Here is an 86,708-nt window from a genome sequence, read left to right as displayed (position 1 = left end):
CGACCTTCGGGTTATGAGCCCGACGAGCTACCGAGCTGCTCCACCCCGCGTCCGAATTGTATTGCCACCACAAAAAGCAGAGCAGTTGCTTCTTGTTGTCTTCGTCTCCACCGCAGGCGCTAGCGCTTGCCATGAACACAAATGGTTGGTTGCGGGGGCCGGATTTGAACCGACGACCTTCGGGTTATGAGCCCGACGAGCTACCGAGCTGCTCCACCCCGCGTCCGAGGTCGCCCATAATAGGCGCCAACGCTGAGATTGCAAGTAAATATCCTAAAAAAAGTTTATTCGGGGATTAAACCGTCACATACTGCGCTCTTTTGCAACAAATCGCAGTTTTTTCAGGCAGCTAGCGATCTCTCGCCCCTCAGGCCCCTCCCCGCGCTCCCCCCGACTTGCCCCTCTTTGCCATACAAAAAGCCCGCACAACAAGGTGCGAGCGGGAGGATGCGCCGGGATCAGGCCAGCTGATGCAACACGCTGGTCGCCGCAATCTGGGCGATGATGAGGCCGCACAGGGTCACGGAGACCACCACGGGGGCCGTCTCCTGCTGACGGTAGATGGGGCTGAACCAGAGCAGCAGGGCTGCGACCAGCAGGCCGGCCTGGGTCACAACCCCGGGGATCAGCGGGTCGAGCCCAGTGCTGCTCCCCTGCCAACCCACCAGCACCGCCAGCCAGATAAGACTCAGGATGGCGGAGACCAGCCCCGCCAGGGGCAGCAGCAGATTGAAGGCTTGCATGCGGTGGCGGGCACGCAGCAGCATCAGGTGGGCAAAGGCCGACCCCAGCAGCACCATCTGCAGCAGGCCGCCGAGCCAGCCCTGGATCTGCATCAGACCCAGTCCGTAGAGGGCGAGCGGCATGGCGGGCAACCACAGCAGGGTGGCGGGGATGGCGCGCTTGCCCTCCAGGCGAGACTGGACCAGGGAGAGCACGATACCGAGCACCAGGGCGGCCCCCCCGCTCCAGATGAGCCAGCCCGCAACCTTGGCCTCCACCGCCAGCATCAGGGAGAGCCCGGTGATCACCCAGACCGAGAAGAGCTGGGTAGTGATCCGCGAGCGCTGGCCCGGGCAGAGATCCCCGCGCCACAGGACGAGTCCCACGGCGATCAGGGCCCCCAGGGCCATCAGACCGGTCAGGGGAAAGAGCCAAAAAGGAAGTTGGACGAACATAGGGTCTCCGGCAGCAGTCCGGGTGCGGGTGCACCCGTCACAGGGTAAGGAAGGACAAGAGGCAGGGAGTATATCCAAACTCCCCCCGTCTTCCCAACGTCGCCGGTCAGCTTTGTCCCCGGGCAAGGGCGACCACCCGGGCAAACATCTGCTTGAGCACAGGGGGAATGTGCTCGCTGCCGAGGCGCTCCGCCTCCTCCACCACCGCCAGGGCCATGCCTGGCTTGCTGCGATGGTGGATCGCCTTGGCGATGATGCGCCCGGCGTTGAGGGTGGAGCGCCCCCCGACCCCGGCCTCACGCCGGAACACCCCCTCGAACCCGTTCTGGTAGAGGTAGTGTTCTATGTCTGCCGCCGGCAACTGGGTCAGCCGATCCCGCTCGCGCTCCCCCTTGAGCAGGGAGCGGGCGGAGCTCGCATACTTGGCGCCCGCCTCGTCACCGTCGGTGAGCAGGTGCCACTCTATGCCGAAGTCCCGGGCCACCTTGATGAGGGGAGCCTGGCCGCACTGGGCGAACTCGATGATGCGCACCCCCTCCGCCCGCAGGCTGTAGCCGCAGATCTGGGCCAGCTCCGAGAGCAGCCAGATCTCGGTCTCCCCTTCCACCAGCAGCCAGCAGCGGGCAAACATCGACATGGGCCTGTTGATGCGCACATGGAAGGCAATCTTGCGCAGATCGTCGCTGCTGTAGCGCTCCCCTCCCAACTGATGGCAGAGGATGTCCTGCTGGCGGCGCACCAGACGACGCACCTGATTGAGGGGCAAGGAGGAGAGCAGGTCCCCCGAGTTGGTGGTGAGCAGCTTCTGGCCGGGCAACTGCTCCAGCAGACCCCAGGCCAGGGCCAGCATGGTGGGATGCAGGCGGCTCTCTGGGTCTTCCAGCATCAGTATGGGTCTGGCCCCCTCCTCCAGCTCCCGATTGCCCCGGGCGTGGAGCAGCATGGCCGCCATGCCCGCCATGGCCAGTTGCAGCGCCCGGTTGTCTGCATTGCGCAGCAGCACCTGCAGGTTGCCGGGATTGCGCAGGGTCATGGGGCGATTGACGATATCCCGCTGGCTGCGAGGCTTGTGCTTGATGGGCGCCAGGGCACTGAAGTAGTGCTCCATCAACTGCTGCACCGCCTGCAGCGCCTCCTTGAGTTCTGGCTCGCCGATGCGCTGGGGCTCGTCGGTGAGCTTGCCGGCCAGCTCGTCCAGCCGCTGCTCGCACAGATCCCCCCAGGGCAGCCGCTCGATGCCCTCCCGGGCGGTACGGGCATCCCGCAGCCTGAATACCGGGTTCATGGTAATGAGCAGACGCACCAGCGCCTCATTGTTGTCGATGGCCAGACTCTTGCCGATGCCGTCGAGAAAGTCGTGGGTGGTGAGCACGCTGCCATCGTCCTGCAACTCGGCGCTGGCACGATAATGCACCCGGTGGAACTTGTCCTTGTGGGGGATCCAGGCCGCCCCGAGGCGGGCCAGACGGCGGGAGTGCTGGCACATCTGGGGACGATACTCGCTGAAGGTGAGCACCAGTTGCAGCGTGCGCGAGGGTTCGAGCTCGGGATCTTCGGGCCGGTGAAAATCATCCTGACCAAATTGATAGGGCTCGGCATCCCCCAGCAGACACCAGAGGGCCCGCAGCAGGCTGGATTTGCCCCAGGCGTTTTCGCCGATGAGCACAGTGGTGTTGTCCAGCCCGAGGGAGAGGCGATTTATTCCGCGAAAACCTTTGACTTCAATGCGTTCCAGAAACATGCGGCCATATCCAGTCCATCCTGATGGCGCAATAGTGGCAAAGTTGCCGGAAAAATCCTATCGGGTTACGGCGTTTTCAGCGGGAACTGTGAGGAACGAGCGGTTCGGGCGGCGTCGGCTGGGTGGCGCGATAGAGGGGGGCATTCCAGTGGTTGAACCAGAGATGGCGAGTACGAGTCTGACGTTTGCGATGATTCAATGGGCATTCCTTTCAATGGACAAGAGACAGAGGGTACACCTCTTTTGCCCAGAGTCTCAGGGTTATCTGTGACAGGACAATGACAACTGGGCTCGCCACTGGCCCGGGCTCAGGCCGAACGCCTCCCGAAAACGGTTACCAAAATGGGCCTGGGAGGAGAAGCCGCACTGGGCGGCGATGCTGGCCAGGGGCTCGCTTCCGGCCAGCAACTGCTTGGCCCGCTTGAGCCGCAGCCCGAGCAGGTAGCGGTGGGGCGGACAGCCCAGGCTCTGCCCGAACATCCGGGCGAAGTGGTATTCGCTCAGACCCGCCTCCCGGGCGAGCTCTCCCAGAGTGACCGGCTCGGCCAGGTGAGCCTGCAGATACTCCTGTACCCGGCGCACCACGGCTGGGGCCAGGCCGCCGCGCACCTCCGGCAGCGCCGGGGCCTCGCGGGTGTGATGGCGATAGGCGTGCAGCATCAGCATCCAGGCACCGTGGGAGAGCGCCATGCGATCGATGCCGTGCTGCCAGTCGAGCTTCATCAATTGCCCCTGCACCAGGGCCGCCGCCTGGGGATCGTCGATGAAGGTCTTGTCTTCCAGTTGCAGATGACGCCCCTCCTTGTCGCACGCATGCTCGGCGATACGGGTGAAGTGGCCGGGGGTGAAGTAGAGGTGGAAGAAGCGAAACTCCTCGCGCACCAGCCACTCGGACCTGTGGTGATCCGGCATGATGCACACCTTGCCCGCACCGCCATGGCCACCGGGGCCGTCCAGCCGCTCGGTCTGCTCGCCCCCTTGCAGGTAGACGCTGATGGTGTGGTTGCCCGGCTTGTGGTAGCGGGTCTGATCGTAGCGGTTGCACCAGCTCGCCACCCCGAGCCCGGGCTCCAGCCAGCAGGAGTCCTCCAGCCTGGCACCGGTGCTCACCAGGGCATCAAAGACCCCTGCCTGTCTTGTCTGCTGCATGGCATGCTGCACGCTTGCGTCCCTCTCTGGCACTTGCCGCCCCTTTCCTGTCGCCATCTTATCGCGCCTCATGGTCAAAGGCTGCGCCTCCGTTGAAAAAACCGCAAGATGGTGCAAGCCGGCGCCCCGCCTCCCGGTTCATGCTGATCACATCATCTTCTCTTGATGGGATCACACCATGAATCTGATGCTCTATGTTTCCACCGTCCTCATCTGGGGCAGCACCTGGATTGCCATCGCCTGGCAGCTCGGCCCCATCCCCATCGAGGTCTCGGTGCTCTATCGTTTCGCCCTGGCGGCCCTGGCCCTGTTCGCCCTGCTCACGGTGAGCGGCAAGTTTCCGCGCCTGCCCTGGGCGGGCCAGCGTTATGCAGCCCTGCTCGGCGCGTTGCTCTTTTCCACCAACTTCCTCTGTTTCTACCACGCCACCCTCTATATCCCGAGCGGTCTGTCGGCGGTGATTTTCGCCAGCGCCAGCATCTTCAACGGCCTCAATCTCTGGCTGTTCGAGGGTAAACGACCGGGCCTGCGCTGGCTGCAAGGATCGTTGCTGGGGCTGCTTGGCACCCTGCTGCTCTTCTGGCCGGTGCTGGCGGATGCGCAACTGGGTGCAAACGGCTGGAAGGGCTTGCTCTTTGCCTGCGCCGGCACCCTCTGCTTCTCCCTGGGCAACCTGGTCTCCGCCCGGGGACAGCGCCAGGGCTATCACGTATTGCAGATGGTACCCTGGGGCATGGTCTACGGCGTGGCGCTGCTGCTGGGCTGGGTCACGGTACTCGGTCAATCACTCACCCTGCCCACCGACCCGCGCTACCTCGCCGCCATGGTCTATCTGGCCATCTTCGGCTCCGTCATCGCCTTCACCGCCTACCTCACCCTGGTGGGGCGCATCGGTGCCAGCAAGGCGGCCTACGCCACCGTGCTCTTCCCCCTGGTGGCCCTCACCCTCTCCACCTTCTATGAAGGCTTTGTCTGGCAGACGGTCTCCATCGTCGGCGTGGCGGTGAGCCTCATCGGCAACCTGGTGATCTTCGCGCCCCCCGTCAAGGCGTGGCGCTGGCCGCTATCAAGGGCCGCAAACGGTACTTGCCCCTGATGCCACCAGCCCCTAAGGTAACCGCGTCCAACACACGAGGAGGGAGGACGCATGTTACTGGAAGGGCTGGAGACACTCTGCCTGCTGGCAAGCGAGGGCACCATGGCCAAGGTTGCAAGCCGCCTCTATATCAGTCAGTCGGCGGTCAGCAAGCGCATCGCCCAACTGGAGCAGCGCCTTGGCAAGAAGCTCATCGAGCCGGATGGCCGTCATATCCGCCTCACTCCCCAGGCCCGTGAGCTGCTCGCCCGGGTAGCCCCGAGCCTCGCCGAAATGAAGGGGGTGCTGGCGGACAGCCAGATCCTCACGGATCAGACCCCTCTGTCCATCGCCTGCTCCGAAACCCTGCTGGCGGGCTACCTCGCCCGCTTCATGCACGCCTACCTTGAACGGGATCCCCACATTGCCCTCTCTACCCACCACACCCCGGTCATCCTGGCCCGGGTGCGCGGCGGGGATGCCCTGCTCGGGATCTGCGCCGGTCGCCTGCCGCCGGGCCATGGGCTGTGTGCCGAACGGCTGCTGGAGGAGCCCTTCTATCTGGTGGGGGACGCTCTGGATGAGGCGGCGCAGCCGGATCACCAGGGCGCCTTGCAAGAAACTGTGACCAGCAAGCAACTGACTGAAGGCGACGTGAGTCAGGGGATGCAGGGCAAGGTGCGCAAGATCCTGACCATGGATCTGGAGAACCCCTCCAACCGCTATCTGCGCGAGCCCCTGGCCGCCCTCGGGCTTATCCCCGCCATGGAGCTCGATTCCTACCTGGCGCTGATCGAGCTGGCCAAGGCAGGCATTGGCCCCGTGCTCCTGCCCGCCGGCCTGCTGGCGCTGGTGGGTGAGCAGGGGACACAGGCACGCCCCCTGCCGGGACTGGGCCGCCCGCTCCACCTGGTCTATCGGCCAAACAGCCTCAAGCGCGATCGCATTGCCCGCCTGGTGCAAGCGCTGCAAGCCCATTTCCGGCAACTTTCGGCACAGGGCTGAAACGCAAGAGGGCCCGATCTGCGATCGGGCCCTCGTCATGGGGGGTACCGGCTCAGCCCAGCCAGGCAAAGAGCTCGGGGTACTGGCTCCACACCAGCTTGGCGGACATCACCAGGGAGACGGTCACCAGCAGCGGCTTGATGAGCTTCACCCCTTTCTTGAGCACCAGCTTGGAGCCCATGCGCGCCCCGATGAACTGCCCCAGCGCCATGCACAGCCCCACGCTCCACACCACCTTGCCCCCCAGGGTGAAGAAGAGCAGGGAAGCGATGTTGGAGGTGAAGTTGAGCAGCTTGGTGTGGGCGGTGGCCCGCGCCATGCCAAAGCCCGCCAGGGCCACGAAGCCGATGGCAAAAAACGACCCAGTGCCCGGCCCGAAGAAGCCGTCATAAAAGCCCACGCCCCCGCCCACCAGCAGGGCGAACGCCATGGGGGTGAGGCGGCGCTGACTCTCCGCATCGCTCACCCTGGGGGAGAAGTAGAAGTAGCAGGCAAACGCCATCAGCAGGAAGGGGAGCAGCCGCTCCAGGATGGCGGCATCAATGGTCTGCACCGCCAGGGTGCCGATGGCCGCCCCGATGAAGGTGCAGATGACCGCCGGCCAGATGATGGCCCACTCAAGGAGCCCCTTGCGGGCATAAAACCAGGTGGCGGAGAAAGAACCGAAACTGCTCTGCAACTTGTTGGTGCCAAGCACCAGGGCCGGCGGCATGCCAGTGGCCAGCAGGGCCGGCACCGTCAAAAGCCCCCCGCCCCCGGCGATGGCATCGATAAAGCCGGCGATGAGGGCCACCCCGAACAGGGCGACCAGGGTGAGCAGTTCCAGTTCCATCCATAGACCTCGTGTGATTGGCGGCGCCCGGCATGGCCAGGAGCCTGAAGGAGTCAACAGGTCGCTATCCTAGCGAGGGCGGGCTCATGAAGCCAACGAAACAATGGCAGCCAACTAATTCCTTATTTTCATCAATCAGCCCGCGAGAGGGCCTGCGCCTTGATAACCGCCAGCCTCTGTAGCAGGGGCACTTCATCGGCACCGGGTGCACGGCTCACCCGGCCAGCCATGTAGCGGCTGCTGATGAGGATTAATCCAGAGCGCGGTTCTGGCCCTTGATGACCTCCAGCCCCTGTAGCAGGGGCGCTTTATCCTCACCGGGTGCACGGCTCACCCGGCCAGCCATGTAGCGGCTGCTGATGAGGATTAATCCAGAGCGCGGCTCTGGGCTTTGATGGCCTCCAGCCCCTCCAGCAGGGGCGCTTCATCCGCACTGGGTGCACGGCTCACCCGGCCAGCCATGTAGCGGCTGCTGAAGAGATTGAACCAGAGCTGCAGCGCCTGTCCCGCCCGCAGCTCCCCGGCCACTTCCAGCACGCAGGCGGCCACCTCGGCGGTGCACAGGTGCTCGTCGCTGTGGGCAACGCGCATGCCGTAGGTAGAGAGCGCATCCGGCTTGATGGCGAGCACCGGGAAGCCGTCCAGATAGGGACTCTTGTTGAACATCTTGCGCGCCTCGGGCCAGGTGCCGTCCAGCAGGATGAACAGCGGCTTCTTGCCGGGAGCCAGTACCACCTCGCCGGTCAGGCGGTCGGGCGCTTTCTCGCAGGCGGGAAAGACCACGTAGGGCTGCCAGGCGGGATCCGCCAGCAGGGCCAGCAGCTCGGGATGGGGTTCGGTACGCGACCAGAGAAAGGCCCAGGTGGAGTCCGGCAGCACGTCGGCGATGAGGCGCCCGGTGTTGGAGGGCTTCATGGGCTCGCTGTCATACATCATGAGGCAGAACCCGGCCTCGGCCTTGAGCGCCGGGCGCCAGTCGCAGGCACACCAGTCGTGGCGCAGCTGGCAGGCATCGCAGCGTGGCACGCTGCCGCCACGGGCAAGAAAGGGTCGGGTCGAGACGCTCTTGCGCCAGATGCGCAGGCGGTTGACGGCGTGATCGGGGATGGGCTTCATGAAACGCGGCTCTGACGGTGCCTGTGGCGGGACAAAAGGGGGCTGATTGTAACGGCGCGCCCTCCTGGCGGCAAGGCTTGCCGGGCGGCGCCCTGCCCCCTTCCCTCCCCGCATTCTGCCCGCCTCGCCCCCATGAAAAAGGGGCCCTGAGGCCCCTACTCACCATCCGTTGCAACCGGGTCTGGCGATGTCAGACCGCCTTTCGCAGGATCTGCTCCAGATAGTGCGCGAAGCTGTGGCCATGGTGCTCCAGCAGTTTCGGGAACATGGAGATGGAGGTCATGCCCGGGAAGGTGTTGATCTCGTTGAGCAAAATCTCCCCCTCTTCGGTCAGGAAGAAGTCGATGCGCGACAGGTGGGTCAGCTTGAGCTGACGGAACGCCTTGAGCGCGTACTCGTGAATGGCGTCAGCCTGCGCCTGAGTCAGTCCCTCGGCCTTGAGCGCGGTCTCGGTGTGACTGGCGCTGCTGTACTTCTCTTCATAGGTGTAGAACTTGTCCTGGGGTACGCAGATCTCCCCCGGATAGGTGGCCACCAGCTCGTCACCATACTGGTAGACCGCCACTTCCAGCTCACGGGGCTTGACCGCTTTTTCGATCAATACCTGCTCGGAGTAACCGAAGGCATCGGCAATGCCCTTCACCAGGTCTGACTCGTTGCTGGCGGAGTAGCAACCCACGGAAGAGCCCTGGGAGGCCGCCTTGATGAAGACCTTGCCCCACTTGGCCAGCGCCGCTTTTGCCTCGGTCAGGCTCGCCTCGTCCTGCTCGGTCAGGAACAGGTAGGGGGTATTGGGGATGCCGATGGCGGTGAGCCACAGCTTGGTGGTGATCTTGTTGAAGCACACCTTGCTCGCCTCGGCGTCACAACCCAGATAAGGCAGGCCGGCCAGCTCGAGGAAGGATTGCAGATCGCCGGTCTCACCGGGATAACCGTGGATGCAGGGCACCACGTAGTCCACCGGACGGGCCACGCTGTCGAACGAGAGCAGCTTGTCCAGCCCCAGCTTGCACTCGCGACCGTCGGCGCTGAGCCAGCGGTCGGCAAACATCTCGACCCGGGTCACTTCGATACCGGGCAGGAGCCCGAGCTGTTTTTCGAGGAAATTGGCGCTGCGCAGCGAGACTTCGTGCTCGGAGCCGCCACCGCCGCACAGCAGCAAGACATGCATGTTCTTCATTAGATGTGATCCCTTGGGAGAAGCGGCTTCGTCATCACCATGTCAAACCCAACCGCATGAAAACCGGACGAAGCCAGAAACGAACATAAGTGCGGGCAGTGTAGCAAGGGAGGGGAAGCCTTGTCAGCCGATGGGGCGCACCTCCCCCTGCCCGGACAGATAAAAGTCTCTTCCTGTGTCAGAAACAGGATGAAATGCGCTCAGCGGGGGGGATCGACCCGCCCGGCGCCATTGCCGTTGACCCGAAACCAGCCGGCAATGCTGTAGCGCTCCCGGCTTGCGGGCAGCACCTCGTGGGGAAACTCTTCAGACAGGAAGAGCACCAGCCGCCCGCCCCGGGGGGAGACATCCATCAGAAACTGCTCGCTGTCGTCATAGACCCGCAATATTCCCCCCGCCTCTGGCTGCCAGTCGTTGTTCAGGTAGAACACCGAGGTGAGCCGGCGGTTGGATCGCCCGGCGAAGGCGTCGCGATGGGTGACGTAGAAGTCCCCCTGACGGTAGCGGGCAAAGTGGGCCTCGTAGTCGAACAGCCCCAGCATCAGGCTGCGATTGGCGGCCAGACGCAGGGACTCCATCCGGGCCAGATAGTCGGCCACCGGCGCGCCGAGGGAGGCGTCGAGCCAGTGGATCTGATCCCGACGGATATCGCGGTTGTCCTGATGCAGGGTCTCGCGCCCGATCCCCGCCGGTCGCCACTCATCCGGCAGGCAAGCCTTGAGGGCATCCACCTCGGCGGCGGTTAAAAAATCATCCACTATCACCCAACCCCGGGTGTAGATGGCATCCATGACGGCTTGATAGTCCAAGATAGGCTCGCAGCGAGGGGAGAGAGTGCGCTTTGTAGCGACTTCGGACCATCGGCACAAACCGGATTGCTTCTCTTGAGAAGTCCCGCCATCAATAGGAGTCTGGGGGGAACAGACGCCCTCCCCCTTGCTCCCCGGCCCTCGGCCCGTTAACGTGCAAGGATTGTCCCCGGGCGCCTTGTCGCCCCTCTTGCATCAGGAGAAACCATGCCCCTGCCCCTCATCCCCCTGCAACGACTCGATGGCACGGCCTGGTCCACCGCCGATCTGCAGGGCCGTGTCGTGCTGGTGGTCAACGTGGCAAGCCGCTGCGGTTTTACCCCCCAATACACCGGGCTTGAGGCCCTCTATCGCCAGTTCGGCCCCCAAGGCTTCGAGATCCTGGGCTTTCCCTGCGATCAGTTCGGCCATCAGGAGCCGGGCGATGCCGAGGAGATCGCCCGCTTCTGCTCGCTCGACTACCCGGTCAGCTTCCCCCTGATGGCCAAGTGCGAGGTCAACGGCGCCGGGGCCCACCCCCTCTATCGCTGGCTCAAGGAGCAAAAGCCCGGACTCCTTGGCAGCGAGGCCATCAAGTGGAACTTCACCAAGTTCCTGATTGACCGTGAAGGCCGGGTGGTGGACCGCTTCGCCCCCCAGACCAGGCCGGAGGATCTGGTGCAGGCCATCGAGGGACTGCTCTGACGGGCGTGCGCCGAGGCCAGGGGGGCCCCTCTTAGCGCCCCCTGGCCTTTCCCTGCCGGGATGGCCGTGGCAACCCTGCTCGCGACACGGCTGCTGCGCGTGCGCCTCGCATCTGCTATATTACGCGCCCACTGTCTCTTGTGCGGTCGCTTTGCCGGGCTCAGGCCCAGCCTCGATGGCGGCCCACCCTATTTTCCATGTCGTGACGGACCAAGGCTGCCGTCACCCGTTGAGCCCAAGGCTCGGAGTGTCCCTCGAACATGTCATTCAATGAACTGGGTCTGTCACCGCACATCCTGCGGGCCGTCAAGGAGCTGGGTTACGAACAACCCACCCCCATCCAGCAGCAAGCCATTCCCGCCATCCTGGCCGGGCAGGACGTGCTGGGCGGCGCCCAGACAGGCACGGGCAAGACGGCCGGTTTCACCCTGCCCATGCTTCATCGACTGCTGGCCAACCACGGCCGTGGCGGTCGTCGCCAGGTGCGAGCCCTGGTGCTGACCCCGACCCGGGAGCTGGCCGCCCAGGTGGGCGAGAGTATCATCAAATATGCCCACCACCTGCCGTTTCGTACCCTGATCGCCTATGGCGGCGTCAGCATCAAGCCGAACCTGGACGCCATCAAGCTCGGGGTCGACATCCTGGTCGCCACCCCGGGCCGCCTGCTGGATCTGCTGACCCAGGGCGCCCTGACCCTGAGCGCCCTCGAGGTGCTGGTGCTGGATGAAGCGGACAGAATGCTCGACATGGGGTTCATCACCGACATTCGCCGCATCATGAAGGCCCTGCCGGAGGAGCGTCAGACCCTGCTCTTCTCCGCCACCTTCTCCAATGACATCAAGGCGCTGGCGGACGATCTGCTCAAGGATCCCACCCTTATCGAGGTGGATCCCAGCAACACCGCCGCCGAGCAGGTAAGCCAGCGCATCATCCAGGTCGATCGGGAACGCCGCCGGGAGATGCTCTCCCACATGATTGGCCGTGGCAACTGGCAGCGGGTGTTGGTGTTCGTGCGCACCAAGCAGATTGCCGACAGGCTCGCCCAGCAGATGCAGAAAGATGGCCTGGATACGGTCGCCATCCACGGTGACAAGAGCCAGGGGGCCCGCAACCGGGCGCTGGCGGATTTTCGTGAAGGCAAGGTGCGGGTGCTGGTTGCCACCGATATCGCCGCACGGGGTCTGGACATCGATCAGCTGCCCCACGTGATCAACTTCGAGCTGCCCCAGATGGCGGAGGATTACATCCACCGCATCGGCCGCACCGGCCGTGCCGGGCGCGGCGGCGAGGCCATCTCCCTGGTGAGCCAGGACGAGCTGGGTCAGCTCAAGGAGATCGAGGCGCTGATCGGCCAATCCCTGACCGTGGAGATCCTGGAAGGGTACGAGCCGAGCGGCAAGCCGAGCCGCCAGACCCTGCCGGGCAGCAAGCCGGTGCAAAACCCGCCCCGCGCCCGTGGCCATGCCAACGCCAAGGGCAAACCCGCCGCCGGGAAAGGCAAGGGGGATGGCGCCAAGAAGCCGGCCCAGCCTGCGCAAAACAAGTCCCGCAAGCGGGAAGTGGTGGGCGAGGATATCGGTTTCGCCCCCATGCGCCGTCTACCCAAGGCCCAGCGGGGCGACTATCAGGACAACTCCAACGAGGAGTGAGACGGTGCGAGCACTGCGTCCTGAACAACAAAAAACCGCCCGAGGGCGGTTTTTTCATGCGCCAGCCTCGGCAGACAGGACCAGATGCAGCAGGGGATAAGGTTTGCCCTGCCCGTCCAGTGCCGAGCGGCCCACCACCTCGAAACCCAGGTGGCGATAAAAACCGAGGGCCGGTTCATTTTGCTCGTTGACGTCCACCCGGGTCGCCCCCAGATGGTGGATGGCATCGGCTACCAGCAGACGGCCCACTCCGCCCCCCTGCCTGCCGGGGTCGACGAAGAGCATCTCGATATTGCCCTCGGCCACCCCGATAAAACCGACGATCTCGCCATTGTCTACTCTGGCACAGTTCAGCGTCACGGCATCGAAATAGTGCTCCAGGATCAAGGGCCTCAGGGCCGCTATGTCGGCTTCTTGCAGGAAGTGGTGGCTGGCGCGCACCGAGGCCTCCCAGATGGTGATAAGGGTTGGGTGATCGCACTTTTGTGCGGCGTCAATTTTCATCGCTACCTCAATATGTTGCGGATAACAGCCCACGCCTTTGATGATGCAGCAGTCCATGGGACTTATTGCGGCGCCTTGATAACAAACCCTTTCTCGATGCCGGCCTTGAAACCGAGTCCCTCATAGAGGCGATGAGCGGCCTCCCGCCCCTCCCCTGAGAGCAGCATCACCTTGTAGCAATCCAGCTCCCAGGCCAGCGCCAGGGTATGCTCCAGCAACTGATGGCTGAGCCCCTGGCGGCGAAACGCGGCACCCGTGATCACATGCTCTATGATGCCGAAGGGTCGGCCGCCGTTGGTGAGAGTCGGGATCACCCCGAGCTGGCAGCTGGAGGCCAGCTGGCCCTCCACCAGGGCCACCATGATGCGGGTATGGGGCAGATCAAGCATCGCCGCCAATCCCTCGCGGGCCCCTTGCTCGTCGAGCACGGGGTCCTGAGGCCTGAGTTCCTGATAAAGGGCCAGCAGCCCGGCCAAGTCCTGCGCCTCACACTCTCTTATCACCACTGTCGTCATCATGCTGATCTCCCTTGGCATCGATATCAGGCGGGTCTTGGGGCAAACATGATGATGGCCATGCCGATCAGGGCCACCCCGGCCCCCACCAGATCCCACAGGCTGGGTTTGATGCCATCCACGGCCCAGAGCCAGAGAATGGCCACGAAGATGTAGACGCCGCCATAGGCGGCATAGACGCGGCCAGCGGCGGTCGGGTGCAATGAGAGCAGCCAGGCGAACAGGGCCAGGCTCAGGGCCGCGGGCAGCAGCAGCCAGACGCTCTTGCCCTGGGTCAGCCAGAGATAAGGGAGATAACAGCCCAGGATCTCGGCAACCGCAGTCACCAGAAACAGGGCCAGGGTCTTGAGTTCAACCATGAATACTCGGGATCCTTGCAGGCAGAATGGACTTCTTGTGGCAAATCATACTGTTATATCCAGCCACTGCAATCGGCTTTCGAGGTGCACGGTTCAGGGCACGGGAGGCAGATGGCGGAGCGCGAACAGGATCGAGGAACATCATGCGCTTGGCATGGCGTGCGGTAGGTATAGAGGGAATGCAAACTGGGGATAGAAAGCCGACAGGGAACGGGCTGCGCTGTGCTTAAAAACAGTCAGGCCCGCCGAAGCGGGCCTGACGACAGGATTAGCGGGTCTTGACCGCCTGCAGCAGCACGGAGACATCCGGCCCGAAGCGGCGGGCTCGGATGGTCTCCTGGATATCCTGCTCGTCGTAGCGACTGGCGGGGTAGACCACCACGCAGGCGGTGTCACCGGGAGCGAGGAAGTGGGTCTCGCCAAAGGGGGTATAGCGGGTGGCACCGATGCTGATGAGCGCATGGGCCGGGCGCCCCGCCTGGGCCAGCAGCCCCTGGATATACTCGGCCGGGCCTTCGTCCTGCTGATGGTTGAACTTGTCGATGGCCCACGCCAGCAACTGACCGTGGAAGTAGCTGTAGTCCACCGCCGCGCTGTCGATCCCGTAGGGGTGCAGCTCACCGCCGCGCTCCAGGTAGCAGGCGATGCGGTAGTCATCGAGCTCGCATCCGGCGGCAAAGTGGGTCAGGGGCAGCAGGTTCGCGGCCAGCCCCTTGCTCTCTTCACCCCAGTTCTTCTTCTCGCTGATCTTGTTGGCATTGGGGCGACGGATGGAGCAGTCGTTGTAGGCGCCAAACGCCTTGGGATGGATGGCCACCACCAGCTCCCCCGCGTACTCCAGCTCGCACCACAGTGCCACCTCGGGTTCAATCTGCACCTTTTCGTCCCCGCTCACCGCCGCCTCCGGCAGGAAGATGGCCTCGCCGCTCAGGGGAAAGACCCCGAGCTGGCCGGGATGGTTCGGCACATAGAAGGGGAACAGCGCCTTGGGGGCGACCTTGTCGTCAACCTTGACGGCGACGAAATCCGCCGCCTCCCCTGCCTGTTCCAGGTGACCGGCGAAGTTGCCCGCCACGCCCAGTCCGATAAAGGGGGTCTGTGAGGTGATCTGCATCTGTGGCTCCACTGGCGCGGCCGGGGCCGCCGCCTCGTTGTCGTTGTTCAGGGCGGCAATACCGCCAAAGAGGGAGCTTATTAGAGCACAGCCCCCGGACGGCGCCCAGCCACCGGGCCACAAGCTGTGCACCAGGGCGGATTTTCCCTCACCATCTGGTCATAAAGTCGGCAGTCAATGCGAAGCTGTGATCCCGATGCTTGGGAGAGCCCGGCACTTTTGCTAGGCTGCCCTATTCATTTGCCGTTCGGGAGCCGTCGCAAGGCCATGACCACCCACTTTCAGGGGCGCTTCGAGGTGGAGTTCAAATACCGCCTGACGGACAGCGCCGCCTTTGTGCATACCCTCACGGCCCTCGGCCCCGAGGTGATGGTGGCGGACAATCATGAGCAGGACTGCTACTTCGACACGGCAGATGGCGCCCTGGCCCGGGAGGAGAAGAGCCTGATCATCCGCACCATGGCCCCCAGCGGCATCCGGCTCTGGATAGTCAAAGGGCCCGGACCCGATCGCTGCGAGGCGGTCAACATCACCGATACGGACAAGGCGACCAGCATGGTGCGCACCCTGGGCTACCAGCCGGTGCTGACCATCGACAAGCGGCGCAGCATCTATTTTCTGGGGGCCTTCCACGTCACGGTGGATCACCTGGCAGGTGTCGGTGATTTTGCCGAGCTCGCCATCATGACTGACGACGAGGCCGCCCTGCCCGCCTACCGCGCGCAGTTGCTGGCGCTGGCTAGCCGGCTGGGACTGGCGCCCGAGATGCGGGAAACCCGCTCCTATCGCACCCTGTGCGAGCAGCGAGCCCCCCTTTGACAAGCGGCAACAAGAGGAATCTGCCCATGATCGACAAACTCGCCTGGTTGACCTTCAAGGAGGGACAACTGCTGTGCGCCCGCTCCCACGGCAAGGACATCTACTACATTCCGGGGGGCAAGCGCGAGCCGGGCGAGAGCGACGAGGCGGCCCTCGTTCGTGAAATCGAGGAAGAGCTCGCGGTCACCCTGAAACCCGACACCCTGGCGTTCGCCTGCGAGTTCAGCGCCCAGGCGGACGGCAAGCCGCAAGGGGTGAATGTCAATCTGCGTTGCTACACGGGGGACGCCGACGGCACGCCCGTCGCCTCGGCGGAGATCGCCGAGCTGCGCTGGCTGGACAGCCGCCACCTGGCCGAAGTCTCCCCCGTCTCCCGCCTGCTGTTCCAGTGGCTGGCAGCGCAGGGACTGATCCATTAAGAGACGGCGCACCTGACCGGATGATGATGGCACCGGCAGGAGAGTCCGCGCCCGAGACGTTAATCCCCCACGTGGGCCAAGAGAGAAGATGAGGACATTCAATGGAGATCCTTGAGGTCGAGAGCACCAGAGGCATCAAACCGGCGCTGATCGCCCTGCTGCAAGATTGCGTGGCCAGCGGTGCCTCGGTGGGCTTTCTGCCTCCCCTGCAGGAAGAGCAGGGGCTGGCGTACTGGCAAGGCATAGAGGGGGAGCTGGCGGATGGAGTGCGCAAGCTCTGGGTGGCGTTCGATCAGCACCATCTGGTGGGCGCCCTGCAGCTCTCCCTGTGCACCAAGGCCAACGGGGGCCACAGGGCCGAAGTGGAAAAGCTGATGGTCCACAGCCAGGCCCGTGGCAAGGGGGTGGGCCGCGCCCTGATGAACGCCATGGAGCAAGGGGCCCGTGACGCCAGGCGCACCTTGCTGGTGCTGGATACCCGGGTCGGCGACGTGGCCTCCAGCCTCTATCGCCAGCTCGGCTATCAGGAGGCCGGCCAGATCCCGGACTTCGCCCGCAATGGGGACGGCACCCTCGCCGCCACCCAGTTCTTCTACAAGCAGCTCTGAGGCAGACGGCCTGGCAAGACCGGACAGCGTGCCGATCTTGCCCCCGCCAAGGCTCGGCGCACATAGGTTTTTGGTTCAATCAGACTCATCGGCAAGGAGCCATCATGATATTGGAAGTCGCCCATCTGCAGATCATTCCCGGCAAGGCCACTGACTTCGAGCAGGCCTTCGCCCGGGCCCAGCACATCATCAGCGCCATGCCCGGCTACCTGGGCCACCAGTTGCAGCGTGCCCTGGACGATCCCCATCACTACCTGCTGCTGGTGCAGTGGGCGCGGCTGGAAGATCACACCCGGGGGTTCAGGGGCTCCCCCCGGTACCAGGAGTGGAAGGCCCTGCTGCACCACTTCTACGACCCCTTCCCCAGGGTCGAACATTTTCAGGATGCAACACCGATCAGCGCCGCAAGCTGAACCTTGATCAGCTCGTCCCGTCACGGGCTGATCAATGGCGTCAGGCCAGGCGCTCGGCCCTGTGGGCAATCTGCGGATCGGCAAAGGCGCTCTGGGCCGCGATGAGCTGCAGCTCGTAGGCATTCGCCTCCCAGGTCTGTCTCAGCACCGCATCCACCGCGGCGTTGGTGCGCTCGAAGGCACTCACCCCATCATATCCCGCCTGCAGGTTGGCCAGCATCAGGGCGCTGATGAGATCCCCCACGCCCACCGGCTGGCGCGCGAAATCGTAAAGGGGACGGGCGATCAGATAGTCTCCCTCGGGAGTGGCAAGCAGCATCTCGAAGCGGCCGGGGACGCTGGCGGCACGACCCAGGTGCTTGACCAGCACCATCTTCACCCCCTTCTCCAGCAACTGGTGTGCGGCGATCCGGGTCTGGGCCAGGGTTGTCAGATGGACATCGCACAGGGTCTCCAGCTCCAGCAGATTGGGGGCCATGATGTCCGCCACCGGCAGGGCCTGCTCGGTGAGAAAGCGGGTGACGCCCGGGGCGACGATGCACCCCTTCTCCGGATGCCCCATCACGGGATCGCAGAAATAGAGGGCCGCCGGATTGGCTCGCTTCACCGCCGCCACCACCGCCAGGATCTCGTCCCCCTGCTCCGCCGAGCCCAGATAGCCGCTCAGCACCGCATCGCAGCGCGCCAGCACCTCGATATTGCAAAGCCCCTGGCACAGGGCGGCAATGTGGCCCGCCGGCATTGCCATTCCCTGCCAACCCGCCTCGTACTGGGTGTGGTTGGAGAACTGCACCGTATTGATGGGCCACACCTCCATGCCGAGACGGCGCATGGGGAACACGGCGGCGCTGTTGCCGGCACAGCCAAACACCACGTGGGACTGGATAGAGAGAATGCGTTTCATCGACACCACCGCACAAGAAACCTGAGGAAAAGAGGCAATATATCGGATGAAGAGACGGCTCTTCCAGCAATTAACGCCCTGACTCCCTATTTATGCTTCTGCAGGCCTAACCTGCCGCATATTTGACCGCCGCTACCCTGTTTCTGCACAATCCTGGAGCCATCTGCCCGCGGCTGCGGGGTGATAAATGTACTTGTACGCCTCTTGTCTGATGGCATACAAGGTGGTTTTTCAATCAACCATGAACAGTCGGGATCAAGGATGAGGTCCGATGAAAAGGCGCCAGTCGGCAGTCGGCAGTCGGCAGTCGGCAGTCGGCAGTCGGCAGTCGGCAGTCGGCAGTCGGCAGTCGGCAGTCGGCAGTCGGCAGTCGGCAGTCGCAAAATAAGGCAACAAGGGCAAGGGTCAAGGAGACGTCGGAAGATCACAGGACGAACGCGGCCTGCCCTTGCCTGACACCGTGGCAACGGCAAGCCATACGAAGTGGCGACAGCAAGTCGCCAGCAGTCATCAGAGGGAGCGCGGTGCCCTTGGGCGTCTCAATCCCGGGCGAAGTGGTAGACCCAGCCTTCGTCCGGTGCCATCTCCTCCGGCAGGTCCACCAGAGCAGGCAGCGAGGTGACGACCCCTTCAGCCGCATATTGCAGGGCCATCAGGGCGCAGAGCGCGGCATCATAGGGATCCGTTCCAGGGATGAGGATTGCTGGCAGGTGGGGTTGCAGCTCGGGCCGCACCGCAGAGGCTTTGCCCCCCATTTTGGCCAAGGCGGGATAGACCTCCAGCACCGCGCGCCCGGCAGCCCTCGCCTGTTTTGGCACCAGTTGCAGATCCCCGAGACGCGGCAGCATGGAGAGGGCCAGGGTGGCGTTGTTGCCGAGCCTGTCGAAGGTGGCGGAGAGGGGCTTCTTGCCATAGTGCTGATGGAGCCAGCGCTCGCAATCCCGGTAGGCGTAAGGGTTGTCAATCTCCCGCTGAGGCACGGGAAAGCCGCTCCCCCGCCCCGCCAGCAGTTCGGCGAGGGCGCGGGGAAAGGCCAGGGGCGCATCGATGCCGAGAGCAAGGCGCGGGCAGGCCAGCACCTGCATCAGCGCCACCTCGTCTTGCAGGGCCGGGCGCAGCAGGGCATCCAGATCCGGCGCGACCCGGGAGCTCAGCCGAAACAGGGGGGAGATCCCGAGCCAGTGCAGACGGGACTCCCGGGCCTGCCAACCCACCACCGCCACCGCCTGGGCATTGCCCTGCCAGCCCCTCACGTCCCAACCGATGCCGATGGCGTCCATGTGTTCCGTTGTCATGCCCCTGTTACCTCTGTGCAGCCTTGATGGAGCACAGGGTAATGGCTGCCCCTCCTAAAGCAAGGGCAAGTTGGCCCCTAGAAGGATTTCTTGAAGTTGATCAGGGGCAGAATGGGGAAGATGCCGTTCTCGGCGTAGTTGGCCAGGCCAATCTGCAAGCCGTCCAGGTGCTTGGTGGCATTGACGAATCCCAGCTGGAAGGTGGTGCGTTCGGCATAGTTGACGAAGCCGACGTTGGCCAGGGCATTGCCCTGGGCGATGTTGACCGCCCCCCAGTTGAGCCCCTTCACATTGTTGGTCAGGTTGACGAAGCCCAGATTGAGGCCGGTATCCTGCCCTTCGTGCCAGTTGACGGCGTTGATGGCGACCCCGCCAAACTGGTGGCGCACCCGGCTCGCGCCAAAGAACACACCAAGCTGCAGGCCGGTGAACTGATCCACATCGGAGAGGGCGAACACCGGCAGATCGATCCCCTTCACCTGGCCGGTGCGGCCGTAGAGGAAGGAAGCCCGTGCCCCTTCCACCTGATTGGACGAGGGCAGGTTGATACCGGGCAGGGAGATCTGGACCGGCGTGCTGGCCTGGGCGACACCGGCGAGGGTCAGGGCACCACAGCCGAGCAGCAGGGCGAACGGTTTCATCGGGGATTCCTTGTGAAGAGGGTGTGGCTCAAGGGTACCAGCGCAGGCCCCGAGGGACGAGACCCCGACCCTTTCCCTGCGTCACCTCTCGTCTGAATCCGGGGATGGCTCTCTCGGCGGATTGGAAAATTCAAACAGAAAATAACATTTATGTCATTTACACCAAAGGTGGATTGGTTGCAGAATGCTCAAACGTGTGTTTGAACAGAGCAAACAACACGTAACACAGGGATGACGTGCTGTACCCGCAAGAAGGGTCGATTGACCCGCAAAAACAGTGTTCTGCCGAACCGGAGACCCATGATGAATATGGACGTGATCAAGAGCTTTACCGAGCAGATGCAAGGCTTTGCCGCCCCCCTCACCCGCTACAACCAGCTGCTGGCCAGCAACATCGAACAGCTGACCCGGTTGCAACTGGCGTCCGCCAATGCCTACGCCGAACTGGGGCTCAACCAGTTGCAGGCCGTCGGCAAGGTGCAGGATGCCCAGAGCCTGGCGGCCCTCGGCACCGTGCAGCTGGAGAGCGCCAGCCAGCTCTCCCGCCAGATGCTGGATGACATCCAGAAGCTCAGCGCCCTCGGCCAGCAGTTCAAGGAAGAGCTGGATGCCCTGACCGCGGACGGCATCAAGAAGAGCACGGGCAAGGCCTGATAACCCCTGGCTGCCCGTCTTGCGGGCAGCCACATCTCCCCACGACTCGACAGAACGGGCAAGTGCCCGCCCCGGGCGTGGGTGAAGGAGAACACATGAGCCAATCATCTTACGGCCCGCTGTTCGAGGCCCTGGCCCACTACAACGACAAGCTGCTGGCCATGGCCAGAGCCCAGACAGAGCGCACCGCCCAGGCCCTGCTGCAGACCAGTCTGGACGATCTGGGCAAGGTGCTGGAGCAGGGCAGCCAGCAGCCCTGGCAGCTGATCCAGTCCCAGATGAACTGGTGGCAGGATCAGCTCAAGCTGATGCAGCACACCCTGCTCAAGAGTGCAGGCCAGCCGAGCGAGCCGGTGATCACCCCGGATCGCAGCGATCGCCGCTTCAAGGCCGAGGCCTGGAGCGAGCAACCCCTTTATGACTACCTCAAGCAATCCTATCTGCTGACCGCAAGACACCTGCTGGCGGCGGTGGATGCCCTGGAGGGCGTGCCCGAGAAGAGCCGGGAGCGGCTGCGCTTTTTCACCCGCCAGTACGTCAACGCCATGGCTCCCAGCAACTTCCTGGCCACCAACCCGGAACTGCTCAAGCTCACCCTGGAGTCCGACGGCCAGAATCTGGTGCGCGGCCTTGCGCTCCTGGCCGAAGATCTGGAGCGCAGCGCCGATCACCTCAACATCCGCCTGACCGACGAGTCCGCCTTCGAGCTCGGCCGGGATCTGGCGACCACCCCGGGCCGGGTAGTGCTGCGCACCGAGCTCTTTGAGCTCATCCAGTACAGCCCGACCACGGCGACGGTGGGCAAGACCCCGGTGCTGGTCGTGCCCCCCTTCATCAACAAGTACTACATCATGGACATGCGCCCCCAGAACTCCCTGGTGGCCTGGCTGGTCGCCCAGGGGCAGACGGTCTTCATGATCTCCTGGCGCAACCCGGGGGTGGCACAGGGGCAGGTCGATCTCGACGACTACGTGGTGGACGGGGTCATCGCCGCCCTGGACGCCGTGGAGGCGGCCACCGGCGAGCGAGAGGTGCACGGCATCGGCTACTGCATCGGTGGCACTGCATTGTCACTCGCCATGGGCTGGCTGGCGGCGCGGCGCCAGAAACAGCGGGTACGCAGCGCCACCCTGTTCACCACCCTGCTGGACTTCTCCCAGCCCGGGGAGCTTGGCATCTTCATCCACGAGCCCATCATCGCGGCGCTGGAGGCCCAGAACGAGGCCAGGGGCATCATGGACGGGCGCCAGCTGGCGGTCTCCTTCAGTCTGCTGCGGGAGAACAGCCTCTACTGGAACTACTACATCGACAGCTACCTCAAGGGCCAGAGCCCGGTGGCGTTCGATCTGCTGCACTGGAACAGCGACAGCACCAACGTGGCGGGCAAGACCCACAACAGCCTGCTGCGCCGACTCTACCTGGAAAACCAGCTGGTGAAGGGGGAGCTCAAGATCCGCCACACCCGCATCGATCTCGCCAAGGTGAAGACCCCGGTGCTGCTGGTGTCCGCCGCGGACGATCACATCGCCCTCTGGCAGGGGACCTGGCAGGGCATGGCGCTGTTCGGGGGCGAGCGGCGCTTCATTCTGGCCGAATCCGGGCACATCGCCGGCATCATCAATCCGCCGGATGCCAACAAATACGGCTTCTGGCAGAGCGAGGCCGAGGCGGACAGCCCGGCGCAGTGGCTGGCGGGGGCGACCCACCAGAGCGGCTCCTGGTGGCCCGAGATGATGCGCTTTATCAAAGACCGTGACGAGGCAGAGCCCGTCCCCGCCCGGCAGCCTGTCGAGGGGCTGGAGGCAGCCCCCGGCAGCTACGTCAAGGTACGGCTCAATCCGGTGTTTGCTGGCGTCAGGAAGCAAGAAGAGGAACCCGCATGAGTACACAACCCCTTGCCGTGGGCCAGAAGGCTCGCCTGACCAAGCGCTTCGGCCCGGCCGAGGTGGCGGCCTTCGCCGGCCTCTCGGAGGATTTCAATCCCCTGCACCTGGACCCGGACTTCGCCGCCACGACGGTGTTCGAGCGCCCCATCGTCCACGGCATGCTGCTGGCGAGCCTCTTCTCCGGGCTGCTCGGGCAGCAACTGCCCGGGAAAGGGAGCATCTACCTGGGCCAGAGCCTCGGCTTCAAGCTGCCGGTGTTCGTGGGGGACGAGGTGACGGCGGAGGTGGAGGTGATTGCCCTTCGAAGCGACAAGCCCATCGCCACCCTGGCCACCCGCATCTTCACCCAGGGCGGCGCCCTCGCCGTGACGGGGGAAGCGGTGGTGAAACTCCCTTGAGCGCCAGTGGCCCCCAGAGACACAACCAGCCCGGTCGGGCTGGTTTTTTTGCCTGTGCTCGCCCCTTTTTCGGGGCAATTGGGCCCGGGCCCTTTCCCTGCCCCGCCTAACTGCCTAGAATGACCCCCCGCTGTTTCAGCCATTCATCCAGCTAGAGGATTTCCCATGGAGACGTTTCTGCTCGAAGGTCACCCCTTCGTTGCCTTGTGTGACCTGATCAAGCATCAGGGTTGGGCCGATTGTGGCGGTGCCGCCAAGGCGCTGGTCGCCGAGGGCCTGGTGGAAGTGGACGGTCAGGTCGAGACCCGCAAACGCTGCAAGATAGTCGCCGAGCAGGTGGTCAACTTCAACGGCATGAAGGTAGTCGTGAAGGAAGGCGTCAGCCCCGAGATCCTCTGATCCTGACGCCCTGCCACGCAAGCGCTACCCGGCACAGTGGCCGAGCAGGTGGTCAACTTCAACGGCATGAAGGCCGTGGTGAAGGAAGGGAGCAGTCCCGAGATCCCCTGATCCTGACGCCCTGCCACGCAAGCGCTACCCAGCACAGTGGCCGAGCAGGTGGTCAACTTCAACGGCATGAAGGCGGTCGTGAAGGAAGGGATCAATCCCGAGATCCTCTGATCCCGGCTTGAACAAGGGCGCCAGCGCGCCCTCGGGCCTTCAGCTGGCCTTGATGGAGAGGGTCAGCACGAAGCGGGCCATGGCCTCGTCGCCGTTGCGAGACGGGCAGGTGGCCACCACCTGGATGGGGCGGTTGATGCGCTGACCGCTCGCGAGCGACTCGTCGATCATGGCGTCGATAAGCTCCCCCGCCGCGCAATCAAACTGCACGTCCCCCTCCGGACGCTTCAAAAACTCCCCCTGCACATCCTTGAAGGCAAAATGCACCTTCTTGCGCCGCGCCCGCCCCTTCTCCATGACCAGGAGCCCTCCCACCAGGTCGGCACCGGTGGCGAGCGCCCCGAAATACATGCTGCCCAGGTGGTTGCGGGTGCGCCAGCCCAGCGGAATGCGGATGCGCAGCGCCCTGGCGTCCATCTGCTCGATGACGGGGGCACAGAAACCAATGACGGGAATGTAGCGCCAGGCGAACAGACGCAGGGCGAGGTTGGCTTTGAGGCGTTGCAGGTCCATTGCAAACTGATCCGATGAGTGAATGTGACGCAAATGTTGCCAGCCTGCTTCCCGATAGACAAGCCTCCCGTGCCATCCCTGTGAGCGGGCCCCCAAAGGGTATTTGCAAAATTCATGCAATGGCCAGGTTCTATTTGTCTGGCAAATGATAAAACCGGCCTTTCCTGACCCCGGGTTGCCCCTCTCTTTCCCTTTTTCCGTTTTTTTTCAAGGTCCCGCCCCGGATGACGGGACCATGACAGCCATATCCGAATGAAACACAACGAGAAATACTCCCCGTCAGGGGGCTAGCCCAGGATCCCGCCCCCGCCACTGGGATTATTCGCAGTAACCAAACCCCCACTCCCTCGCTAGGCTGTTGCTGGCCCGGAAGTAGCCACTCGGCACCGGGTCAACCCGTCTACCAATCTCACCATAAGGATAGAGAGATGAGTCACGTGCAACAGTTGTTCAACGGGGGCGAGAGCGCCGGTACTTTCCAGCTCAACTTCAACAACAACCGTGCCTACGAGCTGTTTGGCCGGGAGTACCTCAAGTGCTATGCCAACCTCAGCGCCAAGGGGAAGATGAGCAAGCCCCTGCCCACCGGGCCGCTGAGCTACACCGTCGACTTCGCCATGGATTGCGGCTGCAGTTCGGTGCTGTTTGACTTCAACCTCGCCTACAAGAAGACCTTCGGCAACCAGTTGCAGGCCCCCCTGTGGCGCGAGTCGGACTACGAGGCCGAGCTGGTGCTCTGCCAGCTGGTGCGCGAGGCACCGGCCAACCGCCTGAGCAACCATGATCAGTTCGCCGAGGCCGAGGCCTTCTTCAACGACGTCAATCTGCCCGACACCGTCCGGGCGGTGGGCAATGATCCCTATGCCGACAAGGACGGCCTGGTGGAGTTCATCGTGGCCAACGAGCTGCTGGACGATCCCGCTGTCATGGCCAAGCTGGCGGAACAGAAGGCCTACCTCATCGCCATCACCTCCGTGGTCACCGCCTACATCAACCGTTACGCCGAAGCCTATGGCGAGCAGTACAAGACGGACGCGGATCTCTGGGCCAGGGCCCTCTCCAAGATCCCCCTGATGGGGCCGAGCAAGATCGATCAGCAGAGCTACAGCCGCCACATCAAGGGGCTCAGCATCGCCACCGACTTCATCAACTTCATCATGGACGTGGTGGTGAGCCAGGGCACCACGGCGCTGGCCAGCTTCAACAAGTTCCTGCAAAAGCAGGGGGATGCCATCCGCTTCGGGGTGGAGAACAACAAGGACTTCTACAAGACCATCACGGTGGGGGTCACGGTGGAAGTGTTCAAGGTGGGCAACGAGCTGGTCTATGTGCCGAAGATCAAGCAGTACCGCGTCAACTTCGACCGCCAGAACAGCAAGTTCACCTCCGCCTGTGCCAGCGCCGAGTTCGTCGACATCTACTTCAACTACCTCTATGCCGCCAACGTGTTCGACTACGAGGCCCTCAAGGACCCCGAGATCAAGCGCGACTTCGACAACTTCATCCAGAAGCAGCGCAAGGCACAAATTGAAGAAGCGGACACCTTCTTCAACGATGACTTCCCGCCCCTGGAGCCCAAGCAGGTCAGCCGCAGCAAGGCCACGGTGTAACCCGCCAGTCAAAAAAACAGCCGGCAGATGCCGTCTGTTTTTTTAGGTGGGCCTCAGGCCCGTTTCTCTTCAAGCCAGGCCCCCTGGCTCTGCATCTCGAACAGCTGGGCATAGTGTCCTCCCAGCGCCATCAGCTCGCCGTGGGTGCCGCGCTCGCTCACCAGCCCGCGGGAGAGCAGCAGGATTTCATCGGCATCCACAATGGTGGAGAGACGGTGGGCGATGGCGATGGTGGTGCGGCCACGGCGCGCCGCCGAGAGCGCCTGGGAGAGGGCGAGCTCGGTCTGGGAGTCCACGCTCGCGGTCGCCTCGTCCAGGATGAGGATGCGCGGATCCCCCACCAGGGCGCGGGCAAAGGAGAGCAGCTGGCGCTGGCCGGCGGAGAGGTTCTTGCCCCCCTCCTCCATCAGGGTGGCCAGGCCATCGGGCAGGCGGCGCACGAAATCGGCCAGCTGCACCTCCTCCAGGGCCTGCCAGAGCCGGCCATCCTCGATGCCGTCACGCCCGAGGCGCAGGTTCTCGGCCAGGGTGCCGACGAAGATGAAAGGATCCTGCTGCACCAGACCGATGCTGCGGCGCACCGCCGAGAGAGCCAACTCGCTCATGGGGTGATCATCGAAGTGGATGCTCCCCCGATCCAGGGGGTAGAAACCCATCAGCAGGCTGATGATGGTGGACTTGCCGCTACCGGTGTGGCCCACCAGCGCCAGCATCTGGCCCGGCCGGGTGGCAAAGCTCACATCTTGCAGCACCTGCTGCTCCCCGTCGTAGGAGAAGCCCACCCCGTCGAAGCGTACCCGTCCCTCCAGGGGGCGCACCGCCCCGTCGGTGCTCTCGCGGGTTTCATCGAGCAGGGCGAATACCCGCTCCCCCGCCACCATGGCCTGCTGCAACTGGTTGAGCTGGTTGGTCATCTCGATGAGGGGCTCGATCATCCGCCCCAGATAGCTGATGAAGGCGTAAAGCACCCCCACCTGAATGGCCCCCGCCGTGCTCAGCCCCTCGTGGGCAAACAGGGCCAGCAGACCGATGAGCACCATCATGTAGAAGAGATCGATGAGGGGGCGCAGCAGGATGCCGTTGATCTTGAGGCTCTTGATCCGCGCCTGCCAGTGCTGCTGGTTCACCCCCGCAAAGGCGTTGGCGAAGTGGCGCTCCTGCACCATGGCCTGGATCACCGGCATCCCCTGCAACGACTCGTTGAGACGGCTGTTGATGTCGGAGAGCAAGGATCGGGTCGCCCGCACCACGGGCACGCTCAGTTTCTGGTAGAGCCACATCACGGCCCCCACCGCCGGCAGCAGGGTGGCGCACACCAGCATCAGGCGCAAGTCCAGCAGCGCCATGGAGAGCAGAATGCCGCACAGGAGCACCACTTTTTGCACCAGGAGCCCTATCACCTGGACATAGAGGTTCATGATCGCCTCGGTGTCGTTGGTGATGCGGGAGATGAGGGATCCCGAGCGGTGCTTGTCGAAATAGCGGGCAGGCAGGCGGATGGCGGTGGCGAACACCTGCTCGCGCAGACGCTGCACCACCGCCTGGGCGATGCGGTTGAAGCGCAGGGATTGCAGGTAGAAGCCGGCCGCCGACAACACCTGCAACCCCAGATAACCGGCGGCAAGGGCGGCGATGATGCCCCACTCCAGCCGGCGCGGCGCCAGGTAGTCATCGATGAAGAGCTTGATGAGCAAGGGGCCCGCCACCTCGGCGCCGGTGGCGAGCAGCAGGCAGATGCCCGCCTGCACCAGCCAGCGGGGGTAGCTGGCGCAGTAGGCGAGCAGCCGTTTGATGGTTGGATTCACAGACTTGCCTCCAGCGCAACGTTCCACGGGAATTGACTCTCTTTGCTCCCCTCTCCGCTCGCGGGAGCCGGGCGGGGGGTGAAGGAAACCAGGGGCCTTGTCATCCTGTTCACAGGCTCTCCTCCACGTCCTGCTCCAGGCGCTGGTAGCGGACCATGTCCGCGTACCAGCCGTTCCTGGCCATCAGGGTCTCGTGACGGCCCCGCTCGCTGATCGCGCCCTGTTCCAGCACCAGGATCTCGTCCGCCTGCTCCACCGCCGTCATGCGGTGGCTCACCAGCACCAGGGTGCGCTTGTGGACCTTGAGGGCCAGCAGGATCTGCTGCTCGGTGTGGGCATCCACCGCCGAGAGGGCGTCATCCAGCACCAGGATAGGGGCATCCAGCAGCAGGGCGCGGGCGATGGCCAGACGCTGCTTCTGACCGCCGGAGAGGGTCACCCCCTTCTCTCCCACCTCGGTTTCATACCCTTTGGGGAAGCGACTGATGTCGTCGTGAACGCAGGCGATGCGCGCCACCCGTTCAATCTCCTCCCGGCTCGCCTCGGGGCGGCCCAGGGCGATGTTGGCCGCGATGGTGGTGGAGAACAGAAACGGCTCCTGGGGCACATAGGCAAACTGGCTGCGCAGCTCACCCAGCGACAGTTGCGAGATGGGCACCTCCCCCATGCGGATCTCCCCGGCCGTGGGGTTGGCCAGGCGCATCAGCAGCTTGAGCAGGGAGCTCTTGCCTGCCCCGGTGCGTCCCACTATCCCCAGCATGGCGCCAGCCTGCAGGGTGACATCCACCCCCTGCAACAGGGTGCGCTGCTCCAGCCGGTAGCCCAGCCCCAGCACCCGCAGGGGAAAGGCCGAGGCCAGCGCCATGGGATGGGCCGGCTCCTCGATGTCGCTGTGCTCCCCCAGCAGGCTTTCGATGCGCGAGTAGGCGGCGCTGCCCCGCTCGATGATGTTGAACAGCCAGGCGATGGCGAACATGGGCCAGATGAGCTGGCCGAGGTACATGGTGAAGCTGGTGAGCTCCCCCAGAGTCAGCTTGTCTTGCAGCACCAGGGCGCTGCCCCCTGCGACAGCCAGAAAATAGGAGCAGCCGATGCACAGGTAAATCACGGGGTCGAACTTGGCGTCGATGCGGGCCACCGCCATGTTGCGCTCCCCCGCCTGACGGGTCAGCTCGGCAAAGCCCTCGTCCTCTAGGGATTCGACCGCGTAGGATTTGAGCACCCGCACCCCGGAGAGGGCCTCCTGGGTCTTGTTGTTGAGGCGGGAGAAGGCCCCCTGAGCCGCCTTGAACTCCTTGTAGATCTGGGTCCCGAAGCGGTTCATGAAGAAGGCCATCACCGGCAGGGGCAGCAGGGAGAGCAGGGTCAGCTGCCAGGAGTACTGGCTGCACATGATGGAGAGCACCAGGATGCCGACGATGAAGGAGTCCACCAGGGTCAGTACCCCTTCCCCTGCGGTCATCTCCACCGCCTGGATGTCGTTGGTGGCGTGGGCCATCAGATCACCGGTGCGGTGGCGCTGGTAGAAATCCGGGCTCATGCGGGTGAAGTGGCTGAACAGCCGGTTGCGCAGCACGTAGGCGAGCCGGTAGGAGGCACCGAACAGCATGACCCGCCACACGTAGCGCAGCAGGTAGATAAGCAGTCCCAGGCCAAAAAGCCCCGCCAGATAGCCGGTCAGGGTGCCGCTGTCCAGGTCACCCTTGGCGATGCCATCCACCACCCAGCCCACCACCTTGGGGGGGATCACGGTAAACAGGGCCACCAGCATCAGCAGGGAGATGGCCACCAGATAACGCCGCCACTGATCCTTGAAAAACCAGCCAAGCCGCAAAAATACGCTCACAGAGAAGTCCTTGGTCGCGGCGCGCTGCCGCGTGATCATGAAGAGAAGCTCAATACAATCGCCCCCTGGCGGGGGCGAACGAGTGGGTCATCATAGCCTGAAGCGGGTGACTTGAGAACGATTGCTATCTTGCCCTCCCTCAGAGCCGCTTGTCGGGGGGCGAAAACGGGAAAGCGACCGACTCCTGCTGCTCCCCGGTGAGCAGGAATTGGGAGACCTCCTCCCGGGTCTGGGTAAAGACCTGCTGCAACTGGTTGAGCTCCCCCTCGCTCAGCTCCTCCTGCAGCCGCAGCCGCCACTCCAGTTCCCCGGCCAGCAGTTGCAGGCGGGAAGCGGAGATGTTGGCCGAGACCCCCTTCAGGGTATGCAGCAAGCGGCACGCCACTTCGGGCTGCTGGCGACGCAGGGCGGTGCGGATGTCCCACAGATCGTCCTTGTGCTCGGAGAGGAACAGCTTGAAGAGGATCTGCAGCGCCTCCCTGTCATGCTCCAGCCGGCGCAGGGCATCCTCCAGATCCAGCACGCCCATGAGGGCCGGCGGCTTGACCTCGATGGGCACCTTGGGCTCCCCGCCGCTGCTCTTCACCCATTGCAGCAGGTTGTTGTAGAGATCGAGCTTGCTCACCGGCTTGGTGACATAGCCGTTCATGCCGACGCCAAGGCAGCGCTCCCTGTCCCCCGGCATGGCGCTGGCGGTGAGGGCGATGATGGGCACATCATGCTTGTCCACCATCTTGCGGATCTGGCGGGTGGCATCCAGCCCGTCCAGCACCGGCATCTGCAGATCCATCAGGATGACGTCGAACGGCTGCTCCGCCACCTGCTCCACCGCCTCGCGGCCGTTGTCCACCACGGTGACCTTGGCCTCCACCCGGCGCAGGTACTCCAGAATGAGCTGCTGGTTGACCCGGTTGTCCTCGGCCAGCAGCACCCGGGTACCACGCAGCAGCTCCCGGAACTGCTGCTGATCCCCCTGTGCCTCCGCCTGGCGGACCTTGCTGTCATGGGAGCTGCCGTTGAGCAGTTCGTCCACCTTGGCCAGCAAGGCGTTTTCGGTCATGGGCTTGGCCAGGAAGTGGGTCAGTCCCATGCTTTCCATCCGCCCGTGCAGCCCCTCCCTGGACCAGGCGCTGGTCATCAGGACAGGCAGGCGCCGCCACTGGCTGTGCTGGTACATCTCGAGGGCCAAGTCCAGGCCATCCTCCTGACCCATGCGCCAGTCGAGGATGGCGAGGCGGATGTGATGCCCCTCTTCACGCAGCACCTGACGGGCGCGGGAGAGGCTGTTGACCGTGATGACGGACGCCCCCGCCCGCCCCAGGATGTCCTTGGCCAGTTCCAGCACCAGCTCATTGTCATCCATCATCAGGATCAGGGGCTGGTGATCGAAGAAGACCCGGCGCCCCGAGACCCCGTACACCGCTTGGGAGATGGGGATCTCGAACAGGAAGGTGGAGCCCACCCCGGGTTTGCTCTGCACGGTGATCTCCCCGCCCATCAGCCCCACCAGGCGCTGGGAGATGTTGAGGCCAAGCCCGGAGCCGCCATATTTGCGGGTATTGCCCGCCTCCAGCTGGGTAAAGGGCTGGAACAGCTGGGCCTGCTTCTCCGGGGCGATGCCGATGCCGGTATCCCGCACGCTGAAACAGACCCGCATGGGATGCTGGCTGGTGAGGGTGATGGCCACCTCCACCTCGCCCCGCTCGGTGAACTTGATGGCATTGTTCACCAGGTTGACCAGTACCTGACCGAGGCGCAGCGGATCCCCGCGCAGAAAGTCGGGCACGGCGGGAGACTTGTTGATGATGACCTCGATGTGCTTGCGCTCCGCCAGATCCGCGAACATGGCGGCGAGGGAGTCGAGCTGCTCGCTGAGATCGAAGTCGATCTCCTCCAAGGTCAACTTGCCGGACTCCACCTTGGTGAGATCCAGAATGTCGTTGATGAGCAGCAGCAAGGTGTCCGACGAGGATCTGATCTTGTTGAGATAGTCCCGCTGCTGGGGATCCAGACTGGTTTGCAGTGCCAGGGCGCTGAAGCCGATGATGGCATTCATGGGGGTGCGGATCTCGTGGCTCATGTTGGCCAGGAAGTCGCTCTTGGCCTGGGCCAGCAGCGCGGCATGGCGAGAGAGCTCGCTCAGCTTCTGGTTGCGACGCCACAGGGTCGCGGCCACCAGCGAGAAGCAGAGCAGCGCCCCCCCCAGCACCATCAGGTAGAAGCGGCTCTTGAGGGAGGAGGCCCGCTCCAGCTTGCTCTGCTTCCAGGCGGGCAGTGAGCTCAGCCCCTTCATCTCCACCACCTGATTGCGCAGGCGATGGTACTCCATCACCTGCTGATTGAACTCCTGGCCCAGCCGGACGAGGGCCGTGACCCTCGGCTGCTCGCCATAGCGGTCAAGCAGGTGCTGCTGGAGTTGCAACAGTTGCCGCTGCTCGTTCTGATCCCAGCTGCGTCGGAGGTAGTGGTGCAGGCGCATGAGTTCGGTAAGGTCGCGGTACTGCGCCTCACCGACCGGCAGGGTGCCTTGCAACGCCTTGAGCTGGCCCTGGAAGCGGGGAGCCAGATACTCGATGGTCATCTCCATGGTGTAAAGCCTGGCGAGATCCAGCAGATAACCGTCGATGTCCCGCTGCAACGCCTGGGAGCCGGGGTCGTCCACCGACTCCGGATCCTCGTGCACCAGCCTGACGAACCTGTCCAGGTGACTGGAAAGCAGGCTCAGACGTTGCTGTACGCTGCCATCGCTGGCCTTCTCGCGCCCCAGCAGATAGACGGTATCGGTATTGACCCGATTGAGCACCATCTCAGCCGCCACGCTCAAATCGAAGGCACGCTGCTGCTGGCTGAGCAACTGCCAGCAATAGGCAGAAAAGCCCACCAGCGATACGATGATAAGGCCAAAGACAACATGATTGCCCCGTGCAACACTCTTCATCCCGTCTCGATTCTCATGTCATGGTCGGCCATCCGGTGACATCAGGTCACGGCCGGAGGCCAACTGTGAAAAACCACTGAGTGCTATGTTACCGTTAGTCGGCGCTCTGATTGCAATAAAGATGTTGCCGGGCCATGAAATAAGGAAGCAATTATGTCACTTGTCACCACCTATTGTAGCCAATGCTTTACCCGCAACCGCCTGCCTGTCGAAAAAGCAGACTCAAACGCGAAGTGTGGCCGCTGCCGTCACGCCCTCTTCGAACAAACCCCGGTGGCGGGGCGTCAGGCCAGCTTCGATGCCCTGATCCAGTCCGACATCCCGGTGGTGGTGGACTTTTGGGCAAGCTGGTGTGGCCCCTGCCTGCAGTTTGCCCCCGTCTTTCAGGAGGTCGCCCGGGAGCTTGAGCCCCGCCTTCGCTTCGTGAAACTCGATACCGAGCAGGAGGCCGCCATCGCAGGTCGCTATGGCATTCGCAGCATTCCTACCCTGATGGTCTTCCAGCGGGGGGAGATCCTGGCACAGCGCAGCGGCTCCCTGCCCAAGAGCCTGTTCAAGGAGTGGCTGCTCTCCTTCACCTCCCCTGTCAAATGAAAATAAAATGTTTCATTTCTGTTTGATCGAAGATCCATTTTCACTTGACTCTGTGAGTCGCCACATGATTTGACCATATCCCCCTGTTTCAAACAGGGGGATATATGTAACCTCGGCATCACAACAACAACCATAAATTAACCGAGAGAACGTTATGCACACATCGGCTGTACCTCCGACTCCCCCCTCACGCTGGCTGGACATCAAGTCCGGGATCGTCATCCTGGATCTGCTCCTGCTCTGCGCCATGCTGGCATGGCTCCCGTTTGACCCCATGGTCAACAAGGGGCTGGCCATCCTAATCTTCATCGCCATCCTCTGGCTGACCGAGGCGGTGAACATCACCATCACTGCCATCTCCATCCCGGTGCTCGCCACCCTGCTCGGGGTGTTCGACATGAGCAAGTCGCTGACCGACTTTGCCAACCCCGTCCTGTTCCTCTTCTTTGGCGGCTTTGCCCTCGCTGCAGCCCTCTCCAAGCAGGGACTCGACACCCAGATCGCCGGCAAGGTGATGCAGCTCGCCAAGGGACACCTGGGCTGGGCTTCCATCGTGCTCTTCACCATCACGGCCGCCCTCTCCATGTGGATCAGCAACACCGCAACCGCGGCCATGATGATGCCGCTGGCCCTCGGCATGCTGAAAGGGCTGGACGTTCACAAGGAGCGCCGCACCCTGGTCTTCGTGCTGCTTGGCGTCGCCTATAGCGCCAGCATCGGTGGCATCGGCACACTGGTGGGCAGCCCCCCCAATGCCATCGCCGCCGCCCAGATGGGCTTGGGCTTCACCGACTGGCTGGAGTTCGGCATCCCCGTGGTGATCATCTTCATGCCGGTAGGCATCGGCCTGCTCTACTGGGTGACCCGTCCCAATCTCTCCCACCAGGTCAGCACCGAGCAGGTCACCATCGAGTGGACAGGTCAGCGCAAAGTGACCCTGGCCATCTTCCTGACCACGGTGCTGCTGTGGATTGGATCCCAGCCTCTTGCCAAGGCGCTGGGCGGCATTCCCCAGTTCGATACCCTGATCGCCATGGGCGCCATCCTGGCCATCGCCGTCAGCCGCGTCGCCAGCTGGGATGACATCAACCAGAACACCGACTGGGGCGTGCTGCTGCTGTTCGGGGGTGGTCTCACCTTGAGCGCCATCCTCAAGCAGACCGGGGCCAACGCCTTCCTGGCGGAGCACCTCTCCAGCGGCCTCTCCTCCATGCCCATCTTCGTGATCCTGCTCTGCCTGGCCGCCTTCGTGGTGTTCCTGACCGAGCTGGTCTCCAACACCGCCACCGCCGCGCTGCTGGTGCCGCTGTTCGCCGGGGTGGCCGAGGCTCTGGGGGTCTCCCCCATCGTGGTCTCCGTGCTGATCGCCGTCGGCGCCTCCTGTGCCTTCATGCTGCCGGTGGCCACGCCCCCCAACGCCATCGTCTTCGCCAGCGGCCATATCCAGCAGCGGGAGATGATGCGGGCCGGCCTGGTACTGAACCTGGTGTTCACCGTCATCCTGACCATGCTGGCCTATTTCATGGGGGATATCCTCCACTGAGGTTCGCCCCCTAATGCCCCTCCAAGCCCCGCATCGCCGGGGCTTTTTCTCGCCCCGACACCACCGATCTCCCTACCCGTGACATCACGGCGACATTAACTCGCACTTAAGAAATCGCCTTCATGATGCTGACAACGGCCATCACGCAGCCATGGCTGACGATGGCGATGATCATGGACATCACGACAAGGGGATCACCTCATGGGAAAGACGATGCAGAACAACCGTGAAATCAAGGTATGGGATCCGGTGGTCAGGGGATTTCACTGGGCCACTGTGCTGTTGTGCGTGCTGAATCTCTTCATCCTTGAAGAGGGGGCGCGCAACCACCGCTATGCGGGATATGCGCTGGCCGGACTGCTGGTACTGCGCATCGTATGGGGATTCATCGGCTCCTATCATGCCCGCTTCGCCCAGTGGCTGCCGACACCGGCCGGCGTCATCACCTATCTCAAGGAGACGATCAAGGGGCGCCACCCCTACTACGCCGGTCACAATCCTTTGGGGTCCTTGATGATACTGCTGCTGTTGACCTGCCTTGTCGGCACCGCCGCCAGCGGGATCATGACCGAATACGGGCCGCTCTCCGGCACCCATCGCATGGAAGAGATCCATGAGTTCTTTGCCAAGGGGTTGCAGGTGGCCATCTTCGTCCATGTACTGGCTGTCATCGCCCTGGATCGTCTGGTACGGGGCGATCTCGTCAGGGCGATGATCACCGGCAAGAAACGGGTGCCGGCGGACACCCGGGTGGTCGACAGGCCCTGAGCCTCCCTCAGCCCGACAGATGAAAAAAAACCCCGCATCGCGGGGTTTTTCACAGGAGCAGACATCAGCCGACGCTGCAGCTCGTCAGTTTCCAGATACGGTCTACGTAATCCTGGATGGAGCGGTCGGAGTTGAACTTGCCCATGGTGGCCGAGTTGATGATGGCTTTCTTCGCCCACAGGGCCGGATCCCGGTACCAGGCGTCGATCAGCTTGTGCGCCTCGGAGTAGGACTCGAAATCGGCCAGGGTCAGGTAAGGGTCTCCCCCTTCCAGCAGGGAACGCTTGATGGAGGAGAGCTCCCCCGGGCGACCCGGCGTGAAGTAGTCGGTATCAAACCAGTCCAGCACGGCTTTCAGTTCGGAGTTGGCGTAGTAGAAGTCATACGGGTTGTAGCCGCGCGCCTTCAGTGACTTCACCTCGTCCACGTTCAGACCGAAGATGGCGCAGTTCTCGGCACCCGCCTCTTCGGCGATCTCGATGTTGGCTCCATCCAGCGTCCCGATGGTGATGGCACCGTTCAGCGCCATCTTCATGTTGCCGGTACCGGATGCTTCGTAACCTGCGGTGGAGATCTGCTCGGAGACATCCGCCGCCGGGATCAGCTTCTCGGCGAGGCTCACGCGGTAGTTCGGCATGAACACCACTTTCAGCTTGCCCTGGATACGGGCGTCGTTATTGACCCGCTCCGCCAGCTTGTTGATGGCGTAGATAATGTCCTTGGCCAGCTTGTAGCCGGGCGCCGCCTTGGAGCCGAAGATGAACACCCGCGGATGCATGTCATAGTCCGGGTTCGCCAGCAGGCGACGGTAGAGCGCCATGATGTGGATGAGGTTCAGTTGCTGGCGCTTGTACTCGTGCAGACGCTTGATCTGGACATCGAAGATCGCCTCCGCGCTCACGTCGATACCGGTTTCCGCCTTGATGACCTTGACCAGCTTCTCCTTGTTGTGGCGCTTGATGGTCATGAACTGCTGCTGGAACGCCTTGTCGTCGGCAAACTTCACCACGCTGCGCAGCTTGTCCAGTTGCAGCGGCCACTCCTTGCCCACCACCTCGTTGTAGAGTTCGGCCAGTTCCGGGTTGCAGGCCAGCAGCCAGCGACGGGGAGTCACGCCGTTGGTGACGTTGCACATCTTCTCGGGCCACAGCTCGGCATACTCGGGGAAGAGATCTTCCTTCACCAGCTTGGAGTGGATCTCGGCCACACCGTTCACCTTGGAGGAGCCGATGACGCACAGGTTGCCCATGCGCACCTTGCGCACGTCACCCTCTTCGATGATGGAGAGCTTGGCCTTGATGGCATCGTTGCCCGGCCACTTGGGCTCCACCAGCTCGTTCAGGAAGCGGGCGTTGATTTCATAAATGATCTCGAGGTGACGGGGCAGAACCTTCTCGAACAGGCTGACGGACCACTTCTCCAGCGCTTCCGGCAGCAGGGTGTGGTTGGTGTAGGAGAAGACCTGATAGCAGATGCCCCAGGCGGTATCCCAGTTCAGCCCCTCTTCGTCCACCAGCACGCGCATCAGCTCGGGGATGGCCACGGTGGGGTGGGTATCGTTGAGCTGGATGGCGATTTGCGCGGCAAAGTTGCTGAAGTCACTGCCATGCACCCGCTTGTAGCGACGCATGATGTCCTTGATGGAGCAGGCGCAGAAGAAGTACTGCTGGATCAGGCGCAGCTCCTTGCCGGCGTCGGTCTCATCGTTCGGGTAGAGCACCTTGGAGATGGTCTCGGCCTGGGCCTTCTCGGCCTGGGAGTCGATATAACCACCGGCGTTGAACACGTCCCAGTCGAAGAACTCGGAGGCGCGGGATTCCCACAGACGCAGGATGTTGACGGTGTGACCACCGAAACCGACCACCGGAATGTCCCAGGGCACCCCTTTGATCTTGCGACCGGCGTGCCACACCTTCTTCAGGCCACCCTTGTCACCAAAGACGGTCTCCACGTAGCCGTAGAGCGGGATCTCCTGCACCGATTCCGGGCGGCAGATCTCCCAGGGGTTGCCATATTCGCGCCAGGAGTCCGGACGCTCGATCTGGCGACCATCCTGGATCTCCTGACGGAACAGGCCGTGCTCGTAGTGAATGCCATAGCCCACCGCCGGGTAGTTCAGGGTGGCCAGGGAGTCGATGAAGCAGGCAGCCAGACGACCCAGGCCGCCGTTGCCAAGGGCCATGTCAGGCTCTTGTTCGCAAAGATCGGTCAGTTCCAGACCGAGTTCACCCAGCGCCTCTTCACAGACTTTGTAGAGGGAGAGGTTGTGCAGGTTGTTGGAGGTCAAACGCCCCATCAAAAATTCAGCAGAGAGATAGTGAATCGCACGAGTATCTTTCTTGAAGTGAGTCTGCTGAGTACGGGTCAGGCGCTCGTACACCTGTTCATTGACGGCGGCAGCGGTCGCTTTCCACCAGGCATCCGGAGAGGCTTTCTGTTCGCTTGTACCCAAGGTAGAACGCAGGTGACGCACGATACTCGCCTTGAGCTGATCTTTATCCAGTTGGAGATCCTGGTCTGTCTTCTTCTTGGTAGCCATAAACCATTTTCCTTCGTTACAAATAAAAAATGTCATCCCATCGGGGGGACCGGCGCTGTTGTTATCTCAGAATATGCTCCGGCGGGGGCATACTAGCTAAAGCCAAGGGTTTAAAAGTTAACGTGAGTCACACTTTAACGCATAAAAATGACAGTTTCACCATGAAAACCCTTTCCTTAAGCCAGTCTGAATGAAATATAAATTTCGTTTTAGATCATAGTGATACATGAAAACAAAAAAGATAGTTTTATGAATAGGTTTTCAATGATTGCCTGTGACTGAAAATACGTGAAAATAACCGCCGACTAGGGAGGAATTGAAAGCGTTTTCAATTCACACCTCCTCGTCAGGTAATAAAAAGGGTGCTCCCATCGGAGCACCCTTTGATTTCAATTAACCATGTGCCTTGAACTGATTGCTCATAGGGTCGTAGTGATACCCGATCTGTTGCAGACGGGTAGCCAGCTGATCTTCTGTCATGTCGTAGTAAGCCAGCAGCTCTTCCAGACCATCACACTCCAGCCGCAGCTTCTCGTTGATGATCCCGAGCAGAATGTTGGCATCCAGTCGTTGCAAGGTACTGACGTCCATCTCGCTCCCTCCTCTCCCTATACAGGACTGTATAACCATGAGCGCCGACCCGAAGTTTGTCTACAGGTTAAAAAACACCCTGTATAAGGAAGATATAAATATCCTCTTTAATCATGGAGTTAAAATCATCCCCTGTTAATCGGCTCACATTTTTAGCCACAAATGACTTGTCACTCCTTGCGAACAGAACTACTGTATACGCATACAGCATGGTTATTCATACAGGAACGACATATGAGCCAGCCCCTGAGTCTTTGCCCCCCTTCCTCCTCTGCCGGTCTGATCACCACCTGGCCCACTCGCCATCAGAGCAAGATGGGACAAGAGCAGCGGCGCGGCCCTCTCCATCAGGAAGCGCCGCTGCTCGATGCCCTGGGGCAACTGAGTCAGTCTGACAGTGGCTGGATCCTGCTCGTCGCCCCGCCAGGTCTGCCCGCCGCCGAGCAATTGCAGGCCAGAGGGATCAATCCTGCCAGGGTGCTTGTCGTGCACGCCCCCAAGATCAAGAATTGGCAGCGCCTGCTGGAGCAGAGCCTGATGAATGGTCACTGTGCCGCCGTGCTGACCTGGCTGCCCGAACAGGTCGCTCTGGACCGGAGCACATTGAGCACCCTGGGCCAGCGTGCCGGTGTCCTGACCCGCTTCTTCGAGCCCGCAACCCCTCTGGGTGGGGCACTGAGCTACGGCGGCCAGGATATCTACCTGAACCACTGATCGCCCCTTCGGCGTAACAGCCAATGCGCCGGCATTGCCCACCGGGTTATCCAGGCTTCCGACCCGGGATGCCATGACGACAAAGCAGCACAGCAGCACAGCAGCACAGCAGCACAGCAGCACAGCAGCACAGCAGCACAGCAGCACAGCAGCACAGCAGCACAGCAGCAGTAAATTTGCTCAGGCCCAGACCGTCAAATGGGGCCCGTAAAAAAGGCGACCCGAGGGTCGCCTTTCAACATGCTGCTGTACGGGGCTAATCGCTCTGCGTTTGCACCGAAGCCCGATTGATCAAGCCAGCTTGGTCTCCAGCTCGGCAATCTTGGCGGACCAGTAGGCCGGGCCGGTCTCGTGGATGTTGTTGCCCTGGGAGTCGACCGCCACGGTGACCGGCATGTCTTCCACCTCGAACTCGTAGATGGCCTCCATCCCCAGATCGGCAAAGGCCACCACGCGCGCCTTCTTGATGGCTTTCGCCACCAAATAGGCGGCGCCGCCCACCGCCATCAGGTAGACAGCCTGGTGCTGCTTGATGCTCTCGACCGTCTTGGGGCCGCGCTCGGACTTGCCGATCATGCCGATGAGGCCGGTTTCTCCCAGCATCATGTCGGTGAATTTGTCCATCCGGGTGGACGTGGTGGGGCCAGCCGGGCCGACCACCTCGTCACGTACCGCATCGACCGGGCCCACGTAATAGATGAAGCGGTTGGTGAAATCGACCCCTTCGGGCAGTCCTTCACCTTTTTTCAGCATGTCGGCGATGCGCTTGTGGGCGGCGTCGCGGCCGGTCAGGATCTTGCCGGAGAGCAGCACGGTATCGCCGCTCTTCCAGCTGGCAAGCTCTGCCTTGGTGATGCCATCCACGTTGACCCGGCGCACATTGCCACCGGACTCACGGGTGATCTCCGGCCAATCTTCCAGCCTGGGGGGGGTCAGCTCCGCCGGGCCGGAGCCATCGAGTTCGAAATGCACGTGACGGGTGGCGGCGCAGTTGGGGATCATCACCACGGGCTTGGAGGCGGCGTGGGTCGGTGCGGATTTCACCTTCACATCCAGCACCGTGGTCAGGCCGCCCAGCCCCTGGGCACCGATCCCGAGCTTGTTGACCTTGTCATAGAGCTCGACCCTCAGCTTCTCTTCGGTGGTCTCGGGACCACGGGCAATCAGCTCCTGGATGTCGATGTGCTCCATCAGAGCTTCCTTGGCGAGCACCGCCGCCTTCTCGGCGGTGCCGCCGATGCCGATGCCGAGCATGCCGGGCGGGCACCAGCCAGCCCCCATGGTCGGCACCGTCTTGAGCACCCACTCCACGATGTCGTCGGAGGGGTTGAGCATCACCATCTTCGATTTGTTTTCGGAGCCGCCGCCCTTGGCCGCGATACTCACTTCCACCTTGTCGCCGGGGATCATGTCGATGTGCACGACAGCGGGGGCATTGTCTTTGGTGTTCTTGCGGCTGCCGGCCGGATCCGCCAGCACGGAGGCGCGCAGCGGGTTGTCCGGATTGGTGTAGGCGCGGCGGGTGCCCTCATCCACCATCTCCTGGACCGTCATGTCGCTGTCCCACTGTACCTGCATGCCGATCTTGACGAAGCAGGTGACGATACCGGTGTCCTGACAGAGCGGGCGATGACCTTCGGCAGACATGCGGGAGTTGATCAGGATCTGGGCCAGGGCATCCTTGGCAGCCGGGTTGATCTCGCGGTCATAGGCGGCCTTGGCGGCCTGCACGAAATCGAGGGGGTGGTAGAAGGAGATGTACTGCAGGGCGTCAGCAATGGAATCGATAAAGTCCTGTTTTCTAATGATGCTCATATCATCCTCACTGGTCCTTGTTATCGCTTGCGCGAGCAAGGGCTTCCATATGAGCCGGGCCTTCGGCAGGTGGCAAATGCACCTGGAGCCGGCAGACTGCGGCGTGTTTTTATAACGGTGTTTTTCTTAAAAATGCCGGCGGCCATGATACGCTTGACCACCCGAACCGGCTAGGGAGCCGGGCGCAAACTGTTGCCTATGTAACAAAAAATGAAACCAAGACTGCATATCCACCATTTCGACCCGCAGGCCTCGCTCCACACCTGGTTCGCCTGCCTGCAACACCAACCCTGGGCCATCCTGCTGGAATCCGCCGGCCCCCTGGGGGCTGACAACGGTTTTGACATCATCAGCGCCGATCCGCTTGCCACCCTGGAAACCCGGGGTACCAGCACCTGCCTCACCCGGGATAACCACCAGCACCATCATGACGGCGATCCCCTCGCCCTGCTCGCCAAGACCCAGCGAGCCCTGCTTGGGGAGCGCGTTGAGGATGACTCGGGATTGCCGTTCATCGGGGGAGCCCTGGGACTCTTTGGCTACGATCTGGGCCGACGATTCGAGCGTCTGCCCGCAGTGGCGCAACAGGACATCCAGGTGCCCGACATGGCGGTCGGGATCTACGACTGGGCGCTGCTGCGAAATGTCGCGACGGGACACTGGCAACTGGCCCACTGGGGTGATGAAGCCGGCCTCGCCCGCAGGCTCGACTGGCTGATGGCGCAGCGCGAACGAACCACCCTCCCCCTTCACCTGACCGGCCCCTGGCAGAGCAACATGACGCGGGCCGAATACGGCGACAAGTTTGCCCGTATCCAGGCCTATCTGGCGGCGGGGGATTGTTACCAGATCAACCTGACCCAGCGCTTCAGCGCCCCTTATCAGGGGGATGAATGGTCCGCCTATCTCGCCCTGAGCGCCGCCAACAAGGCGCCGTTCTCCGCCTTTGTCCGCCTGCCGCAAAGCGCCATTCTGAGCCTCTCCCCGGAGCGTTTCCTGCTGCTCGACAAGCGCCATATCGAGACCAAGCCCATCAAGGGCACCCGGCCTCGCCACCCGGATCCCGCCCAGGATGCCAGGGTGGCCGAGTCGCTCGCCAGCGCCGACAAGGACAGATCGGAGAACCTGATGATCGTCGATCTGCTGCGCAACGACATCGGCCGGGTGAGCCGGCCGGGGTCGGTCACGGTCCCGCACCTCTTTGCCGTGGAATCCTTCCCGGCGGTGCATCATCTGGTTTCCACCATTCACGGAGAACTGGATGCGCGCTGGCAAGAAGTGGATCTGCTGCGGGCCTGCTTCCCCGGCGGCTCCATCACAGGGGCTCCCAAGATCCGGGCGATGGAGATCATCGAGGAGCTGGAGCCGGTGCGGCGCAATGCCTACTGCGGCAGCATCGGTTATCTGAGTCAGCACGGAAGGATGGATACCAGCATCTGCATCCGTACCCTGATCGCCGAAGCCGGTCAGCTGCACTGCTGGGCGGGGGGCGGCATCATCGCCGACTCCGATCCCGACGCCGAATATCAGGAGACCTACGACAAGGTGGCCCGCATCCTGCCACTGCTCGATGCCCTTTGACCCCATCCGGCCCTGCGGGGCCGACACAAGGAGACCCATGGAGATGACGAGTGCCGAGCTGCTGACCCGCTTTTTGCTGCAGCGCCCCGCCCCCGCCCATCGCCTGGCACTGGCCGGGCTCAAACCTGCCGCCGTGTTGATCCCCCTGGTGGAGCGCCCCGAGGGCCTGCACCTGCTGCTGACGCGCCGCAGCGCCGCCCTGCGCCACCACCCGGGACAGATCAGCTTTCCCGGCGGGCGTCAGGACCCGGAAGACCGGGACCTCATTCACACCGCGCTCAGGGAAACCGAGGAGGAGCTTGGCATTCCCCCCTCCCAGATCCGGATCATCGGCAGCCTCACCCCTCTCAATACCGTCTCGCGCTACGATGTGCTGCCGGTCCTCGCCATGCTCGACCCAGGCTACGGGCTGACCCTGAGCCAGGACGAGGTGGCCCAGGCCTTCGAAGTCCCCCTCGCCCACGTGCTGGATCCGGGGCAGCACATAGCCCTGAGCCTGCCAAGGGCGGACGGACGTCACACCATCTATTGGATCCCTTGGGAGCAATCTTTCATCTGGGGAGCCACTGCCAGCATGATCCGCCAGCTTGCCCAACACATCTCGACATAACATTTCGACAACATGATGAGGTGGGAAATTATCCAGTTAACATTCAAATAACACTGCATTTGATAAATAAATTTTGATTTTTTATTCTTTTGATCACATTTCTACAAGAAAGTACGGGTTTCAGCCGCACAAAGGTGAATTTGATCAACATTTTTGATTAAAAAGAAAGTATTCTTGCGCCGACTAATTAAAACCACACATTCGGGGTGAGACACATGTCCAATACTGTCACTGGCGCACAGGATGTTGCAGCCGCACAGGAGCAAGGAATCAGCTCGGTCCAATCTCGCGGTTGGAGTAAACAAGACACCACCTGGGTGATCAGCCTGTTCGGTACCGCCGTTGGTGCAGGCATCCTGTTCCTGCCCATCAACGCCGGCATGGGCGGCTTCTGGCCGCTGGTGGTGATGGCGCTGCTGGTCGGCCCCATGACCTACCTGGCCCACCGTGGTCTGGCGCGCTTCGTGCTCTCCTCCAAGCAACCCAATGCCGACATCACCCAGGTGGTGGAAGAGCACTTCGGCGTGGGTGCCGGTAAATTGATCACCCTGCTCTACTTCTTTGCCATCTACCCCATCGTGCTGATCTACGGCGTGGGCATCACCAACACGGTGGAAAGCTTCCTGGTCAACCAGTTGCAGATGACGCCGCCCCCGCGCTGGATCCTCTCCATCGTGCTCATCATGGCCATGATGTCCGTGATGCTGGCTGGCGAGAAGCTGATGCTGAAAGTGACCGAGTTCCTGGTCTATCCGCTCATCGCCATTCTGGCGGGCATCTCCCTGTACCTGATCCCGGACTGGACCGGTGCGGCCCTGAATGAAATGCCGAGCACCAAGGACTTCGCCACCACCCTGTGGCTGACCATCCCGGTGCTGGTCTTCTCCTTCAACCACAGCCCGGCCATCTCCAGCTTCGCCCTGGCTCAGCGCCGTGATCACGGTGAGCATGCCGTCGCCAAGTCCGACGCCATCCTCAAGCGCACCGCCATCATTCTGCTGGGCTTCGTGATGTTCTTCGTCTTCTCCTGCGTGATGAGCCTGACGCCGGCCCAGTTGGCAGAAGCCAAGTCCCAGAACATCGCCGTGCTCTCCTACCTGGCCAACCAGCATGCGAGCCCCATCATCTCCTACTTCGGTCCGCTGGTTGCCTTCGTGGCCATCGTCTCCTCCTTCTTCGGCCACTATCTGGGTGCCCGTGAAGGTCTGAAAGGGATGATCGTCCAGAACATGCGCAGCTCCGGCAAGGCACCGAACCACAAGAAGGTGGAGCTGTTCATCATCGCCTTCTTCATCCTGACCCTGTGGGGCGTGGCCGTGATCAACCCCTCCATCCTCGGGATGATCGAATCCCTGGGTGGCCCCATCATCGCCACCATCCTGTTCCTCATGCCCATGTACGCCATCAAGCGCGTTCCGGCCATGGCGAAATACCAGGGCCAGATCAGCAACGTCTTCGTGGCGACCATGGGCCTTATCGCCATCTCCGCCATCCTCTATCAACTGGTCGGCTAAGCCTTCCTGCGATACCGTCGGGCCAGCATCTGGCCCGGCGCCTCCCACAGCCCGGCAGATCTCCTCTGCCGGGCTGTGTTCGTTATGATCATCAGGTACTGGGCTCAGATGATCAGAGCCCCCTGCCCTCAAATCAGAGACAGCCCTTTCACCCACTCTCTTTCCCCTTGGTGGCAGCTTGCCGCTCATATTCCTTCACCCATGACACACGACCAAGGCGTGCTGCGTTATCCCGTCATCTACCGCACGCCATCGGCCTTGCCAGGCAGAGCATCAGAGGAGCCCCCTGTCCTTACCAAGGACGCCCGCTCTTCGGGGTTTAGCCCAGAGAGCCGACATCCCCACCCAATGGAGCCTTTCTTCAAGGCATTCAAGGAAAATTCCGGCCACAGGGCGCAGGCAAACCGCCGAGAGGGCCTTGACCGGGATTCTCGTGCAGCGACCGAAGAACAGATGACCCCTTCGGTCACCAGAGGGGATGCCACAAGCCGCCATGCTGACAGCACAAGCAGCCCGATATGCCCGGCCGAATGCAGCGCCGGGCACGTTGGTACAGGGAATGGCGTGTTGGCGGTGGCGAGAACACGAAGGCGGCCAACGGGCCCCTCCCGGGAAATCACACAGGGGGATCCGAGCACTGTCAATGCCATGACACGGCGAGAAGGTGCAGGGCGCCTGACGCCCGCGCAAATAAAAAGCGCCCTCCGAAGAGGGCGCCTGTGCAGAGCGGAAAGTCTGAGGGGATCAGGCTTCGCGGCTGGGCACCGGGGCGGCATCCAGCAGGCTCTCATCCTCGGCCATGCAGGCGGCCGCAGTGAACAGCACGTCGGTGGAGCTGTTGAGGGCCGTCTCGGCGGAATCCTGCAACACCCCGATGATGAAGCCAACGGCCACCACCTGCATGGCGATGTCGTTGCTGATACCGAACAGGCTGCACGCCAGCGGGATCAGCAGCAGGGAACCGCCCGCCACACCGGAAGCGCCACAGGCACTGATGGTGGCGACGACGGAGAGCAGAATGGCGGTCGCCATGTCCACTTCCATCCCCAGGGTATGCACCGCCGCCATGGTGAGCACGGTAATGGTGATGGCGGCGCCGGCCATGTTGATGGTGGCCCCCAGCGGGATGGAGACCGCATAGGTGTCTTCCGGCAGGCGCAGCCTCTCGGCCAGAGCCATGTTGACCGGAATGTTGGCGGCGGAACTGCGGGTGAAGAAGGCGGTCACACCGCTCTCTTTCAGGCAGGTCAGCACCAGGGGATAGGGGTTGCGCTTGATCTTCCAGAAGACGATGAGCGGATTGACCACGAAGGCGATGAACAGCATGCAGCCGATCAGTACCACCAGCAGCTGGGCATAGCCAAACAGCGCATCGAAGCCGGTTTCAGCCAGGGTGGAGGCAACCAGACCCAGGATGCCGAGCGGAGCGCAACGGATCACGGCCTTGACGATGGCGGAAACCCCGTGAGACACATCGGAAATCAGTGATTTGGTGCTCTCATTGGCGTGACGCATGGCGATACCAAGGCCGATGGCCCAGGCCAGGATGCCGATATAGTTGGCTTCCAGCAGTGCTTTCACCGGGTTGGTCACCACGTTGAACAGCAGGGTCTGCAGCACTTCCGTGATGCCCCCCGGCGGCGTGATCTCGGTGGCGCCTGCCACCAGATGCAGGTTGGAGGGGAAGAGGAAGCTCGCCACCACTGCCACGGCAGCCGCCAGGAAGGTACCCAGCACATAGAGCAGCAGGATCGGTTTCATGTTGGTCTTCTGGCCGTGCTTGTGGCCGATGATCGCCGACATCACCAGCACGAAGACCAGCAGCGGCGCCACGGCCTTCAGGGCGCCGACGAACAGACTGCCGAGCAGACCCGCCGCCTTTGCCCACTCGGGCATGAACATCGCAAGAAGGATACCGAATACCAGACCGACCAGGATCTGGCTAACCAGACTGGTGCTGTTGACCAGTCGAATGAGGGGGTGTTGTTGTGTCATCAAGTAGTCCCTGTGCACTCATGGTGCGTGAATCATTAGTCCTGTTGGCAACCAGCCCCGCGCATTGGCACCGGTCCGTTGACGGTGACGCCGTGGGCAGCTCTTCTGGTGGATCTGTCCCGTTCGCGTGGGGTTGCGGACAGGAATATCCCATCTGCCATGGTTTTTTTCCACATAATCACTGAAAAATATCAGGGTTACCTCACAAAAAATCTACAACAATGTGATAACACAATATCAACCACGGTCAAAATGTCACCAAACCAGTCCGATCATCGGCCACCACTGGGCCAGAAGTGATATGATGACGCCCTTTTTCAGGGAGCCTTGCCATGATCACCTCTTTATTGACCCGACACTTCGGCTTTGATCGCTTGCGGCCCGGGCAGGAAGCGGTGATCAGTCGTCTGCTGGCCGGCAAGAGCGCCGCAGCCATCTTCCCGACTGGCGCGGGGAAATCCCTCTGTTATCAATTGCCCGCCCTCGCACTGCCCCACCTGACCCTGGTCATCTCTCCCCTGCTGGCCCTGATGCACGATCAGCTCGCCTTTTTGCGCAGAAAGGGGATCGCCGCCGCCACTCTGGACTCCAGCCAGACAGCGGAAGAGAGCCGGCGCGTGATGCAGCAGGCCAGCGATGGCCAGCTCAAAATCCTGATGATCTCGGTGGAGCGCCTCAAAAATGAGCGCTTTCGCCGCTTCATCGCCCACATCCCCCTGTCACTGCTGGTAGTGGACGAGGCCCACTGCATCTCGGAGTGGGGCCACAACTTTCGTCCCGACTACCTCAAGCTGCCGGATCATCGCCGTGAACTGGCCATACCCCAGGTGCTGCTGCTGACCGCCACCGCCACCCCGGCCGTCATGGCGGACATGCAGGCAAAATTTGCCATCGACCGGGACGATCTGGTGGTCACCGGTTTCTACAGACCCAATCTGGATCTGGCCGTCCTCCCGCTGGCCGGCAGTGCCCGCGATACCTGGCTGCGCGAGGAGCTGCACCGGGATCCGGCCGCCCCCACCATCGTCTACGTGACTCTGCAACACAGCGCAGAACAGTGCGCCGCGCAGCTACAGGCCAGCGGCATCCGGGCATGCGCCTACCATGCGGGGCTCGATCCCGCCCTGCGCAGCCAGATCCAGCACGACTTCATGGCTGGCAGACTCGACTGCATCGTGGCCACCATCGCCTTTGGCATGGGCATCGACAAGGCCGACATTCGCCGGGTCATTCACTACGACCTGCCCAAGTCCATCGAGAACTACAGCCAGGAGATAGGCCGCGCCGGACGTGACGGGCTTCCCTCCCGCTGCACCGTGCTGGCGAGCCGCGCCCAGTTGCCGGTACTGGAAAACTTCGTCTATGGGGATACGCCGGACAGGGACGCCATCGCGTACTTGCTCGATATCGTGCGCCAGAGCGGCGCCGAGTGGGAATTCAGCCTGCTGCGCCTCTCCAACGAGACCAACATTCGCCAACTGCCCCTCAAGACCCTGCTGGTCTATCTGGAGATGGCGGGGATCATTGCACCGGCCTACAGCTACTTTGCCGAGTACCGTTTCAGGTTCGTACTGGAAAAACAGGCGATCCTCGCTCGTTTCAATTCCGAACGCCGCCTGTTCCTGGAGCAGGTCTTTGCCTGCGCACCCCAGGCGCGCACCTGGTGCACCATGGACTTCGAAGCGCTGTGGCAGGGATACCAGGGGGAACGCCAGCGCGCCGCGACGGCGCTGGACTACCTGCAGCAGCAGGGTTGGATCGAGCTTGAAAGCAAGCAGATGACCGAGGTCTATCGGGTGCTGAGCCAGCAAATCGATACCGCGACCCTGGCCGAAGAGCTGCATGGATTGTTTGAAAAGAAAGAGCAGAGCGAACTGGCCCGCCTTCAGGCGCTGCTGGCCTTTTTCACCTCGACCACCTGCCTCAGCCATGAGCTTGCCCGCTATTTTGCCGACGACGCGGCCCCCGAGCGGTGCGGGCACTGTTCCGTCTGCCGGGGAGAGATCGCCGTGTTGCCGCCGTTGCCATCACCGGGCTTGCCCAACGAGCACGGTTTGCGCGCCTGGTGCGATCCGCTGATCGCCCTGTGCCATCAGCGCCATCCCAGGATCCTGACCCGCTTCCTGTGTGGCATCGCCACCCCGCTGACCACCCGTCTCAAGGCCAGGGATCTGGCCGGTTTTGGCCAGTTGGCTGACCATCCCTTCGCAGAGGTGCTGACGGCGGTGTCAGCCCTCTATCCCGCCGGATCCTGAGCTTGCAGGTTTGGCGCCGTTCAGGCGCTGAAAAAATAAGACCCTCGCGGATGCGAGGGTCAAGCCAACGGAAACGTGCTTAAACAGAGCTTAGTATCTGCACAATCACCCACTCTCTTGCTAAAGCGATGACTGCTCGACACAGGGCCAATCTAGAGCAGCCAGAATGTAGCGTCAATGTAAAAATTAGAGCAAAAACACCAAACAAATAACATTACGTTGACGTAAGCGACATGCACTTTCACCCTCTATTCCCTGCCGCCCTTGCCCTTGCTGGCACCGCCCCCTGACAAAACAGAGCGTCACCATTTTCTCCCTCTGGCACGCAAAGATTTATTTTTTATGTCTTTGACATTTGCATCACTGTCGTGGCAAAAATAATTTAACAGTCAGTAACATAGGTATGTCACTTACTGCTTCTTCCCGCACGAGGATCGGGAAGCTCCCGCACAAACTTAAACCAATGATGGCGATGGATTACTGGGGGCTGTTGACTAGGCTTAAGAGGTAAACAGAACAAAAGTAGTGATCCACTCTTTTTCAGGGCAAGCGACTATAACGAGGGCTAAGTTATGGGCATCTTCGAGCACTATCAACAGCGGTATGAGAAGGCCAGAGAGGAGGAGTACAGCATCCAGGAGTTTCTGGATATGTGCAAACAGGACAAATCCTGCTACGCCTCTGCCGCCGAACGTCTGCTGACCGCCATCGGCGAGCCGGAAATGATCGACACCTCGACCAATCCACGTCTCAGCCGTCTCTTTTCCAACCGCGTCGTCGCGCGTTATCCCGCTTTCAAAGACTTCTATGGCATGGAAGAGGCCATCGAACAGATTGTCTCCTATCTCAAACATTCCGCTCAGGGCCTGGAAGAGAAGAAACAGATCCTCTATCTGCTCGGACCGGTTGGCGGCGGTAAATCCTCGCTGGCAGAGAAACTCAAATCCCTGATGCAAAAAGTGCCCATCTATCGCATCAAGGGCTCACCGGTGAACGATCACCCCTTCTGCCTGTTTGACATCGACGAAGATGGCGAAATCCTCGAGAAGGAGTACGGCATCCCTCGCCGTTATCTGCGTCCCATCATGTCTCCCTGGGTCGCCAAGCGCCTTCACGAGTTTGGCGGCGACATCACCAAATTCAAGGTGGAGAAGGTAAACCCCTCCATCCTCGATCAGATCGCCATCGCCAAGACCGAACCGGGGGACGACAACAACCAGGACATCTCCTCCCTGGTCGGCAAGGTCGATATCCGCATGCTGGAACACTTCGCCCAGGATGATGCCGATGCCTACTCCTACTCCGGTGCGCTGTGCAAGGCAAACCAGGGGATGATGGAGTTCGTCGAGATGTTCAAGGCGCCCATCAAGGTGCTGCACCCGCTGCTGACGGCGACACAAGAGGGAAACTACAACGGTACCGAGGGGCTCTCCGCCCTCCCCTTCGACGGCATCCTGCTGGCCCACTCCAACGAATCCGAGTGGCAGCAGTTCCGCAACAACAAGAACAACGAAGCCTTCCTCGACCGTGTTTACATCGTCAAGGTGCCCTACTGCCTGCGCGTCTCGGAAGAGGTGAAGATCTATGAAAAACTGCTGTTCAACAGCGAGCTGACCGAGGCCAAATGCGCACCGGGTACTCTGGAGCTGCTGGGCCAGTTCTCGGTGCTGTCGCGACTCAAAGAGCCGGAAAACTCCAGCCTCTATTCCAAGATGCGGGTCTATGACGGCGAGAGCCTCAAGGACACGGATCCCAAGGCGAAGAGCTACCAGGAGTATCGCGACTATGCCGGTGTCGACGAGGGCATGAACGGCCTCTCCACCCGCTTCGCGTTCAAGATCCTCTCCCGCGTCTTCAACTTCGACCACGCGGAAGTGGCCGCCAACCCGGTGCACCTCTTCTACGTGCTGGAGCAGCAGATAGAGCGCGAGCAGTTCCCGCAAGAGCTGCACGATCGCTATCTGGAGTTCATCAAGGGTTACCTGACTCCGCGCTACGTCGAGTTCATCGGCAAGGAGATCCAGACCGCCTACCTCGAGTCGTATTCAGAGTACGGTCAGAACATCTTCGATCGCTACGTCACCTACGCCGACTTCTGGATCCAGGATCAGGAGTATCGTGACCCCGAAACCGGCCAGCTGTTTGACAGAGCGTCTCTCAACAGCGAGCTGGAGAAAATTGAAAAACCTGCCGGGATCAGCAACCCGAAAGATTTCCGTAACGAAATCGTCAACTTCGTGCTGCGTGCCCGGGCCAACAATGCAGGCCGTAACCCCAACTGGACCAGTTACGAGAAGCTGCGCACCGTGATCGAGAAGAAGATGTTCTCCAACACGGAAGAGCTGCTGCCGGTTATCTCCTTCAACAGCAAAACCTCGGCCGAGGAGCAGAAGAAGCACGATAACTTTGTCGAACGGATGATGGAGAAAGGCTACACCCGCAAACAGGTGCGACTGCTCTCCGAATGGTATCTCAGGGTACGCAAATCATCCTGACCCTGCCGTGTTCAAGGGGGAGTTATGGCGCATTTTATCGACCGCAGGCTCAACGGCAAAAACAAAAGCGCTGTCAATCGGCAGCGCTTCATCCGCCGCTACAAGAAGCAGATAAAACAAGCGGTCTCGGATGCTGTCTCCAAGCGCAGCATTCAGGACGTGGACAAGGGTGAGAGCATCAGCATCCCGACCAAGGACATCGGGGAACCCCATTTTCATCAGGGGCAAGGCGGCAAACGGGAGATGGTGCATCCGGGCAACGACCAGTTCGTATCTGGTGACAAGATTGACCGGCCCAAAGGGGGTGGCGGCGGCCAGGGGAGTGGCGAGGGCCAGGCCTCGGATCAAGGAGAGGGCGTCGATGATTTCGTCTTCCAGATCTCCAAGGACGAGTACCTGGACTTGCTGTTCGAGGATCTGGAACTGCCGCGGCTGCAAAAGACCCAGCTCAACCAGCTGATGGAGATGAAGACCTACCGGGCCGGCTACACCTCCAACGGGGTGCCTGCCAACATCAACGTGGTGCGCTCCCTGCAAAATTCGCTGGCGCGGCGCATGGCGCTGCAGGCAGGCAAGAAACGTCAGTTGCGTGAACTGGAGGAGCGCCTGGCCCAGCTGGCTTGCGAGCCCAACGACCATTTCGCCGAAATGGCGCAACTTGAAAAAGAGATCAGGGAGCTGAAACGGCGGATCGATGCGGTCCCCTTTATCGACACCTTCGACCTCAAATTCAACAACTTTGTCAAACGGCCCGTCCCCTCGAGCCAGGCGGTGATGTTCTGCCTGATGGACGTCTCCGGTTCCATGGATCAGGCTACCAAAGAGATGGCCAAGCGTTTCTATATCCTGCTTTATCTATTCCTGAGCCGGACTTACAAGAATGTCGAGGTGGTCTACATTCGCCACCACACCCAGGCCAAGGAGGTGGACGAGCACGAGTTCTTCTACTCCCAGGAGACCGGCGGTACCATCGTCTCCAGTGCGCTCAAGATGATGAACGACATCATCAACGAACGTTATCCCGCCAACCAGTGGAACATCTATGCGGCGCAGGCATCGGACGGTGACAACTGGGCCGATGACTCACCCCAGTGCAGGGAGATCCTGATGCGCGACATCATGCCGCGGGTGCGTTACTACTCCTACATCGAGATCACTACCCGCGCCCACCAGACCCTGTGGCACGAATATGAGGCGGTGACAGAGCAATACGCCCACTTCGCCATGGAGCACATTCGCAAGGTCGAGGACATTTATCCGGTGTTCCGGGAATTGTTCAAGAAGCAAGCGGCTTGAGGGATCACATATGGTAGAAACCGCAAGAAAGATAGCGCCGCTGGACGATGGTCCTGACTGGAACTTCGATCTGCTGGAGCTTTATCACCAGGAGATAGCCCGGGTCGCCAAATTCTATCGGCTCGACACCTATCCCAACCAGATCGAGGTGATCACCGCAGAGCAGATGATGGATGCCTACTCCAGCGTGGGCATGCCCATCGGTTATCAACACTGGTCATTCGGCAAGCGCTTCATCCACACCGAACGCAACTACAAGCGCGGCCAGATGGGACTCGCCTACGAGATCGTCATCAACTCGGACCCCTGCATCGCCTATCTGATGGAAGAGAACACCATGCCGATGCAGGCGCTGGTCATGGCCCACGCCTGCTATGGTCACAACTCCTTCTTCAAGAACAACTATCTGTTCAAGGCCTGGACCGATGCCTCCTCCATCATCGACTACCTGTTGTTTGCCAAGAACTACATCACCGAGTGCGAGGAAAAACACGGCATCGATGCGGTGGAGAAACTGCTCGACTCCTGCCATGCCCTGATGAACTTCGGGGTGGATCGTTACAAGCGGCCCCAGAAGATTTCTCTGGCCGAGGAGAAGCGACGCCAGAAGGCGCGGGAAGATTATCTGCAAACCCAGGTCAATGAGCTGTGGCGTACCCTGCCCAAGCAGCACAAGATTGCCGGGGTGGAAGACAGGCGCTATCCTGCCGAGCCTCAGGAGAACATCCTCTATTTCATCGAAAAAAATGCCCCCCTGCTCGAGCCCTGGCAGCGCGAGGTGGTGCGTATCGTGCGCAAGATCAGTCAGTACTTCTACCCGCAGAAGCAGACGCAGGTGATGAACGAGGGCTGGGCCACCTTCTGGCACTACACCATTCTCAACCATCTCTATGACGAGGGAAAAATCAGCGATCGCTTCATGCTGGAGGTGCTGCACAGCCACACCAACGTCGTCTATCAGCCCCCCTACAACAGCCGGTATTACTCGGGGATCAACCCCTACGCCCTTGGCTTTGCCATGTTCACGGACCTGCGTCGCATCTGCGAACACCCGACCGAGGAAGACAGATACTGGTTCCCCGATTACGCTGGCACCAACTGGGTCGAGACATTGCATTTCGCCATGCAGAACTTCAAGGACGAAAGCTTCATCAGCCAGTTCCTCAGTCCCAAGGTAATGCGCGACATGAAGCTCTTTGCCATCGATGACGACGATCTGAAGAACTACCTCAAGGTGTCCGCCATTCACAATGAAGAGGGCTACCGGCTGGTGCGTAGCACCCTGTCCGCTCAATACAACCTGAGCAACCTGGAGCCCAACATTCAGGTCTACAACGTGGCAGTGAAAGGCGATCGCTCCCTGACCCTGCGCTATGTTCCCCACAACCGCATCCCCCTTGGCGAGTCACGCCACGAGGTGCTCAAGCATCTGCATCAGCTGTGGGGCTTCGATGTGGTGCTGGAGCAGGACAATGGCGAGCTATCCGCAGATATCATCGGCCGTTGTCCGGACCGCAAGAGCATGACCTGACGTCAGTACCGGGCATAAAAAAACGCGCCATCAGGCGCGTTTTTCTTGGGTCAGGGCAATCAGTTGTCACACAGGTTGCTTGGCATGTCCTGACGCAGACGGGTCCAAAGCTTGCCAGACTCGATGCCGTACTGGCGTACCGTCATGAACACGGCTTCGTGATCCTTGGTTTCGGCCAGCTTGCGCAGCGTCTTGTAGTAGGCATCTGCGGTTTCCCGCGCCTGCTTGTCCGAGAAATAGTAGCGGCCAACCCGGCTGTACAAGCCCTTGAAACCGTTGAGGATCAAGGCATAGATGGGGTTGCCAGAGGCAAACGAAAGCTGGTGATGCAAACGGTAGTCGAAGTCCGCATAGGCCTCTGCCGTGTTCTCCACATCATCGGCCCCCCGCAGTATCTCGGCGGCCTGTTCCGGGTTGTTGCGAATGGCGCCACGGATGAAGATGGTGCAGATGTTGGTCCGGGCAGAGAGCAGCTGTGCCACCAGATCAGGCACCTTGTCCTGATCGAGACGCGCCAGGGTCTCCAGGATGTTGAGACCGGAGGTTTCCCAGAAATTGTTGACCTTGGTCGGTTTGCCATGCTGGATGGTGAGCCAGCCATCACGGGCAAGGCGCTGCAACACTTCACGCAAGGTAGTGCGAGTCACGCCGATCAATTCGGACAGCTCGCGCTCCGCCGGCAGAATGGATCCAGGAGGAAAGCGATTGTTCCAGATGGACTCGATGATGTATTCCTCGGCAAACCCGGCAGGGCTTTGCGCTTTAATGACCATGTAATGACTCTGTTGTAGTGCGTAAAAAGGCCCCCGAATAATAGCAAAGCCGGTCATGCTGGCAAGCAGAAGGTCGGTCCTCTGCTCACATTACCCCGATCTTTTTGTTAAGAATATGTATACAGCAACAAGTGGGGAGTCAACCAACACCAAATGATGGGGATATAAGCGTTTGCTCGCTGGGCAAGTTCAGCGAGCTTATTTATAGTTATCGCTCCCTTGATTAAAATCATGTGCAATCAATCTGATACAGGTGAATATCCGGATGTTCGGCTCGGGTCGGGCTCGACTGCATAGATGCAGATATCAACAACAGAACAGAGAACCATCATTATGCCAATCAGCCTAGGGCGCGCGTTTACAAAGAACTTTTTGGGCAATGCTCCGCAATGGTACAAAATTGCCATCGTTCTATTCCTGCTGATCAACCCGATCATTTTCTACGTTGATCCCTTCCTGGCCGGCTGGCTGCTGGTTGTCGAGTTTATTTTCACCCTGGCCATGGCCCTCAAGTGCTATCCGCTGCAACCGGGCGGACTCCTGGCCATCGAAGCCGTGCTCATCGGCATGACCTCCGCCAACCAGATAAAGCATGAGCTGGTGGCCAATATCGAAGTGCTTCTGCTGCTGGTCTTCATGGTGGCCGGCATCTACTTCATGAAGCAGTTGCTGCTCTACGTCTTTACCAAGATGCTGGTGCGCATCCACTCCAAAACGTTGCTATCTCTCGCCTTCTGCCTGGTGTCTGCATTCCTCTCCGCGTTCCTTGATGCCCTGACCGTGATCGCCGTGGTCATCAGCGTCGCAACCGGCTTCTACGCCATCTACCACAAGGTGGCCTCCCGGGATGAGTCCGGCAATCTGCATCATGATGACGAAGAGATTGACGAGCTCTCCCGCCAGCATCTGAACGAATTTCGTGCCTTCCTGCGCAGCCTGATGATGCACGCCGCCATCGGTACCGCCCTGGGGGGCGTCTGCACCCTGGTCGGCGAACCCCAGAACCTCATCATCGGTGAACAGGCGGGGTGGCACTTCGGTGAATTTGCCATTCGCATGGCGCCAGTCACCATCCCGGTCTTCATCTGCGGCCTGCTGACCTGCATCCTGGTCGAAAAATTCCGCTGGTTCGGTTATGGCGCCCGCTTGCCCGAGCCCGTGCGTCACATCATGGAATCCTACGAGCGCGACGAAGACGCACAACGTACCCCGCAGGACAAGGCCAAGCTGATCGTCCAGGCGCTGATTGCCACCTGGCTTATCACGGGTCTTGCCCTCCATCTGGCTGCAGTCGGGCTGATCGGCCTGACGGTCATCGTGCTCGCGACGGCGTTCACCGGCGTGACTGAAGAACACGCACTTGGCAAGGCATTCCAGGAGGCTTTGCCGTTCACCGCCCTGCTCACCGTCTTTTTCAGCGTGGTGGCGGTCATCATCGATCAACAGCTGTTCAAGCCGGTGATCCAGTGGGTACTGGCGGCCAAGCCGGAGGATCAGCTTGCCCTCTTCTACCTGGCAAACGGTCTGCTCTCCATGGTCAGTGACAACGTCTTCGTCGGCACCGTCTACATCAACGAGGTGAAGACCGCCCTGATCAACGGCGCCATTAATCGCGAGCATTTTGATCTGCTGGCCGTGGCCATCAACACCGGCACCAACCTGCCGTCGGTCGCCACCCCCAATGGCCAGGCCGCATTCCTGTTCATGCTCACCTCGGCCCTCGCTCCCCTGCTGCGCCTCTCTTATGGCCGCATGGTCTGGATGGCGCTGCCCTATACCCTGGTGCTGGGGCTTGTCGGCTTTTTCTCCGTGGAACTGCTCCTCGGTCCTGCAACCGAATGGTTCTATCAGGCTGGGTGGTTGCTGGATCATGGGGCACAGCCACTGCCCACCCCGTCCACACACTGATCATGAAAGGGGCTGTTCGGCCCCTTTCTTTTCAGATGGGGCTCTGCTCTAATTCAGCCACTATTTTTCTCTGAGAGATCAATCAGATGATCGAGTATCTTCGCCGCATTGCCAGTCACCGTCTGGCCTGGGGATTGCTGGCAGCCTCCGCTTTCGCACTGGAACTCTGCGCCCTCTTCTTCCAGCACGTGCTGGGTTTGCACCCTTGCGTGATGTGCATCTATGAACGTATCGCCCTCCTCGGCGTGCTCACGGCCGGCCTCCTCGGCATGGTCGCGCCAGAGCGCTGGTACCTGCGCTGGAGTGCCATGCTCCTGTGGGGTTACAGCGCCTTCTGGGGCCTGAAACTGGCGCTCAAGCACGTGGATTACCAGATGAACCCCTCCCCCTTCAACGTATGCGAGGGATTTGTTGACTTCCCTGCCTGGGCACCACTGGATAAGTGGGTTCCCTGGATGTTCTACCCGGACGGCGACTGCAGCGAGATCAGCTGGCAGTTCCTCGGTTTCTCCATGCCGCAGTGGCTCGTGGTCATCTTTGCCGCCTACCTGCTGGTGTTCGTCATCGTGGCTGCTGGCAACCTGATAAAAGGGCGCTGCTGCAACTAGTCGTTCACTCGACCCTAAAAAGGGAGCCCATGGCTCCCTTTTTATCTCCTCTTTTATCACCTCACGGCCCATGCCCAGAGGGCCGGATCTCCTTCTCCCTGTTCTGCCAATGAAGTGGTTGCCTGCGGGTGCGCATCATCGTAACAGGCCACAAGCGGGTCAAAGGGCGCAGCGGCGACCTGCCACTCAGCCTCCCAACAAGAAGGGAGCCATCGGCTCCCTTCTTTCATGTCGTGCACGACGATGTCACGCGCCTTCGGAGGTAGCCTTGCTGGCACTTCTCCTGGCCTTCACCATGCCGATCACCATGGGCAACAAGGAGACCGCGATGATGCCGAAGATGAGCAGGGTAAAGTTGTGGCGCACTACCGGCAGATTGCCAAAGAAGTGGCCGGCATAGACGAAGGAGAGCACCCACAAGAGCCCCCCCACCAGGTTGAACACCAGGAAGCGGGGATAGGTCATGGCCCCCATGCCCGCCACGAAGGGGGCGAAGGTCCGCACTATGGGCAGGAAGCGGGTGATGATGATGGTCTTGCCGCCATGCTTGGCATAGAAGGCATGGGTCTTGACCAGATAGTCCCGACGAAAGATTTTGGAATCGGGGTTGCGAAACAGCTGTTCACCGAAGAAGTGGCCTATGGTGTAGTTCACCACGTTGCCCATCACGGCGGCGATGATCAGCACGGCGGCCAGGGTGTGCACGTCCAGCACGCTGCCCACGGTGAGGGCTCCTGCCGCAAACAACAGGGAGTCTCCCGGCAGGAAGGGGGTCACCACCAGCCCGGTCTCGCAGAAGATGATGAGAAACAGGATGGCGTAAACCCAGATCCCATAGTTTTCAAACAGCTCTTTCAGATGCACGTCAACGTGCAGAATAAAGTCGATGGCAAAGAGGATCAGATCCATTTTTTGGTACCCATGAAGTGAACGGCGTGGAGTCTACGCCAATGAGACCTGGCTCACAATCTCCCCATGGTCCCCTTTTTCGAACTCCATGAAGGGAGTCATTCAATCCCCCTTCTTTTTCCCTTTCCCTGAACGTAGGGTTCTGCTCACTCGGCCTTGTCCAGAGCGGCCAGCACCTCACCGGGCAGGCATTTCTCCCAGCCCCACAAGAGGAGCAGCAACAGGGTCGCGTCGTCGAGCCAGCCAAGGAGAGGCACCACATCGGGGACAACGTCCACCGGGCTGATGCCATAGAGCAGGATAAGGATCACCAGCCCCTTCGCCCACCAAGGCGTGCCTGGGTGGCGAAAGCCCTGATAGAGGCGGCGCAAACGCCGCCAGATGAGCCAGCGTCTGGCGCTCATGACTCGATCAGCTCGCCGCGCAGCCGCTGGATCTGATCCCGCAGCGCCGCCGCCTGTTCGAACTCCAGATCCCGCGCATGCTGGAACATCTGCTCTTCCATCCGCTTGATCTCCTTGCTGATCTCGCTGGCAGAGCGGGCATGGTACTCCCCTTGCGGTTCGGCAGCCTTGCGACTCCCCTTGCCGGCCTTGCCCGCCGTGCGGCTGCCCCCCATGTCCATCACATCGCCGATGGCCTTGTTGAGCCCCTTCGGCACGATGCCGTGTTCCAGGTTGTGGGCGTGTTGCAGGGCGCGGCGCCGCTCGGTCTCTTCGATCGCGACCTTCATGGAGTTGGTGATGGTATCGCCGTAGAGGATCACCTTGCCGTTGAGGTTGCGCGCAGCCCGGCCGATGGTCTGGATGAGGGAGCGGGTGGAGCGCAGGAAGCCCTCTTTATCCGCATCCAGAATGGCCACCAGGGAGACTTCCGGCATGTCGAGGCCTTCGCGCAGCAGGTTGATGCCCACCAGGACGTCAAACTTGCCAAGGCGCAGGTCGCGGATGATTTCCACCCGCTCCACGGTATCGATGTCCGAGTGCAGATAGCGCACCCGTACCTCGTGATCCGCCAGGTATTCGGTCAAGTCCTCCGCCATCCGCTTGGTCAGTGTCGTGACCAGCACCCGCTCCTCCACCGCCACCCGCTTGCGGATCTCGGAGAGCAGATCGTCCACCTGGGTGCTGACCGGCCGCACTTCCACCTCGGGATCGAGCAGCCCGGTGGGACGCACCACCTGCTGCACCACGTCACCGCCGGACTTCTCCAGCTCGTAGGGGCCCGGGGTCGCCGAGACGAACACCGTCTGCGGCATCAGCGCCTCGAACTCGTCGAACTTGAGGGGCCGGTTGTCCAGCGCCGAGGGAAGGCGGAAGCCATACTCCACCAGGGTCTCCTTGCGGGATCTGTCCCCTTTGAACATGGCGCCGATCTGCGGCACCGTGACGTGGGATTCGTCGATGATGAGCAGGCCGTCCCCCGGCAGGTAGTCAAACAGGGTGGGAGGCGGCTCACCCGGCGCGCGACCGGAGAGGTAGCGGCTGTAGTTCTCGATGCCGGAGCAGTAACCCAGCTCCTGCATCATCTCCATGTCGAACTGGGTGCGCTGGCTGATGCGCTGCTCCTCCACCAGCTTGTTGAGGCTCATCAACTGCTCGCGCCGCCCCTTGAGCTCCTCCTTGATGTGCTCGATGGCACCCAGGATGGTCTCCCGCGGGGTGGCGTAGTGGGTCTTGGGGTAGATGGTGTAGCGCACCACCGTCTGCTCGATGGCACCGGTCAGGGGATCGAACAGGGAGAGGCGTTCTACCTCTTCATCAAAGAGCTCCACCCGCAGGGCCAGCTTGTCCGATTCGGCGGGGTAGATGTCGATCACCTCCCCCCGCACCCGGAAGGTGCCGCGCTGGAAGGCCATGTCGTTGCGGGTGTACTGCAGTTCGGCGAGGCGGCGCAGGATATCCCGCTGATTGATCACGTCCCCCACTTTGAGGTGCAGCATCATGCTGAGGTAGGCCTGGGGATCCCCCAGACCATAGATGGCCGATACCGAGGCGACGATCACCACGTCGCGCCGCTCCAGCAGCGCCTTGGTGGCTGACAGCCGCATCTGCTCGATGTGATCGTTGATGGAGGCATCCTTCTCGATGAAGGTGTCCGTGGTCGGCACATAGGCTTCGGGCTGGTAGTAGTCGTAATAAGAGACGAAATACTCCACCGCGTTGTCGGGGAAGAACTCCTTCATCTCCCCGTAGAGCTGGGCCGCCAGGGTCTTGTTGGGGGCCAGTATCATGGTGGGACGATTGAGGGTCGCGATGACGTTGGCCATGGTAAAGGTCTTGCCTGAACCGGTCACCCCGAGCAGGGTCTGGTGGGCCAGTCCCGACTCGATGCCATCGAGCAGTTGGGCGATGGCCCTCGGCTGATCCCCGGCGGGTTGAAACTGGCTGGCCAACTGGAATAACTTGCTCATGACGACTCCCGGCAAAAAACGGCAAGGGTGCAGTGTACCCCGAGTTGAAGGAGCTGGGTATCCGCTCACCCTCCCTGATGGCTATTGACCCCGAAATACGACCTCTGTATGATGCACCTCCTTGCCTGATGTTCCCCCGTAGTTCAGTCGGTAGAACGGCGGACTGTTAATCCGTATGTCACTGGTTCAAGTCCAGTCGGGGGAGCCAATTCCTCACCATCTCGGTGCAAGTTATCCACTTTAGTGCTTTCCTCTTCCAATTTTAATGCACAAGCCCTTTCCTGCGGCCTGACTCCCTTTTGATCTCCCGATACTGACCAGCAGCGTTTTGTTCTGCTGCGCATAACTATTTGATTTTTATAGAAACAATTTATTGCAGGTATTTTTTGAACAGTCCTTGCAGCCCAGTATTGGCGCGGCTTTCAGCCTGATCGCCAAGTTTCACAAACAGGGTTATCCACAGTTTCTGTGGGTAACTTGACCAAAGCCACGGTTCATCTGGGCTGGCAGCCATTGTCCCCGGTTTGCGATGGCTGCCCCCGCTCTTCCCCATTTTCTGCTGTTTTTCCCTTCCCCCCTAAATGGGATGAATCGACTCGCGGTGCTGCCTGTGGGGGATTTTTTTTCGCTATGCCGCGTCCTGCGGGTCAGCCCTCGCCGGATGAGTCATGAGTCTCTTTTGTTACCCTTCAATTTCCTCAGTAGAAAATGCTGAAAAACATGCCCGTTTGCTCCCCATGCAGCAGGTAATAAATTGTCCACAGGAGCGTCATCCCCTCTCTGCTCGACAGCATATTTCACTCATTGACAGCGGGCCTTGCAGCGTAAAATAGAGGTGTTTTCCCCAGCCACCCCTCGCATCCCTATCTTCACCGAAGAGACCAGCACTTAACTGGCTGTTAATCCGCTTTGGCGCTTCTTTCTTGATACAGGATCCGGCACAATATCGACCCCACTTTTTTCCTCGGTTTTTCCGGGCATGACCATAGATTTCGTGACACTGCTACATCAAAGCGACTCCCTGCTGCTGTTCGTGGTACTGGCCTTCGGGCTGCTGCTGGGCAAGGTACGCATCGGCAACTTCCAGATAGGCAACACCATAGGCGTGCTCTTCACCGCCCTGCTGTTTGGCCAGATGGGATTCCAGTTTTCCACCTCCACTGAAAACGTCGGCTTCATGCTGTTCATCTTCTGCGTGGGGATTGAAGCGGGGCCGCACTTTTTCAGCGTCTTCCTTCGCGACGGCATCCACTACATCACCCTGACCCTGGTGATCCTGCTGTCGGCCCTGCTGCTGACCGTGGGGCTCGCCAAGTTCTTCAATCTGGGGCCCGGCATGGCCGCCGGCATTCTGGCAGGTTCTCTCACCTCCACGCCGGCCCTGGTGGGGGCACAGGACGCCCTGCGAAGCGGATTGCTCAACCTGCCCCACCAGACCGACATGCAGTCGGTGCTCGACAACATGGGGATAGGCTACGCCCTGACCTACCTGGTGGGCCTGGTGGGCCTGATGCTGGTGGTGCGCTACCTCCCGTCCCTGGCCAGGCTGGATCTCAACACCGAGGCCCAGAAGATCGCCCGCGAGCGGGGGCTCTCCGACAGCGAGAGCCGCAAGACCTATCTGCCCATCATCCGCGCCTATCGGGTCGGCCCGGAGCTCGCCGCCTGGATCGGCGGTCGTACCCTGCGCGAAACCGGCATCTATCCTCACACAGGCTGCTATGTGGAGCGCATTCGCCGCAACGGCATTCTGGCCAGCCCCGATGGTGACGCCGTCATTCAGGAAGGGGACGAGATCGCCCTGGTGGGCTACCCCGAGAGCCACGAGAAGCTCGACGTCAACTACCGCAACGGCAAGGAGGTGTTCGATCGCAACCTCCTTGACCTGCAGATCGTCACCGAAGAGATCGTGGTGAAGAATGATGCCGTGGTGGGTCGCCATCTGGTGGAGCTCAACCTCACCGAGAAGGGATGCTTCCTCAACCGGGTGGTGCGCTCCCAGATAGAGATGCCGTTCGATCGCAACATCATGCTGCAAAAGGGAGACGTGCTACAGATCAGCGGCGAGAAGCAGCGGGTCAAGCTGCTGGCCAACAAGATAGGCTTCATCAGCATCCACAGCCAGACCACGGATCTGGTGGCCTTCGCCACCTTCTTCGTGCTGGGCCTGCTCATCGGCTCCGTCTCCCTGGTGTTCGGCCAGATAGAGTTCGGCCTCGGCAACGCCGTCGGCCTGCTGCTGGCGGGGATCCTGATGGGCTACCTGCGTGCCAACCACCCCACGGTGGGCTATGTGCCACCAGGCGCCCTGCGCCTTGCCAAGGATCTCGGGCTCGCCGTCTTCATGGTGAGCACCGGCCTCAAGGCGGGGGGCGGCATCCTCGATCACCTGAGCGAAGTGGGGATGGTGGTGCTCTTCTCCGGCATGCTGGTGACCACCTTGCCGGTGCTGGTAGGCTACCTGTTCGGTGTCTGGGTGCTCAAAATGAACCCGGCCCTGCTGCTCGGCGCCATCACCGGGGCTCGTACCTGCGCCCCGGCCATGGACGTGGTGAACGAGGCGGCCAACAGCTCCATCCCGGCGCTCGGCTACGCCGGCACCTATGCGGTGGCCAACGTCATGCTGACCCTGGCGGGCTCCTTCATCATCGGCTTCTGGTTCTAGCCGCCGAGTACCTGCCCGCCCATGAAAAAAGGGAGCCTCGAGGCTCCTTTTTTCATGGGCGGGCACTCCTGGATGGAATAGTGGAAATCGTGCTATGGGGCCATCTCTATCAAACCCAATAAGCTAAATCACCCACAAGGCGCCACTTACACTCAATAAAACGAGCGAGGTGTAAGTGATGAAACGCGCATGGATGGTCGTGATCTGGTGGTTCTGCTCCCTGACGCCAGCCTGGGGGGCCGAATCCGGCAAGCAGGTGTCCCCCGAGGAAGAGACGGAGAAAAGCGCCCTGAGCTTTGAGGGGGACGAGCTTGCCAGACCCAGGCTGGGGGATCTCGACGTCATGCTGGAGCAGCGCACCATCCGAGTGCTCACCACCTACAACAAGACGGGATTTTTCATCACCAAGGGCGTGCAGCGGGGCGTCACCTACGATGCCTTCATGCAGGTGGAAAAGCGCCTCAACGAACAGTTGCGCAAGCAAAAGGCGATCAAACGCCACCTCAAGGTGCACTTCGTCTTCATTCCCGTGGCCCGGGAAGCCCTGCTGACCTCCCTCATCGAGGGCAAAGGCGACATCGCCGCCGCCAATCTCACCATCACGGACAAGCGCAAGAAGCAGGGTATCGCCTTCACCGATCCCCTGCTTGAAAACGTGCGGGAGCTGCTCGTCTCCGGCCCCCTCTCCCCCAAGCTGGAAAGCGCCGCCGATCTCGGGGGCCAGCGCGTCTTCGTACGCCCCTCCTCCAGCTACTACGAGAGCCTGCTCGCCTACAACCAGGCCCGCAAGTCGGCGGGAGAGCCCCTCATCGACCTCCAACCCGCCTCGGAGGTGCTGGAAGACGAAGATCTGGTGGAGATGCTCAATGCGGGCCTGCTCCCCTTCATCGTCATGGACGAGCACAAGGCCCGCTTCTGGCAAAAGATTTTCCCCGGGATCACCATTCACGACGCCCCCGTGTTCCGGGAAGGGGGCGTCATCGCCTGGGCGGTGCGCAAGGAGAGCCCCCAGTTGCTCGCCATGCTCAACGAGCAGATCAAGGCGCTGCGTGGCAAGGCGACGGGGGACGAGATCCTGGCCCGTTATCTCAAGCAGAACAAGTTCGTCAAAAGCGCCGCCGCCGAGGCGGAGCGCAAGAAATTCCTGCAGGTGGTCGAGCTGTTCCGTGAATATGGCGAACGCTATGACATGGACTGGCTGCTGATGGCGGCCCAGGGCTACCAGGAGTCCGCCCTCAACCACCAGGCCCGCAGCCATGTGGGCGCCATCGGCATCATGCAGATCATGCCCGCCACCGGCAAGGGGCTGAAGGTCGGCGACATCCGCAAGCTCGAGCCCAATATTCACGGCGGCGTCAAATACATGCGCTGGATGATCGATCACTACTATGCGGACGAGCCCATGACCGCCCTCGACAAGGCCCTCTTCTCGTTCGCCTCCTACAATGCCGGCCCCGCCCGGGTGGCGCGGCTCCGCGCCGAGGCCAGAAAACGGGGGCTGGATCCCAACGTCTGGTTTCACAACGTCGAGTACGTGGCAGCGGAGAAAATCGGCCCCGAGACGGTCACCTATGTGGGCAACATCTACAAGTACTACATCGCCTACAAGCTGGTGATGGAGCAGATGCAACTGAGGGAGAAGGCCAGCGAGGCCCTGAAGCAGGAGAAGATGGTCGAGAAGGTCTCGGCAGCAGAGAAATCATAGGCACCTCAAACCCATGCCGGTTGCAGGCGGGGCTCCCTCTTTACCAGAGGCGAGCCCCGCTTCTTATTTCCACGTCTGCCCCTCCTTGCCCCATGACCAGAATGAACAGAATGGGCAGAACAGCCTTAATAGCCATTACGGCCAGATTGTTTTCCAATCAGACATGATTAATTAACCTCCTCGCAACAATCACAAGGAGAACACCATGTTGCAAGGAACCTTCAAGCGCACCCTGCTCTGCTGCCTGCTGGGGGCCAGCCTCGGCGTCCAGGCCAAGATAGACGAAGTCCACTTTCTGATCCCGGGCGGCGCCGGCGGCGGCTGGGACAACACGGCCCGTGGCACCGGCGAGGCTCTGACCAAGTCCGGCCTCATCAACACCGCTTCCTACCAGAACATCTCGGCCGGCGGCGGCGCCAAGGCCATCGCCCACCTGATCGAGACCTCGGCACAGTCCGACAAGACGCTGCTGGTCAACTCCACCCCCATCATCGTCAAGTCCCTCTCCAAGGAGCTGCCGCAATCCTTCCGGGATCTCACCCCGGTCGCCGCCATCATCGCCGACTATCAGGCGCTGGCGGTCCCCCTGGACTCCCCCTATCAGAACTGGGCCCAGTTGCTGGCCGCCTATGAAGCCAATCCCGCCAAGGTGAAGATTGCCGGCGGCTCCGCCCGCGGTAGTCTGGATCACCTGGTGGCCGCCATGACCTTCAAGAATGCGGGGGCCGATGCCGGCAAGCTGCGCTACGTGGCCTATGACGCCGGCGGCAGCGCCATGGCGGCGGTGCTGGCGGGGGAAACCCAGGTGCTCTCCACCGGCTTTGGCGAGGCGATGGAGGCGGTCAAGTCCGGCCAGATGCGGATCCTCGGCGTCACCGCCCCCGAGCGGATGCCGGACGCCAGCCAGGTGCCCACCTTCTCCGAGCAGGGCAACCCCACCGTGTTTGCGAACTGGCGCGGCTACTTCGCCTCCCCCGACGTCAGCCCCGAGCAGTCCGCCGAGTTCGCCGCTCTGCTCAAGCAGATGTACGACAAGCCGGAGTGGGAAGCGGTGCGCGCGCGCAACAGCTGGATCAACCAGTATCAGGCCGGTCCCGAGTTCACTGCCTTCCTCAACAGCCAGGAGCAGCAGATCGGCGGCCTGATGCGCGAGCTCGGCTTCATCAAATAACCCTCAGCCTGTGGCGGGCCAGGCCCGCCCATCGGAGTCATCATGCCACTGACCAAGGAAAGGTTCGGGGGGCTGCTGTTTTTGCTGCTCTCCCTCGCCTACGGCTATCACGCCACCCAGATCCCCGGCTACCCGGGGGACGAATATGAACCCTTTACCGCCAGCACCCTGCCCTATGCCCTGGCAGGTGTCGGGGTCCTGCTCTCCCTGATCCTGATCTGTTCCCCGGGAGGAGAGCGACTGGGCAAGGAGTCCGGCAACTGGCGGCTGGTGTTCGCCCTGCTGGGGCTGATGCTGGTCTATGGCCTGGCCCTTGGCTGGCTCGGCTTCCTCGTCGCCACCATCTTGTTCCTCATCGGCGGCATCCGGCTGATGGGCGAGCAGAGCCTCGCCTTCGCCTGCAAGGTGAGCATACCTTTCACCCTCATGTTCTGGGCCCTGCTGACCAAGGGGCTCAATGTCTATCTCGAGCCGGGTCGGCTGTTCACCCAGTTGCTGGGATAAGGAGAACCCATGTTAGACGGAATCCTGCAAGGGCTCGGCACCGCCATGATGCCCATCAACCTCTTCATGGTGGTGGTCGGCTGCTTCGTCGGCACCTTCATCGGCATGCTGCCGGGGCTGGGCCCGGTCACCGCCATCGCCCTGATGATCCCCATCACCTACGGGCTGGATCCGGCTTCCGGCATCATCCTGATGGCCGGGGTCTATTACGGCTCCATGTTCGGCGGCTCCACCGCCTCCATCCTGATCAACACCCCGGGCTGCTCCGCCAGCATGATCACCGCCATCGACGGCTATCCGCTGGCCTGCAAGGGGCAGGCGGGCAAGGCGCTGGCCATCGCCGCCTACGCCTCCTTCGTCGGCGGCACCCTGTCGGCCATCTTCCTGATGGTGGCAGCGCCCCTGCTCGCCAAGGTCTCCCTCGCCTTCCAGTCGGCGGACTACTTCGCCCTCATGGTGCTCGGGCTCTCCGCGGTGGCGGCCTTTGCCGGCAAGGGCCAAGTGCTCAAGGCGCTGATCATGGCGCTGTTTGGCATCATGATCTCCACCGTCGGCATCGACCGCAGCGTCGGGGTGGACAGATTCACCTTCGGTCTCCCGGACTTGCGCGATGGTTTCTCCTTCCTGCTGCTGGCCATGGCCACCTTCGCCCTGGCAGAGATCCTGATGACGGTGCTGCGCCCGGGCAAGGACACCAGCCAGGAGGAGGCGAGCAAGATGCAGCAGCTCGGATCCCTCAAGCTGAGCCGGGACGAGGTAAAGGAGATAGCGCCCCCCATAGCCCGCTCCTCGGTGCTGGGGTTCCTCATCGGCGTGCTGCCGGGGGCCGGTGCCACCATCGCCTCCTTCATGGCCTATGGGGCCGAGCGCAACTTCGCCCGCAAGGGCAAACGGGACGAGTTTGGCAAGGGCAGTCTGACCGGCATAGCCGCGCCGGAAGCGGCCAACAACGCCGCCTCCAGCGGGGCCTTCGTGCCGCTGCTGACCCTGGGGATCCCGGGCTCCGGCACCACGGCCCTGATGCTGGGGGCCCTCATCGCCTACGGCATCCAGCCCGGCCCGCGCCTCTTCATGGAGCACCCTGACGTGTTCTGGTCGGTGATCATCTCCATGTATCTGGGCAACGTGGTGCTGCTGATCCTCAACCTGCCGCTCATTCCCTACCTGGCCAAGATCCTGCAAGTGCCGCGCCCCGTGCTCATCCCCATGGTGCTGCTGTTCTCGCTGATCGGGGTCTATCTGGTCTCCTTCAACACCATGGACATCTATGTGATGGTGCTGGTGGCCCTGGTGGCCATCGGGCTGCGCCTGCTTGACTTCCCCATGGCCCCCATGCTGCTCGGCTTCATCCTGGGGGGAATGCTGGAGGACAACCTGCGCCGGGCCCTGGTGATCAACGACGGCTCCCTGAGTTTCCTGTGGGAGCGCCCCATCACCCTGGGCTTCACCCTGGTCACCCTGGTGATGCTGCTGCTGCCGCTCTGGCAGTGGTGGCAGGCCCGTCGCACGCCGGTAGCGACCCTGCAATCCGACCCGACCTGATCCCAGCCATCACAAAAAGAGCGCCAAAAGGCGCTCTTTTTCTTGAGTTGGAACCGGCCACTCAGCGCTGACGGTAGCGCCGCTCCGGCCGCCCCACTGTGCCGTACTCCAGCTCCGGGCTCGCCAGCTGCTGACCCACCAGAAACTCCAGATAGCGGCGCGCCGTGGTGCGGCTCACCCCGACCCGGCTGCCTATCTCCTCGGCGCTGGCCCCCTCCTGATGGAGGGCCGCCAGCACCCTTTGCAGGGTGAGGGCGTCTATCCCCTTGGGCAGGCCGCCCGCCGCCACCTGTTGCAACGGGGAGCCAAGGAGCGCATCCACCGCCTGCTGATCGATGTCGGCCAACGCCGCCAGGGCGGCGACGCTCTGACGGTACTTCTCCAGGGTGTCGCGCAGCCGCTCGAACACCACGGGCTTCAAGATGAAATCCACCACCCCGAGGCGCATCGCCTCCTGCAGGGCCGCCGCCTCGCGGGCGGCGGTGAGCAGGATGACGTCGAGGTGAGCCCCGCGCTGGCGCAACTCCCGCAGCAGGGAGAAGCCCTCCCCGTCCGGCAGCCAGACATCCAGCAACACCAGATCGGGTTTGAGGATCTCTATCTGCTCTCTGGCATCGAACAGGGTGAGCGCCACCCCCAGCACCTCGAAACCGGCGAGGCGCTGCACGAAGCGACGGTGGATCTCGGCAATGGCCGGATCATCCTCGACGATCAGGATCTTGATCACTCATACCTCCTTGGGAATGTAACAGACGACGCAACTTCCCTGCGCCGTGGCTTCGATGGTGATGGTCCCCTGCAGGGCATCCAGTGTCTTGCGCACCAGGGCCAGACCTATGCCGTGGCCGGGTTCGGCCTTGCTGCTGACCCCGCGCTCGAACAAGGTGTCCGCCAAAGCGGGATCGACGCCGCCGGCCCCGTCCTCCACCTCCAGAATGAGATCCTGGCCGAGATCGCTCAAAGAGACCCGGATCGGCTGGTAGGGGGCGCCATGGCCGCGGGTCGCCTCGAAGGCGTTGTCGATGAGGTTGCCCAGTACCGTCACCAGCTGGGAGCCGCTGACCCGGGCGGGAATGTCGTGCAGGCGGGAATCCGGGTCCACCTCCAGCACCAATCCCAGCTCATGGGCTCTGTGGTACTTGCCAAGCAGCAGGCCCGCCACCTTGGGCTTGGCGATGGCCCCCATCAAAAAGCTCAAGAGGGCCTGCTCGGTGGCCGCCTCCCGGCCGATGAAGGCGAGCGCCTCCCGGGTGGCCCCCAGCTCAATGAGACCGGCGATGGTCCCGAGCTGGTTGTTGTGTTCGTGGGTCTGCACCCGCAGCAGATCGCTGTAGGCCTGCACCTGGGAGAGCTGGGCACTGAGCTCGGCCAACTCGTCCTTGCGCCGAAAGCTCGACACGGCGCCAATCAGCCTGCCCTCCTGCACCAGGGGCAACCGGTTGACGATGAGAGACTGGCCGTTGAGCACTATCTCCTCGTCATACTGGGGCCGGGGATCCTGAATGAGGGAGAGCATGCGGCTGCCGGGCAGCAAGCGGGTGACGGGCTGGCCTATGGCGGCCTGCGCAGCCCGCTCATCGAGGCGCAGCAGCCGAATGCCGTTGGGGTTGAGGGAGGTGAGCCTGCCTTGCTCGTCTATGGTGAGTATTCCCTCGCGCACCGTGCGCAGGGTGCAGTCGAGCTCCGCATAGAGGCGGCCGATCTGCTCGGGCTCAAACCCCAGCAGGGCCCGCTTGTAGCGTTTGGCCAGCCAGGCCGCGGCGACACTGTTGAGCAGCACTATGAGCAGTGTCATTGCGAGGCCAAAGCGCAGGAAGCCCTGCAGGTCCGCCTCTATGTCCCGCACCAGATAACCGACAGAGACCACGCCGATGACCCTGCCCATCTCATCCCGGATGGGCCCCTTGCCGCGCACCGAGACCCCGAGGGACCCTTGAGCGCGGGAGATGTAGAACTCCCCCCGTAGGGCGCGTCCGGGATCGTCCCCCATCATGGGTTTGCCTATCCTGTCCGCATTGGGGTGCACCAGGCGGCGCGCCTCCTTATCGCCGATGACGATGTAGCTGGCACCGACCTCGGCCCGCATCCGCTCCACCAGCACGTTGAGGCGGGTGCTATCGGCTCGCTTCACCCCGGCGATGACGCCGGGCTCACGGGCCACCAGCCGCGCCACGTCCAGGGCCTGATCCCCCACCTCCCGGTAGCGCTGCTCGGCGACATAGTAGTAGCTGGCCCCGCTCAGCAACACCAGTTGCAACAGACTGACCAGACAGAGAATGAGCAGGAAGCGTCCTTGCAACCCGAGCCTCATGCCTCCTTGTCGCCTCGCAACAAGTCGAGCAGCAGACTGCCATCGCGCAAGGCCTTGTGCACCTGCACCGAGGTGGGTTTGGTGGGATCTTCGTAAAAGTGGGTGGATTCGATCTGCAGGCGCACCAGGTATTCCGCCGGCAACTGGCTTGCCAGGGACTGGTGCAACATGGGGAAGAGCAATCGATCGGCCCGGGTGATCTCCCCCCCGAGCAGCAGCTTGCCCGGGTTGAGCAAGCAGATGAGGTTCGCCAGCACCCGGGAGAGGCGGCCCGCCGCCTGGTGCAGGATGTCCTGACACAGGCTGTTGCCCGCCAACGCCAGCTCGCACAGCTCGCGGATGGTGACGCTTTCGGGCAGATCGAACTCCTGCATCCGTTCGCGCAGCTCCCGATATTGCGCCTCCAGCGCCTGATTGGTCACCAGGGTGCAGGCGCAACCGAAGCCACCGCAGTAGCAGCGCTGGCCATAAGGTTCGAGCTGCAGGTGGCTGAGATCCCCGAGCAGAGCCGACTCGCTCTCGATGAGCTGGCCATTGACCACCATGCCGACCCCGATGTCGTTGTGCACGAACACCAGCACCGCATCCGAGCAGTTCCTGGCGGCGCCCCACTCCCGCTCGGCCTGGATCCAGGTGCGCACGTCACCGCTCACCAGCACGGGTACCGAGAAGGCCTCCTGCAGGGTGGGACCGAGGGGCCAGTTGCGCAGATCGTAATAGGGAAAATGCTTGACCATGCCGGAGTGGCGCTCCACCTGACCGGGCAGGCAGAGGGCGATGCAGGCCAGACGCAGCGCCTTCTTGGGCAAAAAGCCCTCGATGGCCCGCACCAGGCTGGCCAGCAGCTCGGCACGCTCCGCCTCGTTGAAGACATGGCGATGGCGCGCCAGGGAGTGACCAGCTAGGTCAAACAGGGCCATGTCCACATAGCCGCGCCCCAGGCGCATGGAGAGAAACTGGAAGCGGCGCTCGTTGATGCGCAGCAGGGTCTGGCGACGGCCACGCCCCACCGAGCTCTCGCCGCAGGTGACCACCAGGCCGCCGTCCAGCAGCTCGCGGGTGATCTTGGTGATGCTGGCCGGCGACAGGCCGGTCAGACGGGACAGATCGGTACGGGACAGCTCCTTGTGCTCCTCCAGGCTGGCATAGACCAGGCCGTAGTTGAGCTGACGGATCAAATCGATACTGCCTTTCACGATCTCATTCATAGGGTTGGGGCTAACGAAAGGAACGAATGGCGCGATTTTCACACATTCTGCGCCGATCCCCAAATTTGCCGTCTGGAAATCCTGTCCAGACGGCAAAAATGTGATTAGTAACGGAAGCGGGAGACGAGTTGGCGCAATTTGTCACCCGTGCCTGCCAGGGCGCGGGTGGTGGTGCTGGACTCCCCGGACGCCTCGGTCAGCTCGCTGACGATCTGCTGGATGGCCACCAGGTTCTTGTTGATCTCCTCGGAGACCGCGTGCTGCTCCTCGGCGGCCGTGGCGATCTGGATGTTCATGTCGTTGATGGTGCCGACCGCCGCCACCATGCTGTCCAGGGAGCTGGCGATGTGGCTCGCCTCCTGCACCGTCTCCTGGCTGCGTGCCTCGCTGGCCTGCATCACCTCCACCGCCTGCTTCACCCCGCCCTGCAGGCGCTGGAGCATCTCGTTGATCTCCTTGGTGCTCTGCTGGGTACGGCCCGCGAGGGATCGCACCTCGTCCGCCACCACCGCAAAGCCGCGCCCCTGCTCGCCCGCCCGGGCCGCCTCGATGGCGGCGTTGAGGGCCAGCAGGTTGGTCTGATCGGCGATGCCGCGAATGACCTCCACCACGGAGCCTATCTTGCCGGTCTCATGGGCGAGCTGTTCGATGACCCCGGCCGCCACATGCACTTCGTCCACCAGCCGGTTGATGCTGCCGATGGCGCTGTTCACCACCCCCCGGGCCGCATCGGACTCGCGGGCCGCATCGCTGGTGGCGCTGGCGGCGTTGGAGGCGCTCGCCGCCACCTCCTGGGCGGTGGAGCTCATCTCGGTCACCGCGGTCACCACCTGATCCGTCTCCTTGCCGTGGCCCTGCATCTGCCTGTCCGCATGCTCGCTCAGGCTATGCAGCCGATCCACGGCCCCCAGCAACTGGTGGCTGGTCTCCCCCACCTGGCTCACCACCGACTGGATCCGCGTCACGAAGCGGTTGAAGGCGGCGGCCAGCTGCCCCACCTCATCCTTGCTCTGCTCCTTGAGGCGCTGGGTCAGATCCCCGTCCCCGTCGGCGATGTCGTTGAGTGCGGCAACCGCATCCGCCAGCGGGCGGGTGACCCGGTTGCCGATCACCACGGTGGCCGCCAGGGTCACCCCCAGGATCACCAGGATGAACAGCACCCCGGTTTTCAGGGAGCCATACATGGTCTCCTCCCGCTCGCTGCGCAGGGTGGCCAGCTCATTGTCGATGTCGTCGATGTAGAAGCCCGTGCCCACGACCCACTGATATTTGTCGAGCACCAGGTTGAAAGAGAGCTTGGGGGCATCCCGCCCGATAGAGGGCTTGTTGGTCCAGTACTCCGAGAAGCCATCTCCTTCCCGCGCCGACTTGATGATCCCCTGAATGAGGAAGGCACCCTTGGTATCCTTGTCCTGCCAGCGGTTCTTCCCCTCCATCTCGGGCCGGGTCGGCAGCAGCACGGTATTGCCCTGATAGTCATAGACGAAGAAGTAGCCGTCGCTGCCATAGCGCAGCGGCCGCAATATCTCCTTCACCTGCTGGCGCACTTCGGGGCTGTCAGGCTTGCCGTAGCTGCCCTCGATGGCCGTCTTGGCCAGCATCAGATAACTGCTGAGCAGCGCCTTGCGCTCCTTGATTGCCCTCTCCCGCGCCACCACCAGATCCGACTCCAGATCGCTCCTGGCCACCAGGTAGTTGCTGAGATTGACCACCAGGGCCATCAGCAGCACGGGGATGGCCCCCAGTAACAGGATCTTCTGCTTAAGTGTCATTGTGTCACCCTTTGTGCTGTGTTCATTGCTGCATGATGTCTGCCTAAACGGCATGGGAAGCTGGCCGAAAGGGAAGTGCGTTCGCTACAATCCCGCCACCTTTCATTATCGACCAGATGAGCTGACTCATGAACCTATGTCCTTGCGGTTCCTCTCTTTTTCTTGCCAAGTGCTGCGGTGTACTCCACGCAGGTCAGCCCGCCGCCACCCCGGAGCAGCTGATGCGATCCCGCTACAGCGCCTTCGTACTGGGATTGGGAGAATATCTGGTACACAGCTGGCACCCGGACTATCTGAACGGGCTGACTGCGGCCGACCTCTCATCGACCGACACCCGCTGGGATGGCCTCGAAATCCTCGCCAGCCAGGGCGGCCCCGATGACACCCACGGCATGGTGGAATTCAAGGCCTGGTTCCTGGAGGGGGACGAACGTCACTGCCTCCATGAGCGCTCCCGCTTCGTGCGCCATCAGGGGCGCTGGGTCTACACCGACGGCGAGCAGGATCCGGCGCCGCTGCGGGTGGGGCGAAACGACCCCTGCCCCTGTGGCAGCGGCAAGAAGTTCAAGAAGTGCTGCGGCTGAGGTTTCCCCCGCGCCGCCCTCTGGCCAGCCCCCGGGCTGGCCTTCTTTTCCCCGCCATGCTTCCCCCTGCCCGCCTCGACGGTGACGTGAGGTTCATCACATTTCGCTCATCCCCTCACACTTAATGAGCGTTTACGAGCATTAATTTGGCCCATATCAAACATTTTACGTCATGAAGGCGCCACACTGGCCTCATCTGGAAGAGATGAGACGGGCAAGAATGAAAAGAATCACCACACAAGTCGTCATCATAGGGGGGGGCGCCACCGGCGCCGGCATCATGCGCGATTGCGCGCTGCGCGGCATCGACTGCATCCTGCTTGAGCGGGACGACATCGCCGCCGGCACCACGGGCCGCAACCATGGCCTGCTCCACTCCGGCGCCCGCTACGCGGTGACGGATCAGGAGTCCGCCCGCGAGTGCATTCAGGAGAACCGCATCCTCAAGCGGATCGCCAGCCACTGCGTCGAGGACACCGGCGGCCTCTTCATCACCCTGCCGGAAGATGACATCCATTTTCAAAATACCTTCATGGACGCCTGCGCCCTGGCGGGCATCGACGCCCGCCAGCTGGATCCCGCCGAGGCGCTGCGCCTTGAACCCAACGTCAACCCGGCGCTGATCGGCGCCATTCAGGTGCCGGACGGCACGGTCGACCCCTTCCGTCTGGCTGCCGCCAACGTGCTGGATGCCAAGGAGCACGGCGCCCGCATCTTCACTCACAGCAAGGTGCTGGGGCTGCTGCGCACCCAAGACAGAGTGCACGGGGTCAAGGCGATCAACACCCGCACCGGCGAAGCGTTCGAGGTGGAGTGCCAGGAGGTGATCAACGCCGCCGGCATCTGGGGCCAGCAGATCTGCGAGTATGCCGACCTCGGCATCCGCATGTTCCCCGCCAAGGGTTCCCTGCTCATCATGGATTACCGCCTCAACCAGCTGGTGCTCAACCGCTGCCGCAAACCGGCGGACGCGGACATCCTGGTGCCAGGCGATACCATCTCCCTCATCGGCACCACGTCGAGTCGCATCGATTACCACAAGATTGACCAGCTCACCGTCGAGCCCGAAGAGGTGGAGGTGCTGCTGCGCGAGGGGATAAAACTGGCCCCCATCATGGCCCGCACCCGATTGCTGCGGGCCTACGCCGGCGTTCGCCCGCTGGTGGCGGTGGATGGCGACGAGTCCGGCCGCAACATCAGCCGCGGCATCGTGCTGCTGGATCACAGCGATCGTGACGGCCTCCAGGGGTTCAACACCATCACAGGCGGCAAGCTGATGACCTACCGGCTGATGGCCGAATGGGCCACCGACTTGCTTGCCAAAAAGCTTGGCAACAGCAAGCCCTGCCGCACCGCCGAGCTGAGCCTGCCCGGCTCGCGGGATCCGGAGAAGGTCTCCGCCCCCGGCCTCTCGGTACCCGCCGAAGGCTCGGCCCAGTACCGCCACGGCGAGCGGGTCATCGCCTTTTTCCGCGACAACCCCAAGGCCAACGCCCTCATCTGCGAGTGCGAGATGGTGACCGCGGGCGAGATTGAATACGCCCTGCGGGAGCTCGACGTGGACAACCTGGTGGACTTGCGCCGCCGCACCCGCCTCGGCATGGGCCCCTGTCAGGGGGAGCTGTGCGCCTACCGCGCCGCCGGCCTGATGCAAGAGTACGGCAAGGCCGACGGTCGTCAGGCCTGCGTCATGCTGCGCCAGTTCCTGGAGGAGCGCTACAAGGGCACCCGGCCGGTGCTCTGGGGCGATGCCCTGCGGGAAGCCGAATTTACCTACTGGATCTACGAGGGGCTGTTCGGCCTTGGCGAGTGGACGGCCCCCCACCTGGTGAGCGAGCCCCCCTTCCCGCTCGATGCCAGCACCGCCAATTCCACCAAGGAGCGCAGCCATGAAATTTGACAGCATCGTGATCGGCGGCGGCATGGCGGGCCTCTCGGCGGCCCTGCGCCTGGCCGAGGCGGGCCAGAAGACCCTGCTGATGGCCTCCGGCCAGAGCGCCCTGCACTTCTCCTCCGGCTCGGTGGATCTGCTGGAGAGCGAGGGGGATCCCCGCGCCGCCCTGCCCGCCTTCATGGCGGCCCATCCGGATCACCCTTACAGCAAGGTGGGGATGCAGAATATCGAGGGGAGTCTGGCCGACCTGCAACGCCACTGCGCAGAAGAGGGGCTGCCCCTGATGCGCCAGGAGCACAACCACCATCGCCTGACCCCCATCGGCACCCTGAAATCCACCTGGCTCTCCCCCGACACTTGTGCCTGCGTGACTGATGCCCCCGCTCCCGACGCCATCCTGCTCGCCACCCTGGAAGGGTTTCGCGATTTTCACCCGGCGCTCGCGGCGGCGAATCTCGCGACCCACGCCCGCTTTGCCCACAGCCGCATCCTGACCGGGGAAATTCGCCTGCCCCAGCTCGCCCAGTTCAGCCGCAATCCCCACGAGTTTCGCTCCGCCGACATCGCCCGCCTGTTCGACAAGCAGGGGCCTGGCCAGCAGGACCTGCTGGCGGATCTGGCCCGCGAGATCAGCCGCATGGTGCAGGGATGCGGCGTGCCCGGCTGTCGCCATATCGTGCTGCCCGCCTGCCTGTCGCTGGGGCTGGTCGGCCCGCGTCTGAACGAGCTGGAACGGCGCACCGGCTGCACCATCAAGGAGGTGGCCACCATGCCGCCGTCCCTCATCGGCATGCGGATGCAGGAGGCCCTCAAGCGCCGCTTCATGGCCCTTGGCGGCACCTTCCTCACCAGCGAGCGGGTGCTGGGCGCTCGCTATGACGGCGACAAGGTGATCGGGGTGCACAGCCAGCACGGGGAGGATCAGCTGTTCGAGGCGGACCACTTCGTGCTCGCCTCCGGCAGCTTCTTCAGCCGCGGGCTGGAGTCGCGCCTCGGGGGCATTCGTGAACCCATCTTCGATGCCGACGTACTGAGCCTTGCCGAGCGCGACGCCTGGGCCGGCCGCCGCCTGTTCGACCACCACCCCTTCATGGGCTTCGGGGTCAAGACCGACGAGCGGCTGCGGGTGCTGCGCGGCGGCAGGCCCCTCACCAACCTTTACGGCGCCGGCAGCGTGCTCGCGCACTATGACCCCATTAAAGAAGGTTCCGGCTCCGGCGTGGCCGTTGCCACCGGCTGGCAAGCCGCTGGCCATATTCTGGCGGAGGGCTGAGATGAATCACATATTTCCACTCCAACGACACAGCGTGCTGGCCCACGACGATGCCCAATCCAAGGAGGGCTCTGGCTCAGGTGTCGCGGTCGCCACCGGCTGGCAGGCCGCCGGTCACATTTTGAGTTCAGCCCAATGATGATTTCGCCCCATATCCCGTGCCTTCACACCCAACGGGAGGAGAACTGACATGCTACTGGATCATGCCAACCAGACTTTCGATCAGTGCATCAAATGCACCGTCTGTACCGCCTACTGCCCGGTGGCCAAGGCCAACCCGGCCTACCCCGGCCCCAAGCAGGCGGGCCCGGATGGGGAGCGGCTGCGCATCAAGAGCCCGGAGCTCTTTGACAGCGCCCTCAAATACTGCACCAACTGCAAGCGCTGCGAAGTGGCTTGCCCGAGCGGGGTGCGCATCGGCGACATCATCGCCAAGGCCAAGCACCAGTACAGCGGCTTCAAACCGGGGATCCGCGAGTTCGTGCTCTCCCACACGGATCTGATGGGCAGCATGTCCACCCTGATGGCCCCGGTGGTCAACTTCACCACCGGCCTCAAGCCGATGAAGCAGGTGCTGGACAAGGCGCTGGGGGTCTCATCCCACCGGGACCTGCCCAAATATTCACAAGGCACCTTCCGCGGCTGGTACAAGAAGCAGAAAACGACTCAGGCCCGCTTTGCGCGCCAGATCGCCTACTTCCACGGCTGTTATGTGAACTACAACCACCCTCAGCTCGGCAAGGAGCTGGTGCAGGTGCTCAACACCATGAACATCGGTGTCCAGCTGCTTGCGCGGGAGAAGTGCTGCGGCGTGCCGCTGATTGCCAACGGCTTCATGGACAAGGCCAGGCAGCAGGCGGCTTTCAACATCCAGCAGCTGGAGAACACCCTGCTCGGCAACGAGATGCCGCTCTTGGCCACCTCCTCCACCTGCGGCTTCACCCTGCGGGACGAATATCCCCACCTGCTGGAGCAGGACAACCACAAGGTGCGGGATCGCATCTCCCTGGTGACCCGCTTCCTGTGGAACGAGTTCGATCGGGGCAACAAACCGGCCATGAAGCCCCTCAATCTGCACATCGCCTACCACACCCCCTGCCACCTGGAGAAGATGGGGGGGGTCATCTATACCCTCGAACTGCTGCGGGCCATCCCCGGCGTCAAGGTGACGGTGCTGGACTCCCAGTGCTGCGGCATCGCCGGCACCTACGGCTTCAAGTCGGAAAACTACGACACCAGCCAGGCCATCGGTCAGGGGCTGTTTGATCAGATAAACCGGCTCAAACCCGATCTGGTCATCACCGACTGCGAGACCTGCAAGTGGCAGATCGAGATGAGCACGGCGTTTCGCTGCGAACACCCGGTGCACCTGCTGGCACGGGCGCTGGCCTGACCGCCATCCCCCCGGTCCGCCCATCATCCCGGGCACCGGCTTGGAGGCGACACGCCCCGGTCAATGTCAGCGCCCCCTCTGGCCGGCATTGACCGGGATCGGCGCGGCAAGGCCCTGACGCCGCCCGGGCAGCCCGATGGGAGGCCCGGGCGGCGAAACCTTTTGGTTGTTTGAACCACCCACACAGTGAAAAGCAGCAACAACACCCACCCCGTTAAAATCCATCTCCCATTACCACCACCAGGAAATATCAAGCCAGCATATTCAGCCAAAAAAAGAGCCGGCATTCGCCGGCTCTTTGCATCATCTCACCCCATCAGGGGTGCTGGATGATCAGGCTGTGCTGATCCAGCATGGATTGCAGGATGTCGTGAGAGGAGGAGCCGCTCAGGTTCCAGCCACTCAAATCCACGTCCTTCAGGGTGATCTGCTGGGTGACATTGCCATCCCCCGCCGGGGAGACCGACAGGCTCACGTCACTCAGGCCGTTGCCGGTGCTGGTCACCGATGCCTGGAGATGACCCAGCAGGCCATCCACGCTGTTGTCGGTCACCCCCTTGAGCAGGTCCGCCAGATCGATCCTGTCCCCCTCCTGGGGACGGAAGTCGGTGATGGTGTCTATCGCCGGAGAGGCCGTCGTCCCCTCGTCACCACTGCCCCACACGAAGAGATCGCTGCCGGCGCCACCGGTCAGGATGTCGTTGCCCTGACCGCCCCGCAGCACATCATCCCCCATGCCGCCCAGGAGGCGATCATTGCCGGAGGAGCCGAACAGCCAGTCCCCCTGATCCGAGCCCAGCAGATCGTGGCCGCTCTGGCTGTGGATGGTGATGGTCTCCGTGGCCGAGCTCAGGGTGCTGCCACCCAGGCTGGATTCGGCACTCAGGGTGAGGGCATGATCCCCCGCCGGCAGATCCTTGAGGTAGATGGGCACGGACTGGTCCATCGGCAGCAACCAGTCGTTGCCATCCGCGTGGCCGACGCTCTGGCCGTGTTCGTCCACCACCTGGGCGCTGCCGAGGTTCTGGATCCGCACCGACAGCTCGCCCGGTGCAGGATTGACCACGCTGGCGCTGAGGTTGAGCGGCACCCAGGCCCCTTGCAGCGCAAGGATATCGTGGGTGCCGCCCCCCAGTTGGGGATCGTCCGGCTCGGCCGTCACCTGGATGGCAATCTGGGCGCTGTCGGTCAGGACGCCACCGGCACCGGTATTGCCCTGATCCGAGGTGGTGATGCTCAGGTTGTCCTGGCCCCAGAAGTCCCTGGCTGGCTCGTAGTGCAGGTTGCCTGCCAGCAGGCCGTTGAGATCATCGAGCGACCCGACCAGGGTCACCACGCTGGTCCCCGCCCCCTGCACCGAGACGGCCCCTGCCGCCCCCAGCAGGGTCAGCACACCGTGCTCCACCCGCAGCACCATGGCGATGGGCGCACTGCCCGCATCCACGTCCTTCACGCTGATCCCGGTGAGCGACAGGGAGCCATCCTCTTTCACCTGCAATGAGCCCGGCACCTGGGTGACAGGGGCATCATTGACCGGCTCGACCTCGATGGGCAGCACGTCGGTATCGCTCAGAGGGCCACCGCTGCCGGTATTGCCAAGATCATTGGTCACCATGGTCAGGGCATCCTGGCCATTGAAGTCCTGCTCGCCCTGATAGGTCACGCCCCCTGCGAGCAAGGCATTGATGGCATCCTGGGAACCGCTCAGCACCAGGGTGTTGCTGCCGCTGCCGCTCACCGTCACGCCACTGCCCGCCGCCAGTTCCAGGGTGCCGTGCAGCACGGAGAGGGTGACAGAGAGGGGGCTGTTGCCCGCATCCACATCGCTCACCTGCAGCCCGTGAATGGTGAAGGGCTGATCTTCCTGCGCCACCTGAGGCGTCGTCGGCAGTTGGTTGACGGGGGCATCGTTGACCGGTTGTACCAGGATGGGCAGCACATCGGTGTCACTCAGGGCGCCACCGCTGCCGGTATTGCCCCTATCGTCCGTCACCATGGTCAAGGCGTCATTGCCATGGAAGTCCGGGTCGCCCTGATAGGTGACGCCGCCCGAGAGCAGGGCATTGAGATCCGCCAGCGTGCCGGTCAGCACCACATCGCCGGTACCGTTGCCGGTCAGGGTCACGCCGCTCCCGGCCGGCAGGGTCAGGGTGCCGTGCTCCACCGAGAGGCGCACTTCCATGATGCCGTTGCCCGCATCCACGTCCTTGACCTGCAGACCCTGGATGACGAACGGCTCGTCCTCCTGTGCCACCTGGGGATCATCGGGCAGCACGTTGACGGGGGCATCGTTGACCGGGCTGATGTCCACGTGAATAGTGCCGCCCACCTCTGGGCCGAGGGCGCCGTTGTCCAGGCTCTGGGCCGTCACCTTGATCGCCATAGCGCCGTTGGCGTCATGGGTCACCAGCTCCACCGCGTCGAGCTTGCCCCCATCCGTGGTGACCTGCCAGCGACCACCGCCGAGATCCACCACGGTGCCGCTCACCTCGCTCGGCAGGCGGATTTCTGCCCCGTCCGGCACCCCTTCCAGGGTGACGCGCACCTGCTCGGGCCCGTTCTCGTGCACATTGCCGGCATTACCGCCGGTAGCCTGGGTATCCCGGGTCTCCACCCCCAGGTTCAGGGTGATCACATCCCCTTCGGTGCCGCTCGCCTGCTCCTGCATGTCGGTGATGACCGCATCCCCCACCGGATTGACGGTGACGGTGAAGCCCGCACTGGTTTCAAGGGGCAGGGTCAGCCCCTTGTCCAGGGTGAAGGCGCTCAGGGTCAGACTCACGGTGCCGCTGAAGTCCGCAGGCGGGATCAGGGTCAGCTTGGAGAAGTCGGTGCCCACAGGCACCTGCCACACCCCGCCGCCGTTGTTGACCGCCGGGGCGGACAGGGTGAAGCCATCCGGCACCCCCTTGATCTGCAACCCGACGATCTGCTCGGAGCCATCGTTGTCGATGAGGCTGGCCCCCAGCCCCCCCAGGCTCACGCTGCCATCTTCCTGGCCCGTGACGTTCTGGACCGTGAGGTTGGCCGGATCGTTCACCGGCAGCACCTCGAAGCTCACGTTGCCGCTCCAGCTCCCCCGATCCGTGTCCGTGGTGGCGGTATCGAGAATATCCACCGTCACCGCCAGCGGCACCTTGCCGCTGAAGTGCTCCTTGGGCACGAACACCAGATCCTTGAGGTCCGCCGGGTCGTTCACCGTGAGGGTGGCGACCGGCTGGCCGTTCTTGTCGAGGAAGTGACCATATTGGGGATCCACGGTCACGACCACCCGCTCCACGGTCTCGAGACCGCCATCGGCCACCGAGGGGCTGATGTCAGCGAGCTTGACCGAGAGATCGAGGTGGATCTCGGTGTCTTCCAGGTTGTCAGGCTGGCCGTCGCCGTTTACGTCCTTCACGTTCAGTTGCAGCTCGGGCAGGCCGTCGGCACCGCCGTTTATATCCACCACTGGCTTCACATCTACACGAACTGTGCTGGAATCTGTCTTGATGTCACCACTCGATGTATCAGTATTGACCACTGTCACACTGATATTGAGGGATCCGGCAAAGTCATTGGGCAAGCCTAGAGTCAATCCTTCCAGTCCAGCCAGTGACGGCGGCACCTTGATCACATATTCGCCGGTTGAAATGTTGTATTCGGCGCCACTGATGGTGACACCATCAGGTAGACCTTTGAGGATAATCGTAACCTCATCGCTACCTTGATCTGCGGCCCCAATATGAATCGCCCCCTTGAGCTGGGCACCAAAATCAACTTGGATATCCTCTTTACCTGTCAGCACCGCATGGTCATCAATATCAACTGTTGCCGCTGGCGTCTTGTCCGTAACCGGGGTATTACCAAAATCGGCACTGGTTTCTAGGCTGACTTTGACATGCTCACTGGGGTCCCCATCCTCACTACGGTCCACCACCATGGCATCAATGCGGATTGGTTCAACCTTTCCAACAAAACCATCCGGTGCATGCAGTTGGAAGTTATTCAAATTACCCGCAGGCACGATCCAGCTACCATTACCATTGTTGATACCGCCGAGCACAACAAACTGATCTCCCATGCCACCATTGAGCACAGGCAAGTTGATCACCAGATAGTCGATCTCTTCGAGGCTGGACAGATCGATATCGTGGGTAAATTCAAAACGACCGGAGAGATCAATATCACTCCCCCCATGGCCCACAAGATCGCCACCCGTTTGACTCAAGACGCCGTTCGGTTCCACCACTGCCTGGATATCCACATGCAGATTGCCGACTATGGTGTCCTGAGCCGTAGCCGTTGGCGTTCCATCTGGGTTTTTGTCTATATCATATTGAGTGATGGTCACATGGCTCTGGATATTGGTGTCCCTGTCGCTGTCTTCCGGGGCCCGCACCAGCAGTTGGCCACCACTGAGCAGGCTCTGCAGATCCGCATCGCTCAAGTCCACGACACCGCCGTTCACGCTGAGCTGGGTTTCGACACCGCCCACGCTTATCCAGATCTGGTAGCCGGGCTCGATGCCGGAGAGGCTGAGGTGAGTGACATGCTCGGCGCTGTCGCTGAGATCCGGTTGCCAGTTCAGCACCACGAACTCGTCTTCTAGGCCATGACTGGTCTTGGCGTAGTCACCGGCGTCGATGGCTGGCTCCACCTTGATGGTGAGCGGCACGTCGAAGCTCTTGTGATCCCCGTCGTTCTCGGTCACCACTACGTGGCCGATCAGGTGAATATCGGCGGTGCTGTTGGGCGGCGGCTGGATCTGCAGGTTGCCGAGATCTGACACATTGACCTGATAGAGGGGCTTGCCGTCTTTGAGCCCAGCAAAGGTCAGGGTCAGCTCGTTGCCACTGCCATCGAATACTTTGGCTCCTTCCGGCAAGCCTTCCAGCACCAGGTTGAGGCTTTCTGAGCCGTCCCCCGTCGTCTCCCCCGACTCCAGCTTGAAGTCCAGTGGAGCCTTGCCATCTTCGGCGATGGTGATGCTGTAACCGCCACCACTCTGGGTCCAGCCGGTGCTGTTCAGATCGAAGTGCGGGGCGTCCACCACCCCCACCAGATCCACGTGCAGGCTCTGGGAGCCGGTCTCCTTCTCGTTGACCACGGTATGGGGCTGGCCATTGGCATCGGTCAGGGTGGCCGTGTCCTTCACCACCCCCTTGATGGTGAGATCGAAGTCTTTGTTGCTGTCCTTGGGTGGCTGCAGCTGCAGCTCATGGATGCGAGCGTAGGGCACCTCGTAGTAGCCGTTTGTCGCATTAACCTGTTCAGCCCCAAGCCACAACGTGGCACCGGCGGGCAGGCCGCTGATGCGCACGAACAGCTGCTCGGAGCCATCCGTGGTGTCTCCCAGATGGGCAAGCCCAATCTTGCTGCCCAGATCGATCAGGGTATCTTCCTTGCCCTGGATCTCGCGCACCGTCAGCTTGGCGTCGTCCGCCAGCGGGTTTACGTTGACAATCACCTCCAGCGGATCGCCGAGGGCCGTCTCCTTGCCGGTCACCACCGGGGTCTTCTCCGTGCTCACCGGGGTCACAATGAGCTTGATGTCACCGCTGTAGTCCTTGCCGGGCACCACGGTCACCTTGTTGATGTCGCCACCGGCCACCGTATAGAGGCCGTTCGCCCCCGGAGTGAGCACCTTGCCATTCAGGGTCAGCGTGCCCTGGCCGGAGGCCCACTCTATCTGGTAGCTCAGGGTCTCGGAGCCGTCCGTATCGGTGAGGCCCGCCTTGACGTTGAGGGCGATGCCGCTGCTGTCCTCGTCCGCGGTGTAGTGCTGGTGCGTGTTGCCCGCATCCCACAGGGGTTTGTCGGCAATGCCCTGCACCGTGATGTCCAGATTGCCGGTCAGCACCGGGGGCTTGCTCCCCTCGGTGACCCCCACCTGCAACTGCACCGGGAAGCGCAGCGCAGCGCCTCCGTTGTTGTAGCTCGAGTAGTCGTGGTTTGGCACAAAAGTGACACCGGTGAGCTGGAACTTGTCATCGGTGTTGGCCACCGCCACCATGGCCGCTGGCGGCACCTCATACCAGGTCTTGCCCCCCTGGGTGATGGTGGTCAGTGCGACGCCGTTGAAATAGAAGGTGCCCTGGGCGTTGGCTGGCGCCTGGATAAGCAACTGCTCCACATGCTCGCCCCGATCGAAATCCCCCACATCCAGGTTCATGGTGATGGGGATCCCCTGGCTCGGATCGCTCGCCCCCGCATCCTCCTGGCCGGTTACGGCGCTCACGGTGAGCTTGCCCGCCTCGTCCCTGATGGTCAGGGTCAGAAGACCGTCGTCGGTATCTCCATCGCCATCCACCAGGTGGAAGCCTATCTGCTGTACCAGGGTGCTGTTGCTGTGATCGATGCCTGATTTGGCGGTGAAGCTGTAGTCACCCTCGGCATTGATCACCAGGGTGCCGATGATCTGCCCCGTGCCATCTGTCACCGAGATGGTGGTGTTGCCTGTGGCGGCGATGGGGTGCTCGGTGCCATTGATGGTCACCGCTCTCACCACCGCATCATCCGCCCCCTCGCTGGCAGTGGCCAGCAGATCGCCGGTCACTTTCGCCCCTTCATTCAGGGTCTTGCTCGCGTCCACGGCCACCGGCACGTCGTCCTGCACGCTCACATGACCGATCACTTCGGCGCTCAGATCCCCGTCACTGTCCCGTGCCTGCAACGGCAGCTGGATATCCAGCAGATCCTTGCCCTGGACGCTGTGATCCAGGTTGCCGGTCAGCTCGAAGGTGTAGCGGCCGGACACATCCAGGGTCAGCTTGAAGATGAGCTTGCCTGCGCTGTCCTTGCCAAGGTAGACACCCGGCTGGCTGTCTGCCCCAATGGTGACCGCCTTGCCCCCCGACGTCAGGGTATTGAGGGCGTTGAAGCGGGCTACATCCAGTTGCAGGGAAACCACCCGGTCACTCCCGGCGGCGATCGCCACCTGGCCGATGGCAACCTCTCCCGTGCCTGACGGGCTGGTGCCCCCATGCTGGCCACTGCCCCCGTTGAGGTCCGACTCCTTGACGGTCACCCCCTCGATGGCGGTGATCACGGGATCCGCCGCATCGGTGATCACCGCCGTGGTGCTGCCGGTGATCACACTGCCGTCGCTGTCGGTCACCTTCACCGGCAGACTCAGGTTGAGCTTGTCATCCGCCCCGTGATCCAGGTTGGTGTGTACCGTCACCTGATAATCGAGGGTTGCCTGGGTGTGGGCTTCGATGCGCCCCGGCACGCTCGGCAGGGTCACCGTCAGCACCAGGGTGCCGCTCGCAGTCACTGCCTGGAAACCGTGGCCATTGCTGCCCGCCACCTCTTGCCAGGTGAGGGTCTCACCGTTGTGGGTGATGGCCTTGCCACTCCCATCCACGACCTGGCCCGAGAGGGTCAGCCGCACGTCCACCACGGGATCGGAGTCCGCGGTAATGGTCAGGGTGCCGGTGGCATGCTGATCATCGCCGGTCTGGTTGTTGGCGGCGCCATCGAAGCGCCCTTCACTCACCGTCACACCGGTCAGGGTGAGGGTCGGTTTGTCCCCTTCCGAAATGCGGATGTTGAGGGTGCCCGTGGTGCTGTCGTTGTTGCCGCTGCCCTTGTCGCTGTCGACGATGTTGAGCTTGAACGGCAGGTCGGTGGCGTTGCCACCGCTCTGGTGAACCCCCTCGAACAGGGTCACCTTGTAGTCAAAACCGTTGCTGGCGGCGTTGTCCAGCTTGCCCACCAGTTCGACCTGAAGCACCTCGACGCGCTGGCCATTGACTTCCACATAGCCCTTCAGCACCTGATTGCCCGGGATGCTGGCATCGCCGTCCACCAGCTCGTATTTGACGCTCTGACCCAGGGCGGTCAGGGCCGGCTGCTCACTGATGTCGGCAAACGACACCTCGCTCACCCGATCAGAGCCCGCATTGACCTGGAAGTGGCCGGTGCCAGTCAGGGTATTGCTGCCGTCGAGCCCACGCTCATCCAGGCTCAC

General features: G+C 62.2%; 68 protein-coding genes, 2 tRNA genes and 4 pseudogenes. 39 read left to right on the top strand and 35 right to left on the bottom strand.

The genetic code is table 11. From position 1 onward, the window contains the following. Positions 1–146: 146 nt before the first annotated feature. From AB5Y68_RS16955 to AB5Y68_RS16935, 5 genes are all read right to left on the bottom strand, one after another. Positions 147–223: transfer RNA gene (locus tag AB5Y68_RS16955), tRNA-Met, on the bottom strand. Positions 224–458: 235 nt separating this feature from the next. Next, positions 459–1,178 (bottom strand): hypothetical protein, encoded by a 720-nt coding sequence (locus tag AB5Y68_RS16950; RefSeq protein ID WP_368207391.1) that lies wholly within the window; start codon positions 1,176–1,178, stop codon positions 459–461. 106 nt (positions 1,179–1,284) lie between these two features. Further along, on the bottom strand, positions 1,285–2,919 hold the full coding sequence (locus tag AB5Y68_RS16945; protein ID WP_039038583.1) for an ATP-dependent endonuclease: 1,635 nt from the start codon (positions 2,917–2,919) through the stop codon (positions 1,285–1,287). A gap of 76 nt (positions 2,920–2,995) precedes the next feature. Beyond that, positions 2,996–3,118, bottom strand: a complete 123-nt coding sequence (locus AB5Y68_RS16940) for a hypothetical protein (RefSeq protein ID WP_256094327.1) — start codon at positions 3,116–3,118, stop codon at positions 2,996–2,998. 62 nt (positions 3,119–3,180) lie between these two features. Next, positions 3,181–4,068, bottom strand: coding sequence for a helix-turn-helix domain-containing protein (locus AB5Y68_RS16935; RefSeq protein WP_039038595.1), 888 nt, complete (start codon positions 4,066–4,068; stop codon positions 3,181–3,183). Positions 4,069–4,246: 178 nt separating this feature from the next. On the opposite strand from AB5Y68_RS16935, the gene AB5Y68_RS16930 reads away from it, so the two are divergent. Together AB5Y68_RS16930 and AB5Y68_RS16925 are read left to right on the top strand one after the other, a co-directional pair. Beyond that, positions 4,247–5,164, top strand: a complete 918-nt coding sequence (locus tag AB5Y68_RS16930; RefSeq protein ID WP_039038584.1) for a DMT family transporter — start codon at positions 4,247–4,249, stop codon at positions 5,162–5,164. Between the two features lie 51 nt (positions 5,165–5,215). Next, positions 5,216–6,148, top strand: coding sequence for a LysR family transcriptional regulator (locus AB5Y68_RS16925; RefSeq protein ID WP_039038585.1), 933 nt, complete (start codon positions 5,216–5,218; stop codon positions 6,146–6,148). 52 nt (positions 6,149–6,200) lie between these two features. Here AB5Y68_RS16925 and AB5Y68_RS16920 read toward each other — a convergent pair whose 3' ends face one another. The 6 genes and pseudogenes from AB5Y68_RS16920 to AB5Y68_RS16895 all read right to left on the bottom strand — a co-directional run bounded on the left by AB5Y68_RS16920 (position 6,201) and on the right by AB5Y68_RS16895 (position 10,085). Continuing rightward, complete coding sequence (locus tag AB5Y68_RS16920; RefSeq protein WP_010674863.1) at positions 6,201–6,980, bottom strand: TSUP family transporter; 780 nt, start codon at positions 6,978–6,980, stop codon at positions 6,201–6,203. A 131-nt stretch (positions 6,981–7,111) separates the two neighbouring features. Further along, a pseudogene (locus AB5Y68_RS16915) lies at positions 7,112–7,228 on the bottom strand (DTW domain-containing protein); the annotation flags it as partial. A 2-nt stretch (positions 7,229–7,230) separates the two neighbouring features. After that, positions 7,231–7,344, bottom strand: a pseudogene (locus tag AB5Y68_RS16910) (DTW domain-containing protein); the annotation flags it as partial. 2 nt (positions 7,345–7,346) lie between these two features. Continuing rightward, positions 7,347–8,096, bottom strand: a complete 750-nt coding sequence (locus AB5Y68_RS16905; RefSeq protein WP_039038586.1) for a tRNA-uridine aminocarboxypropyltransferase — start codon at positions 8,094–8,096, stop codon at positions 7,347–7,349. A gap of 190 nt (positions 8,097–8,286) precedes the next feature. Then, positions 8,287–9,276, bottom strand: coding sequence for a D-alanine--D-alanine ligase (locus tag AB5Y68_RS16900; RefSeq protein WP_039038587.1), 990 nt, complete (start codon positions 9,274–9,276; stop codon positions 8,287–8,289). 200 nt (positions 9,277–9,476) lie between these two features. Continuing rightward, the gene (locus AB5Y68_RS16895; RefSeq protein WP_029314582.1) at positions 9,477–10,085 is read right to left on the bottom strand and encodes a 2OG-Fe(II) oxygenase; all 609 of its coding nucleotides are present in this window, start codon (positions 10,083–10,085) and stop codon (positions 9,477–9,479) included. A gap of 207 nt (positions 10,086–10,292) precedes the next feature. Between AB5Y68_RS16895 and AB5Y68_RS16890 the strand changes: the two genes are divergently transcribed. Together AB5Y68_RS16890 and AB5Y68_RS16885 are read left to right on the top strand one after the other, a co-directional pair. Beyond that, entirely contained in the window at positions 10,293–10,769 is a 477-nt protein-coding gene (locus AB5Y68_RS16890; RefSeq protein WP_039038588.1) for a glutathione peroxidase, read from the top strand. Positions 10,770–11,029: 260 nt separating this feature from the next. Beyond that, complete coding sequence (locus AB5Y68_RS16885) at positions 11,030–12,418, top strand: DEAD/DEAH box helicase (RefSeq protein ID WP_010674869.1); 1,389 nt, start codon at positions 11,030–11,032, stop codon at positions 12,416–12,418. Between the two features lie 54 nt (positions 12,419–12,472). Here the strand turns inward: AB5Y68_RS16885 and AB5Y68_RS16880 are convergent, their stop codons facing one another. The 4 genes from AB5Y68_RS16880 to AB5Y68_RS16865 form a co-directional block, all read right to left on the bottom strand. Next, positions 12,473–12,922 carry an acetyltransferase gene (locus AB5Y68_RS16880; protein ID WP_039038589.1) on the bottom strand — a complete coding sequence of 150 codons (450 nt, stop codon included), beginning with the start codon at positions 12,920–12,922 and terminating at the stop codon, positions 12,473–12,475. A gap of 62 nt (positions 12,923–12,984) precedes the next feature. Continuing rightward, positions 12,985–13,440 (bottom strand): GNAT family N-acetyltransferase, encoded by a 456-nt coding sequence (locus tag AB5Y68_RS16875; RefSeq protein ID WP_223956621.1) that lies wholly within the window; start codon positions 13,438–13,440, stop codon positions 12,985–12,987. Between the two features lie 23 nt (positions 13,441–13,463). Further along, positions 13,464–13,796, bottom strand: coding sequence for a YnfA family protein (locus tag AB5Y68_RS16870; RefSeq protein WP_039038590.1), 333 nt, complete (start codon positions 13,794–13,796; stop codon positions 13,464–13,466). Between the two features lie 268 nt (positions 13,797–14,064). Continuing rightward, positions 14,065–14,910, bottom strand: coding sequence for a DUF5718 family protein (locus AB5Y68_RS16865; protein WP_039038591.1), 846 nt, complete (start codon positions 14,908–14,910; stop codon positions 14,065–14,067). A gap of 267 nt (positions 14,911–15,177) precedes the next feature. Here AB5Y68_RS16865 and AB5Y68_RS16860 point away from each other — a divergent pair, with 267 nt between their 5' ends. From AB5Y68_RS16860 to AB5Y68_RS16845, 4 genes are all read left to right on the top strand, one after another. Continuing rightward, positions 15,178–15,729 (top strand): class IV adenylate cyclase, encoded by a 552-nt coding sequence (locus AB5Y68_RS16860; protein WP_039038592.1) that lies wholly within the window; start codon positions 15,178–15,180, stop codon positions 15,727–15,729. Positions 15,730–15,755: 26 nt separating this feature from the next. Then, a complete protein-coding gene (locus AB5Y68_RS16855; RefSeq protein WP_039038593.1) occupies positions 15,756–16,148 on the top strand; it encodes an NUDIX domain-containing protein in 393 nt (130 codons plus the stop codon). Positions 16,149–16,249: 101 nt separating this feature from the next. Then, positions 16,250–16,756, top strand: coding sequence for a GNAT family N-acetyltransferase (locus AB5Y68_RS16850; RefSeq protein ID WP_010674875.1), 507 nt, complete (start codon positions 16,250–16,252; stop codon positions 16,754–16,756). A gap of 104 nt (positions 16,757–16,860) precedes the next feature. Continuing rightward, positions 16,861–17,169 (top strand): antibiotic biosynthesis monooxygenase, encoded by a 309-nt coding sequence (locus AB5Y68_RS16845; RefSeq protein ID WP_010674876.1) that lies wholly within the window; start codon positions 16,861–16,863, stop codon positions 17,167–17,169. Positions 17,170–17,209: 40 nt separating this feature from the next. On the opposite strand, the gene pdxY is transcribed toward AB5Y68_RS16845, so the two are convergent. The 3 genes from pdxY to AB5Y68_RS16830 all read right to left on the bottom strand — a co-directional run bounded on the left by pdxY (position 17,210) and on the right by AB5Y68_RS16830 (position 20,009). Next, positions 17,210–18,073, bottom strand: a complete 864-nt coding sequence (gene pdxY / locus AB5Y68_RS16840) for a pyridoxal kinase PdxY (protein WP_039038594.1) — start codon at positions 18,071–18,073, stop codon at positions 17,210–17,212. Positions 18,074–18,612: 539 nt separating this feature from the next. Continuing rightward, a complete protein-coding gene (locus AB5Y68_RS16835) occupies positions 18,613–19,368 on the bottom strand; it encodes a DUF429 domain-containing protein (protein WP_039040885.1) in 756 nt (251 codons plus the stop codon). A 77-nt stretch (positions 19,369–19,445) separates the two neighbouring features. Further along, the gene (locus tag AB5Y68_RS16830; RefSeq protein ID WP_039040884.1) at positions 19,446–20,009 is read right to left on the bottom strand and encodes a hypothetical protein; all 564 of its coding nucleotides are present in this window, start codon (positions 20,007–20,009) and stop codon (positions 19,446–19,448) included. Between the two features lie 303 nt (positions 20,010–20,312). On the opposite strand from AB5Y68_RS16830, the gene AB5Y68_RS16825 reads away from it, so the two are divergent. From AB5Y68_RS16825 to AB5Y68_RS16800, 6 genes and pseudogenes are all read left to right on the top strand, one after another. Beyond that, complete coding sequence (locus AB5Y68_RS16825; protein ID WP_039040883.1) at positions 20,313–20,663, top strand: phasin family protein; 351 nt, start codon at positions 20,313–20,315, stop codon at positions 20,661–20,663. Positions 20,664–20,758: 95 nt separating this feature from the next. Beyond that, positions 20,759–22,546 carry a class I poly(R)-hydroxyalkanoic acid synthase gene (locus AB5Y68_RS16820; protein WP_039040882.1) on the top strand — a complete coding sequence of 596 codons (1,788 nt, stop codon included), beginning with the start codon at positions 20,759–20,761 and terminating at the stop codon, positions 22,544–22,546. Beyond that, positions 22,543–22,947, top strand: coding sequence for a MaoC family dehydratase (locus AB5Y68_RS16815; RefSeq protein ID WP_039040881.1), 405 nt, complete (start codon positions 22,543–22,545; stop codon positions 22,945–22,947). The genes AB5Y68_RS16820 and AB5Y68_RS16815 overlap by 4 nt, the downstream gene beginning before the upstream one ends. 165 nt (positions 22,948–23,112) lie before the next feature. Beyond that, positions 23,113–23,346 carry a ribosome-associated protein YbcJ gene (gene ybcJ, locus AB5Y68_RS16810; protein WP_010674882.1) on the top strand — a complete coding sequence of 78 codons (234 nt, stop codon included), beginning with the start codon at positions 23,113–23,115 and terminating at the stop codon, positions 23,344–23,346. 36 nt (positions 23,347–23,382) lie between these two features. Beyond that, positions 23,383–23,457, top strand: a pseudogene (locus AB5Y68_RS16805) (ribosome-associated protein); the annotation flags it as partial. Between the two features lie 36 nt (positions 23,458–23,493). Next, positions 23,494–23,568, top strand: a pseudogene (locus AB5Y68_RS16800) (ribosome-associated protein); the annotation flags it as partial. 39 nt (positions 23,569–23,607) lie between these two features. Here AB5Y68_RS16800 and AB5Y68_RS16795 read toward each other — a convergent pair. Then, a complete protein-coding gene (locus tag AB5Y68_RS16795) occupies positions 23,608–24,081 on the bottom strand; it encodes a DUF4442 domain-containing protein (protein WP_010674883.1) in 474 nt (157 codons plus the stop codon). A gap of 428 nt (positions 24,082–24,509) precedes the next feature. On the opposite strand from AB5Y68_RS16795, the gene AB5Y68_RS16790 reads away from it, so the two are divergent. Further along, on the top strand, positions 24,510–25,691 hold the full coding sequence (locus AB5Y68_RS16790; RefSeq protein WP_043155175.1) for a hypothetical protein: 1,182 nt from the start codon (positions 24,510–24,512) through the stop codon (positions 25,689–25,691). A gap of 53 nt (positions 25,692–25,744) precedes the next feature. On the opposite strand, the gene AB5Y68_RS16785 is transcribed toward AB5Y68_RS16790, so the two are convergent. The 3 genes from AB5Y68_RS16785 to AB5Y68_RS16775 all read right to left on the bottom strand — a co-directional run bounded on the left by AB5Y68_RS16785 (position 25,745) and on the right by AB5Y68_RS16775 (position 32,280). Further along, a complete protein-coding gene (locus AB5Y68_RS16785) occupies positions 25,745–27,496 on the bottom strand; it encodes an ABC transporter transmembrane domain-containing protein (protein ID WP_039040879.1) in 1,752 nt (583 codons plus the stop codon). Positions 27,497–27,605: 109 nt separating this feature from the next. Next, positions 27,606–29,342, bottom strand: a complete 1,737-nt coding sequence (locus AB5Y68_RS16780) for an ABC transporter transmembrane domain-containing protein (RefSeq protein ID WP_029314593.1) — start codon at positions 29,340–29,342, stop codon at positions 27,606–27,608. 139 nt (positions 29,343–29,481) lie between these two features. Beyond that, on the bottom strand, positions 29,482–32,280 hold the full coding sequence (locus AB5Y68_RS16775; RefSeq protein WP_270682068.1) for a response regulator: 2,799 nt from the start codon (positions 32,278–32,280) through the stop codon (positions 29,482–29,484). Between the two features lie 153 nt (positions 32,281–32,433). Between AB5Y68_RS16775 and trxC the strand changes: the two genes are divergently transcribed. The 3 genes from trxC to AB5Y68_RS16760 all read left to right on the top strand — a co-directional run bounded on the left by trxC (position 32,434) and on the right by AB5Y68_RS16760 (position 35,185). Next, positions 32,434–32,874 (top strand): thioredoxin TrxC, encoded by a 441-nt coding sequence (gene trxC, locus AB5Y68_RS16770; protein WP_010674892.1) that lies wholly within the window; start codon positions 32,434–32,436, stop codon positions 32,872–32,874. 154 nt (positions 32,875–33,028) lie between these two features. Beyond that, the gene (locus AB5Y68_RS16765; RefSeq protein ID WP_010674893.1) at positions 33,029–34,417 is read left to right on the top strand and encodes a DASS family sodium-coupled anion symporter; all 1,389 of its coding nucleotides are present in this window, start codon (positions 33,029–33,031) and stop codon (positions 34,415–34,417) included. Positions 34,418–34,618: 201 nt separating this feature from the next. Further along, complete coding sequence (locus tag AB5Y68_RS16760; protein WP_080770075.1) at positions 34,619–35,185, top strand: cytochrome b/b6 domain-containing protein; 567 nt, start codon at positions 34,619–34,621, stop codon at positions 35,183–35,185. A gap of 64 nt (positions 35,186–35,249) precedes the next feature. On the opposite strand, the gene AB5Y68_RS16755 is transcribed toward AB5Y68_RS16760, so the two are convergent. Both AB5Y68_RS16755 and AB5Y68_RS16750 read right to left on the bottom strand, forming a co-directional pair. Beyond that, complete coding sequence (locus AB5Y68_RS16755) at positions 35,250–37,724, bottom strand: glycogen/starch/alpha-glucan phosphorylase (RefSeq protein WP_039040874.1); 2,475 nt, start codon at positions 37,722–37,724, stop codon at positions 35,250–35,252. A gap of 393 nt (positions 37,725–38,117) precedes the next feature. Next, complete coding sequence (locus AB5Y68_RS16750; RefSeq protein WP_005323525.1) at positions 38,118–38,315, bottom strand: DUF4250 domain-containing protein; 198 nt, start codon at positions 38,313–38,315, stop codon at positions 38,118–38,120. A gap of 234 nt (positions 38,316–38,549) precedes the next feature. On the opposite strand from AB5Y68_RS16750, the gene AB5Y68_RS16745 reads away from it, so the two are divergent. Next, positions 38,550–39,029: a cell division inhibitor gene (locus tag AB5Y68_RS16745; RefSeq protein ID WP_039040873.1), complete on the top strand. Its 480-nt coding sequence runs from the start codon at positions 38,550–38,552 to the stop codon at positions 39,027–39,029. 291 nt (positions 39,030–39,320) lie between these two features. Here the strand turns inward: AB5Y68_RS16745 and AB5Y68_RS16740 are convergent, their stop codons facing one another. Next, positions 39,321–40,844, bottom strand: a complete 1,524-nt coding sequence (locus AB5Y68_RS16740) for a fumarate hydratase (RefSeq protein WP_039040872.1) — start codon at positions 40,842–40,844, stop codon at positions 39,321–39,323. Between the two features lie 210 nt (positions 40,845–41,054). Between AB5Y68_RS16740 and pabB the strand changes: the two genes are divergently transcribed. From pabB to AB5Y68_RS16725, 3 genes are all read left to right on the top strand, one after another. Beyond that, a complete protein-coding gene (gene pabB / locus AB5Y68_RS16735) occupies positions 41,055–42,425 on the top strand; it encodes an aminodeoxychorismate synthase component I (RefSeq protein ID WP_052258886.1) in 1,371 nt (456 codons plus the stop codon). A gap of 43 nt (positions 42,426–42,468) precedes the next feature. Then, complete coding sequence (locus tag AB5Y68_RS16730) at positions 42,469–43,035, top strand: CoA pyrophosphatase (RefSeq protein ID WP_029314598.1); 567 nt, start codon at positions 42,469–42,471, stop codon at positions 43,033–43,035. A gap of 215 nt (positions 43,036–43,250) precedes the next feature. Then, positions 43,251–44,549, top strand: coding sequence for a serine/threonine transporter (locus AB5Y68_RS16725; RefSeq protein WP_029314600.1), 1,299 nt, complete (start codon positions 43,251–43,253; stop codon positions 44,547–44,549). A 744-nt stretch (positions 44,550–45,293) separates the two neighbouring features. On the opposite strand, the gene sstT is transcribed toward AB5Y68_RS16725, so the two are convergent. Then, entirely contained in the window at positions 45,294–46,544 is a 1,251-nt protein-coding gene (gene sstT, locus AB5Y68_RS16720) for a serine/threonine transporter SstT (RefSeq protein WP_039040871.1), read from the bottom strand. Between the two features lie 332 nt (positions 46,545–46,876). Between sstT and AB5Y68_RS16715 the strand changes: the two genes are divergently transcribed. From AB5Y68_RS16715 to AB5Y68_RS16700, 4 genes are all read left to right on the top strand, one after another. Beyond that, positions 46,877–48,799 carry an ATP-dependent DNA helicase RecQ gene (locus AB5Y68_RS16715; RefSeq protein ID WP_039040870.1) on the top strand — a complete coding sequence of 641 codons (1,923 nt, stop codon included), beginning with the start codon at positions 46,877–46,879 and terminating at the stop codon, positions 48,797–48,799. 572 nt (positions 48,800–49,371) lie between these two features. Further along, a complete protein-coding gene (locus tag AB5Y68_RS16710) occupies positions 49,372–51,294 on the top strand; it encodes a PrkA family serine protein kinase (protein ID WP_010674903.1) in 1,923 nt (640 codons plus the stop codon). Positions 51,295–51,318: 24 nt separating this feature from the next. Further along, positions 51,319–52,590 carry a YeaH/YhbH family protein gene (locus AB5Y68_RS16705; RefSeq protein WP_039040869.1) on the top strand — a complete coding sequence of 424 codons (1,272 nt, stop codon included), beginning with the start codon at positions 51,319–51,321 and terminating at the stop codon, positions 52,588–52,590. A 10-nt stretch (positions 52,591–52,600) separates the two neighbouring features. Continuing rightward, entirely contained in the window at positions 52,601–54,121 is a 1,521-nt protein-coding gene (locus tag AB5Y68_RS16700; protein WP_039040868.1) for a SpoVR family protein, read from the top strand. Positions 54,122–54,180: 59 nt separating this feature from the next. On the opposite strand, the gene fadR is transcribed toward AB5Y68_RS16700, so the two are convergent. After that, positions 54,181–54,894, bottom strand: a complete 714-nt coding sequence (gene fadR, locus AB5Y68_RS16695; RefSeq protein WP_010674906.1) for a fatty acid metabolism transcriptional regulator FadR — start codon at positions 54,892–54,894, stop codon at positions 54,181–54,183. Between the two features lie 333 nt (positions 54,895–55,227). Between fadR and nhaB the strand changes: the two genes are divergently transcribed. Continuing rightward, positions 55,228–56,802, top strand: coding sequence for a Na(+)/H(+) antiporter NhaB (gene nhaB, locus AB5Y68_RS16690; protein WP_039040867.1), 1,575 nt, complete (start codon positions 55,228–55,230; stop codon positions 56,800–56,802). Between the two features lie 86 nt (positions 56,803–56,888). After that, the gene (gene dsbB / locus AB5Y68_RS16685; RefSeq protein ID WP_010674908.1) at positions 56,889–57,410 is read left to right on the top strand and encodes a disulfide bond formation protein DsbB; all 522 of its coding nucleotides are present in this window, start codon (positions 56,889–56,891) and stop codon (positions 57,408–57,410) included. A gap of 246 nt (positions 57,411–57,656) precedes the next feature. Here the strand turns inward: dsbB and AB5Y68_RS16680 are convergent, their stop codons facing one another. The 3 genes from AB5Y68_RS16680 to uvrB form a co-directional block, all read right to left on the bottom strand. Continuing rightward, entirely contained in the window at positions 57,657–58,319 is a 663-nt protein-coding gene (locus tag AB5Y68_RS16680) for a DedA family protein (RefSeq protein ID WP_039040866.1), read from the bottom strand. 146 nt (positions 58,320–58,465) lie between these two features. Beyond that, on the bottom strand, positions 58,466–58,723 hold the full coding sequence (locus tag AB5Y68_RS16675) for a DUF1232 domain-containing protein (protein ID WP_010674910.1): 258 nt from the start codon (positions 58,721–58,723) through the stop codon (positions 58,466–58,468). Further along, positions 58,720–60,732 carry an excinuclease ABC subunit UvrB gene (gene uvrB / locus AB5Y68_RS16670; protein WP_010674911.1) on the bottom strand — a complete coding sequence of 671 codons (2,013 nt, stop codon included), beginning with the start codon at positions 60,730–60,732 and terminating at the stop codon, positions 58,720–58,722. Before uvrB ends, AB5Y68_RS16675 begins: the two co-directional genes overlap by 4 nt. Before the next feature lie 132 nt (positions 60,733–60,864). Here uvrB and AB5Y68_RS16665 point away from each other — a divergent pair. The 6 genes from AB5Y68_RS16665 (at position 60,865) to AB5Y68_RS16640 (ending at position 68,319) form a co-directional block, all read left to right on the top strand. Continuing rightward, positions 60,865–60,940, top strand: a tRNA-Asn gene (locus AB5Y68_RS16665). 771 nt (positions 60,941–61,711) lie between these two features. Then, complete coding sequence (locus AB5Y68_RS16660) at positions 61,712–63,397, top strand: aspartate:alanine antiporter (RefSeq protein ID WP_029314601.1); 1,686 nt, start codon at positions 61,712–61,714, stop codon at positions 63,395–63,397. A 178-nt stretch (positions 63,398–63,575) separates the two neighbouring features. Continuing rightward, positions 63,576–65,102, top strand: coding sequence for a lytic transglycosylase F (locus AB5Y68_RS16655; protein WP_039041032.1), 1,527 nt, complete (start codon positions 63,576–63,578; stop codon positions 65,100–65,102). Between the two features lie 205 nt (positions 65,103–65,307). After that, on the top strand, positions 65,308–66,273 hold the full coding sequence (locus AB5Y68_RS16650; protein ID WP_039041031.1) for a tripartite tricarboxylate transporter substrate binding protein: 966 nt from the start codon (positions 65,308–65,310) through the stop codon (positions 66,271–66,273). Between the two features lie 42 nt (positions 66,274–66,315). After that, positions 66,316–66,777 carry a tripartite tricarboxylate transporter TctB family protein gene (locus AB5Y68_RS16645; protein WP_039041030.1) on the top strand — a complete coding sequence of 154 codons (462 nt, stop codon included), beginning with the start codon at positions 66,316–66,318 and terminating at the stop codon, positions 66,775–66,777. A gap of 9 nt (positions 66,778–66,786) precedes the next feature. Next, positions 66,787–68,319, top strand: a complete 1,533-nt coding sequence (locus AB5Y68_RS16640; RefSeq protein WP_039041029.1) for a tripartite tricarboxylate transporter permease — start codon at positions 66,787–66,789, stop codon at positions 68,317–68,319. Positions 68,320–68,380: 61 nt separating this feature from the next. Here the strand turns inward: AB5Y68_RS16640 and AB5Y68_RS16635 are convergent, their stop codons facing one another. The 4 genes from AB5Y68_RS16635 to AB5Y68_RS16620 all read right to left on the bottom strand — a co-directional run bounded on the left by AB5Y68_RS16635 (position 68,381) and on the right by AB5Y68_RS16620 (position 73,610). Next, on the bottom strand, positions 68,381–69,046 hold the full coding sequence (locus AB5Y68_RS16635; RefSeq protein WP_039041028.1) for a response regulator: 666 nt from the start codon (positions 69,044–69,046) through the stop codon (positions 68,381–68,383). Further along, complete coding sequence (locus tag AB5Y68_RS16630; RefSeq protein ID WP_039041027.1) at positions 69,047–70,630, bottom strand: sensor histidine kinase; 1,584 nt, start codon at positions 70,628–70,630, stop codon at positions 69,047–69,049. Further along, a complete protein-coding gene (locus AB5Y68_RS16625; protein ID WP_029314606.1) occupies positions 70,627–71,838 on the bottom strand; it encodes an ROK family transcriptional regulator in 1,212 nt (403 codons plus the stop codon). The genes AB5Y68_RS16630 and AB5Y68_RS16625 overlap by 4 nt, the downstream gene beginning before the upstream one ends. 104 nt (positions 71,839–71,942) lie before the next feature. Next, positions 71,943–73,610 (bottom strand): methyl-accepting chemotaxis protein, encoded by a 1,668-nt coding sequence (locus AB5Y68_RS16620; protein WP_039041026.1) that lies wholly within the window; start codon positions 73,608–73,610, stop codon positions 71,943–71,945. A 128-nt stretch (positions 73,611–73,738) separates the two neighbouring features. On the opposite strand from AB5Y68_RS16620, the gene AB5Y68_RS16615 reads away from it, so the two are divergent. The 5 genes from AB5Y68_RS16615 (at position 73,739) to glpC (ending at position 78,754) form a co-directional block, all read left to right on the top strand. Next, on the top strand, positions 73,739–74,194 hold the full coding sequence (locus AB5Y68_RS16615) for a YchJ family protein (protein WP_080770089.1): 456 nt from the start codon (positions 73,739–73,741) through the stop codon (positions 74,192–74,194). Positions 74,195–74,414: 220 nt separating this feature from the next. Then, the gene (glpA, locus tag AB5Y68_RS16610) at positions 74,415–76,094 is read left to right on the top strand and encodes an anaerobic glycerol-3-phosphate dehydrogenase subunit A (RefSeq protein ID WP_039041024.1); all 1,680 of its coding nucleotides are present in this window, start codon (positions 74,415–74,417) and stop codon (positions 76,092–76,094) included. Then, a complete protein-coding gene (gene glpB / locus AB5Y68_RS16605) occupies positions 76,084–77,361 on the top strand; it encodes a glycerol-3-phosphate dehydrogenase subunit GlpB (RefSeq protein WP_039041023.1) in 1,278 nt (425 codons plus the stop codon). Before glpA ends, glpB begins: the two co-directional genes overlap by 11 nt. Before the next feature lies 1 nt (position 77,362). Next, positions 77,363–77,500: a hypothetical protein gene (locus AB5Y68_RS16600; protein WP_160290074.1), complete on the top strand. Its 138-nt coding sequence runs from the start codon at positions 77,363–77,365 to the stop codon at positions 77,498–77,500. A 51-nt stretch (positions 77,501–77,551) separates the two neighbouring features. Then, positions 77,552–78,754 (top strand): anaerobic glycerol-3-phosphate dehydrogenase subunit GlpC, encoded by a 1,203-nt coding sequence (gene glpC / locus AB5Y68_RS16595; RefSeq protein ID WP_039041022.1) that lies wholly within the window; start codon positions 77,552–77,554, stop codon positions 78,752–78,754. Positions 78,755–79,070: 316 nt separating this feature from the next. Here glpC and AB5Y68_RS16590 read toward each other — a convergent pair. Continuing rightward, a partial coding sequence (locus tag AB5Y68_RS16590) for a type I secretion C-terminal target domain-containing protein (RefSeq protein WP_368207380.1) occupies positions 79,071–86,708 on the bottom strand: 7,638 nt, incomplete at its 5' end.

This window comes from Aeromonas sp. R6-1, assembly GCF_040908165.1.
Taxonomy (GTDB): Bacteria; Pseudomonadota; Gammaproteobacteria; order Enterobacterales; family Aeromonadaceae; genus Aeromonas; species Aeromonas caviae.
This window is presented reverse-complemented; position numbering and strand designations above follow the sequence as displayed.

What these genes read in the sequence shown, in the direction of transcription:
- AB5Y68_RS16925 (WP_039038585.1), top strand. Translation starts at nt 5,216, where the DNA reads ATGTTACTGGAAGGGCTGGAGACACTCTGCCTGCTGGCAAGCGAGGGC.
- AB5Y68_RS16845 (WP_010674876.1), top strand. Translation starts at nt 16,861, where the DNA reads ATGATATTGGAAGTCGCCCATCTGCAGATCATTCCCGGCAAGGCCACT.
- AB5Y68_RS16905 (WP_039038586.1), bottom strand. Translation starts at nt 8,096, where the DNA reads ATGAAGCCCATCCCCGATCACGCCGTCAACCGCCTGCGCATCTGGCGC.
- AB5Y68_RS16790 (WP_043155175.1), top strand. Translation starts at nt 24,510, where the DNA reads ATGAGTCACGTGCAACAGTTGTTCAACGGGGGCGAGAGCGCCGGTACT.
- AB5Y68_RS16705 (WP_039040869.1), top strand. Translation starts at nt 51,319, where the DNA reads ATGGCGCATTTTATCGACCGCAGGCTCAACGGCAAAAACAAAAGCGCT.
- AB5Y68_RS16775 (WP_270682068.1), bottom strand. Translation starts at nt 32,280, where the DNA reads ATGAAGAGTGTTGCACGGGGCAATCATGTTGTCTTTGGCCTTATCATC.
- glpC (WP_039041022.1), top strand. Translation starts at nt 77,552, where the DNA reads ATGCTACTGGATCATGCCAACCAGACTTTCGATCAGTGCATCAAATGC.
- AB5Y68_RS16930 (WP_039038584.1), top strand. Translation starts at nt 4,247, where the DNA reads ATGAATCTGATGCTCTATGTTTCCACCGTCCTCATCTGGGGCAGCACC.
- AB5Y68_RS16730 (WP_029314598.1), top strand. Translation starts at nt 42,469, where the DNA reads ATGACGAGTGCCGAGCTGCTGACCCGCTTTTTGCTGCAGCGCCCCGCC.
- AB5Y68_RS16640 (WP_039041029.1), top strand. Translation starts at nt 66,787, where the DNA reads ATGTTAGACGGAATCCTGCAAGGGCTCGGCACCGCCATGATGCCCATC.
- AB5Y68_RS16835 (WP_039040885.1), bottom strand. Translation starts at nt 19,368, where the DNA reads ATGACAACGGAACACATGGACGCCATCGGCATCGGTTGGGACGTGAGG.
- AB5Y68_RS16755 (WP_039040874.1), bottom strand. Translation starts at nt 37,724, where the DNA reads ATGGCTACCAAGAAGAAGACAGACCAGGATCTCCAACTGGATAAAGAT.
- AB5Y68_RS16900 (WP_039038587.1), bottom strand. Translation starts at nt 9,276, where the DNA reads ATGAAGAACATGCATGTCTTGCTGCTGTGCGGCGGTGGCGGCTCCGAG.
- AB5Y68_RS16675 (WP_010674910.1), bottom strand. Translation starts at nt 58,723, where the DNA reads ATGAGCGCCAGACGCTGGCTCATCTGGCGGCGTTTGCGCCGCCTCTAT.
- AB5Y68_RS16865 (WP_039038591.1), bottom strand. Translation starts at nt 14,910, where the DNA reads ATGCAGATCACCTCACAGACCCCCTTTATCGGACTGGGCGTGGCGGGC.
- AB5Y68_RS16645 (WP_039041030.1), top strand. Translation starts at nt 66,316, where the DNA reads ATGCCACTGACCAAGGAAAGGTTCGGGGGGCTGCTGTTTTTGCTGCTC.
- AB5Y68_RS16935 (WP_039038595.1), bottom strand. Translation starts at nt 4,068, where the DNA reads ATGCAGCAGACAAGACAGGCAGGGGTCTTTGATGCCCTGGTGAGCACC.
- trxC (WP_010674892.1), top strand. Translation starts at nt 32,434, where the DNA reads ATGTCACTTGTCACCACCTATTGTAGCCAATGCTTTACCCGCAACCGC.
- AB5Y68_RS16625 (WP_029314606.1), bottom strand. Translation starts at nt 71,838, where the DNA reads ATGAATGAGATCGTGAAAGGCAGTATCGATTTGATCCGTCAGCTCAAC.
- ybcJ (WP_010674882.1), top strand. Translation starts at nt 23,113, where the DNA reads ATGGAGACGTTTCTGCTCGAAGGTCACCCCTTCGTTGCCTTGTGTGAC.
- AB5Y68_RS16815 (WP_039040881.1), top strand. Translation starts at nt 22,543, where the DNA reads ATGAGTACACAACCCCTTGCCGTGGGCCAGAAGGCTCGCCTGACCAAG.
- AB5Y68_RS16870 (WP_039038590.1), bottom strand. Translation starts at nt 13,796, where the DNA reads ATGGTTGAACTCAAGACCCTGGCCCTGTTTCTGGTGACTGCGGTTGCC.
- AB5Y68_RS16855 (WP_039038593.1), top strand. Translation starts at nt 15,756, where the DNA reads ATGATCGACAAACTCGCCTGGTTGACCTTCAAGGAGGGACAACTGCTG.
- AB5Y68_RS16750 (WP_005323525.1), bottom strand. Translation starts at nt 38,315, where the DNA reads ATGGACGTCAGTACCTTGCAACGACTGGATGCCAACATTCTGCTCGGG.
- AB5Y68_RS16715 (WP_039040870.1), top strand. Translation starts at nt 46,877, where the DNA reads ATGATCACCTCTTTATTGACCCGACACTTCGGCTTTGATCGCTTGCGG.
- AB5Y68_RS16650 (WP_039041031.1), top strand. Translation starts at nt 65,308, where the DNA reads ATGTTGCAAGGAACCTTCAAGCGCACCCTGCTCTGCTGCCTGCTGGGG.
- AB5Y68_RS16920 (WP_010674863.1), bottom strand. Translation starts at nt 6,980, where the DNA reads ATGGAACTGGAACTGCTCACCCTGGTCGCCCTGTTCGGGGTGGCCCTC.
- AB5Y68_RS16710 (WP_010674903.1), top strand. Translation starts at nt 49,372, where the DNA reads ATGGGCATCTTCGAGCACTATCAACAGCGGTATGAGAAGGCCAGAGAG.
- glpB (WP_039041023.1), top strand. Translation starts at nt 76,084, where the DNA reads ATGAAATTTGACAGCATCGTGATCGGCGGCGGCATGGCGGGCCTCTCG.
- AB5Y68_RS16615 (WP_080770089.1), top strand. Translation starts at nt 73,739, where the DNA reads ATGAACCTATGTCCTTGCGGTTCCTCTCTTTTTCTTGCCAAGTGCTGC.
- AB5Y68_RS16880 (WP_039038589.1), bottom strand. Translation starts at nt 12,922, where the DNA reads ATGAAAATTGACGCCGCACAAAAGTGCGATCACCCAACCCTTATCACC.
- AB5Y68_RS16620 (WP_039041026.1), bottom strand. Translation starts at nt 73,610, where the DNA reads ATGACACTTAAGCAGAAGATCCTGTTACTGGGGGCCATCCCCGTGCTG.
- AB5Y68_RS16820 (WP_039040882.1), top strand. Translation starts at nt 20,759, where the DNA reads ATGAGCCAATCATCTTACGGCCCGCTGTTCGAGGCCCTGGCCCACTAC.
- AB5Y68_RS16795 (WP_010674883.1), bottom strand. Translation starts at nt 24,081, where the DNA reads ATGGACCTGCAACGCCTCAAAGCCAACCTCGCCCTGCGTCTGTTCGCC.
- AB5Y68_RS16890 (WP_039038588.1), top strand. Translation starts at nt 10,293, where the DNA reads ATGCCCCTGCCCCTCATCCCCCTGCAACGACTCGATGGCACGGCCTGG.
- AB5Y68_RS16760 (WP_080770075.1), top strand. Translation starts at nt 34,619, where the DNA reads ATGGGAAAGACGATGCAGAACAACCGTGAAATCAAGGTATGGGATCCG.
- AB5Y68_RS16850 (WP_010674875.1), top strand. Translation starts at nt 16,250, where the DNA reads ATGGAGATCCTTGAGGTCGAGAGCACCAGAGGCATCAAACCGGCGCTG.
- AB5Y68_RS16765 (WP_010674893.1), top strand. Translation starts at nt 33,029, where the DNA reads ATGCACACATCGGCTGTACCTCCGACTCCCCCCTCACGCTGGCTGGAC.
- AB5Y68_RS16700 (WP_039040868.1), top strand. Translation starts at nt 52,601, where the DNA reads ATGGTAGAAACCGCAAGAAAGATAGCGCCGCTGGACGATGGTCCTGAC.
- pabB (WP_052258886.1), top strand. Translation starts at nt 41,055, where the DNA reads ATGAAACCAAGACTGCATATCCACCATTTCGACCCGCAGGCCTCGCTC.
- sstT (WP_039040871.1), bottom strand. Translation starts at nt 46,544, where the DNA reads ATGACACAACAACACCCCCTCATTCGACTGGTCAACAGCACCAGTCTG.
- AB5Y68_RS16725 (WP_029314600.1), top strand. Translation starts at nt 43,251, where the DNA reads ATGTCCAATACTGTCACTGGCGCACAGGATGTTGCAGCCGCACAGGAG.
- AB5Y68_RS16860 (WP_039038592.1), top strand. Translation starts at nt 15,178, where the DNA reads ATGACCACCCACTTTCAGGGGCGCTTCGAGGTGGAGTTCAAATACCGC.
- fadR (WP_010674906.1), bottom strand. Translation starts at nt 54,894, where the DNA reads ATGGTCATTAAAGCGCAAAGCCCTGCCGGGTTTGCCGAGGAATACATC.
- pdxY (WP_039038594.1), bottom strand. Translation starts at nt 18,073, where the DNA reads ATGAAACGCATTCTCTCTATCCAGTCCCACGTGGTGTTTGGCTGTGCC.
- AB5Y68_RS16950 (WP_368207391.1), bottom strand. Translation starts at nt 1,178, where the DNA reads ATGTTCGTCCAACTTCCTTTTTGGCTCTTTCCCCTGACCGGTCTGATG.
- AB5Y68_RS16885 (WP_010674869.1), top strand. Translation starts at nt 11,030, where the DNA reads ATGTCATTCAATGAACTGGGTCTGTCACCGCACATCCTGCGGGCCGTC.
- AB5Y68_RS16655 (WP_039041032.1), top strand. Translation starts at nt 63,576, where the DNA reads ATGAAACGCGCATGGATGGTCGTGATCTGGTGGTTCTGCTCCCTGACG.
- AB5Y68_RS16600 (WP_160290074.1), top strand. Translation starts at nt 77,363, where the DNA reads ATGAATCACATATTTCCACTCCAACGACACAGCGTGCTGGCCCACGAC.
- AB5Y68_RS16660 (WP_029314601.1), top strand. Translation starts at nt 61,712, where the DNA reads ATGACCATAGATTTCGTGACACTGCTACATCAAAGCGACTCCCTGCTG.
- AB5Y68_RS16875 (WP_223956621.1), bottom strand. Translation starts at nt 13,440, where the DNA reads ATGATGACGACAGTGGTGATAAGAGAGTGTGAGGCGCAGGACTTGGCC.
- AB5Y68_RS16825 (WP_039040883.1), top strand. Translation starts at nt 20,313, where the DNA reads ATGAATATGGACGTGATCAAGAGCTTTACCGAGCAGATGCAAGGCTTT.
- AB5Y68_RS16745 (WP_039040873.1), top strand. Translation starts at nt 38,550, where the DNA reads ATGAGCCAGCCCCTGAGTCTTTGCCCCCCTTCCTCCTCTGCCGGTCTG.
- AB5Y68_RS16740 (WP_039040872.1), bottom strand. Translation starts at nt 40,844, where the DNA reads ATGAGCATCATTAGAAAACAGGACTTTATCGATTCCATTGCTGACGCC.
- dsbB (WP_010674908.1), top strand. Translation starts at nt 56,889, where the DNA reads ATGATCGAGTATCTTCGCCGCATTGCCAGTCACCGTCTGGCCTGGGGA.
- uvrB (WP_010674911.1), bottom strand. Translation starts at nt 60,732, where the DNA reads ATGAGCAAGTTATTCCAGTTGGCCAGCCAGTTTCAACCCGCCGGGGAT.
- AB5Y68_RS16680 (WP_039040866.1), bottom strand. Translation starts at nt 58,319, where the DNA reads ATGGATCTGATCCTCTTTGCCATCGACTTTATTCTGCACGTTGACGTG.
- AB5Y68_RS16830 (WP_039040884.1), bottom strand. Translation starts at nt 20,009, where the DNA reads ATGAAACCGTTCGCCCTGCTGCTCGGCTGTGGTGCCCTGACCCTCGCC.
- glpA (WP_039041024.1), top strand. Translation starts at nt 74,415, where the DNA reads ATGAAAAGAATCACCACACAAGTCGTCATCATAGGGGGGGGCGCCACC.
- AB5Y68_RS16630 (WP_039041027.1), bottom strand. Translation starts at nt 70,630, where the DNA reads ATGAGGCTCGGGTTGCAAGGACGCTTCCTGCTCATTCTCTGTCTGGTC.
- nhaB (WP_039040867.1), top strand. Translation starts at nt 55,228, where the DNA reads ATGCCAATCAGCCTAGGGCGCGCGTTTACAAAGAACTTTTTGGGCAAT.
- AB5Y68_RS16945 (WP_039038583.1), bottom strand. Translation starts at nt 2,919, where the DNA reads ATGTTTCTGGAACGCATTGAAGTCAAAGGTTTTCGCGGAATAAATCGC.